Annotated in this window: 103 protein-coding genes, 1 tRNA gene and 7 pseudogenes (1 of these 111 only partly in view); 58 read left to right on the top strand and 53 right to left on the bottom strand. The window is 71.8% G+C overall.

Annotated features, from left to right (window positions below):
• Window positions 1-344: the 3' portion of a TetR/AcrR family transcriptional regulator gene (locus ACWEQO_RS08775; protein ID WP_452980495.1), read on the top strand. 286 nt of this gene lie to the left of the window's left edge; only the last 344 of its 630 coding nucleotides appear in the window; the start codon falls outside the window, past its left edge; it ends in the stop codon at window positions 342-344.
• Window positions 345-357: 13 nt separating this feature from the next.
• On the opposite strand, the gene pdxH is transcribed toward ACWEQO_RS08775, so the two are convergent.
• Window positions 358-1,044, bottom strand: coding sequence for a pyridoxamine 5'-phosphate oxidase (pdxH, locus tag ACWEQO_RS08770; protein WP_279335362.1), 687 nt, complete (start codon window positions 1,042-1,044; stop codon window positions 358-360).
• Between the two features lie 342 nt (window positions 1,045-1,386).
• Between pdxH and ACWEQO_RS08765 the strand changes: the two genes are divergently transcribed.
• Entirely contained in the window at window positions 1,387-2,487 is a 1,101-nt protein-coding gene (locus ACWEQO_RS08765; protein ID WP_361451286.1) for a citrate synthase 2, read from the top strand.
• A gap of 635 nt (window positions 2,488-3,122) precedes the next feature.
• Entirely contained in the window at window positions 3,123-4,559 is a 1,437-nt protein-coding gene (locus ACWEQO_RS08760) for a PAS domain-containing protein (protein ID WP_452980491.1), read from the top strand.
• 10 nt (window positions 4,560-4,569) lie between these two features.
• Here ACWEQO_RS08760 and ACWEQO_RS08755 read toward each other — a convergent pair whose 3' ends face one another.
• A complete protein-coding gene (locus tag ACWEQO_RS08755; protein ID WP_361451292.1) occupies window positions 4,570-5,325 on the bottom strand; it encodes an SIS domain-containing protein in 756 nt (251 codons plus the stop codon).
• 251 nt (window positions 5,326-5,576) lie between these two features.
• Here ACWEQO_RS08755 and ACWEQO_RS08750 point away from each other — a divergent pair, with 251 nt between their 5' ends.
• Together ACWEQO_RS08750 and ACWEQO_RS08745 are read left to right on the top strand one after the other, a co-directional pair.
• The gene (locus ACWEQO_RS08750) at window positions 5,577-6,269 is read left to right on the top strand and encodes a metal-dependent transcriptional regulator (RefSeq protein ID WP_361451295.1); all 693 of its coding nucleotides are present in this window, start codon (window positions 5,577-5,579) and stop codon (window positions 6,267-6,269) included.
• A 562-nt stretch (window positions 6,270-6,831) separates the two neighbouring features.
• On the top strand, window positions 6,832-7,707 hold the full coding sequence (locus ACWEQO_RS08745; protein WP_452980487.1) for an alpha/beta fold hydrolase: 876 nt from the start codon (window positions 6,832-6,834) through the stop codon (window positions 7,705-7,707).
• A 318-nt stretch (window positions 7,708-8,025) separates the two neighbouring features.
• Here ACWEQO_RS08745 and ACWEQO_RS08740 read toward each other — a convergent pair whose 3' ends face one another.
• Window positions 8,026-8,724, bottom strand: a complete 699-nt coding sequence (locus ACWEQO_RS08740) for a bifunctional DNA primase/polymerase (RefSeq protein WP_361451408.1) — start codon at window positions 8,722-8,724, stop codon at window positions 8,026-8,028.
• Window positions 8,725-9,064: 340 nt separating this feature from the next.
• Here ACWEQO_RS08740 and ACWEQO_RS08735 point away from each other — a divergent pair, with 340 nt between their 5' ends.
• Together ACWEQO_RS08735 and ACWEQO_RS08730 are read left to right on the top strand one after the other, a co-directional pair.
• Entirely contained in the window at window positions 9,065-10,450 is a 1,386-nt protein-coding gene (locus ACWEQO_RS08735) for a tetratricopeptide repeat protein (RefSeq protein WP_361451301.1), read from the top strand.
• A 299-nt stretch (window positions 10,451-10,749) separates the two neighbouring features.
• Window positions 10,750-12,306, top strand: coding sequence for a hypothetical protein (locus ACWEQO_RS08730; RefSeq protein WP_452980483.1), 1,557 nt, complete (start codon window positions 10,750-10,752; stop codon window positions 12,304-12,306).
• Window positions 12,307-12,382: 76 nt separating this feature from the next.
• Here ACWEQO_RS08730 and ACWEQO_RS08725 read toward each other — a convergent pair whose 3' ends face one another.
• The gene (locus ACWEQO_RS08725; protein WP_452980480.1) at window positions 12,383-13,684 is read right to left on the bottom strand and encodes an ABC transporter substrate-binding protein; all 1,302 of its coding nucleotides are present in this window, start codon (window positions 13,682-13,684) and stop codon (window positions 12,383-12,385) included.
• Window positions 13,685-13,801: 117 nt separating this feature from the next.
• On the opposite strand from ACWEQO_RS08725, the gene ACWEQO_RS08720 reads away from it, so the two are divergent.
• Window positions 13,802-14,302, top strand: a complete 501-nt coding sequence (locus tag ACWEQO_RS08720) for an SCO4402 family protein (protein WP_361451310.1) — start codon at window positions 13,802-13,804, stop codon at window positions 14,300-14,302.
• Window positions 14,303-14,348: 46 nt separating this feature from the next.
• Window positions 14,349-15,230, top strand: a complete 882-nt coding sequence (gene purU / locus ACWEQO_RS08715; protein WP_361451313.1) for a formyltetrahydrofolate deformylase — start codon at window positions 14,349-14,351, stop codon at window positions 15,228-15,230.
• A 7-nt stretch (window positions 15,231-15,237) separates the two neighbouring features.
• Here purU and ACWEQO_RS08710 read toward each other — a convergent pair whose 3' ends face one another.
• On the bottom strand, window positions 15,238-16,476 hold the full coding sequence (locus tag ACWEQO_RS08710) for a maleylpyruvate isomerase N-terminal domain-containing protein (RefSeq protein WP_452980476.1): 1,239 nt from the start codon (window positions 16,474-16,476) through the stop codon (window positions 15,238-15,240).
• Window positions 16,473-17,069 carry a sigma-70 family RNA polymerase sigma factor gene (locus ACWEQO_RS08705; RefSeq protein ID WP_361451319.1) on the bottom strand — a complete coding sequence of 199 codons (597 nt, stop codon included), beginning with the start codon at window positions 17,067-17,069 and terminating at the stop codon, window positions 16,473-16,475. Before ACWEQO_RS08705 ends, ACWEQO_RS08710 begins: the two co-directional genes overlap by 4 nt.
• A gap of 442 nt (window positions 17,070-17,511) precedes the next feature.
• Here ACWEQO_RS08705 and ACWEQO_RS08700 point away from each other — a divergent pair, with 442 nt between their 5' ends.
• From ACWEQO_RS08700 to ACWEQO_RS08690, 3 genes are all read left to right on the top strand, one after another.
• A complete protein-coding gene (locus ACWEQO_RS08700) occupies window positions 17,512-17,892 on the top strand; it encodes an STAS domain-containing protein (RefSeq protein ID WP_361451322.1) in 381 nt (126 codons plus the stop codon).
• Between the two features lie 199 nt (window positions 17,893-18,091).
• Complete coding sequence (locus ACWEQO_RS08695) at window positions 18,092-18,604, top strand: EF-hand domain-containing protein (RefSeq protein WP_452980471.1); 513 nt, start codon at window positions 18,092-18,094, stop codon at window positions 18,602-18,604.
• An 831-nt stretch (window positions 18,605-19,435) separates the two neighbouring features.
• Window positions 19,436-19,891, top strand: a complete 456-nt coding sequence (locus ACWEQO_RS08690; protein WP_452980468.1) for an ATP-binding protein — start codon at window positions 19,436-19,438, stop codon at window positions 19,889-19,891.
• A 547-nt stretch (window positions 19,892-20,438) separates the two neighbouring features.
• On the opposite strand, the gene ACWEQO_RS08685 is transcribed toward ACWEQO_RS08690, so the two are convergent.
• Window positions 20,439-21,650, bottom strand: coding sequence for a flavin-containing monooxygenase (locus ACWEQO_RS08685; protein WP_452980465.1), 1,212 nt, complete (start codon window positions 21,648-21,650; stop codon window positions 20,439-20,441).
• 148 nt (window positions 21,651-21,798) lie between these two features.
• Between ACWEQO_RS08685 and ACWEQO_RS08680 the strand changes: the two genes are divergently transcribed.
• Entirely contained in the window at window positions 21,799-22,413 is a 615-nt protein-coding gene (locus ACWEQO_RS08680) for a GNAT family N-acetyltransferase (RefSeq protein ID WP_452980462.1), read from the top strand.
• 59 nt (window positions 22,414-22,472) lie between these two features.
• On the opposite strand, the gene ACWEQO_RS08675 is transcribed toward ACWEQO_RS08680, so the two are convergent.
• From ACWEQO_RS08675 to ACWEQO_RS08665, 3 genes are all read right to left on the bottom strand, one after another.
• Window positions 22,473-23,141: a pyridoxine/pyridoxamine 5'-phosphate oxidase gene (locus ACWEQO_RS08675; protein ID WP_452980458.1), complete on the bottom strand. Its 669-nt coding sequence runs from the start codon at window positions 23,139-23,141 to the stop codon at window positions 22,473-22,475.
• A 70-nt stretch (window positions 23,142-23,211) separates the two neighbouring features.
• The gene (locus tag ACWEQO_RS08670; protein ID WP_361451340.1) at window positions 23,212-23,637 is read right to left on the bottom strand and encodes a pyridoxamine 5'-phosphate oxidase family protein; all 426 of its coding nucleotides are present in this window, start codon (window positions 23,635-23,637) and stop codon (window positions 23,212-23,214) included.
• 233 nt (window positions 23,638-23,870) lie between these two features.
• Window positions 23,871-24,506 (bottom strand): TetR family transcriptional regulator, encoded by a 636-nt coding sequence (locus ACWEQO_RS08665; protein WP_452980752.1) that lies wholly within the window; start codon window positions 24,504-24,506, stop codon window positions 23,871-23,873.
• Between the two features lie 134 nt (window positions 24,507-24,640).
• Between ACWEQO_RS08665 and ACWEQO_RS08660 the strand changes: the two genes are divergently transcribed.
• The 3 genes from ACWEQO_RS08660 to ACWEQO_RS08650 all read left to right on the top strand — a co-directional run bounded on the left by ACWEQO_RS08660 (window position 24,641) and on the right by ACWEQO_RS08650 (window position 28,586).
• Window positions 24,641-25,408 carry a VOC family protein gene (locus ACWEQO_RS08660; protein ID WP_452980455.1) on the top strand — a complete coding sequence of 256 codons (768 nt, stop codon included), beginning with the start codon at window positions 24,641-24,643 and terminating at the stop codon, window positions 25,406-25,408.
• Window positions 25,409-25,618: 210 nt separating this feature from the next.
• On the top strand, window positions 25,619-27,985 hold the full coding sequence (locus tag ACWEQO_RS08655; protein ID WP_452980452.1) for an outer membrane protein assembly factor BamB family protein: 2,367 nt from the start codon (window positions 25,619-25,621) through the stop codon (window positions 27,983-27,985).
• 52 nt (window positions 27,986-28,037) lie between these two features.
• A complete protein-coding gene (locus ACWEQO_RS08650; protein ID WP_452980449.1) occupies window positions 28,038-28,586 on the top strand; it encodes a hypothetical protein in 549 nt (182 codons plus the stop codon).
• 125 nt (window positions 28,587-28,711) lie between these two features.
• On the opposite strand, the gene ACWEQO_RS08645 is transcribed toward ACWEQO_RS08650, so the two are convergent.
• From ACWEQO_RS08645 to ACWEQO_RS08635, 3 genes are all read right to left on the bottom strand, one after another.
• Entirely contained in the window at window positions 28,712-28,903 is a 192-nt protein-coding gene (locus ACWEQO_RS08645; RefSeq protein WP_361451352.1) for a hypothetical protein, read from the bottom strand.
• Window positions 28,904-29,152: 249 nt separating this feature from the next.
• Window positions 29,153-32,119, bottom strand: a complete 2,967-nt coding sequence (locus tag ACWEQO_RS08640) for a BTAD domain-containing putative transcriptional regulator (RefSeq protein ID WP_452980446.1) — start codon at window positions 32,117-32,119, stop codon at window positions 29,153-29,155.
• 229 nt (window positions 32,120-32,348) lie between these two features.
• Window positions 32,349-32,744: a nitroreductase/quinone reductase family protein gene (locus tag ACWEQO_RS08635; protein WP_361451892.1), complete on the bottom strand. Its 396-nt coding sequence runs from the start codon at window positions 32,742-32,744 to the stop codon at window positions 32,349-32,351.
• A gap of 180 nt (window positions 32,745-32,924) precedes the next feature.
• Between ACWEQO_RS08635 and ACWEQO_RS08630 the strand changes: the two genes are divergently transcribed.
• The 3 genes from ACWEQO_RS08630 to ACWEQO_RS08620 all read left to right on the top strand — a co-directional run bounded on the left by ACWEQO_RS08630 (window position 32,925) and on the right by ACWEQO_RS08620 (window position 37,182).
• On the top strand, window positions 32,925-33,794 hold the full coding sequence (locus tag ACWEQO_RS08630) for an LLM class F420-dependent oxidoreductase (RefSeq protein WP_361451895.1): 870 nt from the start codon (window positions 32,925-32,927) through the stop codon (window positions 33,792-33,794).
• A gap of 108 nt (window positions 33,795-33,902) precedes the next feature.
• The gene (locus ACWEQO_RS08625; protein ID WP_452980442.1) at window positions 33,903-36,488 is read left to right on the top strand and encodes a bifunctional FO biosynthesis protein CofGH; all 2,586 of its coding nucleotides are present in this window, start codon (window positions 33,903-33,905) and stop codon (window positions 36,486-36,488) included.
• A 106-nt stretch (window positions 36,489-36,594) separates the two neighbouring features.
• Window positions 36,595-37,182, top strand: coding sequence for a hypothetical protein (locus ACWEQO_RS08620; protein WP_361451901.1), 588 nt, complete (start codon window positions 36,595-36,597; stop codon window positions 37,180-37,182).
• 279 nt (window positions 37,183-37,461) lie between these two features.
• On the opposite strand, the gene ACWEQO_RS08615 is transcribed toward ACWEQO_RS08620, so the two are convergent.
• The 3 genes from ACWEQO_RS08615 to ACWEQO_RS08605 all read right to left on the bottom strand — a co-directional run bounded on the left by ACWEQO_RS08615 (window position 37,462) and on the right by ACWEQO_RS08605 (window position 38,751).
• The gene (locus ACWEQO_RS08615) at window positions 37,462-37,659 is read right to left on the bottom strand and encodes a hypothetical protein (protein WP_452980439.1); all 198 of its coding nucleotides are present in this window, start codon (window positions 37,657-37,659) and stop codon (window positions 37,462-37,464) included.
• Window positions 37,660-37,720: 61 nt separating this feature from the next.
• Entirely contained in the window at window positions 37,721-37,942 is a 222-nt protein-coding gene (locus tag ACWEQO_RS08610) for a DUF397 domain-containing protein (protein ID WP_452980436.1), read from the bottom strand.
• Window positions 37,939-38,751 carry a helix-turn-helix domain-containing protein gene (locus ACWEQO_RS08605; RefSeq protein WP_452980749.1) on the bottom strand — a complete coding sequence of 271 codons (813 nt, stop codon included), beginning with the start codon at window positions 38,749-38,751 and terminating at the stop codon, window positions 37,939-37,941. The genes ACWEQO_RS08610 and ACWEQO_RS08605 overlap by 4 nt, the downstream gene beginning before the upstream one ends.
• A 219-nt stretch (window positions 38,752-38,970) precedes the next feature.
• Here ACWEQO_RS08605 and ACWEQO_RS08600 point away from each other — a divergent pair, with 219 nt between their 5' ends.
• Complete coding sequence (locus ACWEQO_RS08600; protein WP_452980433.1) at window positions 38,971-40,107, top strand: ADP-ribosylglycohydrolase family protein; 1,137 nt, start codon at window positions 38,971-38,973, stop codon at window positions 40,105-40,107.
• A 7-nt stretch (window positions 40,108-40,114) separates the two neighbouring features.
• On the opposite strand, the gene ACWEQO_RS08595 is transcribed toward ACWEQO_RS08600, so the two are convergent.
• A complete protein-coding gene (locus ACWEQO_RS08595; protein ID WP_361451913.1) occupies window positions 40,115-42,013 on the bottom strand; it encodes an MFS transporter in 1,899 nt (632 codons plus the stop codon).
• A 202-nt stretch (window positions 42,014-42,215) separates the two neighbouring features.
• Window positions 42,216-44,828: a D-alanyl-D-alanine carboxypeptidase gene (locus ACWEQO_RS08590; protein WP_452980430.1), complete on the bottom strand. Its 2,613-nt coding sequence runs from the start codon at window positions 44,826-44,828 to the stop codon at window positions 42,216-42,218.
• Window positions 44,829-45,075: 247 nt separating this feature from the next.
• Between ACWEQO_RS08590 and ACWEQO_RS08585 the strand changes: the two genes are divergently transcribed.
• The 3 genes from ACWEQO_RS08585 to ACWEQO_RS08575 all read left to right on the top strand — a co-directional run bounded on the left by ACWEQO_RS08585 (window position 45,076) and on the right by ACWEQO_RS08575 (window position 47,444).
• Window positions 45,076-45,834 (top strand): GOLPH3/VPS74 family protein, encoded by a 759-nt coding sequence (locus ACWEQO_RS08585; RefSeq protein ID WP_361451919.1) that lies wholly within the window; start codon window positions 45,076-45,078, stop codon window positions 45,832-45,834.
• Window positions 45,835-46,169: 335 nt separating this feature from the next.
• Entirely contained in the window at window positions 46,170-47,027 is an 858-nt protein-coding gene (locus ACWEQO_RS08580; protein ID WP_361451921.1) for a helix-turn-helix domain-containing protein, read from the top strand.
• Window positions 47,028-47,252: 225 nt separating this feature from the next.
• The gene (locus ACWEQO_RS08575) at window positions 47,253-47,444 is read left to right on the top strand and encodes a DUF397 domain-containing protein (RefSeq protein WP_361451924.1); all 192 of its coding nucleotides are present in this window, start codon (window positions 47,253-47,255) and stop codon (window positions 47,442-47,444) included.
• A 221-nt stretch (window positions 47,445-47,665) separates the two neighbouring features.
• Here ACWEQO_RS08575 and ACWEQO_RS08570 read toward each other — a convergent pair whose 3' ends face one another.
• The 5 genes from ACWEQO_RS08570 to ACWEQO_RS08550 form a co-directional block, all read right to left on the bottom strand.
• On the bottom strand, window positions 47,666-48,538 hold the full coding sequence (locus tag ACWEQO_RS08570; protein WP_452980425.1) for a MerR family transcriptional regulator: 873 nt from the start codon (window positions 48,536-48,538) through the stop codon (window positions 47,666-47,668).
• A 126-nt stretch (window positions 48,539-48,664) separates the two neighbouring features.
• Window positions 48,665-49,156, bottom strand: coding sequence for a glutathione peroxidase (locus ACWEQO_RS08565; RefSeq protein ID WP_452980422.1), 492 nt, complete (start codon window positions 49,154-49,156; stop codon window positions 48,665-48,667).
• Between the two features lie 506 nt (window positions 49,157-49,662).
• Window positions 49,663-50,490, bottom strand: a complete 828-nt coding sequence (locus ACWEQO_RS08560) for an SAM-dependent methyltransferase (RefSeq protein ID WP_452980419.1) — start codon at window positions 50,488-50,490, stop codon at window positions 49,663-49,665.
• 137 nt (window positions 50,491-50,627) lie between these two features.
• Complete coding sequence (locus ACWEQO_RS08555) at window positions 50,628-50,750, bottom strand: DUF397 domain-containing protein (RefSeq protein ID WP_452980416.1); 123 nt, start codon at window positions 50,748-50,750, stop codon at window positions 50,628-50,630.
• A 132-nt stretch (window positions 50,751-50,882) separates the two neighbouring features.
• The gene (locus tag ACWEQO_RS08550; protein WP_452980413.1) at window positions 50,883-51,335 is read right to left on the bottom strand and encodes an Lrp/AsnC family transcriptional regulator; all 453 of its coding nucleotides are present in this window, start codon (window positions 51,333-51,335) and stop codon (window positions 50,883-50,885) included.
• 111 nt (window positions 51,336-51,446) lie between these two features.
• Between ACWEQO_RS08550 and ACWEQO_RS08545 the strand changes: the two genes are divergently transcribed.
• Entirely contained in the window at window positions 51,447-52,064 is a 618-nt protein-coding gene (locus tag ACWEQO_RS08545) for a LysE family translocator (protein ID WP_452980410.1), read from the top strand.
• 37 nt (window positions 52,065-52,101) lie between these two features.
• On the opposite strand, the gene ACWEQO_RS08540 is transcribed toward ACWEQO_RS08545, so the two are convergent.
• Window positions 52,102-52,545 carry a hypothetical protein gene (locus ACWEQO_RS08540; protein WP_452980746.1) on the bottom strand — a complete coding sequence of 148 codons (444 nt, stop codon included), beginning with the start codon at window positions 52,543-52,545 and terminating at the stop codon, window positions 52,102-52,104.
• 115 nt (window positions 52,546-52,660) lie between these two features.
• Window positions 52,661-54,802 (bottom strand): restriction endonuclease, encoded by a 2,142-nt coding sequence (locus tag ACWEQO_RS08535; protein ID WP_452980407.1) that lies wholly within the window; start codon window positions 54,800-54,802, stop codon window positions 52,661-52,663.
• Window positions 54,803-55,140: 338 nt separating this feature from the next.
• On the opposite strand from ACWEQO_RS08535, the gene ACWEQO_RS08530 reads away from it, so the two are divergent.
• A complete protein-coding gene (locus ACWEQO_RS08530) occupies window positions 55,141-56,502 on the top strand; it encodes an MFS transporter (RefSeq protein WP_452980404.1) in 1,362 nt (453 codons plus the stop codon).
• A 142-nt stretch (window positions 56,503-56,644) separates the two neighbouring features.
• On the top strand, window positions 56,645-57,319 hold the full coding sequence (locus ACWEQO_RS08525; RefSeq protein ID WP_452980401.1) for a TetR/AcrR family transcriptional regulator: 675 nt from the start codon (window positions 56,645-56,647) through the stop codon (window positions 57,317-57,319).
• Between the two features lie 42 nt (window positions 57,320-57,361).
• Here the strand turns inward: ACWEQO_RS08525 and deoC are convergent, their stop codons facing one another.
• Window positions 57,362-58,117, bottom strand: coding sequence for a deoxyribose-phosphate aldolase (gene deoC, locus ACWEQO_RS08520; RefSeq protein ID WP_452980398.1), 756 nt, complete (start codon window positions 58,115-58,117; stop codon window positions 57,362-57,364).
• Between the two features lie 139 nt (window positions 58,118-58,256).
• On the opposite strand from deoC, the gene ACWEQO_RS08515 reads away from it, so the two are divergent.
• Window positions 58,257-58,985 carry a GntR family transcriptional regulator gene (locus ACWEQO_RS08515; RefSeq protein ID WP_452980395.1) on the top strand — a complete coding sequence of 243 codons (729 nt, stop codon included), beginning with the start codon at window positions 58,257-58,259 and terminating at the stop codon, window positions 58,983-58,985.
• Window positions 58,986-59,758: 773 nt separating this feature from the next.
• Complete coding sequence (locus ACWEQO_RS08510; RefSeq protein WP_361451958.1) at window positions 59,759-60,097, top strand: MerR family transcriptional regulator; 339 nt, start codon at window positions 59,759-59,761, stop codon at window positions 60,095-60,097.
• A gap of 199 nt (window positions 60,098-60,296) precedes the next feature.
• Here the strand turns inward: ACWEQO_RS08510 and ACWEQO_RS08505 are convergent, their stop codons facing one another.
• The 10 genes and pseudogenes from ACWEQO_RS08505 to ACWEQO_RS08460 form a co-directional block, all read right to left on the bottom strand.
• On the bottom strand, window positions 60,297-60,629 hold the full coding sequence (locus ACWEQO_RS08505; RefSeq protein WP_452980392.1) for a WhiB family transcriptional regulator: 333 nt from the start codon (window positions 60,627-60,629) through the stop codon (window positions 60,297-60,299).
• A gap of 223 nt (window positions 60,630-60,852) precedes the next feature.
• Window positions 60,853-61,179, bottom strand: coding sequence for an SCO5918 family protein (locus ACWEQO_RS08500; RefSeq protein WP_361451964.1), 327 nt, complete (start codon window positions 61,177-61,179; stop codon window positions 60,853-60,855).
• Window positions 61,164-61,602 (bottom strand): annotated as a pseudogene (locus ACWEQO_RS08495) (CBS domain-containing protein). The gene ACWEQO_RS08500 and the pseudogene ACWEQO_RS08495 overlap by 16 nt, the downstream one beginning before the upstream one ends.
• A 46-nt stretch (window positions 61,603-61,648) precedes the next feature.
• The gene (locus ACWEQO_RS08490) at window positions 61,649-63,139 is read right to left on the bottom strand and encodes a DEAD/DEAH box helicase (protein ID WP_452980389.1); all 1,491 of its coding nucleotides are present in this window, start codon (window positions 63,137-63,139) and stop codon (window positions 61,649-61,651) included.
• Window positions 63,140-63,412: 273 nt separating this feature from the next.
• Window positions 63,413-63,616, bottom strand: a complete 204-nt coding sequence (locus ACWEQO_RS08485; protein ID WP_048585022.1) for a cold-shock protein — start codon at window positions 63,614-63,616, stop codon at window positions 63,413-63,415.
• A gap of 258 nt (window positions 63,617-63,874) precedes the next feature.
• Window positions 63,875-64,195, bottom strand: coding sequence for a hypothetical protein (locus tag ACWEQO_RS08480; RefSeq protein WP_452980385.1), 321 nt, complete (start codon window positions 64,193-64,195; stop codon window positions 63,875-63,877).
• Window positions 64,196-64,409: 214 nt separating this feature from the next.
• Window positions 64,410-65,759 (bottom strand): diacylglycerol/lipid kinase family protein, encoded by a 1,350-nt coding sequence (locus tag ACWEQO_RS08475; protein ID WP_452980382.1) that lies wholly within the window; start codon window positions 65,757-65,759, stop codon window positions 64,410-64,412.
• Window positions 65,760-66,154: 395 nt separating this feature from the next.
• Window positions 66,155-67,492, bottom strand: coding sequence for a hypothetical protein (locus ACWEQO_RS08470; protein ID WP_361451974.1), 1,338 nt, complete (start codon window positions 67,490-67,492; stop codon window positions 66,155-66,157).
• A 27-nt stretch (window positions 67,493-67,519) separates the two neighbouring features.
• Window positions 67,520-68,179, bottom strand: a complete 660-nt coding sequence (locus tag ACWEQO_RS08465; protein ID WP_452980379.1) for an HdeD family acid-resistance protein — start codon at window positions 68,177-68,179, stop codon at window positions 67,520-67,522.
• Between the two features lie 149 nt (window positions 68,180-68,328).
• A complete protein-coding gene (locus ACWEQO_RS08460; protein WP_361451980.1) occupies window positions 68,329-68,892 on the bottom strand; it encodes a hypothetical protein in 564 nt (187 codons plus the stop codon).
• Window positions 68,893-69,339: 447 nt separating this feature from the next.
• Between ACWEQO_RS08460 and ACWEQO_RS08455 the strand changes: the two genes are divergently transcribed.
• Window positions 69,340-70,176 carry an MBL fold metallo-hydrolase gene (locus ACWEQO_RS08455; protein ID WP_452980743.1) on the top strand — a complete coding sequence of 279 codons (837 nt, stop codon included), beginning with the start codon at window positions 69,340-69,342 and terminating at the stop codon, window positions 70,174-70,176.
• A 184-nt stretch (window positions 70,177-70,360) separates the two neighbouring features.
• Window positions 70,361-71,290: an SDR family oxidoreductase gene (locus tag ACWEQO_RS08450; protein WP_452980376.1), complete on the top strand. Its 930-nt coding sequence runs from the start codon at window positions 70,361-70,363 to the stop codon at window positions 71,288-71,290.
• A gap of 230 nt (window positions 71,291-71,520) precedes the next feature.
• Here ACWEQO_RS08450 and tnpA read toward each other — a convergent pair whose 3' ends face one another.
• Window positions 71,521-71,949 (bottom strand): IS200/IS605 family transposase, encoded by a 429-nt coding sequence (gene tnpA, locus ACWEQO_RS08445; RefSeq protein ID WP_361456768.1) that lies wholly within the window; start codon window positions 71,947-71,949, stop codon window positions 71,521-71,523.
• Between the two features lie 26 nt (window positions 71,950-71,975).
• Here tnpA and ACWEQO_RS08440 point away from each other — a divergent pair, with 26 nt between their 5' ends.
• Window positions 71,976-73,133, top strand: coding sequence for an RNA-guided endonuclease InsQ/TnpB family protein (locus ACWEQO_RS08440; protein ID WP_361456771.1), 1,158 nt, complete (start codon window positions 71,976-71,978; stop codon window positions 73,131-73,133).
• A 75-nt stretch (window positions 73,134-73,208) separates the two neighbouring features.
• On the opposite strand, the gene ACWEQO_RS08435 is transcribed toward ACWEQO_RS08440, so the two are convergent.
• Together ACWEQO_RS08435 and ACWEQO_RS08430 are read right to left on the bottom strand one after the other, a co-directional pair.
• Window positions 73,209-73,439, bottom strand: a complete 231-nt coding sequence (locus tag ACWEQO_RS08435) for a helix-turn-helix domain-containing protein (protein WP_452980371.1) — start codon at window positions 73,437-73,439, stop codon at window positions 73,209-73,211.
• Window positions 73,439-74,065 (bottom strand): DUF2975 domain-containing protein, encoded by a 627-nt coding sequence (locus ACWEQO_RS08430; protein ID WP_452980368.1) that lies wholly within the window; start codon window positions 74,063-74,065, stop codon window positions 73,439-73,441. The genes ACWEQO_RS08435 and ACWEQO_RS08430 overlap by 1 nt, the downstream gene beginning before the upstream one ends.
• 186 nt (window positions 74,066-74,251) lie before the next feature.
• Here ACWEQO_RS08430 and ACWEQO_RS08425 point away from each other — a divergent pair, with 186 nt between their 5' ends.
• Window positions 74,252-74,920: a DUF998 domain-containing protein gene (locus tag ACWEQO_RS08425; RefSeq protein ID WP_361451989.1), complete on the top strand. Its 669-nt coding sequence runs from the start codon at window positions 74,252-74,254 to the stop codon at window positions 74,918-74,920.
• Window positions 74,921-74,992: 72 nt separating this feature from the next.
• Complete coding sequence (locus ACWEQO_RS08420; RefSeq protein ID WP_361451992.1) at window positions 74,993-75,205, top strand: DUF4287 domain-containing protein; 213 nt, start codon at window positions 74,993-74,995, stop codon at window positions 75,203-75,205.
• 19 nt (window positions 75,206-75,224) lie between these two features.
• On the opposite strand, the gene ACWEQO_RS08415 is transcribed toward ACWEQO_RS08420, so the two are convergent.
• Together ACWEQO_RS08415 and trkA are read right to left on the bottom strand one after the other, a co-directional pair.
• Window positions 75,225-76,685 (bottom strand): TrkH family potassium uptake protein, encoded by a 1,461-nt coding sequence (locus ACWEQO_RS08415; protein ID WP_452980363.1) that lies wholly within the window; start codon window positions 76,683-76,685, stop codon window positions 75,225-75,227.
• Window positions 76,686-76,822: 137 nt separating this feature from the next.
• The gene (gene trkA, locus ACWEQO_RS08410; RefSeq protein WP_452980360.1) at window positions 76,823-78,136 is read right to left on the bottom strand and encodes a Trk system potassium transporter TrkA; all 1,314 of its coding nucleotides are present in this window, start codon (window positions 78,134-78,136) and stop codon (window positions 76,823-76,825) included.
• A 190-nt stretch (window positions 78,137-78,326) separates the two neighbouring features.
• On the opposite strand from trkA, the gene ACWEQO_RS08405 reads away from it, so the two are divergent.
• The gene (locus ACWEQO_RS08405; RefSeq protein ID WP_452980357.1) at window positions 78,327-78,884 is read left to right on the top strand and encodes a hypothetical protein; all 558 of its coding nucleotides are present in this window, start codon (window positions 78,327-78,329) and stop codon (window positions 78,882-78,884) included.
• 138 nt (window positions 78,885-79,022) lie between these two features.
• Window positions 79,023-79,097: a 50S ribosomal protein bL37 gene (locus tag ACWEQO_RS08400; protein WP_381207549.1), complete on the top strand. Its 75-nt coding sequence runs from the start codon at window positions 79,023-79,025 to the stop codon at window positions 79,095-79,097.
• 250 nt (window positions 79,098-79,347) lie between these two features.
• Here the strand turns inward: ACWEQO_RS08400 and ACWEQO_RS08395 are convergent, their stop codons facing one another.
• Complete coding sequence (locus ACWEQO_RS08395) at window positions 79,348-79,650, bottom strand: DUF1540 domain-containing protein (RefSeq protein ID WP_361452007.1); 303 nt, start codon at window positions 79,648-79,650, stop codon at window positions 79,348-79,350.
• Between the two features lie 883 nt (window positions 79,651-80,533).
• On the opposite strand from ACWEQO_RS08395, the gene ACWEQO_RS08390 reads away from it, so the two are divergent.
• From ACWEQO_RS08390 to ACWEQO_RS08380, 3 genes are all read left to right on the top strand, one after another.
• The gene (locus tag ACWEQO_RS08390) at window positions 80,534-81,376 is read left to right on the top strand and encodes a DUF4397 domain-containing protein (protein ID WP_452980354.1); all 843 of its coding nucleotides are present in this window, start codon (window positions 80,534-80,536) and stop codon (window positions 81,374-81,376) included.
• 5 nt (window positions 81,377-81,381) lie between these two features.
• Window positions 81,382-82,068: a class F sortase gene (locus ACWEQO_RS08385; RefSeq protein ID WP_452980351.1), complete on the top strand. Its 687-nt coding sequence runs from the start codon at window positions 81,382-81,384 to the stop codon at window positions 82,066-82,068.
• 471 nt (window positions 82,069-82,539) lie between these two features.
• Window positions 82,540-84,048 carry a DUF4153 domain-containing protein gene (locus ACWEQO_RS08380; RefSeq protein ID WP_452980348.1) on the top strand — a complete coding sequence of 503 codons (1,509 nt, stop codon included), beginning with the start codon at window positions 82,540-82,542 and terminating at the stop codon, window positions 84,046-84,048.
• 467 nt (window positions 84,049-84,515) lie between these two features.
• Here ACWEQO_RS08380 and ACWEQO_RS08375 read toward each other — a convergent pair whose 3' ends face one another.
• Both ACWEQO_RS08375 and ACWEQO_RS08370 read right to left on the bottom strand, forming a co-directional pair.
• Window positions 84,516-85,274, bottom strand: coding sequence for a DUF2182 domain-containing protein (locus tag ACWEQO_RS08375; protein ID WP_452980345.1), 759 nt, complete (start codon window positions 85,272-85,274; stop codon window positions 84,516-84,518).
• Window positions 85,271-85,885 carry a DUF1326 domain-containing protein gene (locus ACWEQO_RS08370; RefSeq protein ID WP_452980342.1) on the bottom strand — a complete coding sequence of 205 codons (615 nt, stop codon included), beginning with the start codon at window positions 85,883-85,885 and terminating at the stop codon, window positions 85,271-85,273. The genes ACWEQO_RS08375 and ACWEQO_RS08370 overlap by 4 nt, the downstream gene beginning before the upstream one ends.
• A gap of 120 nt (window positions 85,886-86,005) precedes the next feature.
• On the opposite strand from ACWEQO_RS08370, the pseudogene ACWEQO_RS08365 reads away from it, so the two are divergent.
• The 3 genes and pseudogenes from ACWEQO_RS08365 to ACWEQO_RS08355 all read left to right on the top strand — a co-directional run.
• A pseudogene (locus tag ACWEQO_RS08365) lies at window positions 86,006-86,473 on the top strand (helix-turn-helix domain-containing protein); the annotation flags it as partial.
• Window positions 86,474-87,143: 670 nt separating this feature from the next.
• Complete coding sequence (locus tag ACWEQO_RS08360) at window positions 87,144-87,782, top strand: TNT domain-containing protein (protein ID WP_452980339.1); 639 nt, start codon at window positions 87,144-87,146, stop codon at window positions 87,780-87,782.
• A gap of 78 nt (window positions 87,783-87,860) precedes the next feature.
• Window positions 87,861-88,271, top strand: a complete 411-nt coding sequence (locus ACWEQO_RS08355) for a hypothetical protein (RefSeq protein ID WP_452980336.1) — start codon at window positions 87,861-87,863, stop codon at window positions 88,269-88,271.
• Between the two features lie 337 nt (window positions 88,272-88,608).
• Here the strand turns inward: ACWEQO_RS08355 and ACWEQO_RS08350 are convergent.
• Together ACWEQO_RS08350 and ACWEQO_RS08345 are read right to left on the bottom strand one after the other, a co-directional pair.
• A pseudogene (locus tag ACWEQO_RS08350) lies at window positions 88,609-88,893 on the bottom strand (hypothetical protein); the annotation flags it as partial.
• A gap of 478 nt (window positions 88,894-89,371) precedes the next feature.
• Window positions 89,372-92,086, bottom strand: coding sequence for an ADP-ribosylglycohydrolase family protein (locus tag ACWEQO_RS08345; RefSeq protein ID WP_452980333.1), 2,715 nt, complete (start codon window positions 92,084-92,086; stop codon window positions 89,372-89,374).
• A 615-nt stretch (window positions 92,087-92,701) separates the two neighbouring features.
• Here ACWEQO_RS08345 and ACWEQO_RS08340 point away from each other — a divergent pair.
• Window positions 92,702-93,229: a DUF6584 family protein gene (locus ACWEQO_RS08340; RefSeq protein WP_452980330.1), complete on the top strand. Its 528-nt coding sequence runs from the start codon at window positions 92,702-92,704 to the stop codon at window positions 93,227-93,229.
• 235 nt (window positions 93,230-93,464) lie between these two features.
• Window positions 93,465-93,554, top strand: a pseudogene (locus ACWEQO_RS08335) (IS5/IS1182 family transposase); the annotation flags it as partial.
• A 421-nt stretch (window positions 93,555-93,975) separates the two neighbouring features.
• Here ACWEQO_RS08335 and ACWEQO_RS08330 read toward each other — a convergent pair.
• Window positions 93,976-94,801: pseudogene (locus tag ACWEQO_RS08330) on the bottom strand (PA14 domain-containing protein); the annotation flags it as partial.
• Between the two features lie 660 nt (window positions 94,802-95,461).
• Between ACWEQO_RS08330 and ACWEQO_RS08325 the strand changes: the two are divergent.
• Window positions 95,462-97,264: a multicopper oxidase family protein gene (locus ACWEQO_RS08325; RefSeq protein ID WP_452980327.1), complete on the top strand. Its 1,803-nt coding sequence runs from the start codon at window positions 95,462-95,464 to the stop codon at window positions 97,262-97,264.
• A 4-nt stretch (window positions 97,265-97,268) separates the two neighbouring features.
• On the opposite strand, the gene ACWEQO_RS08320 is transcribed toward ACWEQO_RS08325, so the two are convergent.
• Window positions 97,269-97,511 carry a hypothetical protein gene (locus ACWEQO_RS08320; RefSeq protein ID WP_452980325.1) on the bottom strand — a complete coding sequence of 81 codons (243 nt, stop codon included), beginning with the start codon at window positions 97,509-97,511 and terminating at the stop codon, window positions 97,269-97,271.
• Window positions 97,512-98,016: 505 nt separating this feature from the next.
• Between ACWEQO_RS08320 and ACWEQO_RS08315 the strand changes: the two genes are divergently transcribed.
• Together ACWEQO_RS08315 and ACWEQO_RS08310 are read left to right on the top strand one after the other, a co-directional pair.
• Window positions 98,017-98,286: a type II toxin-antitoxin system Phd/YefM family antitoxin gene (locus ACWEQO_RS08315; RefSeq protein WP_452980322.1), complete on the top strand. Its 270-nt coding sequence runs from the start codon at window positions 98,017-98,019 to the stop codon at window positions 98,284-98,286.
• Entirely contained in the window at window positions 98,276-98,743 is a 468-nt protein-coding gene (locus tag ACWEQO_RS08310) for a PIN domain-containing protein (RefSeq protein ID WP_452980319.1), read from the top strand. The genes ACWEQO_RS08315 and ACWEQO_RS08310 overlap by 11 nt, the downstream gene beginning before the upstream one ends.
• Window positions 98,744-99,109: 366 nt before the next feature.
• Here the strand turns inward: ACWEQO_RS08310 and ACWEQO_RS08305 are convergent, their stop codons facing one another.
• The 3 genes from ACWEQO_RS08305 to ACWEQO_RS08295 form a co-directional block, all read right to left on the bottom strand.
• Window positions 99,110-99,292 (bottom strand): hypothetical protein, encoded by a 183-nt coding sequence (locus tag ACWEQO_RS08305; protein WP_452980316.1) that lies wholly within the window; start codon window positions 99,290-99,292, stop codon window positions 99,110-99,112.
• A gap of 407 nt (window positions 99,293-99,699) precedes the next feature.
• The gene (locus tag ACWEQO_RS08300) at window positions 99,700-100,107 is read right to left on the bottom strand and encodes a hypothetical protein (RefSeq protein WP_361452045.1); all 408 of its coding nucleotides are present in this window, start codon (window positions 100,105-100,107) and stop codon (window positions 99,700-99,702) included.
• A gap of 49 nt (window positions 100,108-100,156) precedes the next feature.
• The gene (locus ACWEQO_RS08295; RefSeq protein ID WP_452980313.1) at window positions 100,157-101,377 is read right to left on the bottom strand and encodes an amidase domain-containing protein; all 1,221 of its coding nucleotides are present in this window, start codon (window positions 101,375-101,377) and stop codon (window positions 100,157-100,159) included.
• Between the two features lie 869 nt (window positions 101,378-102,246).
• Here ACWEQO_RS08295 and ACWEQO_RS08290 point away from each other — a divergent pair.
• The 6 genes and pseudogenes from ACWEQO_RS08290 (at window position 102,247) to ACWEQO_RS08265 (ending at window position 106,032) form a co-directional block, all read left to right on the top strand.
• On the top strand, window positions 102,247-102,960 hold the full coding sequence (locus tag ACWEQO_RS08290) for a tyrosine-type recombinase/integrase (RefSeq protein WP_452980310.1): 714 nt from the start codon (window positions 102,247-102,249) through the stop codon (window positions 102,958-102,960).
• Window positions 102,961-103,472: 512 nt separating this feature from the next.
• Window positions 103,473-104,237 carry a snapalysin gene (gene snpA, locus ACWEQO_RS08285; RefSeq protein WP_452980307.1) on the top strand — a complete coding sequence of 255 codons (765 nt, stop codon included), beginning with the start codon at window positions 103,473-103,475 and terminating at the stop codon, window positions 104,235-104,237.
• 129 nt (window positions 104,238-104,366) lie between these two features.
• Window positions 104,367-104,657, top strand: coding sequence for a hypothetical protein (locus ACWEQO_RS08280; protein WP_452980304.1), 291 nt, complete (start codon window positions 104,367-104,369; stop codon window positions 104,655-104,657).
• A 230-nt stretch (window positions 104,658-104,887) separates the two neighbouring features.
• Window positions 104,888-105,028 (top strand): annotated as a pseudogene (locus tag ACWEQO_RS08275) (transcriptional regulator); the annotation flags it as partial.
• Between the two features lie 312 nt (window positions 105,029-105,340).
• A complete protein-coding gene (locus tag ACWEQO_RS08270; protein ID WP_361452069.1) occupies window positions 105,341-105,709 on the top strand; it encodes a type II toxin-antitoxin system RelE/ParE family toxin in 369 nt (122 codons plus the stop codon).
• Window positions 105,709-106,032, top strand: coding sequence for a helix-turn-helix domain-containing protein (locus ACWEQO_RS08265; RefSeq protein WP_361452072.1), 324 nt, complete (start codon window positions 105,709-105,711; stop codon window positions 106,030-106,032). Before ACWEQO_RS08270 ends, ACWEQO_RS08265 begins: the two co-directional genes overlap by 1 nt.
• Window positions 106,033-106,243: 211 nt before the next feature.
• On the opposite strand, the gene ACWEQO_RS08260 is transcribed toward ACWEQO_RS08265, so the two are convergent.
• Entirely contained in the window at window positions 106,244-106,630 is a 387-nt protein-coding gene (locus ACWEQO_RS08260) for a hypothetical protein (protein ID WP_452980300.1), read from the bottom strand.
• A gap of 141 nt (window positions 106,631-106,771) precedes the next feature.
• Here ACWEQO_RS08260 and ACWEQO_RS08255 point away from each other — a divergent pair, with 141 nt between their 5' ends.
• The gene (locus ACWEQO_RS08255) at window positions 106,772-107,125 is read left to right on the top strand and encodes a PadR family transcriptional regulator (RefSeq protein ID WP_452980297.1); all 354 of its coding nucleotides are present in this window, start codon (window positions 106,772-106,774) and stop codon (window positions 107,123-107,125) included.
• Window positions 107,126-107,723: 598 nt separating this feature from the next.
• Window positions 107,724-107,797 (top strand) — tRNA-OTHER (locus ACWEQO_RS08250).
• A 154-nt stretch (window positions 107,798-107,951) separates the two neighbouring features.
• Here ACWEQO_RS08250 and ACWEQO_RS08245 read toward each other — a convergent pair.
• Window positions 107,952-108,707 (bottom strand): GntR family transcriptional regulator, encoded by a 756-nt coding sequence (locus ACWEQO_RS08245; RefSeq protein ID WP_452980294.1) that lies wholly within the window; start codon window positions 108,705-108,707, stop codon window positions 107,952-107,954.
• A gap of 80 nt (window positions 108,708-108,787) precedes the next feature.
• Between ACWEQO_RS08245 and ACWEQO_RS08240 the strand changes: the two are divergent.
• The 4 genes and pseudogenes from ACWEQO_RS08240 (at window position 108,788) to ACWEQO_RS08225 (ending at window position 110,839) form a co-directional block, all read left to right on the top strand.
• Window positions 108,788-109,065: pseudogene (locus ACWEQO_RS08240) on the top strand (hypothetical protein).
• 529 nt (window positions 109,066-109,594) lie between these two features.
• Window positions 109,595-109,837: a hypothetical protein gene (locus ACWEQO_RS08235; protein ID WP_452980740.1), complete on the top strand. Its 243-nt coding sequence runs from the start codon at window positions 109,595-109,597 to the stop codon at window positions 109,835-109,837.
• Complete coding sequence (locus tag ACWEQO_RS08230) at window positions 109,806-110,537, top strand: GntR family transcriptional regulator (RefSeq protein WP_452980291.1); 732 nt, start codon at window positions 109,806-109,808, stop codon at window positions 110,535-110,537. Before ACWEQO_RS08235 ends, ACWEQO_RS08230 begins: the two co-directional genes overlap by 32 nt.
• Window positions 110,534-110,839, top strand: coding sequence for a hypothetical protein (locus tag ACWEQO_RS08225; protein WP_452980288.1), 306 nt, complete (start codon window positions 110,534-110,536; stop codon window positions 110,837-110,839). Before ACWEQO_RS08230 ends, ACWEQO_RS08225 begins: the two co-directional genes overlap by 4 nt.
• Window positions 110,840-111,198: the final 359 nt, after the last annotated feature.

Genomic DNA, 111,198 nt, shown 5'->3' with positions numbered 1-111,198 from the left:
GTGACCGCCGCGCGGTGGTGGCCGCCCTGGTCGACCTCTACACCGGGCCCCTGTTCCGCGCCGCCCTCCATCTGTGGGTCGCCGCCTCCGACGAGGAGCAGCTGCGGCCCCGCGTGACCGAACTGGAGGCGCGGGTCGGCCGGGAGTCCCACCGCATCGCCGTCGACCTCCTGGGCGCCGACGAGTCCCGTCCCGGCGTCCGCGAGACCGTCCAGGGCCTCCTCGACATGGCCCGCGGCCTGGGCCTGGCCAACCTCCTCACCGACGACGCGGCCCGCCGCGAACGGGTGGTGGGGCAGTGGGCGGCCCTCCTCGAGGGGGCACTGGACGAGGCCCCGGGCTGAGGCGGGGAAGCCCTCACGGGCTCAGCCGCTCCACCCTCCAGCCCCCGTCGGCCCGTGCCACGTACCGCAGGCGGTCGTGCAGGCGGTTCTCCCGGCCCTGCCAGAACTCCACCGCCTGCGGGGCCACCCGGAAACCGCCCCAGTGCGGCGGCACCGGCACCTGCTCGCCCTCCGGGTAGCGGGCCGCGAGTTCCGCGTACGCCGTGTCCAGCTCCGTACGGTCCGCGAGCACCGAGGACTGGCCGCTCGCCCAGGCGCCCAGCTGGGAGCCGTGCGGCCGGGTGCGGAAGTAGGCGGCCGTCTCGTCCCGGCCGGTGCGCACCGCGACCCCGGTGACGATGACCTGCCGGGCCATCGGATGCCACGGGAACAGCAGCGAGACGTACGGGTTCCCGGCCAGCTCGCGCCCCTTGCGGGAGTCGTAGTTCGTGTAGAACACGAACCCCTGCTCGTCGAAGTGCTTCAGCAGCACCGTGCGGGAGCTGGGCCGGCCCTGCGCGTCCGCCGTGGAGACGACCATGGCGTTCGGTTCGAACAGCCCGCCGTCCGTCGCGGCCTGCTTGAACCAGCGCGCGAACTGCTCGACGGGGGTGGCGGCCAGATCGGTCTCGGAAAGCCCCTCGGCCCGGTACTGCTTGCGCATCGAGGCGAGAGCGAGGGGGACGGAGTCTCGGTCGGTCACGCCGTCATCCTGCCGCATGGAGGCATCCCGTGGGGACCCGGTGCCCAGGGTCCCGTATGGCACTGAGTGTCGTGACGCCTCCCCGAAAATGGCACTCAGGGATACAGTGCTGGTACTGATCCGGTTGGGTGACCGCCCACCGGGCATCACAGGAGTGACCGGTGGTGCCCCGGACCGCGAGTCCTCGCAGGGGACCGCGGATCCGCCGGGCGCCCACCCCGCTCCCGCCGACCGGCCCGCACGAGGCCGTCCCGCCCCCACGACACCACCCCCTTCACACCACCCCCTTCACACCACCCCCCTCACACCACCCCCCCCACGACAACACCATCCGTCGCCCACACCACGAGGAGCCGCCTGATGTCCGACTTCGCACCCGGGCTCGAAGGAGTCGTCGCGTTCGAGACGGAGATCGCCGAACCGGACAAGGAGGGCGGTGCCCTCCGGTACCGGGGCGTCGACATCGAGGATCTGGTCGGGCACGTCTCCTTCGGGAACGTCTGGGGCCTGCTCGTCGACGGCGCCTTCAACCCCGGCCTGCCGCCCGCCGAGCCGTTCCCGATCCCCGTCCACTCCGGTGACGTCCGCGTCGACGTCCAGTCCGCGCTCGCCATGCTGGCACCCGCGTGGGGCCTGAAACCGCTCCTCGACATCGACGCCGGGCAGGCCCGCGAGGACCTCGCCCGCGCCGCCGTCATGGCCCTCTCCTACGTCGCCCAGTCCGCACGCGGCCAGGGCCGGCCGATGGTCCCGCAGAGCGAGATCGACAAGGCGCACTCCATCGTCGAACGGTTCATGATCCGCTGGCGCGGCGAACCCGACCCCAAGCACGTCGCCGCCGTCGACGCGTACTGGACCTCGGCCGCCGAGCACGGCATGAACGCCTCCACCTTCACGGCCCGCGTCATCGCCTCCACCGGCGCGGACGTGGCCGCGGCCCTCTCGGGCGCCGTCGGCGCCATGTCGGGACCGCTGCACGGCGGAGCCCCCTCGCGGGTCCTCGGCATGATCGAGGAGATCGAGCGCACGGGCGACGCCGAGGCGTATGTGAAGCAGACCCTCGACCGGGGCGAACGCCTCATGGGCTTCGGCCACCGCGTCTACCGCGCCGAGGACCCGCGCGCCCGCGTCCTGCGCCGCACCGCGCGCGACCTGGGGGCCCCGCGCTTCGAGGTCGCCGAGGCCCTGGAGAAGGCCGCCCTGGCCGAACTCCACGCCCGCCGCCCCGACCGCGTCCTGGCCACCAACGTCGAGTTCTGGGCCGCCATCGTCCTCGACTTCGCCGAGGTCCCGGCCCACCTGTTCACCTCGATGTTCACCTGCGCCCGCACCGCGGGCTGGTCGGCCCACATCCTGGAGCAGAAACGCACCGGCCGCCTGGTCCGCCCCTCCGCCCGCTACATCGGTCCGGGCAGCCGCGGCCCGCGCGAGATCGAGGGCTACGCGGACCTCGGCCGCTGAGTGCGGGGGTGCTGGGATCCCGGGGCTCCGAGACCTCGGGTCCCGGGACCCCGGGACCCCGGAAATGCAGACGACCCGCGAGTCTGGCCCTCCGGAGGAGGGGCCGGCCGGACGTACCGGCGACTCGCGGGTCGGGTGACTGCGTTGGGTTAGGCCGGTTGCGTGTATCTCGCACACGCCGGTCCGGCGCCGAACCGAGTACGGCGACGGGCTACTGGCCCGCAGCCACCTCTTCCGTCCGGTACTCATACATCTGCCGAACCACCTCCTCTCCGAAGTACCGCCAGCCTAAGAAGCGATTCCTTCCGGAGCAACCACTTTTTTCCGGCGGTCCCGAGGGCCGGTGGCGGCCGGTGCCGTCGGATGCCGAGCGGCTGCTTCAGCGGGTCGACGGCGAAGGGGGCGAGGAGGGCCCCGCGGCGTTCCACGGCAGCCGGTGCGCCTCGCGGCCCCCGCCCGGGCAGGCCTTGACGACCACGACGGTCAGGAAGGCGGGGACGGTGGGCTCGAGGCGGTCCCACGATTTCCTCGATGTTGAGTGAATCCGATGTGTGCCGGGTCACGTTCAAGTTGAATGATTGCAAGTGAGCCGACCGATGTGCCGTACGTGCGGACACAGCCTGCAGGGGGTCCAGGTGAGTGCTTCCCGGCGTAGTGGGGCCACCGACGAACTGGGGCCCGACGAGCCCGGGCGGGAGAGTCCGGGTGGGTCCGGGCGGGAGAGCCCGGCCGGGTCCGATCTGCTGGCCGCGTTGCTGGACGGCATGGACGCCGCCCTGTGCGCCCTCGACGCGGACGGGGTGGTGACGCACTGGAACCGGGAGGCGGAGCGCGTCCTCGGGTGGACCGCGGCCGAGGCGGTGGGCCGGCCGGGGTTCGCCGGGTGGGCGGTGCGCGGCGCCGACGCCGCGGAGGTGGAGGCGCGGCTGATGTCGGCCATGCGCGCGCCGGGCCGGCAGGTGCACGAGTTCGCGCTGCTGACGAAGGACGGCGGCCGGGTGCTGGTGCGGACGCAGTCCGCGGCCGTGCGCGGGCCGGACGGGAAGCCGGCGGGCGTGTACTGCGCGTTCAGCGAGGTGCACGCGCAGATCGACCTGGAACGGTCGATCGCGCTGAGCGAGGCGCTGCTGGAGGACGCGAGCTGGGGCGTCGTGCTGGTCGACGCCGATCTGCGGCCCGCCGTGGTGAACCCGCACGCGGCCCGCGCGCTCGGCACGGGACGCGGGTCCGTGCTGGGACGGCCGCTCGGGGAGCTGCTGTCCCAGGGGGTGGAGGAGCTGGAGAGCGCGCTCACCCATGTGCTGGCCGAGGGCGCCCCGCCCGCGCCCGCCGACATCTGGGTGAGCGTGCGGGAACCGGAGGGCGAGCGGCGGCGGTGCTGGCGGTGCGGATTCGTGCGGCTGTCGTCGCCGCTGGCGGAGGAGCCGGTGCCGCTCGGCGTGGGCTGGCTGTTCCAGGACGTCACCGAGTCCCGGCAGGGCGAGCAGGAGGCGTCGCTGCTGCGGTTCCGCGCACAGCAGCTGCACCGGGCGGCGCGGGCGGCGGCCGAGTGCGAGGACCCGGCGGAGGCGGTCACCGTCCACCTGGACTTCGCGCTGGCCGGATTCGCCGACCACGCGCTGATCGACCGGGTGGCCGACCCGGGGCCCGAGGGGACGGCGGGCGAGGGGGAGAGCGCCGGGCGGGTCCGGCTGGTGCGGATCGCGGCCACCCCCTCCGGGGCGCCGGGGCCGAGCAGACTGGCCGGGCGGGCGGGGCTGCCGGCGCGGTACCGCGAGGGGCATCCGGCGCTGCAGTGCGTGGAGCGGGCCGGCTCGGTGCGGGCCGACGCGGGGGCGGTACCGGCGGAGGAGGCGCGGGTGTGGGCGGTGTCCCGGCAGTGGCCGGCGGACGCGGCACACGCCCTGTGCACGGTGCTGCGCAGCCGCGGCCGGACACTGGGCGCCGTGACGTTTCTGCGCGGTCCGGGCCGGAACGCGTTCGAACGCTCCGACGCGATGTACGCGGAGGACGTGGCCGCGCGCATCGCCACGGCCCTGGACCTGGCGGGGACCACCGGGCAGCGGGAGTGACGGCGGGTTCTCAGCGCCGGTAGAAGATCCGGTCGGCGTACTGGTCCATGACGCGGCGGTTCCAGTCGTGGCCGCCGTCGACGTTGCCGGAGCGCAGGAGCGGGGGCTCGACGCCCCGGTCGGCCAGGGAGGCGGCGGCGGTGGCCACCACCGCCTGGAGCAGGGCCGTGGCGACGACGGTGGAGGCGGGGGCGAAGGGGGCGGGGACGTCGTCCAGGGTGAGTTCCGCGTCGCCGACCGCGATCTTGGAGTCCAGGACGAGGTCGCAGTGGTCCTTCAGGAACGTCCCCGACGCGTGCCGGGACGTCGTCTGTGCCGCGTACGCCACCGAGGTCACGCCGATGACCTTCATGCCCAGGGCGCGGGCGTTCACGGCCATCTCCACCGGGAGCGCGTTGCGCCCGGACAGGGAGACGATCACCAGGGCGTCGCCCGCGCGGGCCGGTGACGCGTCGAGCACGACGCTCGCGAGGCCGTCGACGCGTTCGAGGGCGGAGCCGAGGGTGGCCGGCATCACGTCGACGCCGACGACCCCCGGGACGGCGAGCAGGTTCATCAGGGCGAGCCCGCCCGCGCGGTAGACGACGTCCTGCGCGGCGAGCGAGGAGTGGCCGGCGCCGAAGGCGAAGAGGCGCCCGCCGTCCGCGACCGTGTCCGCGAGCAGGGCGCCCGCGGCCGCCACGGAGTCGGCCTCCTCGTCGCGGACCCGGTGCAGCAGGTCGATCGCGGCGTCGAGGAACCGGTCGGCCGGCGTGCGGTCGCTCATGGAGGACCATCCCTTCGCGGTGGGCTGCTGCGGATCACCGTGCGGTTCGGACCAGTGCCGTGTCAACAGGGCGGCGGGGGCCGGGCAGACCCCCGCGGAGGAGCCCGTCCGCCCGGTGAATGCCCGGCGTTCGCACGGCGTGCCCCGGTTGTCGGCGCGATGGGTCAGAATTGAGTCCAGGGCCAGCGCATGCGCCGGTGAGCCGTCCAGCCTCCGGCAGAGCCAATCGCAGATCTCATCGAGGGGCACGTATGTCCGGACTGATCGACACCACGGAGATGTATCTCCGCACCATCCTCGAGCTGGAGGAGGAAGGCGTGGTCCCCATGCGCGCCCGGATCGCCGAGCGGCTCGACCAGAGCGGGCCGACGGTCAGCCAGACGGTGGCCCGGATGGAGCGTGACGGCCTGGTGTCCGTCGCCAGCGACCGGCATCTGGAGCTGACGGAGGAGGGCCGGCGGCTGGCCACCCGGGTGATGCGCAAGCACCGCCTCGCCGAGTGTCTGCTCGTCGACGTGATCGGCCTGGAGTGGGAGCAGGTGCACGCCGAGGCCTGCCGCTGGGAGCACGTGATGAGCGAGGCCGTCGAGCGTCGTGTGCTGGAGCTGCTGCGGCACCCGACCGAGTCGCCCTACGGCAACCCGATCCCGGGCCTGGAGGAGCTGGGCGAGAAGGACGGCGCCGTTCCGTTCCTGGACGAGGGCATGGTCTCCCTGGCCGACCTCGACCCGGGGGTGGAGGGCAAGACGGTCGTGGTGCGCCGGATCGGCGAGCCGATCCAGACGGACGCGCAGCTGATGTACACGCTGCGCCGCGCGGGCGTGCAGCCCGGCTCGGTGGTCAGTGTGACGGAGTCGGCGGGCGGTGTGCTGGTGGGCAGCGGCGGCGAGGCGGCCGAGCTGGAGGCGGACGTCGCCTCCCACGTGTTCGTCGCCAAGGCCTGAGGGCCGGGGCCCCTCGCCGCAGCGCCTCGGCACCGCGCCGCCTCGGCGCTTCAGCACCTCAGCATCGGCCTGAAACCCCAACTCGTCCGCCTCGGCGGGGAGTTGGGGTTTCGGTGCGATCGCGCCGAATCCGGGATCCGCTGCGCCGAAGGGCAGCGCTCGCCGGGTTCACGTGCGAGGCTGTCGCGTGAGGCATATGACGCGAGGGGCTCTTGGCCGGGCCCGGCACGACGCCGCCCGGCCGGGGAGGGGCGGAGGATGTGCCGTGAGTGTGCGAGGGGCCCCGGCGCCGTGCGGCGCCGGGGCCTGCCCTCCCCGGTGTCGACCCGGAGCCCCGAGCTCCCAGGGTCGTTCCCCTCGAACCGTTTTCCCCGAGCGGCTCGCCTCCCGCTGAAGATCTCCCCTCGACCGCGACGGTCAATCCTCGAGGGGTGTCACTCGATCGAGGGGTGTTGGCGGCGAGAACGGGGTTCTCGAAAGCGCATTCGATAATCTGTGCGGAGCGACGACAGCAGGCAGGGCAAGCAGCACGGCAGGCAGCGAGCTTGGGGGTGCCAACACGATGGCGCGACGCATCGACGTGACGGGGGCGGACGGCGTAGGGCTCGCCGCCTGGGAGTTCGGCGATCCCCCCAAGACCGCCGGCGACCCGGCGGAGCCCGCTGCCGGGAACAGGTCCGTGCTGTTACTGCACGGGCTCATGGGGCGGGCCTCGCACTGGGCGTCCACCGCCCGCTGGCTCTCCGGGCGGTACCGGGCCGTCGCCCTCGACCAGCGTGGCCACGGCCGCAGCGACAAGCCCGCGCAGGCCTCGTTCACCCGGGACGCCTATGTCGACGACGCCGAGGCCGCCCTGGAGCAGCTGGAGCTCGGCCCGACCGTCCTCATCGGCCACGCGATGGGCGCGCTGACCGCCTGGCAGCTGGCCGCCAAGCGGCCGGACCTGGTGCGCGGGGTGGTCATCTGCGACATGCGGGCCTCCGCGCTCGGCGCCGCCTCGCAGCGCGAGTGGGCCCAGTGGTTCAAGGCCTGGCCCCTTCCGTTCGCCACGCTCGCCGACGTACGCAAGTGGTTCGGTGAGGACGACCCCTGGGTGGAGCGGCCGAACCCGGCCCGCGGTGAGTTCTACGCCGAGGTGATGGCCGAGTCCTCCGACGGGTGGCGGCCGGTCTTCGACCCGGAGCAGATGCTCCGCTCCCGCGAGACCTGGGTCTACGACGCGCACTGGGAGGAGCTGGCCCAGGTGCGGTGCCCCACCCTGGTGGTCCGCGGCCTCGACGGCCAACTGGGGCGTGCGGAGGCCCAGGAGATGGTCCGCGTCCTGCCCCGCGGCCGGTACGCGGAGGTGGCCGACGCCGGCCACCTGGTCCACTACGACCAGCCGGAGGCCTGGCGGGCGGCGATCGAGCCGTTCCTGGACACCGTCCGGGCCGACTGAGCTTGTCGGCCCCGGCCGACCCGGCCGACCCGGCCGACCCGGCCGACCCGGCCGACCCGGCCGACCCGGCCGACCCGGCCGACCCGGTCGGTTTGGTCGTCCCGCTCGGTCCCGACGGTTTGGTCGCCCCGGTTGGTCCCGACGGTCCGGTCGCCCCGGTCGTCCCGGTCGGTCCTGGCGGTCCGGTCGGTTCGGTCGGTCCTGGCGGTCCGGTCGTCCCGGTCGGTCCTAACGGCCCGGTCGGTCCCGATGGTCCGGTCGCCCCGGTCGGTTCGGTCGGTTCGGTCGGTCCTGGCGGTCCTGACGGGCCGGTCGGTCCTAACGGCCCGGTCGGTCCTGGCGGTCGCGGCGGTCCTGGCGGTCGCGGCCGCAGGCGTAGGCGAGGGGGGAGATCAGCTCCGCCGCGTCCGGCAGCCAGCGGTTCGCCGGGGTCGGCCTGCTGGCCCACTGCACGGCCCCCTTGGAGCCGAACCGCGTGGGCGGCGCCGCCACGTACGCCCCCTCGCCCCGCACGCTCAGATCGAGCGGGGACAGCGACCAGCCCAGGGAGCGGACCAGGCCCGGCACCTTCGCCGAGGTACCGGGGAGCACGAAGAACTCCATGCGCCCGGCCGGACTCAGGGTCACCGGACCGAGTGTCAGCCGCATCCGCTCCAGCCGGGCCAGCGCCAGGAACCCGGCCGTCTCGGGGACGGAGATCGTGTCGAAGGCCTGGCCGGTGGGCAGCAGGATCGAGGCCGTCGGCCACATCTGCCACATGCGGCGAACGGTGCTCGCGCTGCCGGTCGCCTGGGCCGCCCAGTCCGCGCGCGCCGGGTGCGCGCCGGGCGCCGGGCACTCCGCGCTGCCGCACGAGCAGCGGTGCACCCCGTTGAGGGCCTCCAGCCAGGTGCCCGCGAACACGTCCCAGTGCCGCTCCTCGGTATAACGCACCGCGGTCTCCAGCAGGGTCTCCCCGCGCTGCTTCGGAATGTGTCCGGCGCCGGTGCCCGGGATCGTCTCTTCCACGATGAACACAACTACGTCCGTCACCAGGGGTTACGCCCGCAGCCATGCGCGGGGGAGGAGCACTTGCTCCGCGCCCGGGGCGCATGGGTGCATCCGCGGGGGCGCGCAAGGGGATCCGCGGTCCCGGCTGGGTAGCCAGCAGTGGGCGGCCGGGCGGGGCGGACATCGACCGTTACCCCGGCAATCCGTACATGCCTCGCATCTTCGGCGCCTCGGCGGGGCATTGATCTTCAGGGCCGGAACTTTTGCTCCTGGTCGAGAGGAGTTGTCAGGAGATGCCGGGTCTCCGGCCGCGGAAGACACGTCAACTCGGTGCGCGGGCAGGCACCGCAGCCACAGGGGGTATGCCATGGCCGCAAGGCCTCTCGTCGCGCGGCAGCCGAACGAACGACTGCAGGCGCTCATCCAGGAAGCCGGGTGCTCCAACGCCGGGCTGGCCCGCAGGGTCAACCTGTGCGGCGCCGAACACGGCCTCGACCTGCGCTACGACAAGACGTCGGTGGCCCGTTGGCTCCGCGGACAGCAGCCGCGGGGCCGGGCGCCGGCGATCATCGCGGAGGCGCTCGGACGCAAACTGGGCCGCACGGTCACGATCGACGAGATCGGCATGGCCAACGGCAAGAACCTCGCGTCGGGCGTCGGTCTCCAGTTCTCGCCGACGGTACTGGGGGCCATCGAGCAGGTCTGCGAGCTGTGGCGCAGCGACGTGGGCCGGCGGGACTTCCTGTCCGGCTCCTCCGTCGCCGCGTCCGCCCTGGTGGAGCCGAGCCGGGACTGGCTGATCTCCGCCCCCGACCCGCAGGTGGCGCGCTCGGTCGGGCCGCGGGTCGGGCGGTCCGACGTGGCGGCCGTGCGGTCGATGACGCAGGCCCTGGTGGACCTGGACCACCAGTACGGCAGCGGGCACGTGCGTCCGGTCGTCGTGCACTACCTCAACAGCGTCGTCTCGGGGCTGCTCGCGGGGTCGTACCGGGAGGCCGTGGGGCGGGAGTTGTTCGCGGCGGTCGCCCGGCTGACCGAACTCGCCGGGTACATGGCGGTCGACACCGGGCAACCGGGCCTCGCCCAGCGCTACTACATCCAGGCGCTGCGGCTGGCCCAGGCGGCCGGCGACCGCGGCTACGGCGGGTACGTACTCGCCGCCTCCATGAGCCATCTGGCCGCGCAGCTCGGAAACCCGCGGGAGATCGCGCAGTTGGCGCGTGCCGCGCAGGAGGGCGCGCGGGGCCGGGCGACACCCCGCGCGCAGGCCATGTTCCGCGCGGCGGAGGCGCGCGGGCACGCCCTGATGGGCGACGCGCACGCCGCGCAGATCGCGATCGGGCAGGCGATCAGTGCCATGGAGGCGGCCGAACCGGCGTCGGGGGACGACCCCGTGTGGATCGCGCACTTCGACGAGGCCTACCTGGCCGACGAGTTGGCGCACTGCCACCGGGACCTGGGACAGGCCGAGGCGGCCGCGCGGTGCGCGCTCGAGGCCCTGGCCGGGCATCCGGAGTCCCGGGCACGGCGCCGGGCGATCGGCTATGTCCTGCTGGCCACCGCGCAGGTGCAGCAGCGGGAGGTCGAGCAGGCCTGCAGTACGGGCCTTAAGGCGGTGGAGCTGCTCGACGGGCTCAGGTCGAACCGCGGTGTCGAGTACCTGGAGGACTTCCGGCAGCGACTGGAGCCGTATCAGGAGGAGCCGGTGGTGCGGGAGTTCGGAGCCCGCGTCGTCCTCCCGGCCGCGGCATGAGCAGGGCCAGGGACAGGACAGGGACATGGGCATGAGCAGGGGGCGAGTACTGGTACATGTACCAGTACTCGCACGCGCGGTGGCGGCGTCCGCGGGTGAACGGGGCGGGCTCCTGCGGTGAACGGACGGCCGACGCGGGGCGGAGGTGAGGAAGAGGCCATGAACAGCGTGGGGCGACCTGGTTCTGTTACCGCGGTCACAGGGCAGGAGCGCGGGCCCCGTGCTGCGTGGCACCGGGCTCCGGGGACCCGGTAGCGTGAGCCGACGATTCACAAGGTCCCCCATGTGTAGGAGTCCCGGTGACACAGAGTGGACAGGGCGAGGAGCCCTCGGCGCGCCCCGCGCGCGAAGGCATCGTGCTGCCCTCCGACGGTGGTGAGCCCCTGCTGCCGGGCATGCCGGGCGGTACGGGAGGGCAGGCGCCCGCCTCGGCGCCGTCCGGCGGCCAGACCTGGGGGACGCCCTGGGGGCCGGAGGAGCAGCAGTCGGCCCCGGCGCAGGGCCAGGGCTGGCAGTCCCCGCCCGCGCAGCAGTGGGGCGCGCAGGAGCCGGCCCCCTGGGGCGCGCAGGACCCGGCCGCGAGCGGGCCCGCCCAGGGGCAGCCCGGTCCGGGGCCGCTGCCGCCCGAGGGCGGGCAGGCCCCGGCGTACGGCGCCCACACCTCGTACGCCCCGATGCCGCCGCAGAACGGTTCCTCCTACGGCGCTCCCGCCGTCGACGCGTACGGCTCCGCCGCGGGCGCGCTGCCCGACGGGTCGGAGGGGGCCACCCAGTTCCTGCCGCCGGTGCCCGCCGCCCCCATGGACGAGGCCGCGACGCAGTACATACCCCCGGTGGGCCCGGGGGCGCTGCCCCCCGAGATGCCCGCCGCACACGACGAGGCGGCCCGGTACCAGGGCCTGTCCGCGCAGGGCGCGGGCAACCCCGACGCCGAGGCCACCCAGTTCATGGCCCCGGTGACCGACCTGCCCCAGGGAGCCCCGTACGGGGCCGCACCCGGCGCTCCGGTCGGCGCCGCGGCCGACGAGGGGAACCGGCAGCCGCCCGCCGAGTTCGACAACCTCTTCCGCGGCGCGGGCGGCGACCCGGGCTCGGCCGGTTCCACCCAGCAGCTTCCCCGCATCGAGCACCCGCACCCCGCCCCCGCCCCGCCCGGCCGGGGCGGCGGCGGGGGCCGGCGTGCCGTCCGGGAGGGCGGCGGCGGCCGGAGCGGCAGTACGGGGTCACGGGTGCCGCTCATCGCGGCGGTCGGTGTCGGTCTCGCCGTCCTGGGCATCGGCGCGGGCGCGCTGCTCGGCAGCGGAGAGGACAACGGCAAGAAGCAGCCCGTCTCCGCCACCGCCCCCGCTCCCGCCCCCGCCGAGGAGGAGCCCGAGGCCGAGCCCTCCCCCACCGTCGACCCGGTCCGGGAGCAGGCCGTGGAGCTGGACAAGCTGCTGGCCGTCAGCGGCGACAGCCGGACCGCCGTGATCAACGCGGTGGCCGACGTGAAGGCCTGCCGCAATCTCGACCAGGCGGCCAAGGACCTGCGGGACGCGGCCGACCAGCGCAACCAGCTGGTCACCGACCTCTCCGACATCGAGGTGGACAAGCTGCCCGACCACCAGGCGCTGAGCGCCGCGCTCACCAAGGCGTGGCAGGCCTCGGCGTCGGCCGACGACCACTACGCGGCCTGGGCCGACCAGGTGGCGGGCAAGAAGGGCTGCAAGAAGGGCCAGGCCCGCACGACCGGTCAGACCCAGGCGGGCAACCGGGAAAGCGGCACCGCGACGGAGGAGAAGACCAAGGCGGCCGCGCTGTGGAACGTGATCGCCAAGCAGTACGGCCTGACCGAGCGGCAGCCGACCCAGCTGTGACCGGCTGGTGAGGGCGGGGGCGGAGGAACAGCAGGGGGGCCCGGGCCCCGCCCGGTCCCCGTCGCGCCCCCGCGCGTCACACCACGTCGGCCTTGCGCAGGGTGTCCGTCACATCGATGAAGCCCTCGCTGCCCGCCACCAGCCGCCCGTCCCTGACCTCCTGCAGGGTCACGTTGGCGTTGACCAGCCGCGGGAAGCCGACGGCGGCCAGCTTGTCCTGGAAATGCCAGCGCAGGGTGGGGGTGAGGCCGCCCGTCTCGACCTTCAGCCCCTTGTTCAGCGTCCGGGTCACGCTGCCCGAGCTCACCTCCTCGTCGCCGAGCGACTCGAGGACCTGCTTCAGCACGGTGTAGGCGATGCAGGTGGTCTGCACCCCGGTGTCGGCGGGGTCGATCCGGTTGTCGCCGAACGCCTCCTTCTTGATCACGTCCTTCATCGGGTCCCAGAGCGCGTCGCTCGACGCCGGGTACCAGCCGGTCACGTACGACCCCTCGTACGGGCTCGACGCGCCGCCGGACGTGTTGATCGTCGTCTGGTCGACGCTGCCCATCACGGTCGCGGTGCGCACGTCGGGGTAGTCGGCGCGGGCCCGCCGGAAGGAGTCCATGAAGGTGCCGGTGCGGTCGCCGAGCGCGGGCACCACGCAGCCCGGGGCCTCCGGGTCGGTGGTGCTGGTCTCCAGGGCCTGCTTCGACTGCCCCGCGTACTCGGTGGCCTCCTCCTCCGCCCGCTGGTCCGCGGTCGGCTCGTGGCCGCCGGCCGTCAGGCCCGAGTTGAGCAGCGGGGGCAGCTGGTCGCCCGCGATGGTGTCCGGCCGGATCAGGGTGACCGGCCCGCAGGAGTCGGCGAGGGCGCGGCCGAGACCGGCCAGCAGCGCGGGCTGGCCGCCGTTGACGGGGTAGGACAGCGGGCTGGTGAACTCGTCGGTGGTGATGCCGTAGCCGCCGATGTACGGGATGCCGGCCCCTTCGAGGGTGGGCAGGAAGTCGTCGGCGTGCTGACTGTACGAGCCGACGACCGCGACGGCGTTCTCCCTGACCGCGGTCCGGGCGCACCGCGCGGCGGCCACACTGTCGTTGCGCTCGTTGCAGGTGAGGACGTTGAGCTTGCGGCCGTTGATGCCGCCCTCGGAGTTCACCCAGCGGGCGTAGGCGCGGGCGAAGGCGGGCATGCCGGGCTTGTTGGTGGCCTTGGTCTCCTCGGGGGCCCAGGTCATGACGGTGATCGAGTCGTCGTCGACCCCCGAGGAGCCGGGGACGGCCCCGCAGCCGGCGGCGAGCGTCATCGCCGCCAGCGCGCCCGTGGTCATGACGCCGGCTCCGAACGGCCGGGAGCGGTGGCGGGAGAGGGAACTGCTGCGAATGCGACTGCCGGTCATGCTCACGCACGATTCCCTCACATCGCCAACCCGTGGGTGACCCATGGTCAACGAGTGGTGACGCGGAAGTGAATTAAGGGGGCGGTGTGACCTCCGGGGAGGGGAAACGTACGATCGATGACCGTGCAAGGTTCGGAGAACTCTTCCCGCCGCGGTCGTCGCTCGTCCACCATGGGCGGCATGCCACTCAACGACATGCCATGGTGGCGCTGGCGCAGCAATGTGCGCTCCGCGCTGCACATGCTCTCCGACCCCGGGTTCCAGCAGGGCGTCTGGCTGGCCGGGGTGGACGGCTACGGTGACGTCACCGACGCGGTCTACCGGCTGGTCGAGGACACCTGGCTGGACAACTGGTCCGCCGAGAAGTACGTCGGCACGATCTTCCGCGACTCCCAGGAGGCGGCGCTCGTCGACACCGCGGTGCTGCGGGTGCTGCGGATCATGCACCAGGTCGGTCCGGACGCACCGGTCACCGCCTACCTCGAGCACGAGGGATGGCCGGACGCGGTACGGGCCGCGCGGGACGCGCACGTGCGGCTGGCGGTGAGCGACGGGGAGGACCCCGACGCCGCGCCGCGGACCCTCGAGGCGCTGCACATCCTCACGCGGTCCGCTTAGCGGGACGGCTCCTCGTCCGTGATCCGCGTGTGGGACCCTTTTCGGCATGAGTGAGCAGCCCATTCGAACAGAGGCCCCGGCCGATCAGTACGTCCTGACCCTGTCCTGCCCCGACAAGCAGGGCATCGTGCACGCCGTGTCGAGCTATCTGTTCATGACCGGTTGCAACATCGAGGACAGCCAGCAGTTCGGCGACCACGACACCGACCTGTTCTTCATGCGGGTCCACTTCTCCGCCGACGCACCGGTCACCGTGGACAAGCTGCGGGCGAGTTTCGCGGCGATCGGCGACTCGTTCCGGATGGACTGGCAGATCAACCGGGCCGACGAGAAGATGCGCATCCTGCTGATGGTCAGCAAGTTCGGCCACTGCCTGAACGACCTGCTCTTCCGCGCCCGGATCGGCGCGCTGCCGGTGGAGATCGCCGGAGTGGTGTCCAACCACACCGACTTCGAGGAACTGGTGGCCTCGTACAACATCCCCTTCCACCACCTTCCGGTGACGAAGGACACCAAGGCGGAGGCCGAGGCGAAGCTGCTGGAGATCGTGCGCGAGGAGGACGTCGAACTCGTCGTGCTCGCCCGCTACATGCAGGTCCTCTCGGACGACCTGTGCAAGCAGCTCTCGGGACGGATCATCAACATCCACCACTCCTTCCTGCCGAGCTTCAAGGGCGCGAAGCCGTACCACCAGGCGCACGTCCGGGGCGTGAAACTGATCGGCGCCACCGCGCACTACGTCACCGCCGACCTCGACGAGGGCCCGATCATCGAGCAGGAGGTCGAGCGGGTGGGGCACGGCGTCACCCCGGACCAGCTCGTGGCCGTCGGCCGCGACGTGGAGTGCCAGGCGCTGGCGCGCGCGGTGAAGTGGCACGCGGAACGCCGCATCCTGCTGAACGGGCGGCGGACGGTGGTCTTCGCCTGAGGGCCGGCTACATCCTGCTCAGTGAGGCCGCCGCCAGGAGGACCTCACTGATCGCCTCCTTGTCGCCGACCTGCCCGGCGGCGGCCTCCCGCGGGGACACGTGGCCCGCCGCCAGACGGCAGAACTCCGAGCCGTCGAGGGCGATGTGGGCCACCTCGTGCTCGGCGGAGCCGAGGGCGGCGGGGGAGTCCAGCGGGATCAGCCACTCCCCGCCGCCGGACCCCTCGATCTCCAGCCGCAGGCTCCGCCCCGGCGCGCCGGCCGCGACCAGCCGCCGCCCGCCGGGCGCCTTCGGCCCGGAGCGGCGGCGCGCCTCCAGGACGGCCGGCAGCATCCGCGCGGCCAGGTCCACCATGCGGTGCAGATGCCGTCCGGTGGGCGGCTCGTACGGGTAGTCCACCGCCTCGGCGATGTCCTCCGCGTGCACCCAGCACTCGAAGGCGCGGTCCAGCATCGCGTCGTGCAGCGGCAGCTCGAAGTCGCCGTACGGCACGGTCATCCGCCCGGCCCGGCCGCCCGTGAAGGAGACGGTCCGCACCAGGTCGTGGGTCTGCGCACGCCAGGGCGCCCGTATGGAGCGGGTGGGCGGGGGATGGGCGGCACTCCAGTACGCCTCGGTGCGGGCCGACGGGGTGGGCCGCTCGGCCGGCACTCCGTCGAGCGGGTCGTCCAGCCCGAGGGCGACCGCGACCAGGCCGTCGACGGTCAGCAGATGCGCGATGACCCCGGCGACCGTGGTGCGGCGGGTGGTCGCCTCGTCGGCCTCGTACCAGCGCAGCCGCACGGGTGCGTGCCACTCGGTGTCGCCGAAGTCCTGGAGCAGCGCGTCCAGCCGGGCCGTCTCGGCGTCGTAGGCGGCGGCCCAGTCGGGTACGGGGATGCGCGGCGGGCGCCGCTTGAGGCAGGACTCCAGGACGCGGGTGCGCAGCCCCGGGTCCAGATCGAGGCTCTCGGGGCGCTGCAGCAGCCCGACCGCGCCGCGCAGGCGCAGCGCCTCGTCGGCGCAGGCCCCGCACTCGCCGAGGTGCTCCTCGACGGCCGCCGTCTCCTCCGGCGCGCAGGCGGCCAGCGCCCACGCGCCCAGCAGCGACTTCAGCACCCGGTGCTCCAGCACCGGCGGCCCCCCGCCCTCACGCGTACCGTCCGCCCCGTTTCCCGGGGCCGTGGATTCACCCGTGGCGGCGGGGGCGGGGGCGGGGGCGGTATCGGGGTCGTCGGCGGACGGCTCGAGGCGGTCGTCGCTCACGCCGCACCCCCGATGCCGGGCGGGGCGCCCAGCCGGGCCGTCTCGGTGTCGTGGGCCGTGGCCAGCAGTTGCAGGCCCAGCCGGAGGCGGCGGCGGGCCTCGTCCTCGGTGACGCCGAGGTCGGCGGCGGTCTGCTGGTAGTCGCGGCGCTGGAAGTACGCCTGCTCCAGCGCCGCCCGCAGCGGCGCCGGCATGACCTGCACGATGTAGTCCGCGCGGGCGGCCACCGAGGCGTGGCGCACCTGGCGCTCCAGTTCCTCCGTGTCGCCGGGGGAGCCGTGGGCGCTGCGGGCGAGCGCCGCCGTCCTGGTGGCGCGCAGCCGCTCGACGGCCAGCCGGTGGGTCAGCTCGGCGACCCAGGTGCGCAGCGGGCCCTGCCGGGGGTCGTAGGTGTCCGGCCGTTCCCAGACGTGGGCGAAGACGTCGCGCGTGATGCCGTCGGCGGCGTGCTCGTCGCCGAGGACGCGATGGGCGAGGCCGTGCACGAGGGAGGCGAACCGGTCGTAGAACTCACCGAGCGCCGCGGCCTCCCCGCGGGCGAGCCGCCGCTGCATCGTGCGGTCCCAGTGAGGCGGTACGTCCCTTGTCGTCATGTGGCTCCCTTCACCCCCTGCTCCTCTCGGAACCCCGGGCCGGTCGTGCCCGGGGCCGGCGTCTGCCCGCAGGCTCCCTGAATGTAGTCGGCACGTCGGAGAACGCACGCCCCTTTGCGGCAATGTGCGCCCCCTGGCGAGCCGCAGGTGGTAGGGAGCCGTCCGCGGGCACGTCGGACGCCGCCCGGGGCACGCCTGCCCGGCCGCTCACCGATCGGAACCTGCTGAACCGGCTGAACCGGACTGAGCCAGACTGAGCCGTACGAGGCTGGACCGGATTTGAACTGAACTGATCTGAACCTATCGAATTGGATCGAAGCCGACTGAAACAAGCCTTTACTGTTCGGTAACGGTTTCTCGGGTCGCGTTTCAGGGCACGGCCGGTGGGCAGCCGCGCTGCAGGGAAGCGTAGGTTTTTCTTCCGTTTCGGCGAGCGAAGGGCGTGGTGGTGGCCTTCAAGGTGACCGACGGGCAGCAGGGCGAGTGGGCCGTGCTCCGGGTGTCGGGCGAGCTGGACCTGGTGACGTCGCCGGTACTGCGTCAGCGGGTGCACGACGCGGTGGCCGACGGCAGACACCGCCTCGTCCTCGACCTCTCCGAGGTGTGGTTCTGCGACTCCAGCGGCGTCGGGGTGCTCATAGCCGCCCGCCGGCTGCTGCGTTCCTGTCAGGGCAGTCTGCGGTTGATCCTGCCCGCCCAGGGGGCCGCCGACGGCAGTCACGTCAACCGGGTCCTCGGGGCGCTCGGCGTCCGCCGCCTCTTCGACGTGCATCCGGACGTCCCGTCCGCGGTGGGCGGGGACTCCCGCCCGCTGTCGGCCTGAGCCGACCGTGGACCCCGGAGTGCGCGCGCCACGGGCACCATGTGCACCGCACGTACCACGAAAAGTGCCGTGCGTCACAGGATTGGCCCGGAATTCTCCCGTTATTGGGGCAGTTGTCGTTTCCGAATTCATGAAGCCGCCTCGTACGACGTACCCTCCGAGCGAGACGACCCTCTGAGTAAGGCGGCCTGAAAGAAACATGGTCACCAGCGAGTACGAGCGCCGGATCGCGGCCCGGTTCGCCACCTTCGACCAGGACGGCAACGGTTACATCGACCGCGAGGACTTCAGCGGAGCGGCCAAGGTGCTGCTCGCCGAGTTCGGCACGCGGGCCCGCTCCGACAAGGGCCAGGCCCTGTACGGCGGTGCCGAGGCCTTCTGGCAGGGCATGGCGGGCATCGCGGACCACGACGGCGACCAGCGCATCACCCGCGAGGAATTCGTGACCGGCGCGGTGAAGCGGCTGCGGGACAACCCGGACCGGTTCGCCGAGATCGCCCGGCCCTTCCTGCGCGCGACCCTCGCCCTGACCGGCCCGGACGACGACGGCACGGTCGGCGTGGCCGAGACCGCCCGCGTCCTGAAGGCGCTCGGCGTTCCCGAGGAGCTCGCCGGACCCGCCGCCGCCACGCTGGACACGGACGGCGACGGCAGGATCGGCGAGGAAGAGATCGTACGGGGCTTCGCCCGCTACTTCACCGTCCCCGAGTAGGGGCCGGTTCCCACGTCTCCGGGCGGCGCGGCTCCAGGAACCGCGCCGCCCGGAGACGTGCGCGCGGGCCGACGGCGCAACACGCCCGGAGCCGTGAACGGTTCGGCCGCAGCCGGCCGGGCCCTTCCGGACGGCGGCCCGACCGGTGTGCCGGGAGGCGGACCCACGCCGGGAGCGCCCGCGCCGCCGTCCGCGGGGCGGCCGTCACCGCCGGCCCCGCAGACGTCACGAAGGCCGGACCGCCCGCCAAAACGCCTGGGTGCGGACCCGGCGTACGGGATCGGTCGCGGAAGGCGACGGTGCGTCCGCCGTCGAACCGCTCGCCGGAGCGGCCCGTTCCGCCCCCCGTCCGCGATGCCCCCGAACGCTTCCGCTCGAATGTCACGGATTGTGGCACAGCAAGATCACGGAGCGTTGGCGCCGTGTTGTGCCCGGTGCGTCACTCGTCACGGCCCGGAGTCGGCTGCCCGCTCCGGTACCTTGTGTGGGATGCGAGTGGTCGTGGGCACGCACAGCATGGGGGTCGCCTCCGGGGCGGCCCCGGAAATGTCGGTGTCTGCCACTGTTCGCCGTGCGACCAGGCCTGCCGCCGCCGCCTGCTCGGCCGGCCGGGGCGGGCGTCGCACAGTATGCCGCACGAGTACTCCTTCGCGCTGGAATATGCCCGAAGCGCTTGTTGACGTGACTGTACGTCAACCATGCTGTCCCGCAAGGGACTCACGTTCCGTGACCCCTGTCCCGGCCGTTGTTCTGGCCATGCAGAGAATGGCTACGATCGTGGCCCTCGTGAGGCGCGAGTCCAAGTGTCCGCCGGTTCGGATGGTGTGAGCGGTGCAGGTGCTTCAAGTGCAACTGGAGATCCGGCCCGACCCCGCTGAGGTGGGGCGAGCCCGGCAGTGGACCCGCTCACGGCTGGCCGGGTCGGGGATAGAGGTCGACGAGCCGCTGTCCGAGACGCTGATCCTTCTCGTCTCGGAGCTCGTCACCAACGCCGTCGTGCACACCGGCTGTCCGGCCGTGCTGAGACTGTCCCTGACGGACGCGGAGGCCGGGGAGGCCACCGTCCGCCTGGAGGTCGCCGACCGGAGCAGCAGGGCGCCGGTGCCGCGCTGCGTGGACGGCGAGGCGACCGGCGGGCGCGGGCTCGCCCTCGTCGACGGCCTGGCGGACCGCTGGGGATGGAGTGCCGACGACACCGGCAAGCGCATCTGGTGCGAACTGGACCGCGGCACGGCCGCACAGGAGCCCACCCCGGTCTGTGGCGGCATCACGTACGAGGCGGTGTAGGGCGCGCTCGGGGCCGACGGGGCGATGGGCCGACGGGACGGCAGGCCGACGTGCGGCCGTGCGGCCGTGCGGCCGTGTCGGCGGGCCGGTGCACGGATGCACGGAGGGCCGGTCCCGCCGGCCGGAGTGCGAGCCGGTGCGCCGGGTGTGCTTCCGTGCGCGGCGAAGAATAACCGGGCATACGGCGCAGATCGGACTGTAAGCCCGCGAACCGGTATTGACGTGTCGTGACCGCTTGATCACTCTGTTCGTCAGCGATTCGCTGCGAGGGGACGGCGAGGGCCTCGACGGCGGGAGTCCTCGGCGAGTGTGGGTCGCGGCTGCGGCGCCGGTTCCCTCTGTGGCCGAGGGGACCCGGGGAGGGAGCGCCGGAGCCGGAAGGCGGTGCGGTGCCGCCGCGCTCGGGACCGAGCGGCGCCGCGCCGCCGTCGCCGTGTGTCGTGGCCGGTTCCTCCACAGGCTGTGGATGACTTTTCGCCCGCGACGACGCTCACCCCCCGGCGCACTGCCGGAAACCGTCGGGGCGAGGTGGGGCGACGAGTGGGGGTCACCGGGGGAGTCGGGAGATCCCCGGTGCTCCGTGGCGGGTCACCGCCTTGGCTATCTTCTCCGCGTCGAGGGCCAGCTCGCGGAGGTTGCCGCTGATGGGGTTGGTGAAGCCGGTGAAGTACAGGCCGGGCGCGCCGGGCGGGGTGCCGGCGCCGCGGGCCACCGGCCTGCCCCGGTCGTCGAGGACGCCGAGGTGGCCGACGAGCCCCTCCAGCCCGCGGACGTACCCGGTGGCCGCGATCACCGCGTCGGGGGCGATACGGGTGCCGTCGGCGAGGACGACCTTGCCGTCGGCACCCGCATCGAACCCCGCCACGGCGGCCACGACCTCCACCCTGCCCCGCCGTACGGCGTCGACCAGGCCGACGTCCTGCACGGGGATGGCGCCCTCCAGCACCCTGCTGTAGAGGCCCTTGTCGGGGCGCGGCAGACCCTGGGCCGACAGGTCGGGCAGCGCCACCCTGGCCTGTGCCCGGGAGAGCCGGTCCACGAGCCCGACCGGTAGCCGGCGCACCAGGACGGCCGAGCGCTGGGCGGGCCAGCCCGCGGTCGAGCGGCGCACGATGTGCGGCACGGTGCGGACCGACAGCCGCACCCGGGAGGCGCCGCCCTCCGCCAGGTCGACGGCGATCTCCGCGCCCGTGTTGCCGACCCCCGCGACCAGGACGTCCCGGCCGGCGAAGGGCTTCGCGTTGCGGTACTCGGACGCGTGCAGGAACTCGCCGGTGTAGCTCTCCCGGCCGGGCCACTCGGGCAGGCGGGGCGTGTGGTTGAAGCCGGTGGCGATCACGACCGCGGCGCCGGCCAGCTCGCGGCCCCCGGTGGCGTGCAGCAGCCAGCCCGTGCCGTCGGCGGTGCGCTCGACCCGGGAGACCTCGACGCCGGTGACGATCTCGAGGCGGTGGTGCTCGGCGTACTTCTCCAGGTACCGCACCATGTCGTCCCGGGTCACCCACCGCCCGAACCGGCGCGGCATCGGCAGGCCGGGCAGCGCGGACAGGCGCCGCGTGGTGTGCAGGCGCAGCCGGTCGTAGTGGCGCCGCCAGGACGATCCCACGTGCGCGGACCGTTCCAGGACGACGGCCCGCACGCCCCGGGCGCGCAGCGAGTACGCGACGGCGAGTCCGCCGGGACCACCGCCGACGACGTAGACGGGGCGGTCCTCCCGGAGTGGTGCGGCGGGGTTCGGGGGCGTGGTGGAATCGGCCATGAGCGCGAGCGTAATCTCGCACCAGGTTGATGGGTATCGGTCAAGACCGAAATTGGTTGCGGATTGATCACGTCTGGAGGGGCGGGTGCGGAACCGGGTACGAGAAAATCCGGTGTCCCGGCCGATCGCGCAGGCTTGAATGAACCGTATGGCTGACACGCGTACACCCCCGCGCTCCCTGCGGCCCCTCCCCGAACTCCACGGCCACGGCCTGCACCTGCGCCCCTGGGACCCGGCGTCCCGCTCCGACGCCGAGGTGTGGCTGCGCGGCACCACGGACCCGGAGTTCACCCGCTGGAACACCCCGCTCCGGCCGGTCACGGACCTCGAGGGCGCCCGGGAGACGCTGCGCAGGAGGGCGCAGTGGACCGAGGACGGCACGACCGTGTCCTTCCGGATCGCCGATACGGACACCGGTACGCCCCTGGGGCACATCGGTGTCAACGACGTCCGGCCGGTGCAGGGGCTGGGCATGGTCGGCTACTGGGTGCTGCCCGAGGCCCGCCGCCGGGGCGTGGCCACCCGGGCGCTGCTGCTCACCGCGCGGTGGGCGTTCACCGAACTCGGCCTGCACCGGCTCGAACTGGACCACGCGGCCGGACACGAGGTGTCCTGCCGGATCGCCGAACGGTGCGGGTTCCTTCCCGAGGGGACCCTGCGCGGGGCGATGTTCGCGGAGGGCCGCCACGACGCCTTCCGCGACTCCCACCTGCACGCCCGCCTCGCCACGGACCCGGAGCCGGCCCCGCCGAAGAGCCGCTGAAGGGCCGCTGAAGGGCCGCCGAAGAGCTGCCGAAGAGCCGCCGAGGGCCCCCGCGCGCCTCACGGCCAGAGCAGTTCCCGCGTCCAGTCCTCCCCGGGCGAGCGGCGGTAGCGCAGCCGGGTGTGGCGGCGCAGGGCGTCGCCCTGGAAGAACTCCACCTCGTCCGGGCGCAGGCGGTACAGGGTCCAGGACGGTGCCGGGGCGTCCTGCTCCCGCCGGGCCCGCTCCCAGGCGGCCTCCGAGGCGCGGGCCAGCTCCTCGGGCGAGCCGAGGACCTCGCTCTGGCGGCCGGTGAGCGCGGCGGCCAGCGCCCCGGTCGAACGGGCGTGCAGATCGGCCTGCGCCTCCTCGGCCGGAGCGGTGCCGACGGGCCCGCGGACCCGGACCTGGCGGCCCAGCACCGACCAGTAGAAGGCCAGCGCGGCGTACGGGCGGGCGGCGAGGTGACCGCCCTTGCGGCTGTGGGCGTGGGTCGCGAAGGACCAGCCGTCCGCGTCCGCGCCGTGCAGCACCACGATCCGTACGTCGGGCAGTCCCTCGGCGTCCGCCGTGGCCAGCGACATGGTGTGCGGCTCGGGCTGACCGGCCGCCACCGCCTCGGCGAACCACCGGGTGAACAGCGGCAGCGGCTCGGCGGGGGCGGCGGGCAGGTCCGGTTCCGGCAGGTCGGTGACGTCCGGGTCCCACACCCGCAGTGACTTCAACAGCTCGTGGAGATCGGTTGCCATACCCCGAGTCTGCCCGTCCACCGGGCCGTCACCACTCGTCACCGTTCGTAACCGCTCATCACCTGGGCTCTCACAGCGAGCCCAGGTCGGACGAGACCCAGTGCTCGGGGCGCATGTGCAGGACGACCTGCTCGCCGTGGTCCTGCCACGCGGCGGAGACATAGCCCTCGACCTTGTCGGCCGGAAGGTAGCGGGCGGAGAGCTCCCGGAGCCGTTCGAGGGTGGCGGGGGCGGTCTCGACGACCGGCCCCTCGACCGAGACGTACCGGACGGTGGGTTCGACGCGGTCGACCATGAGGGAGAACCGGCCCGCCACGCCGATCAGCCGGTTCTTGCGGGAGTCGAGTCCGGTCATGACCCATACGTCCCCACCGGGTGCGTACTGGTACCAGATCGGCACGGTGAGCGGGGCCCGTCCGGCTCCCGCGTCGACCGCCAACGCGGCGACATGGGGCTCGGCCAGGAACTGTTCGCGTTCTTCGCGGCTCAGGGCCATGGTGGGTTCCTCCTGTGACGTCTGCGTACGGGGCGGCGGCGGGACCGCCGAGGTGTCGTGACATGCGACAGGCGGTGGACCACCGGAGTGGTCCACCGCCTGCCTGACAGGACGCGGGTGCGGGACGAGGCACCGAGAAAGAGGGGGGGAGAGGGGGAGAGGGGGAGAGGGGAGAGGGAAAAGGAGGAGAAGGCGAGAAGGCGAGAAGGCGAGAAGGAGCGCCGGCCGGCCACCTACTTCGTCGGCTTCTTGCCGGTGACGCCGAGGTGGACCAACAGAGCCAGGTGGGGCTTGAGTTCGGCCTGCTTCACACCCCAGGAAGTGAAACCTTTCTGGTGCAGGGCGACCGCCGCGAGCATGGTGACCAGGGAACCGGCCACCGCGGCCGGGTTCACGTCCTTGTCGACCCGGCCCTTGGCCTGCAACTCGGCGACGGCGTCGGTGAGGGAGCTGTTCACCGGGTTGAGGACCTTCATACGGATCTTGTAAAAGCGCTTGTCGCCCTCGGAGGCGCCGAGATCGACGACGCGCAGGATCGCGTCGTTCTTCCGCCAGAAGTCCAGGAAACCGTCGACGAATTCCTGTGCCGTCTGCCGGCCCGCCCTGCCGACCCAGGAGCGGCCCTCCAGAAGCGCGCCCAACCCGGCGCTTTCGGCGGCCACTTGGTCGGCGATCTCGAGAACGGCGCCCTCGACGTCCGGGAAGTACTGGTAAAAGGTCGCCGGCGAAGTCCCCGCCCTGCGGGCCACATCGATGACTTTGACATCCCGGTAGGGGGAGGAGCTGAGCATCTCGCTGAGGCAGTCGAGCAGCTTCTGCCGGGTCGCCTGCCCTCGCCGACCGGCCACGCGGCCGTCGACGGTACGCACTTGTCCTGTCATGACGTCAGCTTACCGACGGGTGATAGGAACGCGATTCGGCCGACTGCAAATGGGGTGCGTGGGTCCTTGACACCTGGTGTTCCTGGTCTGCGCGGTGCGTGCGGCGCGACTACTTTGGCGGTATGGCCGAAAACAGGGCATCGGATTACGCAGAGGGCACCCCTTGCTGGGTCGACGCGCAGCTTCCCGACGTGGAGGCGGGCAAGCGGTTCTACGGCGGACTCTTCGAGTGGACGTTCGAAGACCAGCCCGAGCGGCCCGAGTGGCCCGCCCCGGCCTCGCAGCCCGCACCGTCCCCGGGAACCGTGCGGGCGCTGCTCGACGGTGAGCCGGTGGCGTCCCTCGCGCACAAGCCGGACGGCCGGCTCCCCACCGTCTGGACGGTCTCCTTCGCGACCCCGGACGTCGGCGCGCTGTGCCGGCGGATCGTCGCGGCCGGCGGACAGCTCGTCTCGGCGCCGCGTCCGGTCGGCGAACTCGGCGTCACCGCACTGGTCACCGACCCCGAGGGCGCAGTTTTCGCCCTGTGGCAGCCCGGCGAGCGCCCCGGCTTCGGGCGCCGGCACGAGCGGGGGAGCTTCGCCTGGGCCGAGCTCTACACCCGGGACACCGAGGCGGCCAACGCCTTCTACGGCGGCCTCTTCCACGAAGCCCTGTTCGGGGAGGGCGTCGAGCCCGACTTCGGGCGGGCCCTGGTCTCCGACGTCTTCCCGGCCGAGATGCCGCCCCACTTCCTCGTCCACTTCGCCGTCGAGGACCCCGCGGCCACCATGGCGGAGGTGACCCGGCTCGGCGGCCGCGTCCAGGTCCCGCCCTTCGACACCTCCTACGGCACGGTGGCCGTGGTCACCGACGACCAGGGCGCGTCCTTCGCCCTCCTCTCCCGCTGATCCGCGGGTCGTCCCGGTGGCCTCTCGGCTTCCCGTCCGTCCCCTTGTTCTGCATATGGGAGGAGACACCCCCTATGTCGTCGGGTTCGCAACCGGCGCTCCGGACAGGAACAATCGGGGTGCGTGCCGCCACGGGGCAGCGGTGGTGAGACGCTGCACTTCGGTCGCGTACAGGTGGTGGCGCGACTCGTACGGGGAGGTGGCAGGCAAGTGGTGGATCAGCTGACGCAGCACGATCCGCGGCGTATCGGGCCGTTCGAGGTGCTGGGACGGCTGGGGGCCGGCGGGATGGGGCTGGTCTATCTCGCGCGCTCGGCGTCCGGGCGGCGCGTGGCGATCAAGACCGTCCGGACCGAGCTGGCCGAGGACCAGCTGTTCCGCGTCCGCTTCACCCGCGAGGTGGAGGCGGCCCGCGCGGTCTCCGGGTTCTACACCGCGGCAGTGGTGGACGCCGATCCGCGCGCCGCCGTGCCGTGGCTGGCCACCGCGTACGTCCCCGCGCCCTCCCTCGAGGAGATAGTGAACGAGTGCGGGCCGATGCCGGCCCAGGCGGTGCGCTGGCTGGCGGCCGGTGTGGCGGAGGCGCTGCACTCCATCCACGGCGCCGGACTCGTCCACCGCGACCTCAAGCCGTCCAACGTCCTCGTCGTCGAGGACGGCCCCCGGGTGATCGACTTCGGCATCGCCTCCGGTGTCTCGAACACCCGGCTGACGATGACGAACGTCGCCGTGGGCACCCCCGCCTACATGTCCCCCGAGCAGGCCAAGGACTCCCGCAGCGTCACCGGCGCCAGCGACGTGTTCTCGCTCGGTTCCACGCTGGTCTTCGCGGCCACCGGGCACGCCCCGTTCCACGGCGCGAACCCGGTCGAGACGGTCTTCATGCTGCTGCGCGAGGGCCCGGACCTGGAGGGCCTCCCGGACGAGCTGCGGCCGCTGATCGAGTCCTGCATGCAGATGGAGGCCCAGGCCCGGCCCAGCCCCGCCGACCTGCAGTCCCAGCTCGCCCCGCACCTGTTCGGCTCCGGCTCCGACGACAGCGGCACGGCCTCCGCGTGGCTGCCCGAGCGGGCGGTGAGCCTGATCGAGGGGCGCCGGGGCGGCCGTCCGCCCGCCCGTCCCGCCCCCGCGGAGGGCCGCAGCGTCAGCGCCGCCCGCCCTGCGGTCCCGCCCCCGCCCGCGCACGACCCCGTGGTCCCGCCGCCGCACCCGCCGGTGCCGGTCGGCGCCCCCGACACCGGTCCGGTCCGGCTGGCCGGCGCCTCGGTGCCCATCGGCCCCGGACCGCGCGTCGCCGACGTACGTGCCGCCGCCGTCAAGGCGCCCCCGCCGGAGGCCGCCCTCGCCGCCTCCTGGTCCAAGCCACGCCCCGGCGTCAACGGCGCCGACCCCGCCGTCCCCGCGATCGCGGCGCCGCCCGTGCCGCCGCTGCCTCCGGAGCAGCCGAGCGGCTGGCGGCCGTGGCGTTTCCGGATGTCCAACGACGTCTGGGGCACCCCGTCCGTCGCCGACGACCTCGTCTACGTCACCTCCTTCGAGGTGCACGCCCTCGACGTGGCCACCGGCCGCCGACGGTTCAAGACCCGGGACGTCGCCTGGTCGATGGCGGTCGCCGACGGCCGTATCCACGCGTCCGACGGCCCCACCCTGTTCGCCCTGGACTCCCGTGAGGGCGGCGACCTGTGGCGGCTGTCCACGGACGCCTGGGTGTACTCCCTCCAGGCCGACCGCGGCACCGTCGTCACCGGCACCCGGGGCGGCGGCGTCCAGGCGTGGGAGGCCTCCACCGGCCACAAGCTGTGGGAGGTCACCGGCTGCCAGACCGACTTCGAGACCCCGGAGGCCGGCCCCGCCGTCCACGACGGCACGGTCTACGTCTGGCAGGACGCCCGTCTGCGCGCCCTGGACGCCCGCACCGGCGACGAGCGCTGGTCGTACCCCATCGGCGACGCGGCCTCCTGCGGCGGTGTCCCGGTCCGCGTCACCCACGCCTCCGACGGGTACGTGTACGTCTCCGCGGGCACCCGCGTCCTCGCCCTGGACATCGCCGGCGGGCACGTCCGCTGGCACTTCGAGGCGCCCGCGGTCTTCCTCTCGCAGCCCACCTTCGTGCCCGGCCCGGCGGTCACCGGCGGAGGCGTCTACCTCGCCGACTACCTCGGCACGGTCTACGCCCTCGACGCCACCGACGGCCGCGACCGCTGGCGCATCGCCACCGAGGCCCGCGCCTCGATCGAGCCGGTCCTGGTCGCCGCGGGCCACGTCCACGTCGGCAGCGGCAAGGGCCTCTACACACTGGACGCCGTCACCGGCACGCCCAAGTGGCGCTTCCAGGCCGGCGGCGACATCGTGGGCGCCCCCGCGGTCGCCGAGGGCCGTATCCACTTCGGCTCCACCGACCACCTGCTCTACACGCTGAAGGCCGACGACGGACGTCTGAGATGGAAACTGGCGACCGGCGGTGAGATCACCGGCTCCCCGGTCGTCCGGGACGGCGTCGTCTACGCGTGCAGCAAGGACCGCTGCGTCTACGCCCTGGACGCGGAGAAGGGGACGGGCACGGCACGTACGACGTGACGGTCGACAGATGGTGACGTGCTCGTGACAGAAACTGGATACTCTGCCGGGCATGCAGTCACGGGGGAACGCTCTCAAGCTCACGGCGGTGGCGACGCTGGTCGTCCTCGCCCTCACCGGCTTCTCGACCGGCCGCGGCCGCGGCGGCGGCGGCAAGGGCGGTGGTGGCGGCGGCGGGTGCAGCAGTTCGTCGCAGGACCACGACTCCTCGCGGAAGTCCGGCGGCGGAAGCCACCGCGACCGCTACGACGATGACGAGTACGGCTACGGCGATCACTACGGCAACAACGGCACCGGCACGGGCGGCGGGAGCCCCTCCTCGTCCTTGCAGGACGCGACCGTGGAACTGCTGAGCTGCGCCTCGAAGAAGGCCCCGTACGCGACCGTCCGGGTCACCAACCCCAACTCCGTCGACGGCGTCTTCAGCGTCGTCGTCGACTTCGAGGACAGGGCAGGGCGCGCGGTCACCTCCTCGGCGCAGCAGGTCACCGTGGCCGCAGACGGTACGACGACCGCGCGGGTGAAAGTCGGCGGCGACCGCAGACGCGCCGCCCGGGTCTCGGTCTGCGACCCCGACCGGTACGCCCCGGCCACCCGTTGACCCGTCCGCCGGCCCCGCGCACGTCGTGGACGGGGCCGGCGGACGGGACGTGCGCACACGGCTGGGCCGCGACGGCTCCCCCTCCGCGCCGTCGCGGCCCAGCTGTCTCCCCGTGAGGGTGCGGTCTACCGGGTCGGCCTGAACGGCTCCGACGTGGCGTGGATGTCCTTGGTCTCCAGGGGCTCGTCCGTGGCGTGGATGTCGCCCTGGGTGGTCGCGCCGCCGTCCGCGGCCGCAGGGGCCTTGGGGGCCTTCGGGTCGAGCGGCTCCGAGGTGGCGTGGATGTCCTGCGGCTTGACGACCTGTTCGTCACTCATGATTCTTCGGTCTCCCCTGTGTGGTGTTCGTCGTCATGGGGCCCGCCCGGGCATTCCCCCGAGGACGACCGGACGGGCCCCTCGGCCGCTCGACCCTGGTGGACCGGTACAGCGGCCTTCGGTGACGACCCGTCTGCCCCCCGACGCGACGGATCGACTGACCCCACGATGACGCCCGGCGATAAACGAACGATGAACGCCGCCGTCATCCGCCCTCGTCCCCGGCCGTCGCCCCCGGCCGGCGTGCGCTCAGGCGGCCTCGACGGGGGCCAGCAGCGCGCGCACCGCCGCGGCCTCCGGCGAGCCCAACGCCTCGTAGATGCGCACGGCCTCCTCCCAGCAGACCCGGGCGCGGTCCGTGTGGCCGACGCCGGCCAGGGCGTGCCCCAGCACCGTCAGGACGTTGCCGCGCCGCCACTGCCCGCCGATGCCGCGCAGCACCGTCAGCGCCGTCTCCGCGTTCGCCGCGGCCTGGGCGTGGCGCTGCCCCGCGATGTCGACCTCCGCCAGACGGAACAGGGTCATGCCCTCCCACAGCCGCTGCCGGCTGTCCCGGAAGACCTCCAGGGCCTCGAGGAGCCGGTCGGCCGCGTCGACGAGGCGGTGGCTCTGGGTGAGGGCCATGCCCAGCGCGTACCGGCCGTTCGCACCGCGCATGGAGTTGCCCATGGCGTCGTAGATCTCCATGCCCTGCTGCGCGAGCGCCACGGCGCTGTCCGTGCTGCCGGCGGCCAGCCGGATCCGCGAGAGGTTGCAGAGCGCGCTGGCCTCACCGGGGCGGTCGCCCAGCGTCCGGAAGTGCGTGAGGGCGTGGGAGAGGTGTTCCTCGCCGGCCGCGGTACGGCCCTGGTAGAGCGCGATCACACCGCGGGCGTTGTGCGCCCAGCACACGGGCAGCAGGTCCTCGGCCCGCCGGGCGAGGTGGACGACCTGCTCGGCCTCCTCGTCGGCCAGGTCGAACCGGCCGCCGTCGAGGTGCGCGTGCGCCAGCGTCATCAGCGCCCGGGCCTCCACCTGCGCGACGCCGCTCTTGCGGGCCGCCTCCAGCAGGGTCTGCGCCGTGAACTCGTACTCCTTGGAGTTGGCCCCCGACTCCGACAGGTCGAGCGCCGCCCACAGCAGGTCGATGCTGCGGCGCAGGGTGTCCGGCCGGTCGGCGCACTGCCGGGCGAAGGACAGCAGGCAGTTGGCCTCCGTGTAGAGCCAGTCACGGGCCGACCCCCGGTCGGGGAAACGCAGCCCGGGATGGTCGGTGGCGGCCAGATGGTCCACCAGCCGGTCCCCGGGCCGCTCGATCGCGTACACGCCCGCCGCCGTCGCCAGGTAGAAGTCCAGGAGGCGGGAGAGGGCGGCGGTGCGCTCGCCCGGGGGGTGCTCGTCGCGTTCGGCGCACGCGCGCGCGTAGAGGCGGACCAGGTCGTGCAGGCGGTAGCGGCCGTGCGCCGCGGACTCCAGCAGGGAGGTGTCCACCAGGGACTCCAGGAGGTCCTCCGTGTCGTCGGCCGGCAGGTCGAGGACGGCCGCCGCTGCCGCCAGGGAGATGTCCGGGCCGTCGGCCAGGCCCAGCAGGCGGAAGGCGCGGGCCTGGGCCGGCTCCAGCTGGCTGTAACCGAGTTCGAAGGTGGCCTTCACGGCGAGGTCGCCGGCCTGCAGCTCGTCCAGGCGGCGGCGTTCGTCGGCGAGCTTGGCCGCCAGCACCGAGACGGTCCAGGTGCGGCGCGCCGCCAGCCGGGAGGCCGCTATCCGGATGGCCAGCGGGAGGAAACCGCAGGCCGCCACGGTGTCCAGCGCCGCCTCGCGCTCCGCCGCCACCCGCTCCTCGCCGACGATCTTCGTGAACAGGGCCAGCGCCTCGTCCGGGGACATCACGTCCAGGTCGACCAGGTGGGCGCCGGCCAGGTCCACCATCCGCACCCGGGACGTCACCAGGGCCGCGCAGCCCTCCGTGCCCGGCAGGAGGGGGCGCACCTGGGCGGCGTCCCGCGCGTTGTCCAGCAGCACCAGCACCCTGCGGCCGTCCAGGACGGACCGGTACAGCGCCGCCCGTTCCTCCAGCGAGTCGGGGACGGCGGAGTCGGCGGTGCCCAGGGCGCGCAGGAAGGCGCCGAGCACCGCCTCGGGCTCGGCCGCCCGCTGCCCCGCGCCCTGCAGATCGACGTAGAGCTGGCCGTCGGGGAAACCGGCCCGCGCCTGGTGGGCCACGTGCACCGCGAGGGTCGTCTTGCCGACGCCGCCTATCCCGGCCAGCGCGGACACCGCCATCACCCGGCCCTCGGCCGAGGCGAGGATCGCGCCGAGTTCGCGTACGAAGGACGCGCGTCCGGTGAAGTCCGGCACGGTGGCGGGCAGTTGGGCGGGACGGACCGGGGCGGCGGCGGGCTCGGGCGGTGCGGGGGAGGAGGGCTCCGCCAGGTGGGGGTCCGCCCGGAGGATGCGCTGCTGGAGTTCCCGCAGGCCGGGCCGCGGGTCCACGCCCAGCTCGTCGGCGAGCAGCCGGCGCGTGTCCGCGTACACCGCCAGCGCCTCGGCCTGGCGCCCGCTGCGGTACAGCGCCAGCATCAGCAGTTCGCGCAGGCGTTCGCGCAGCGGGTGGGCCGCCGTGAGCGCCGTCAGCTCCGAGACGGCCTCCGCGTGGCAGCCCTGCTCCAGGTCCATGTCCAGCCGGGTCTCGACGAGTTGCAGGCGCCACTCCTCCAGCCGCACCCGCTGGGCCTGCGCGTACGGGCCCGGCACGCCCGCCAGCGTCTCGCCGTCCCAGAGCGCGAGGGCGCGGTCCAGCAGCGTGCGGGCCGTGCACAGGTCCCCGGCGTGCTTCGCCCGCTCCGCCTCGGCGGCCAGCCGCTGCGCCGCCTCGACGTCCAGCGCGTCCCCGCCCGGCCCGCGCACCGCGTACCCCCCGGACTCGCTGACCAGGATCCCGGGGTCCAGCACCTTCCGCAGCCGGGACGCGTACGTGCGCAGCGCCGCCAGCGCCTGCGGGGGCGGCTCCTCGCCCCACAGGGCGTCGATCAGCTCGGCCGCCGTGGCCGTACGGCCCCCGCGGAGCAACAGGGCGGCGAGTAAGGCGCGTTGCTGAGGACTGCCGGTGCTGACGGGTTCGCCGCCGCGCCAGGCGCGCACCGGTCCGAGCACGCCGAAGCGCAGCACCGGCGGCTCGGGCGGCGCCGTGGGCGGACCGGGACGCCCCTGCTCCGGCACTCGCGGTGCACCCTCCATGGAGTCCCCTTCGCATCCTGAACAACCACGCCAGTCTGCCTTGTCCCCGACGCGTGCGTCAGCCGTGCGAGACGGCGATCACACGGCGGCGCGCACGGGTTCACAAGGCCCTCACACCTTCTGCGTGCACGCGTGTGTCGATGTCACCGGAACCGGTACCCGCTCCCGTGGTTGACGCTTCGTCAGGTGGCCGGGAGGGGCGCCGACGGCCGCGGTGGCGGCGCCCGCCTCAGCCGTCCAGGTCGACCCGTACCGTCAGCAGTCCCGACCCCACCGCCCGCACCGCCGCGCTGTTCATGCGCGGCAGGGCGCGCAGCCGGGCGACCGGGTCGTCCTCGGGCAGCGGGTGGGCGGTGCCGGTGTGCCAGCGGCCCCGGATGCGGACCCGCACCCGGGGATCCGCGCGGATGTTGCGCACGTACTGGGACCGCTCGCCGAACTCCGACACCAGCCAGAACGAGTCCCCGACCCGCCGCCCGCCCACCGGGGTGCGCCGGGGCAGGCCGGAGACGCGGCCCGTGGTCTCCAGGAGGGTCTGCAGCGGGGAGCGGCGCATGAGGGGATTGGCGATCCGGCGCTGGACGGCGGTGACGGCCCGGTACTTGCGTTCGGAATGACGGCTCATGGTGCGGCGAGCCTACCGGCGCCCCGGAAAGATCGGGTGGGTCGACGGGGCCGGGGCGCCCGGCGGGGAGCGGCCGCCCCGCTCGTTCCGGCCGCCTCCATGTCCCGACCGGTCGGTATGGACAGGAGGTCCGGGCCCGGGTATTGATGGGTCCGTCGTCCGCGTACGAAAGGCCCGCTCATGCGCATCGCCGTCACGATCTTCCTCACCGACGAGACGATCACCCCGACCCGGATCGCCCGTGAGCTGGAGCAGCGCGGCTTCGCCGGGCTGTACCTGCCCGAGCACACGCACATCCCCGTCGAGCGGACCAGCCCCTACCCGGCGGGCGGCGAACTGCCCCGGGAGTACAGCCGCACCCTGGACCCCTACGTGGCGCTCGCGCAGGCCGCGGCCGTCACCGAGCGGCTCGGCGTCGGCACCGGCATCACGCTCGCCGCGCAGCACGACCCGATCGACCTGGCCAAGCAGATCGCCACCCTCGACCACCTCTCCGGCGGCCGGTTCACCCTCGGGCTCGGCTTCGGCTGGAACGTCGAGGAGGCCGCCGACCACGGGGTGGAATGGCGTACCCGGCGGGAGCTGGTCCGGGACCGGATGGGCCTGATGCGGTCGCTGTGGGCGGAGGAACCGACCGCTTACGACGGGAAGTTCGGCAGCGTCCGGGCCAGCTTCGCGTACCCCAAGCCGGTGCAGAAGCCGCGCGGTCCCGTCGTCGGCCCGCGCACGCTGGTCGGCGGGATGGCCGGGCCGAAGCTGTTCACGCACATCTGCGAGTACGCCGACGGCTGGATGCCGATCGGCGGGCGCGGCCTGTCCGAGGCGATGCCCCGGCTGCGCACCGCCTGGACCGACGCCGGCCGCGATCCCGGCGCCCTCCAGGTCGTCCCGTACGCGGTCCAGCCCACCGCGGGCAAGCTCGCCCGCTTCGCCGAGCTCGGGATCGAGGAGGTCGTGGTGCAGCTGCCGCCGGAGGGCGAGGCGGGGGTGCTGCGGGCCCTGGACGCCTACCAGCCGTTCGTCGACGGCACGGGCGAGGGAACCCGGTGACCCGGTGACGACCCTCGTGACGGTCCCCGTGACGGCCGGTGAGCACCGGGCCGGGAGGAGGGCCCCGGCCCTCCTTTGCCCTGATCACCCCGAACGTATGCTCAAGGAATGACGACATCCGCGACCCCCGGGACCGGCCCGACCGAGAACTCCATGCGTCGCGCCCTCAAGCGGGCCCGTGACGGCGTCTCCCTCGACGTGGCCGAGGCCGCCGTCCTGCTCCAGGCGCGCGGCGAGCAGTTGGAGGACCTGTGCGCCTCGGCCGCCCGGGTCCGGGACGCGGGTCTCGAGGCGGCGGGCCGGCCCGGGGTCATCACGTACTCCAAGAGCGTCTTCGTCCCGCTGACCCGGCTGTGCCGGGACACGTGCCACTACTGCACCTTCGTCACCGTGCCCGGCAAGCTGCGCCGGGCCGGGCACGGGATGTTCATGTCGCCGGACGAGGTGCTGGACATCGCCCGCAAGGGCGCCGCCCTCGGCTGCAAGGAAGCCCTCATCACCCTCGGCGACAAGCCCGAGGACCGCTGGCCCGAGGCGCGCGAGTGGCTCGACGCGCACGGCTACGACGACACCATCGCCTACGTCCGCGCGATCTCCATCCGCATCCTGGAGGAGACCGGACTCCTCCCGCACCTCAACCCGGGCGTGCTGACCTGGACCGACTTCCAGCGGCTCAAGCCCGTCGCGCCCTCGATGGGCATGATGCTGGAGACCACCGCGACCCGGCTGTGGTCCGAGCCCGGCGGCCCGCACCACGGCTCCCCGGACAAGGAACCCGCCGTGCGGCTGCGCGTCCTGGAGGACGCCGGCCGCTCCTCCGTCCCCTTCACCTCGGGCATCCTCATCGGCATCGGCGAGACCCACGAGGAGCGCGCCGAGTCCCTGTTCGCCCTGCGGAAGGTCTCCCGCGCCCACCACGGCATCCAGGAGGTGATCGTCCAGAACTTCCGCGCCAAGCCGGACACCGCGATGCGCGGCATGCCGGACGCGGAACTCGACGCGCTGGTCGCCACGGTCGCCGTGGCCCGGCACGTCCTGGGCCCCTCCGCCTGCCTCCAGGCCCCGCCCAACCTCGTCGACTCCGAGTACGGACGGCTGATCGCGGCCGGCATCGACGACTGGGGCGGCGTCTCCCCGCTCACCATCGACCACGTCAACCCCGAACGCCCCTGGCCGCGGATCGAGGAACTGGCCGAGAAGTCCCGGGCGGCCGGTTTCGAGATGCGCGAACGCCTCTGCGTCTACCCGGAGTTCGTCACCCGCGGCGAACCCTGGCTGGACCCGCGGCTGCGCCCGCACGTGGCGGCGCTCGCCGACCCCGCCACCGGCCTCGCCCTCCCGGACGCCGTGGTCGAGGGCCGCCCCTGGCAGGAGCCCGACGAGGTGTTCACCGCCGTCGGCCGCACCGACCTGCACCGCACCATCGACACCGAGGGCCGCACCGCCGACCGCCGCGACGACTTCGACGAGGTCTACGGCGACTGGGACGCCCTGCGCGAGGCCGCCGTCCCCGGCATGACGCCCGAGCGCATCGACACCGACGTGCGCCAGGCCCTGGCGAGGGCGGCCGACGACCCGACGAGGCTGACCGACGACGAGGCCCTCGCCCTGCTGCACGCGGACGGCCCGGCGCTGGACGCCCTGTGCCGGATCGCGGACGACGTCCGCAAGACGGCGGTCGGCGACGACGTCACCTACATCGTCACCCGCAACATCAACTTCACCAACGTCTGCTACACCGGCTGCCGTTTCTGCGCCTTCGCCCAGCGCCGCACCGACGCCGACGCGTACACGCTCTCCCTGGAGCAGGTGGCCGACCGCGCCCAGCAGGCCTGGGAGGTGGGCGCGGTGGAGGTCTGCATGCAGGGCGGCATCCACCCCGACCTGCCGGGCACCGCGTACTTCGACATCGCGAAGGCGGTCAAGGAACGCGTCCCCGGCATGCACGTGCACGCCTTCTCCCCGATGGAGGTGGTCAACGGCGCCACCCGCACCGGCCTGTCGATCCGCGAGTGGCTTACCGCGGCCAAGGAGGCGGGCCTGGACTCCGTCCCCGGCACGGCCGCCGAGATCCTCGACGACGAGGTCCGCTGGATCCTGACCAAGGGCAAGCTGCCGGCGGCCACCTGGATCGAGGTCGTCGAGACGGCCCACGAGCTGGGCATCCGCTCCTCCTCGACGATGATGTACGGCCACGTCGACCAGCCCCGCCACTGGCTCGGGCACCTGCGCACCCTGGCCGGCATCCAGCAACGCACCGGCGGCTTCACCGAGTTCGTCACGCTCCCCTTCATCCACACCAACGCCCCGGTCTACCTGGCCGGCATCGCCCGCCCCGGCCCCACCACCCGGGACAACCGCGCGGTCACCGCGATGGCCCGCCTCCTGCTGCACCCGCACATCCCCAACATCCAGACCAGCTGGGTCAAACTGGGCGCGGAGGGCGCGGCGGACATGCTCCGCTCCGGCGCCAACGACCTCGGCGGCACCCTGATGGAGGAGACCATCTCCCGCATGGCGGGCTCCTCCTACGGCTCCTACAAGTCCGTCAAGGACCTGATCGCGGTCGCCGAGGCCGCGGGCCGCCCGGCCAAACCCCGCACCACCCTGTACGGCGAGGTCCCCGAGGAGCGGCAGCAGGCGGCCCGGGCCTCCGACGGCCACCTCCCGGCCCTCCTGCCGGTTCTGGACTGAGACCGGGGCGGACGAGGGCGGCCCACCCGGTCGCCCCGCCCCGGTCGCAGTACGATGATCGGGCCCCGGAGCTGAGGGGTTCTCGTAGCTGAGGAGATGCGTACCGGTGCCTGCCCGTCTTCCTTCGTGGGCCTGGGTGACCGGGCTGACCACGGGGGCGATAGCCGCGGTGGCGGTCCTGGCCGTCCAGGCGGACCAGGGGCCGAAGCCCACCGCGTCCACGAGCCGTCCGAGCGCCTCGGCGACGGCGGACGTGAAACCGTCCGCCGCACCCAAGGAGAAGGAGACCGGGGCGGAGGCGGAAGCGGAGTCGGAGGCGGTCCCGGCCGACTCGGGCACCGGCCGCCGGATCGTCTACTCCCTCGACGACCGGCAGGTGTGGCTGGTGGACGCCAGCGACGCCCCCCGCCGCTCCTTCGAGGTCTGGCCGGGCACGGTCGCCCCCGACCCCGGCACGTACACGATCGGCACCCGCACCGAGGCCACGACCGGCAGCGACGGCGTCGCCGTCGAGCACATCATGTACTTCGCCGCCAAGTCGGGCGTCTCCATCGCCTTCTCCAACGCCGTCGACGGCTCCTCACCCCCGCCGCCCGACGGCAGGACCACCGGCGGCATCCGCGTGGGCAAGGCGGACGGCGAGGCCCTGTGGGCCTTCGGCACCCCGGGCACCACGGTCCGGGTCGTCGAATGACCGTGTGAACTCAGGCCTTCTCGGCCACCACGCGTGGACGTCCGGCAGCGCTCAGGAGAGGGATTCCGTCCCGGGACCCTCCCCGGTGAGCCGGGCGCGCTTGGTCGCCACTGCCTCCGGGGCCGCGGGCCCGTGCACCTCCTCGAAGGCGGAAACCAGGTCGTCCAGCCGATCCCGCTCGACCTGCCGCTGAGCCGCCGGTTCCAGGCACCCCGAGACGCCTCTTCCGGCATCACTGCCGGGAAGGTGGTCGGCGATGTCGTCGCCACGCCCGGGGACTCACGGCGCGGTCACCTCGCCGTAGTCCTCGTCCGGCAGCCGACGGGTGAGCTGTGCGGTGAGCTCGGGGTCGGCGAGGATGCGGGCCGTCGCACGCCATTCGACGACGGCTCTGTGAAGATCGGCGTGCGGGCCCGGCCGAGTAGTGCCGTCCACGGCGTCGAGCAGTTCGGCCGTGAACTGCTTCCGCTCGTCCACCGACAGATGGCGGGCCCAGGGAAAGGCCGTGTGGAGCGCGCGTGGACACGGCGCGACTCGATCAGACGCCATCGCGACGCCGCGAGGCGAAACCGACGAACTCCGCCCAGGAGACACCCGTGACGGCGAGCCGGGCACGGGCCCGATTCTTCGAGTCACGCACGTGGACGGTGACACCGGCGTCAACGCCACCCGGGGGCACGGGGGATATGGCGACCTCTATGCAGTCGGGCTCGTCGTTGCCGCTGTAGCTGCTCTTGAACCACTTCAGGGCGGAGGTCATGTCTGTTCTCCCCATGCCTTCTTGATGAACGTCCGTGATTCCCGGGGCGAGAGAGCCTGTGCCCGGATCATTCCATAGCGCATTTCCAGGACTTGAACCTCGCGGGGATCGCTGATGACCCGGCTGTGCATCTGTCCCGCCGAGTACCCCAGTGACTTGCCGTCCCGCAGCTTCAGTACCCGGAAGGACCCGCTCAGGCCCGCGTGCTCCTCTCGGTCGGTAGGCATCACCTGGATCTCGACGTGCCGCAACTCGCTGATCTCCAATAGGTGTTCGAGCTGTTGTCGAAGTACCATTCTGCCCCCGATCGGCCGGTGCAGGGTCACCTCCTCCTGGACGAAGGTGATCGTGGTCCGGGGCACGCGGTCGAAGGCGACCTTCCGTGCCATACGTGCGGCGACGTGGCGTTCGATCTCGTCCTCGGTGTATGCGGGCTGCCGCATGCTGTAGAGAGCCTGCGCGTACCCCACCGTCTGCAGCAGTCCGTGGATGTGGTCGTGGGCGTAAGCCCCCATCTCGACGGCCTCGTCCTCCAGCTTGGCCAGGTCCCGTACCGTCTTCGGGTACCTGGCCTTCTCCACGTCCCCCTTCATCGCCGAAAGCTTGCCGTCCGCGCCGAGCACCTCGTCGGACTTGTCGAGGAAGTCGGGTTTGGGGATTCTCCGCACGCGTTCCACGCAGGAGACCATTTCCTCGCTGTACCCGATGGCGGCACCGAGTTCGCTCTGTGTCAGTCCGGCGGCCTCGCGCCACATCTTGATCTGCCGTGCGACCGTCCTGAGCACGGCCGCGGATTCCTCGTCCTCCACCACGTCGTCTCCTCGCGTATGCGGCTACTTGCTCCTGGTGACGTAGTTCTCCAGTGGGAGAGTAGGGACGGTTGATGACGGGAGGGGTGCGGATGATCGATAGTGGTCAAACTATGGCGTTTCGGTCACTGCGCTCACCCCCCTCCACATGCCGAACCGGTCACTCCCGTTCGTTACAGTGCTGGCGTCGTACGTACGCACGGTGGCCCGGGAGGTCTGGTGGACGCGACGGCCGGGCCCGTGTGGGGGCGGCGCGAGCAGCAGGACTTCCGCAGCCGGGTGCGCGGGACGCTGCTCGGGGCCGCCCTCGGGGACGCCCTGGGCGCGCCCGTGGACGGGATGAGCGCCGACGCGATCCAGAAGGCGTACGGCGCCGCCGGGATCACCGGACTCGCCCCCGCCCACGACCGGCGCGGAGCCGTCACGCACCTCACCCAGATGACACTGTTCTCCGTGGACGGGCTGATCCGCGCGCAGGTGCGGCGCGACACCGGCGCCTGGCACCCGCCGACCGACCTGCACCAGGCGTATCTGCGCTGGGCGGTCACGCAACGGGACTGGGGGCCGGACGAGCGCCGCGCGGAGGACGGCTGGCTCGCGCGGGAGGAGTGGCTCTACGCCCGCCGGGACCCGGCCCGCTCCCTGCTGCTGGGGCTCGGCGACGGGACCATGGGGACGCCCGGGTCGCCCAAGAACCCCGGTGAGGCGGGGCCCGAGGCGGCGGCCCGTTCGGCGCCCTTCGGGCTGCTCGTCGGCTGGGAGCCGCAGCTCGTCGCCCAGCTCGCCGTGGAGTGCGCGGCCCAGACCCACGGGCACCCGACCGCCTGCCTCGCGGCCGGCGCGTACGCGGTGATCGTGCACGGGCTGGCCCGGGACGAGAGCCTGGACGCGGCGGTGCAGCGGGCGCTCGCGCTGCTGGCCGCCCGGCCGGGGCACCAGCCGGTGTCGGAGGCCCTGCAGCAGGCCCTGGGCGCCGTGCGGCAGGGGATGCCCGCCCCGGAGCGGGTCACCCGGCTCGCCGGGGCGGGCACGGCGGAAGGCCTCCTCGCCGTCGCCGTGTACTGCGCCCTGGTGGGGGAGGACGTACGGCACGGGCTGTGCCTCGCCGTCAACCAGGACGGGCCGAGCGCGGTGGCCGGCGCGCTGACCGGCGGACTGCTGGGCGCCCTGCACGGCGAGACGGCCCTCCCGCCGGCCTGGCTGGCCGAGCTGGAGGGCCGTCCCACGATCCTGGAGCTCGCCGACGACTTCGCCATGGAGATGACCCAGGGCCCCGCCCTGCACGGCCCCGCCGGCTCCTCCCCGGCCTGGCTGGCGCGCTACCCCCGGGGCGTCGCGGGCTCCCTGCCCGGCTGACCCCGCCTCAGCGCAGCTCGTCCGGGCACGGCGTGCCGCGCGGCACGGTGTACGGCGCCGCCAGCCGGTAGGTGCCCGGCTTCGGCGCGATCAGCACCGTCCACTGGTCGCCGTTGGCGTCCTCCTCCGTCTCCATCAGGCAGCCGTTGACGTTGTCGTACGTCTTCGGCACGTCCTCCGCGCCCCCGGCGCCGTCCCCGTCGGAACGCTCCTCGGACTCCGCCGTCTCCTGCGGCGGCTGCAGCTTGTCGCCCTCCGCGTCGACGATGCTCAGCCACGGCGAGTACGGGATGCGCACGAGGATGCGGCCCGCCTCCTCGACCCGCAGCGTCATCCCGCCCTGCGCGGCCAGCTCCACGACCGTGTTCGGCTCGGCCAGCGGGGTCGGCTCGCTCACCTCGAACAGCTGCCAGTTCGCGTCGCCCCAGACCTGCTTCAGATAGGGCAGCCCCCGCTGCACCAGCTCCCGCTCCCGCTGACCGCCGTCACCGTCCGGCTCGTCCTTCGGCAGCACCACGAAGTGCACCGCCCAGCGCTTCAGCCATTCGTGGTAGTTCGCCGAGTTGAGCGTGTCGTCGTAGAAGAGCGGATTGCGCTCCATGTCGGCCTGCCGGTTCCAGCCCCGGGCCAGATTGACGTACGGCGCGAGCGCCGAGGCCTCGCGGTGCGAACGCGCCGGCACGACCTCCACCCGGCCCTTTTCGGCACCGACCTCCTGGAGCTCGTTGACCAGCGGCGCCAGCTCGCGCGCCCAGGACGCGGCGGGCGTGGTGTTGACGACGTCGTCGACCGACTTGAAGCCGATCCACCCGACGAACCCGACGGACGCCACGACGAGCGCGTACCACCTGAGGCTCCGCGGCACCGTGAACGGCACCGCCGCCACCAGCGCCATCCCGGCGAACAGCATCGCCAGCCGCGTCATGTTGGAGCCGATCTGCGAGCTGACCAGCCAGACCAGCACCACACCCAGCCCGTACACCGCGGCCGTGATCCGGACCGTGAGCCACTCCCGGGGCACCAGGACGGCCACCAGGACGGAGAACACCAGCGGCAGGACCACCGAGCCGAACCCCATCGGCTGCGTCCCCGAGAACGGGAACATCCAGGCCGACACCGCCACCACCGCGGTCGGACCCAGCCCCAGCGCCCACGCCCCCGGCCGCCGTTTCTGCAGGAACAGCGCCACCGCCACCAGCCCCACGAACAGGCCCGCGACCGGTGAGGACATCGTGGCCAGTGCCGCCAGCGGCGCCGCGCACAGCGCCTTCGCCCAGCGCTTGTAACGCCAGCGGTGCGGCCAGCAGAACACCACGGCGACCGCGGCCAGCCCGAACATCACGCCCAGCCCGAACGTCACCCGCCCCGAGGCCGCGTTGCCCAGCAGCCCGAACACGCCCGCGAGCGCCGCCCACAGGGGATTGCGCAGACCGGGCAGACCGCGGATCAGCAGCATCGTCAGCAGCGCGGCCGACGCCGTCCCCGCGAGCATCATCGTCGTCCGCACCCCGAGCAGCGACATCAGGTACGGCGACACCATGCTGTACGACACCGGGTGCATACCGCCGTACCAGGCCAGGTTGTACGCGGAGTCGGGGTGCCGGCCGACGAACTCGGCCCAGGCGTCCTGCGCCGCGAGGTCGCCGCCGCTGTTCGCGAACGTGAAGAACCAGACGATGTGCAGCACGCCGGCGAGAGCGGTGACGGACAGCACCGGATGCCGTAGCACCCGGGCCCGCACCGCGCGGACGGCGGCACCGGAACGGGAGACCCGCGCGGGGGCGGAGCCGTGCTCAGGGTCGGGTGCGCCGCCCGGCGGCCGGTCCGCCTCCGGTGCGGGTATTCGCGGACCGGGCCCCGGGCCCGGATCGGCGTCGTCGGCGCGTGTCGGCTCCGCAGTGGCCACCTGAAGGCACTCCCCGTGTCCCGTCTTCTGTTCGCGTTCCGTCCGGCGGTCGAGGCCGTCCGCCCTGGCGCCGGCATCCGTGTCCCGGTCACCGGCGACCTGCCCGTTTCGTGACGCTAGCACGCACCCCGCCGACCGGAGCCCAGGACGGGCGCCGGTCGGCGGGGTGCGATGCCCGCCGCTCACCGTGGAGCGGGGTGGATCAGCCGAGACGCGTCAGCTTGTCCGAGAAGCCCGGCTCCACGAGGTCCTCCTGGAGCGCGACCGGGACCTTGACGGCGGCGCTGTTCTTGCCGTCGCCCACGGTGAGCGTGCCCACCTTCGTACCGGCCTTCTCGGTGTGCGGCAGGGCGTCGGCGGAGAGGTTCAGCTTCACCTCCAGGCCGACCCAGCCGACCGCGGTGACGTCCTTGGTGACGACGACCGGGGTGCGACCGCCGAACCGGTCGTCGACGTACCCGACGACGTCGCCCTTCTTCAGGATCTTCTCCGAGGTCGGCATGTCCTGTGCGGCGAGCAGTGCGGTCTTGCTGACCGCGTTGACCAGGTCGAGGGTCGACTGTGCCTTGCGCTGGCCGAGGATCGCGCCGACGATGGTCACCGTCTGGCCGTCGACCTTCTTACGGGTGGCGAAGAGCAGGTTGCCGCCGGCCGCGGTGGTGTTGCCGGTCTTGAGGCCGATCGCGCCGATGGTGAAGGGCAACTCGTTGTGGTTGCTCCAGTACTTGCCGGTCGGGTCCGTCCAGCTGGCCACACTGGTGATGTCCACCATGGCCGGGATCCTCATGGCCGCGATGCCGAGCTTCACCTGGTCCTCGGCGGTGGAGACGGTGGTCTTGTTCAGACCGGACGGGTCGGTGTATGTCGTGTCGGTCATCCCGAGCTCCTTGGCGGTGGCGTTCATCTTCTCGACGAACGCCTCCTCGGAGCCCGCGTCCCAACGCGCCAGCAGGCGGGCGATGTTGTTCGCAGAGGGGATCATGACCGCGGACAGGGCCTGCTTCTGGGTGAGGAATTCGCCGGCCTTGACGGTGTCGAGGGTGGACTCGCCCTGCTGGTGGTAGCCGCCCTCCTTCTCCGCCGTCGGGTCGATCTCGATCTTCGGGCCTTCCTCGCCCGGCTTCAGCGGGTGGTCGCGCAGGATGACGTACGCGGTCATGGTCTTGGCGACCGAGGCGATGGCGGCCGGCTTCTGCTCGCCGAAGTGGCCCATCGTGCCGATGCCGTCGACGCTCATCCAGCCCTGGCCCTCGTCCGGCCAGGGCAGCTTCACCTGGTCGCCGTCGAAGGTGTGGGTGTCCTCGGCGGTGAGTTCGAGCGTGGGGGCGGGAAGCGGGCGCATGTTCTGCACGACCGCAAAGACGATCACCAGCAGAATGACCAGCGGCGTCCAGATCTTGACCCGCCGCACGGCCGTCCGCAGCGGGGTCTCCGGCGGCGGCGGGGTGTTGGTCAGCTCGGCCAGCAGATCCAGCGGCGGCTTGGGCGGCAGCGGCTGCTGCCTCGTCAGCTCCGGCCCGACCTGCGGGACCGAACGGGTGGCCTCGGCGGGGGGAGTGACGGGCGACGCGGGGGCGGGCGACGCGGAGGGCGGTACCCGGAGCGCGGTGGTGACGGAGTCCCCGAGCTTCGGGGCCTTGCGCACCTCGGGGTCGTCCAGGTCCTTCAGCGGCACGAACTTGCTGGTGCGCTCGGCCGCGGACTCGGGCTGGGGGGCGGTGTCCGCCGCCTTGTCGGCGGCCTTGTCCGCAGCCTTGTCGCCCTTGTCGGCCTTCTTGGCCGCGTCGCCCAGCTTCAGCATGGTGGTGGGCTGATCGACGGCGGGCGCGGAGGGGCGCGGGGCCTTGAAGACGGCGGTGGGCTGATCGGTGCGGGGCGCCTCGGGAGCAGCCCCCTCGGCGTCCTCGGCATCCTCGGCGTCGGTCTCGTCGGCCCCGGCGGCGGACTTGGCGTCGACGTCGTCGGTGCCGCTCGCCTTGTCCGCACCGGCCTCGGGCGCGGCCTCGTCCGCCTCGTCCGCCTTGTTCGCCTTGTTCGCCTTGTTCGCCTTGTCGGTCCCGGGTGCCGTGTCCGGGTCGGTGCCGTCGCCGCCGTCATCGGCGGCGGGAGCGTCGGCGTCCTCGGCGTCCTCGGCGTCCTCGGCGTCCTCGGTGTCCGTGGCATCGGCGGTGCGGGCGACGGCGGGGGTCGTGTCGGCGTCGGCCTCCGCGTCGGCGTTCGGCGCGTCGGCGCCGTCGGCCTCGGAAGGCTTGCCCGAGCCCTCGTCGAGGCTCTCGCCGCCCTCCTGCTCGTCCGTGCCGTCCGCGCCGTCCGTGGCGCCCTTGTCGGCGTCCTCGGTCTTCTGGGGGCCCTCCGCGCCCTTCCCCGGCCCGTCCTGCTCCGACGGCTCCGCCTCGTCCGCCGACCGCACCCACGAGGCGGCTACGGCCCGCAGTGGCCCGTCACCATCCGTAGCGGAATCGTCACGCCCGCCGGACGCGGCTCCCTCGGCCCCGGAGCCCGACCCGGCGGAATCCGGGGCCGCCCCGTCCTCCGTCTCGTCCTCCTGCTCGTCGGTCTGCGCGTCGCGCACCGACAGCACCCGGGTGGCGGTATCGACGCCCCCCGCGGAGCCCTTGGCCGACGCGGACGACTCCGACGACTCCGACGGCGCCGATGCCGACGCCGCGTCCCGACTCACCGTCAGGCGGGGGTCCCGCTTCTCCGCGGAGCCCTCCGCCTCACTCCTGGCCTCGGGAACCGGGCCCGCGCTCCCCGGCGTCGGTTCTGCCGACGACTCGCGCTGCTTCGACCTGTCGGGGGACTCGCCCGCCACCGATGCCTCCTCCGTGCGCCGCGCGTCAGCGCGTACGCCTAACCGAACCGTGAATCCGCAATTCGCCCGCCCGGACGACGCTCAGCGGCGCTGTCCGAACCATGTACCAGTGTCCTGTGTACGGGCTTCCCCCACGTGGTAGACGAGAACGACATACCTGCCGGTTCCCTCACGAACCGGTCACGCGCCCTCGACAGACCAATGTGAGAGGGGTCACCCTGTCATTCATCCACGCGGGGAGGCATGGATGGGCAGGAGCCGAAGAACACTTCCGGAAGAGCTTTTGCTGCTGGCACTGGACCCGGCCACGGGTACCACTGCGCAGCCGCAGTCGCTCGACCTCGGTCTGGCCGGAGCGCAGCTAGTGGAGCTGGCACTGGCCGGACGGATAGCCCCGGACGGGGATCGTATCGCCGTGGTGGTGCCACGGCCGACTGGAGATCCGACTTTGGACAGCGCGTTGGAGTTGCTGCGCAGGCGCGGCGCTCCGGTCCGGGCCGTCCACTGGATCGGCGGGCCCCGTCTCGGGCTCCGCCAGACCTACCTCTCGCATCTGGAGCGGTGCGGCATGGTGCATGCCGTGGCCGGCCAGATGTGCGGGGTGTTGCCGACGACTCGCTACCAGGCGACGGACACCGAGATCAGCCGGGAGATCAGGGCCCGGCTGGACTCCGCGATCCGCACCGGCGTGCCGCCGGACCCGCGGACCGCGGCGCTCGCCGCACTGGCGCACGCGGTGGGCCTCGGCAAGCACCTGTACCCGGGGAACGAGGGCCGCTCCTCGCGTTCCCGGTTGCGGGACCTGATCCGGCACGACCCGATGGGCGGCCTGGTGGCGCATGCCGTGATGGACGTGCAGAACGGCGTGGCGGCCCAGCCACGCCGTGGCGCGGCCCCGGCGGGCGGCCGTCAGACCACCACCGGCGGCCGGGGCGGACCGGAACCCGCCCGAGGGGTACCGGCCCAGCCGCGCCACGGATCCATGGCGCGCGCCGCCGCCCACTAGGCCGACGGCCGGGCCCCCGGGGCCCTTGGTCGGCCACGGCACCGCAGACCCGGTCACGGGAGCCGCTGTTCGAGCGGGGCGGAGAGAGTTCACGGCTCTCTCCGCCCCGCTCGGCATGCCGCGAACCGGCGGACGTCACGACCGACCGCAACCGACCGACGTTACCCGCCCGCTCCGGTCCACGGCGTCACCACACCGTGAACTGCCGGACAGTGGTCGCATATCCACTGTTTCCCAGCGGTGGGAAGCACCTTGGTGGCAGTCTGCTCAACACCAGATACGCAAAGTGGCATGTACGAGTAAGTGCGAGGCACGCAGCCGGAGGTGCACGTCCCGTGGCGTCCAATGTCAATCCCACCGTCAGGCGACGCCGGCTGGGCCAGGAGCTCCGCAGGCTCCGCGAGCTCAAGGGCATGACGGCCGAGGAAGTGGCGGAACGACTGCTGGTGTCGCAGTCGAAGATCAGCCGGCTGGAGAACGGCCGGCGCAGCATCAGCCAGCGTGACGTCCGCGACCTCTGCGGCGTCTACGAGGTGGAGGACCAGCGGATCGTCGAGTCGCTGATGCAGATGGCCAAGGACTCGCGCCAGCAGGGCTGGTGGCATGCCTTCGGCGACATCCCGTACAGCGTCTACATCGGCCTGGAGACGGACGCGGAGTCGCTCAGGGTCTACGAACCGCAGATCATCACCGGACTGCTGCAGACCCGGGCGTACGCCGAGGCGATCGTCCAGGGCGGTTCGCCCGAGTCGTCCGACCAGGAGAACGACAAGCGGGTCGAGGTGCGCCTGCGCCGACAGGGCCGGATCACCGCCGACAAGGACCCGTTGCGGCTGTGGGTGGTCCTGGACGAGGCCTCGCTGCGCCGGGTCGTCGGGAGCAAGCAGGTCATGCGCGAACAGCTGGAACACGTCATGGAGTTGTCCCAGCTGCCGCACATCACCGTGCAGGTGCTGCCGTTCGAGGTCGGCGCGCACTCCGGCATCAACGGCCAGTACTCCATCCTGGAGTTCGCGGACGCGGCCGACTCGAGCGTCGTCTACATCGAGGGCGTGACCAGCGACCTGTACCTGGAGAAACCGCACGACGTGCAGAAGTACACCGTGATGTACGAGCACTTGAGGGCGCAGTCCCTGAACGTGGAACAGTCCCGCCAGCTCGTGGAGAGCGTCGCGAAGGAGTACGCGCGCTGACCTGCTGACGGGAAGGGCGGGATGCTACACCGCTGCCATGCCTGACTGGAAGTATCTCCTGGAATATGCCACCCGGTCGAGTGAATGGCCACGCCGGAAAAGGATGCCGACCAGTAGCGTCGATCACGCCAACCACGCACGACGGTTGGCGAAATCCGTTCTGCGGGTACCTGCCGGAATGCGCAGCCCGGTGACAGCAACTCAGCAACTGGCTACGGAGCGAACATGGCAATTCGTCTGGGCGCCACGGAAACGTGGACGACGTCCTCCTACACCAACAACAACGGCGCGTGCGTGATGGTCAGGTCGACCACCGAGGCGGCACTGGAACTCGGGGACACCAAGGTTCCCGAGGGCCCGAAGCTGGCCTTCCCCACGGACGCGTGGAACGCTTTCGTGGCCTCGGTGAAGGTCTGAGAAGACCGTGAGGGTCTGAGAAGACCGGAGCCGGACAGAGCTCCACGGAGCCCTCTCGACGAGACCGCCGTCCTTGCCGAGAGGGCTCGGTCCGTCCCGTCACCCTCTCGGCACGGCGAACGCCTCCCCGCGACTCGCCTCACCGCAGCACGCTGCCCCAGCGGTTCAGCGGCTCAACGGCTCAACGGCTCAACGGCTCAACGGCTCAACGGCTCAACGGCTCAGCGCACCGGAAAAGCGACGTCGCACACCGGATCCTCGGCCCCGGCGGCCTCCCAGTCCGCGAAGTACACCTCCCTGCACGGACCCGCGGCCACCAGCCCCTCGGCCACCATCCACTGCTCCACCGCCTCGAACGCGGCCAGGATCTGCGGATGAGCCACCTGCGCCTTGGCGATCCGGGTGCGGGCCAGCCGCCGGGCCGGCTCCACCCTCACCGTCGTCTCCCACGCCCGGCCCCGCGCCTCGGCCCAGGCCCGCGCCGCCGCCTCGTCGGCGACCGGCACACACGCCTCGGCAGGACCGTCGCTCTCCATCGACACCTCGGAGTGGTAGGCGACGAACGGCGCCCCGGCCACGCCCCCGCACTCCGCGGCGCCCCGCTCCAGCCGTTCCAGCGCCGCCCCGATCCACGCGGGCAACTCGTCCGCCAGCGTGTGCCGCGTCTCGGTGATCAGCACCTGCTGCGGCACGTCCACCGTCTCGACCGCGAACTTCCCGTACATCTCGGAACTCCTCCCAGAGAGCCGTCCACGGAGGAACGCGGCCAGGGTCCGCTGCCCGGCGACCCGGGCCTCGACGTCCGCCCAGTAGGCGGTGAGCCGGTCGGCCGCGGCCGCACCGTCGTCCGCGTCGAGAACCTCGGCGATCCGGGCGAGCGGCATGTCCAGCTGCCGCAGCAGCGCCACCGTACGGGCCCGCTCGACCTGGCCCGTCCGGTAGTACCGGTAACCGGTGACCTCGTCGACCCGCGCCGGCGCCAGCAGCCCCAGCCGGTCGTACAACCGCAACGCCTTGGCCGACAGCCGTGCCCGCGCCGCGAACGCGCCGATACCGAGCAGTTCCCCGCTCTCCGGGGCCGTCCTTGGGTCCACCGCGCCATCCTCCGTCGTCGGGCGGCCCGTCCGCCCGACGACACGAACGCTGGACCCTGCCCCAGGGGCAAGGTCAACGCGGCCCCCGGAACCGGACGCGGGGGCGTCGGCCCTTGAAAGGGGGTGCTAGCCGAGCGCGCCCTCGACCGCCGCCACGAGCTCCGCCGCCTCCGGCTCGGTCTGCGGCGAGAAGCGGGCGACGACCTCGCCGTCCCGCCCGATCAGGAACTTCTCGAAGTTCCAGCGGATGTCCCCGCTGTGCCCCTCGGAGTCCGCGAAGCCGACCAGCCGCTCGTACAGCGGGTGCCGGCCCTCCCCGTTGACCTCGACCTTCTCGGTCATCGGGAAGGTCACCCCGTACGTCGCGGAGCAGAACTCGGCGATCTCCTCCGAGGTGCCCGGCTCCTGCCCCATGAACTGGTTGCAGGGCACCCCGAGCACCGTGAAGCCCCGTGCCGCGTACTTCTCGTGCAGCAGCTCCAGCCCGGCGTACTGCGGTGTCAGCCCGCACTTGGAGGCCACGTTCACCACCAGCACGACCTGCCCCGCATACCGCCCCAGCTTGGCGGACCCACCGCTCAGAGCACCGATCTCGACATCGAGGGGAGAAGAAGACATCAGTCCTGTACCTTTCCTTCGGATTCCGTGCAGCGCCCCTCCGTCCGAGGAGGAGGCGAAGTGCACCCCGAGTCCGTTCCGACCCGCACACGGGCGCGGGCCCGTGCCGTTCACCTCACCTGGCCCCGCCCCGAGGGTCGCTGCCGCTGCCCAATGTACTGACGCACGACACCGGGGACGGCACCTCCATCCCGACACGGCCGGGGTGCGCTGCCACGGACGCTGCCGATCCCGACCGGGCACCGGTGCGACGGCCCGTGGTGCTGTCACGGCCTCGCCCCCCGACACGGCGATCGGACTGCTTGCCGTGATCCGTGAACGCCGGGGCCGCGTCGACGGGACCGTGTGCGCGACCACCATGCGCCCGTGCCCCGACCGCGCAGGAGTCGCCCGAACCACCGACCGAAAGTGCACGGGTTCCTGCCCGGCCCCCACCTGGACAGGCAGGGAACAGGCAGGGAACAGGCAGGGGCCGACCTGTGGTCGGCCCCTGCCTGTCGCCCCGTCTACGGCTTGCGCCCCACCCCGCAGAAGGCGTCCACGGCCTTCACGTCGTCCTCGTCCGGCGCATCGGCCTCCGGCCGCCACTCCGGGACCCGGACGACGCCCGGCTCCACCAGTTCCAGGCCGTCGAAGAAGCCGGCGATCTCCTCGACCTCACGGACGTAGTACGGCACGGCGCCGCTCGCGTTGTAGGCGTTCGAGGCCGCGATCATGCCCTCGCTCGTGGCCGTGCTGTCGCTGATCACCAGGTAGCTTCCCGAGGGGAGCCCCGCCATGAGCCGGCGCACCAGATCACGTGCCTGCTCGTAGTCGGCGACGTGGCCGAGCGTGTTGAGGATCATCAGTGCGACGGGCCGGGACATGTCCAGCGTCCCGGCGGCGGCCCGCAGGACGGACTCCGGGTCGTAAAGGTCGGCGTCCAGGTAGTCGGTCCGGCCCTCGGGGGTGCTGGTCAGCAGGGCGTTGGCGTGGGTCAGCACGATCGGGTCGTTGTCGACGTACACGATCCGCGCGTCCGGAGCGACGCGCTGCGCCACCTGGTGCGTGTTGTCGGCGGTCGGCAGCCCCGTACCGATGTCCAGAAACTGCCGTATCCCCTGCTGCCCCGCCAGATGGCCGACGGCCCGCCCGAGGAACCGCCGACTGGTGTGGGCCACGTCGACCAGCCCGGGGAAGATGCCCTTGATCTGGTCCCCGATCTCCCGGTCGACCTTGTAGTTGTCCTTGCCCCCGACGAAGTAGTTCCAGAACCGCGCCGAGTGCGGCTTCGTCGTATCGATGCGGGCACGTGTCTCGAAACCGGCACTGTCCGGGGTGGTGTCCTCCGACACGGCTGGGCCTCCTGTGGTGAGCACGATCAGTGCGCTCAACGTAGGCGAACGTGACCGGATTTCACCCTGGTTGGCGTCAAAACCAGCGACCGAAGCACTTGTTCCAGCCACTTCACCGCGCAGCAGAACGCCTGTTGCTACACCGAAGGCCCCGAGCGGGTCTTCAGGCCGTCGACGAAGGCGGCGAACACCGGAGCGGGGACGGAGAAGACGGCGCGAGTCGGGTCCTTCGAGTCGCGGACGGCTGTGCGGGCGGTCATCCGGCTCCTCACACCTCCTCGGTCGGCTCATGGATGAGGGCACGTGACTGATGCGGTCTGGTCCACAGATATCGGCAACGGCTCGGACCCGAGTGCGGTCGGGTGGTGTGGTGTCCGGCCCGCGCCGGCGGTCTACGCGGGCAAGGGGCGGTCGTCGACGACGTTCTTCATGACGAGGGTGGAGGTCAGGCGCTGCACTCCGGGCAGGCGGGCGAGCTGCTGGTCGTAGAGCTGCTGGTAGGCGGTGAGGTCGGTGGTGGCGACCCGCAGGAGGTAGTCGGGTTCGCCGAAGAGGCGTTGGGCCTGGAGGACGTGCGGGATGGCGCTCACTGCTTCCTCGAAGGAGGTGACGGTGTCGGGATCCTCCCAGCGCAGCGTGGCGAAGACGAGGGTTTCGAAGTGGAGGCCGACGGCGGCGGGGTCGACCATGGCGCGGTAACCGCGGATCGCGCCGTCGCGTTCGAGGTCGCGCAGGCGGCGGTGGCAGGGCGAGACGCTCAGCCGCACACGTGCGGCGAGTTCGGTGACCGTGAGACGGCCGTCCATCTGCAGCTCAGCAAGAATCTTCCGGTCCAGGGCGTCCATGGAGGAGATTCTCCTCCGGCGGGCGGGATCCCGGGGCAAAGACGGGAACACCTTCGGGCCGGTCCGGCCTAGCCTCGCTTGCGTAGTCGGATATGCAAGAGAGACGGATCCATGGACGCGACCACGCTGGCGGCTTTTCTGGCGGTGGACCTCCTGCTGGTGTGCACCCCGGGGGCGGACTGGGCCTTCACGATCTCGGCGGGCCTGCGGGAGCGCTCGGTCCTCCCGGCCGTGACCGGGCTGCTCGCCGGGTACGCGGGCTACACGATCCTGGCCGTCGCGGGCCTGGTCGTGATCGTGGCGAGCTCGCCGGTCGTGCTCACCGCGTTGACCGTCGCCGGAGCCGGCTACCTGGTCCGGCTGGGCTGGAACGTGCTGCGCCGGCCGGCCGTCCTGGCGGCCTCCGAGGAGACGGCCGGCGCCTCCCGGAGGCAGGTGATGCTCAAGGGCGCCGGGATCAGCGGCCTGAACCCCAAGGCGCTGCTGCTGTACTTCTCGCTGTTCCCGCAGTTCATCGACCCCACCGGCGGCTGGCCCGTAGCCGCGCAGACCGGCCTGTTCGGCACCCTGCACATGGCCGCCTGCGCGCTGGTCTACCTCACGGTCGGCGTCCTCGCCCGCACCGTTCTGAAGACCCGGCCCTCCGCGGCCCGGGCGGTCACCCGCGCCTCGGGCGCCCTCATGATCGGCATCGGTGTCGTCCTGCTCGCGGAACGCCTGGCCGCCTGACCGGGCCCGCCCCACCGGACACCGACCGGTGGCGTCCTCACGACAGGTCGGTGCGTCCCAGCCAGGCGGGCTTGACCGGGACCCCGTCCGCGTACCGCTCGATCTGCTGTTCCGCAGGCTCGGGTGCTGCGGCGACGGGGGCACTCGGCGCCTCCGCCACAGGTTCCGGGACAGGCTCCGGCACGGTTTCCACGGCGGGTTCCGGCACGGTTTCCGGCGCAGGTTCCGGGGCGGGGGGTGCGGCGGAGTCCTCGATCAGTTCCGCCACCGTGAACCGGGTGACGAACGACTGCCACGCCCCGTCCACGACGAGCAGGAACCCGTCGTCCTGCCGCAGGAGCCGACGGCGCTTGGGGCTCCTGGGGTGCGGAGGCGAGTAGCTCCGTGCCCGCCGTTCCAGCTCCGCGAGTGCCTCCTCACGCTCTCCGGTGACGTGAGCGAGCACGTATGCCTCGGTGTGCTTGCGTTCTCCGGCACCCATGGTCGTCTCGATGACCAGTCCCCAGGTCGTTATGCCCTTCGCCCCCTCGTCCGCCTCGTCCGCCTCGTCCATCTTGTCCCCGCCTCCGCAGCGCCCCGGCCGTTCGACGGCGGAGCTATTCCACGTCGACACCGTAGTCGCGGACCAGTTCCTCCAGGCCGCCCCGGTATCCCCGGCCTCCGGTGACGAAGTCCCAGTCGCCGTTCGCGCGGCGGCGGAAGGACCCCAGGACGAGGGCGGTTTCGTCCGGGCGGCCCTCGGAGACCGGCAACTGGCCGAGCGGGGAGCCCTCGGAGTCCAGCAGTCGGATGCCGGCGTCGGCGAACCCGGACAGGTCGGCCCCGGGGTTGGCCACGGGGTCGACCGCGGCGATGACGACGAGGCGGTCGGCGTGGGCCGGCAGGGCGTCGAAGGAGACCTGGACGGCGGCCCTGTCCGGTGCGACGGGGACGAGCGTGCGCACCGTGCCGTCGGGTGTGCGGGGATTGTTGTAGAAGACGAAGTGGTCGTCGTCCAGGACCCGGTTGCCGTGGCAGACGAGCGCGCACACGTCGAGGGCGACGTTGCCCGACCAGTACATGCCCAACACGTTGTGGTCGTCCGCGCCGGTGTCGCTGCCGGTGTCGCTGCCGGTGCCGGTGTCACCGCCGGTGTCACCGGCGGTCTCGCTGTCCGGTGCCGTCCGCCGGTCGGGCACCGGGCGTTCGCCGCCGCCCAGGCGTCCGCGCAGCCCGTGGCGGTGCAGCAGGTCGACCAGTTCGGAGCCCGCGACCAGTTCCAGGGGCTTGCCGTTGGCGAAGGTGTGCGAGCCGGGGCCGAACGAGGAGGTGGTGACCAGGACACCCTTGTTGGCGCCGGCGTCCTGGACGGTTCCGTACAGGTCGCGGACGGCGGTCGGGGGGACCGTGTTGCGGTAGCGCTTGACCTGCACGACGATCTTGCCGCCGCGGATCGGGGCCGGGTCCAGCGCGTCGACGTCGACACCGCCGTCGTTCGAGCGCTGGGTGGTCACGGCCTGCATGCCCATCGCCCGGAACAGGTCGGCGACCAGCGTCTCGAAGGCGATGGGGTCCATCTCGTACAGATCCGGTTCCCCGCCGTCCCCATGGGTGACGACGCCGTTGCCGACGTCCTCGGGAAGCCGGCCGGGCCGCACGGACGCGTACTGGTCGGGGCGCGAGGACAACTGCCCCCGGAGGCCGTCCACCAGGCAGTTGACCGCGTTCACCTGCTCCAGGTGCAGCGCGGCGAACGTCGAACGCGAAGCCATGACGGTGCCGAGGAACATGGGCACCCGTCTGCCGGTCACCGGGTCGTGATCGTCCACGAACCCGTTCAGCGCGACCGACTCCAGCGCGCCGAACTCGTCGGCCGCGAACAGGTCCCGCAGAACCAGCAGGAGACACTGCGCGAGCACGTCCCGGTACAGGGCGCGGCGTTGGGTGACCGGCCGGGGCGACTCCTTCACCTGGTCGGCGTTGACCATGTAGCGCGCCGACTTCGCCTCCGGGACGACGTCGTACCTGGGCAGCTCCCGGTTCAGCACCAGCTGGCGCGCCCCCGGGTCGTACGCCGCGGACAACTGGCGGGGCATGTCCTCCGGCCAGCCGGTCGAGGCGTAGAGGGCGGCGGAGAAGTACTCCACCACGGCCTCCGGATCCCCGCTGCGAAGCCCCGCCGCCATCTCCGCGATGCCGGCGTTGTGCCGACGGATCTCGTCCAACCGGGCCTCGGCCCACTGCTGGTACTGCGCCTGGTAGGCGGCCAACTGGTGCCGGCGCTGCGCTTCGGCGGCCTGCGCGGCATGCCAGTCGCGCTCGAACCTGGAGCGGGCCTCCGCCTGCGCCTGCGCCCGCCGTGCGGCGGTCCAGCCGCTCTGCTGCGGCTGGTAGTGATGCTGGTTCGGGTCCGGCATGGGGACGGGGTGCGCGAGCTGCCCCGGGGCGAACGCCTCGACCTGCTCCGGCCGGGTGAGCGCGCCGGACCGGAACGCCGGAGCCCGGCATCCCGTCGTCAACAGGCCCTGCAACGCCTCGACCTGCGCGTCGAGTTCCTGCGTACGACGCCGGGCCTCCGCTTCGCGCTGCTCCCGGTACGCCGCTCTCCGCTCACGGTAGCTGCGTGTGATCTCCCGCTGGTGGGCGCGATGTCGCCGCTCCTGCTCCCGTTGGAACCTGGCTTGCGCCTCCTGTTGACGTTGCTGTTGGCGTTGCGCCTCGGCCCAGACGGCGACCAACCCATTGGAGCGACGGCTCATGCTCGACAGGCCCTCCCCACCGGCGACCCGGCATGCGCGCACCAGGCTCCGGCCCCGTAACCAGCAGTGATGAAAAGACTTTAGTCGGCAACCAACCACGCGCCCACACGCTTGCTTCAGACTGCCTTCACTTCGTCTCCACCGCCCCGGTGCGCCCGCGTCCGCAACGGCGGTGGCGGGCGGCTTCGCGGACGCCGGTTCCGCCGCCGCTCGCACTCGGGAGCGTCGACTCGAACCTGTGCCGGAGGTCTTGTGCCCCCGTGTGGCGTGTGGCACAGTCCAGCGCCACCGAGTGTCAAAAAATGACATCCAGTGCCATACGCTCCGGGAGCCCCGTTGTGAAACAGCAGCGAACCGCGCAGGACGGCACCGACGCCCTGCACGCCACGGCGAGCCGCAAAGCGGCCTTCCGTCTCTTGCCGATCCTGTGCCTCACGTACTTCATGGCGTTCGTGGACCGCACCAACGTCGGGATGGCCAAGACGTCACTCGAAGCCGACGTGGGCATCAGCGCCGCGGCGTACGGGGTCGGCGCCGGCATCTTCTTCCTGAGCTACGCGCTCCTGGAGGTGCCCAGCAACCTGATCATGTACCGGGTCGGACCGCGGCGCTGGATCACCCGGATCGCCGTGACCTGGGGACTGCTCTGCTCCTGCATGATGTTCGTGCAGGACGAACTGTCCTTCTACGTCATCCGGTTCCTGCTCGGCGCGGCCGAGGCCGGCCTGTACCCGGCGCTCATGTACACCGTCACGCTCTGGTTCTCGCAGAGGCAGCGGGTGACCGTGGTCGGGATCCTCTACCTCGCCGTGTGCGCCGGTTTCGCGCTCGGAGCCCCCCTCGGCGGCGCTCTCATGGAGCTCCACGGAGCGGGCGGACTGTACGGCTGGCAGTGGATGTTCCTCGTCGAGGGCCTGCTCACCGTGGTCGTCGCCTACTTCGTGTGGCGCCTCGTGCCCGACCGGCCACAGGACGCGAAGTGGCTGACGGCGCGGGAGGCCGCGGTGCTGAACGAGCGCGCGGTCGTGCGGACCGCCCCGGGGCACGGCACCCTGAAGGGCAACGCCAGGATCGCCTTCGCCCGGCCGTTCATCCTCGCGCTGTCCCTGATCTACTTCGCGAACCAGGTCAGCAGCGTGGCGATCCAGTACAACTTCCCGTCCATCGTCGAGAGCCTCGACGTCGAGGGGTCCTTCCTGATCGGTGTGGTGAGCGGCAGCGCCGGCATCGCCTCGTTCATCGGCGTGCTCGCAATCCCGTGGATCCAGCGCCGCGTGCGCAACGAGATCCGGGTCCTGACGTACGTGACGCTCGCCACGGTCCCGGTGGCGATCGCGTACAGCCTCTCCGACGGCGCCGTCCTGCGCATTCTGCTGATCGACGCCGCGATGCTGCTGCTGGTCGGCATCCTCCCGCTCTACTGGTCGGTCGCGATGGCGAGGATGTCCGGGCTGATGGCCGCGGCCGGGCTCGCGTTCATCAACACGGTCGGGCTGCTCGGCGGGTTCGTCGGCCCCTACCTGTACGGACTCGCCGAGGGCCGGGGGAGCGAGTCCGCCGGACACGCCGTGCTCGTGGGCGCCGCCGTCCTCGGCGTGCTGCTCCTGCCGGTGCTGCACCGGACGGTGCGCTCCGAGGACCGGCGGGCCGGCCAGGACGCCGGCCCGGTCTCTCCGGCCCGTGCGGAAGGGGTGAAGTGACCGGGCGGAACCGTGCCGTCGCCGCCCGCACCGGCCCGGCCTCCCTCCGCGACCGTGGCCATAGACTCACAGACGCACGGACTCACGACGGCTTCGCGGGAAGACGTGGAGGGGCCGAGGAGAGGGGAGGAGGGGAGGAGCCGTGGCCGAGCGGGGGCTGGAGACGAAGTACCGCATCGCGGAGACGGCGATGGCGCTGTTCCTGGAGCAGGGCTACGAGAGCGTCACCGTGGAGGCCGTCGCGGACGCGTCGCGGGTGTCACGGCGCACGGTGTTCAGGTACTTCGACGGCAAGGACGAGCTGGCCTTCCCCGATCACTCCGCGCGGCTGGAGCTGCTGGCGCGCCACCTGGTGAAGCCGACCGGGGGACGCTCGCCGGTGGACGTCGTCATCGCGGCCACCGAGGTGGTGATGCTCGACTTCCTGAGCAGGCCCGAACTGGTGCTCCAGCGCTACCGGCTGACCCGGGTCGTGCCCGAGTTGCGCAGGCGCGAGGTGCTGGAGAACGAGCGCTACGTCGCCCTGACGCGGGCGTACCTGCGTGACCGGCTGCCCCCGGACGGTCCGGCGTTCCTGCCGATGGCGCTCTCCGCGCTGATCGACGCGATGCACCGGTCGGCGCTCGGCGACTTCGCCCGCAGCGGCGGGACGGCGGACGCGTACACCGAGCTCAGGGACGGCATGGAGTGGATCCGCCGGATCCTGGCCGAGGAGCCGGCCGCCGGCAGCCCCCTGCTGTTCGCCGTGCTGCCGGACACCGCGGCCGCGCGGCACGCGCTGTCGACGCTGCGCGACGAGGCCCGGGACCTGCTCTGAACCCGGTGCCCCGCCCGCAGCCGCGTGCCGGGGGCGCGGCGCTCAGTAGCCGGTGCCCGTGTCCCCGCCGACCAGGGGCGCGGCGCCGGTGAGGCGGCCCTGGAGGTCGTCGAGGATGGTGGCGGTGGCGGTCGCGCCGAAGCGGGTGGCGCCCAGCCGGTGCAGTTCCAGCAGGGCGTCGAGCGTGCGCACGCCGCCGGCGGCCTTGACCTGGACGTGCGGGGAGACGGTGCGCCGCATCAGGGCGATGTCGTGGGCGGTCGCCCCACCGGGGGCGAAGCCCGTGCTGGTCTTCACGAAGGCCGCGCCCGCCGCTTCGGCGGCCCGGTACCCGGCGGTCTTCCGGTCGTCGTCCAGGTAGGCGTTCTCGAAGATCACCTTGACCGTGCGGCCCCGGGCGGCCTCCACGACGGCGGCGATCTCGCCTTGGGTGTACGCGGCGTCGCCGCCGCGCAGCCGGCCGATGTCGACGACCATGTCGATCTCCTGCGCCCCCAGGGCGACCAGTTCGGTGGTCTCGAAGACCTTGGCCGCGGTGGTCGCCCCGCCGTGCGGGAAGCCGACCACGGTGCCGACCGCGACCCCGCTGCCGGCGAGCGCGGTCACGGCGGCCGGTACGTCGGCCGGGCGCACGCACACCGAGGCCGTGCCGTGCTCCCGCGCGACCGCCAGGCCCGCGGCGACCTCGGCCGGGGTCAGTTCCGGCCGCAGCAGCGAGTGGTCGATCATCTTCGCCACTTCCTCGCGCGCGGGCAGCGGACCGTCCCGGCGCGCCGAGGGGATCGAGGCAGCGGACATGGTGGTTCCCTCCGGTCGTCCTAAGCTGTCTATACAGCCTATACAGGTGAGGATGGTGGTGTCGACGGACCCCGCACCGGCCCTCGGCCGCCCCGCACCGAACCGGAGAGACCGGAGAGACCGGAGGACCACGCCCGCCATGGCCGCACCGCAGCCCCTGTACGAACGCATCGAGAAGCAGCTGCGCCGCCGTCTGGCCGACGCGCGTGACGGCGACCCGTTCCCCTCGGAGCCGCGCCTGGCCGAGCAGTTCGGCGTCTCGCGGATGACCGTGCGCGCCGCCCTGGCCGGACTGGAGCGCGACGGCCTGCTGGAACGCGTGCCCGGCCGGGGCAGCTTCGTCCGCAAGGCCGCCGCCGCCCGCCCCGTCGGCACCCTGCTCAGCTTCCACGACGAGGCACTGGCGGCCGGCAGGACACCCCGCTCCCGCGTCCTGCGGGCCGGCCTGCGCCCCGCCACGCCGGCCGAGGCCGCCACGCTGTACCCGGACGCCCCCGGCGAGGACGCCACCGTGGTCGCGATCAGCCGCGTCCGGCTCTTCGACGACCTGCCCGTCGCCGTCGAACACGCCGCCTTCCCCGCGGCCCTCGACGCCCTGCTCGCCGCGGACCTGGAGACCGGCTCCCTGCACAACGCGCTGCGCCGCCTGGGCCTGCACCCGACCCTCGGCTCCTCCGTCCTGACCGCCCGCACCGCCGGCGACGACGCGCCCGAACTCGACGTGGGCGCCGACACCCCGATGCTCGTCGAGACCCGCTCCATCACCGACCAGCACGGAGCCCCGCTGGAACACACGGTCAGCTCCTACGTCGCCCACCGCTACGCACTCCAGGTCGACTTCTCCGTCGCCCGCCACGAGGTGTCCTAGCGCCGTGACCGCGCGGACGCCTCAGGCGTCCGACCCGTCGCTCCGAGCAGCTGTGGTCAGCCGGTGAACCGGACAGGATCGGCTCGCCGTCTCGGTCTGCGTGCGCGTCCTCGGCCGCTCCGCTGCTCGTCGGCCGTGAACGCCGTCGGCCCGTCGTGGTGCCGCGACGGTCGTACGGCCGCGGCGGCCGCCGCTCCCGCGCATCATGCCCCGGCCGAAGCCGAAGGGCTGCGCCACATGGGTGCCGGTGGAGAACCTTTCACTCGCACGGGCTGAAACCTGTAGCGGCTGCTGTAGACATGCGCAGGCTTCGAGGTTAATGTGTCTGTCGTAGCCAGGAAGTCGGTGAGGCGTGGCAGACACGAACTGCCCGCGCGGACACGGAGGTTCTGGCACGGCGGTGGAGTGGCGGGGCCGAAGCAGGCTCGGGGTCCCCTCGCTGACCGCCGGGCCCGGTGGCCGTAGGAGGGCCGCCGGAAGTACGCAGGTCCGCAGAAGTGAGAAGCTCGTCAGAAGGAAGAGAGAAGGAGGAGGACGCCATCAGGATCGCCCGGGCGAGAACGGTCCGCCCGGGTACCGCAGGCCCCGGAACGGAAGGTGGTCCCACGGTCACGCATCCGCGATCCCCGCACTCTCCGCCCCCCGTCGGGGGCCGGTGCGAAAACAGAAGGCCGGCATCGCAGAAAGCCGGTTGATGGTGTTACAAATCCCTCGGGGCCTTGGTGCCGTACGGCACCAAGGCCCCTCGACGCATTCCCCCCTCAGAGGTGCAGATGACCACAGACACGCCGCTCGACCGAATCGACGACGACGACTACCCCGCTTACACCATGGGACGAGCAGCGGAGATGCTCGGTACCACGCCCGCCTTCCTACGGGCCCTCGGTGAAGCCCGGCTGATCACGCCCCTGCGCTCGGAGGGCGGCCACCGCCGCTACTCCCGCTATCAGTTGCGCATCGCCGCCCGTGCCCGGGAGATGGTCGACCAGGGCACCGCCATCGAGGCGGCCTGCCGCATCATCATCCTGGAAGACCAACTGGAAGAGGCCCGGCGCATCAACGACGAACTGCGCCGCGGTGAGGTCGGGACCGGACACAAGGCGGACGCCTGACCCGCCCCCTCACAGCGGACGGCGGCCCACCAGGGCCGTGGCCGGCGGCGGGTCAGGCCGGGCCCCGCGATCCGACCCGGAACGGCGGTCCGAGGAGACGAGTCGCCGACGCCGCCGGGCCGACGATCAGACCGGTGATCGAGTCCCCTTCGGACGGCTCGGGGCTGCACCGTATGGCCGACATCCCGGCTGCGAGTGGTCATTCCCGACGCGCGTCAACCGTTTTCCCCGTCGTTCGTCCCGCCGGGCCGCCGAACAGCTCCCGGCGGATGGCGCGACGCTGCGCGGCGGTGGTCGCACCCCAGATGCCGACGTCCTCTCCCTGCTCGACGGCCCACCGGCGGCAGGCGAGCAGGGCGCGGCAACGATGGCAGACCGCACGGGCGCGAGCGACCTGGGGCTCGTTGTCCCGTTCGACCAGAGGGAAGAAGAGCTCGGGGTCCTCGCCCACGCACGCGGCGTCGCGGATCCATCCGCGTGCGGCGGGGAACGGGTCAGCGCTGAAGCGAGAAGGCCGACGGTCGTCTGGCACGGCACACCTCCGCCAGATGCCGGCTGAGCCGGCAGGTGGCTGCGGCACAGGGGTGCCGCAGGCCCGGCAGAGGTCGTGCCCACCACTGTAAAAGCGTGTCCGTGGACTTGTCAGCCCGACGGGTCCCGTACGGGCTCGGCCGGGGAAGCCCCGCTGCGATGAGCCACGGCCGCCTCTCCACCGCACCGGACCGTCCACGCCCTGTGCCGGGCTCTCCCGTCGGTCAGACGGACACGGGGGCGCCGAGCAGTGCGGAAGCCCGCTGGAGCGGGTCGACGATCCTCGCCTCTGCGGCCTCTGCGGCCTCTGCGGCCTCGGGGACGGTGCGGCAGGTGAAGCCGAGCCGGGCCATGGCCCTGAGGACCTCACCGCCGCTGAAATCGCGACGGTCCTGGCGGGTGACGACCTGGCCGACCTGCTTGGCGGGGTAGCGGCGGCGCCCGATGACGACGAAGTCGCCGGTGACCGGCTCGGGCTTGACGCCCTTCATCGATTCCAGCACGCCCTCCTTGGTGAGCTCGAACGGAAAGCGGGCTATGACACAACGCATGACGCCTCACAAGGAGAAGGGGAGGGGGCGACGACGCCCGGGGCGTTGCCGTGTTCGTCGACCACGGGCAGGGCCCCGAGCCGACGGTGCCGCATTGCGCGCTCGCCTCGGCCACCGCGGTCAGCGGCGAGGCGCAGGGCCCGTCGTCGTGGCGCCGGAGATGTCGCGCAGGCGGAGCCGGTCGGTGTAGCCGGAACCGTCCCGCACCGCGGTGAGCCGGGCCCGGGTGACCAGGTCGATGTACTGGCCGTCCTCGTCACAGACGACGAGGTGACCCGTGCGGGCGGCGGCCATGACGGACAGCGCCACCTCGACGGTCATGTCGTCCCAGACCTGAGGCCCGGCCGGGTCCATGGCGTCGGCGACCGTCCTGGGCACGGTGTCGGTGCTCGTTGAGCGGGAATGCATCTGGACCAGCGTCAAGAGGTGCCTCCTGCAGAGATGGGTCAGCTTCCTGAGCAAGACGGTTCTAGGCCGCGTCGGAGACGGGCCGCTGCGCGGGAGTGCGCCGGGTCGCCGAAGCCGAGCGGCGCCGGCCGCGTGAGGTGGCGCCGCGCTTGGAACGTTCGACCACCGGTGCGGTGATGACGACCGGGATGCCGGAGGGGGCCTGGGCGCCGGTGATGCGGTGCAGGGCCTCCGCGCCCGCGCGGACCTGGGTGGTCTGCGGGGAGATGCCGGCCATCTCCATGAGGCGGGTCATGGCGCGGCGCTGGTTCGGGGTGACCAGGGTGACGACGCTGCCGGACTCGCCGGCGCGGGCCGTGCGGCCGCCGCGGTGGAGGTAGTCCTTGTGGTCGGTCGGGGGGTCGACGTTGACGACGAGGTCGAGGCTGTCGACGTGAATGCCGCGCGCGGCGACGTTGGTCGCCACCAGCACGCTGACGTGTCCGTTCTTGAACTGCGTCAGGGTACGGGTGCGCTGCGGCTGCGACTTGCCCCCGTGCAGGGAGGCGGCCCGCACCCCGCTGTTCAGGAGGTGCTCGGTGAGGCGGTCGACGGCGTGTTTGGTGTCCAGGAACATGATCACGCGGCCGTCGCGTGCGGCGATCTCGGTGACGGCCGCGTGTTTGTCGGCGCCGTGGACGTGGAGCAGGTGGTGCTCCATCGTCGTGACCGCGCCGGCCGACGGATCGACGGAGTGCACGACGGGGTCGCTCAGGTAGCGACGCACGAGCAGGTCGACGTTGCGGTCGAGAGTGGCGGAGAACAGCATGCGCTGGCCCCCGGGGCGGACCTGGTCGAGCAGGTCGGTGACCTGCGGCATGAAGCCCATGTCGGCCATCTGGTCCGCTTCGTCGAGGACGGTGACGGCCACCCGGTCCAGGCGGCAGTCACCGCGTTCGACGAGGTCCTTGAGGCGTCCGGGGGTGGCGACGACGATCTCGACGCCACGACGCAGCGCGCCGGCCTGCCTGCCGATCGGCATCCCTCCCACGACCGTGGCCAGGCGCAGCTTCACTGCGCGGGCGTACGGCGTGAGCGCGTCGGTGACCTGCTGTGCGAGTTCACGCGTCGGTACGAGGATCAGCCCCAGCGGCTGTCGGGCCTCGGCGCGCTGCCCGGCCGTACGGGCCAACAGGGCCAGCCCGAAGGCGAGGGTCTTGCCGGAACCGGTGCGCCCCCGACCGAGGACGTCCCGGCCGGCCAGCGAGTTCGGCAGCGTCGCGGCCTGGATCGGGAACGGTGCGGTCACGCCTTGCGAGCCGAGCGCGGTCAGCAGCTCCGCGGGCATGTCGAGATCGGCGAAGTCCGGCGCCGCGGGCAGCGCCGGGGTGATCGTCTCGGGGAGGGCGAACTCACCCTGGAACGCGGTGGAGCGGCGGCTGTGACCAGGGGAACGGACCGGTCCGCCGGAGCGGCGCGGGGGCGACGATTCGAACCGGTTGCCCTTCCCCCCGGGAGCGGCGCTTCCGTTCCGAGTACGGGCGAAACGGTCGTTCGTGCGTGTGCGGTTCATGCGGAACCTTCCTCGATGCGGCACATATCAAGGAATTCCCGCAGCGATGAGCGGCGCGGAGAATTGCAAGAACAGGCCGAATGGGGCGTGAAGACAATCGTGCGCTGCGATGCGGTCGAGAGGAGATGTGCTGGGGCTCTCGAAGGGAATCCGTGGACGCGATCAAGCGGATTCCCGGAGTCGTTCCGTGGGTGAAACCACCGCGCAACGTGCATGCAGCTGGGGCCCGCACCCCGAAGGATGCGGGCCCCAGCTACGAAGTGCGCGCCGGCGTCAGGCGGGGACGATGTTCTCGGCCGTCGGGCCCTTCTGCCCCTGCGCGATGTCGAAGCTCACCTTCTGACCCTCCTGGAGCTCGCGGAAGCCCTGGGCGGCGATGTTCGAGTAGTGGGCGAAGACGTCGGGGCCGCCGCCGTCCTGCTCGATGAAGCCGAAGCCCTTTTCCGCGTTGAACCACTTCACGGTGCCAGTAGTCATGTCTTTTCTCCTTCGGGGCAGTGAGTCGGCACCCGCACTGTGCGGACGCCGTGTCGCCGCGATGATCACCCCGCCCGGAAAAAGACCGGTGCCAAAGGCGCTTCCAGTGGCACAGAAGCCGCCTGAGAAGAACTTGGAATTCGGGAACCACAACTGCAACTGCGATTGACGGTAGCACGTTGTGGCGGCCTGTGCGGGGTGAATAATTCCGCTCTGTTCGCTGCTGCAGGGAAACTGCCCGCACGTTCCGTAGAACTCTCATCCCGCCGGTACAGATATAATGTTGTCCGGACCCCGGCGATCCGTGGATTTCCGCTTCCGCCGACGGATGGCCATGGACCGTTCCTCGGCCCGGGCGTGTTCCCGGACGTCCTTGCGCAGCTCGGGCAGCCGGGGCACGAACCCGGGGTCGCCGGTGTCCATCCCGCCGAGGGCCGCGAGGGTCTCCTCGGCCGCCCGTTCCTCGGCGGGGCGGTCCTCCACGACCTGCTCGCCACCGGGGAAGCCACGCCGGGCGAGGCCGTGACCACGGGCGCTGACGACGGTGCGGAGGAGATCCCGCGCACGATGATCCAGCACAAGGTGCGACGCCTGCCGGTGATCGACGGGCACGACCCGGTCGGCATGGTCGCGCAGGGCGACGTCGCCCGCTCGCTGCCGAATCCCGAGGCCGGTGGACCTGCCCCGGGGCCTCTCCACCGACTGAGCCCCGGCCCTCCTCCCGGCCGCTTCGCCGGGAGGAGGGGGAGGACAGCGGGGCTCCGGGGCACACGGGGCGACGCGGTCACCGCCGTCACCCCGGCCGAGTCACCGGCCGGCCCGGGGCCGGACGGCCCAGCGCCAGGCGTGCCACGCGCGGCCAGTCGGCCGCCGCGCCGCCGCCCCGCCGTGCGTGCGGGCGGTGGCGCGGCACGCGGACCCGCAGCGCACCGGGCGCGCTGCGGCAGACCACGGGGGACGGCAGGACGACGTGTTCCCCGTCGATGCCGACCGGGAGGGTGTCCGTGCCGGCGTCGACGACGACTTCCTCGGCGGCCAGCCGGACGAGTGCCCCGGAGCGCGGACCGTGCACGAGGCGCGCCGCCTCGGCGGTGCTGCCGACCCGCACGCACACCAGGCCGAGGAGCCCCGTGTCCAGCCGCTCCCTGCGCCCCGGACGGGCCGCGTCCACGGCACGTCCGTAGGGGTTGTTGCTGACGAGCAGGGCCTGGAGCCCGTCGACGCGGGTGCGGCCGGCCCGTGCCCGCAGCCTGAGCGCCTCCTCGCCGGTGAGGAGGCCGGGGAGGGTGCGCAGGGTCGTGCGGGTCTTGGCGTTCCGGTACGCGGGGTCGGTGACGACGGACGCGTACGTCCCGAACGAGGCGTTGTTGACGAAGACCCGGTCCGCGGCGTACCCGAGGTCGACGCGGAGTTCGACGCCGTCCGTCAGGGCCTGCAGGGCCGTGGCCGGATCCTTGCGGTCGAGGCCGAGATCGAGGGCGAAGTGGTTGCGGGTGCCCGCGGGAACCACCATGAACGGCAGGTCGTGGCGCGCCGCGACCTCGGCCACCAGGGCCTGGGTGCCGTCGCCGCCCGCCACCGCCAGCAGGTCGGCCCCCTCGGCGACGGCCTGCCGGGCCAGCTCGACGACGTCCCGGCCCGCGTCGAGCAGGACCACCCGGCAGCCCGCCGCCCTGGCCCTCTCCGCCAGCCGGAAGCGGCCCACCTTGCCGCCGCCGGAGCGCGGGTTCATGAGGATCCAGGGGGCGCGGGGCGCCTCGGTGACGGCCTGTTCGGAGGCGGGGTGATCCGGGGTCAGGGCCGTACGCGCCGTCGTGACGGCCAGCGCCCACAGGGCCAGGGACACCAGGGCCGGCCCCAGCAGACCGAACGTGCCGTACAGGACGAGCACGGCGATCGGCGCGGCCACCGACAGGACCGCGCCGAGGGCGCGGAGCACCCCCGTGTGGGCCAGGACCCACCACACGCCGACGGCGGCGAGCGCGAGCCCCGCGACGCCGACCGGCACCCACAGCACGCTCCGCAGACCGGCGGCGACGAGCGGCACCAGGACGCTCCCCAGCAGGGCGAGCAGGGCGAGGCGGGCCCGCCCGGCCCCGCCTTCGCGTGCGGCCGGGGCCTTCGCCCCGCCGGACTGCCTCATGTCACCTCCACGCCGTTCCACCTGTCGGCCCTTCTCCTCGCGTCCCCGCGCTTCCGGGCACCCGTCGCGGGCCGCGGGTGCCCGGCGACCGGGGGCGCGGGCGGTGGAGCCCGGGTGCTCCGCCGGGCCGTGGCCGGTCGGGACCAGTTCCTTCGCCCTGCGGAACTCCTCGTCCGTGAGGGCGCCGCGGTCGCGGATCCTGGACGGCCCGGCGGGCTCGTCGACGCCGCCGGGCCGGCCGTCGGCCGTGGTCTCCCGCGCTCCCGGGCGCCCGCCGGCAGCGGGGCCGTGCCGTCTTCAGCGTGCCCGGGGCGGGCGCCGGGGGACCTCACCCGGCGGGGGTGAGGGTGCGCGCCGAGTGAGGCGCCGCCGGTGGACGGGGCACCCGCCTCGGATCAGGCGCCGGGTTCCCCATGGGCGGGGGGAGCGGCGGCCGCGAGGACCGCCAGGAGCGCCAGGACGGCCAGGGCGACACCGAGGACGAGCACCACCGCTCCGACCGTCGGACGGTTCCAGAGCACCAGTGCCAGCGCCCCGGCCGCGAAGACACCGCCGGTGATCCACGCCCGGTGGTCCGCCAGCAGGCGTCCGGCGGCCCCGGTGCCCGCTCCGGCGCGGTACAGCGCCCGGCCGGCGGCCGTCGCACCCCGTTGCGCCGTCGTGCGGACGGCGCGGGCAGGACGTCCGGGACCGTACAGGTACGCCACCAGTGCCGTGATCACCGAGACGACCAGCAGGGTGCGGGCGCTGTCACGCAGGAAGAGGACGAACGTGTCGTAGACCGTCGCCGCCGCGCCGGGCGGCAGCGTCGTGGGCGGAACCGAGTCCAGGTAGACCCGCCGGACCACGGCCAGCGCGACGAGCAGCACGACCGTCATCACGCCGACACCCGTCGCGGTGGCCATCAGCATCACGCGGTGTGCCGGGGCGGTCCACACGGCGAGCGCGGCGAGCACCACGGTCAGGACGGGCAGCCAGACGCCGAGGACGTCCAGCAGCCGCATCAGGTCCTGCGCCTTGCCCAGCTGCTCGGTCTGGAACAGGGTGATCGTCCGGTCGGTGTCCGGGATGGCGGCCGCCTGGTCGAAGCCCGCGTCGACGAGCCGCTCCCGCACCTGGTCGACGACCTGTCCCACATCCAGCCGGACGGTGTCGCCCCGGGCGCGCACGGCACCCGTGCTGTCACCGGTGAGCATGGTCACCACCGCGGTGTGCGCCCGCCGGTTGGCGCTCTCCCACGCCTGTTGGAAGGTGTCGCCGGTGATCACACGGCTGACGGTGCGGTGCACGACCGTCCTGACCTCGTCCTGCAGCGGACCGGTGAGGGACTCGGCTCCCGCCACGACGCCGGGCGGCGCCCCGGCGTCCCGGAGGGTCCGGGCGAGTGAGTCCGTCACCGCCGTGACGTCCACGTTCTCCATCACGTGGTCCGTGAGCCGGTTGATCACGACCTGCTGCACGGCCGGATCGGACGCCAGCGGTGCGACCGTCTCCACGTACCTGTCGGTGTCGGAGACCGTGTCCTGGACCCAGGCCGCGACGACGGCCAGGGGAGCGAGCAGCAGGGTCAGCGCGAGGAGGAGCGAGGAGCCCGCCACGCGTGCCCGCCGGTGGCGCACCGCCGACTGGCGGCGCAGCCGCTCGTACTCCGCTCGTTCGTCGGCGGTGAAGGCGGGTTCCGGGGTCGCGGCTCCGCCGGGGTCGGGCGGGCCCGGGGCCGTGGCCGGGTTCATGGGCGTCCCTCCGCGGCGGTCGCGGTCTCAGGCCGCCGGGGCGGGTGTGTGCGGACCCGCGGAGTGCGTCCTGCGGAGCGCGGCCCGCCAGGCGAAGGCGACCACCACCTCGGCCAGGCCGAGCAGGACGAGCCACAGCCCGAGCAACCGGGTCAGGGCGCGGGCCGATTCGGCCGGCAGGGCGAGGACCACGATCCCCGCGACGATGCCGAGCACGGCCGTGCCCAGGACGACGCCGCGGTGCGGCAGGTCTTGGGCGGCGAGGGCCGTGTAGAGGGTGAGGAGGCCGGAGACCAGCCAGAGCACCCCCACGATCAGGGAGAGCACGGCGATCGTCTGCAGCGGGTTCCGCAGGCACAGCACCCCGGTCAGGACGTACAGCACCGCCAGGAGCAGCCCCGGGAACCGTTCGTGCCCCTCCCGCGCGAAGACGGCCACGAACCGGAACGCCCCGTTCACCAGGAGGTACAGGCCGATGAGGACCGCCAGGACGTGCAGGGTCGCCTCCGGCCAGACCAGTATCAGAACGCCCGGCACCAGCGTGGTGACGGCCGAGCCCAGCAGCCAGGTCCAGGAACGGCCGAGCCGCGCGAGGGCGTGGGTGGGATCGCCCATCGGATCGAAGGGCGCTCGGCCGGGACGGCGTTCCGGCCCGGCGTGCGATGCCGGACCATGCGGCATGGCCATGGTTCCTCCTCGCGTGGAGGGGGGCGAGGACCTGACAGGACCAGCGTCACGCTTGCCGCCCGGTGCCGGGGTCACCCGTCGAGGGTGATCCCGGCACCCGGTGCAGGGGCCCCCTCACCCGGAGGGCGGTGCCCCGGGCCCGGGCGTTCTCAGTGCTTCAGGAGGATCTTGAAGGAGACGATCAGCAGGCCGATCAGCAGATTGACCGACGCGGTGGCGGCCATCAGCCGCCGGGAGGCGCCGGCACGGTGTGCCGCGGCCACGGACCAGCCCACCTGTCCGGCCACGGCGACGGCGAGGGCCAGCCAGAGGGCGCCCCGCACGTCCAGGCCCAGCAGCGGGCTGACGGCCACCGCGGCGGCGGGCGGGAGGGCGGCCTTGACGATCGGCGCCTCGTCACGGCACACGTGCAGCACCACCCGGCGGTCCGGAGCCCGCTGTGCCAGCCGCGCCCCGAACAACCGGGCGTGCACGTGCGCGATCCAGAACACCACACCGGTGAGCACCAGCAGCAGCACCAGCTCGGCGCGGGGGAACGAGCCCAGCGAGCCGGCGCCGAGCACCACGGAGGCCGCGAGCATGGACCCGTAGACGGCACCCGTGTAGTCCGCGTGGGCCCGGCGCTCGGCACGACGCGCCCGCCGGCCCGCGGCCGGACCGGCCCCGGCCCCGGTCCTGGTCCCGGTTTTGGTCCTGGTTCTGGTTCTGGACACGCCTGGCTCCCTCGGTGTCGGCCTCGGTCTCGGCGCACCGGGCCGGTGGGGACGAAGGAGCTCCCGGCCCGGAGGAAGACACCGACCTGGGTACGGGCCGGGGCCCCTTCGGACGGCCGAGGGTCGTCCGCCACCCGTGTGGTGAAGACACGGGCCGGCGCACCGGGAACGACCGGAGTCCGCCGGTGCTCCACGCCGTCCACCTCGCCGGGGCGGCCCGGTACGCCGACGGGACCGACCGGGCAGCGGCCGACGCCCGCCGCTCCGTCCATCGCACCCGAGGCACGCGCCCCGCGCCTCACCCGCCACGGGGGAAGGAACGGTGCCTTCCAGGGGCCTTGCGCACGGACGGGGCCCGGCTTTCCCCCGGCCCGGAGGTGTAGAACCGTGCCCACCGCTCACCCGGGGTGGGACCGGAAGGACACGAGCGACGGAGGCGAGCCGGCCGTGCAGCACACCCCGCCCGAGGGCGCCGCGGACATCCTGTTCATCGGCAACGCCACCCTGCTGATCCGCTACGGAGACCTGACGCTCCTGACCGATCCGAACTTCCTCCACCGCGGACAGCGGGCCCACCTCGGCTACGGGCTGGTCTCGCGCCGGGTGACCGAACCGGCCGTCGACGTGGCGGACCTGCCCCACGCGGACCTGGACGGCGTAGTGCTCTCCCATCTGCACGGCGACCACTTCGACCGGGTGGCCCGGCGGGGGCTGGACCGGAGTCTGCCGTTCGTGACCACCCGGCACGGCGCCCTCCTGCTGAAGGGCCTGTACGGCTTCCGCCACGCCACCGGCCTGCACACCTGGCAGCGCCACACCCTGCGGCACGGGGACTCCTCCGTGCGCGTCACCTCGCTGCCGGGCCGCCACGCGCCCGGTCCGGCCCGGTTCCTGCTGCCGCCGGTCATGGGCAGCCTGCTGGAATTCGGCGACCGCTCGGGGGAGACCCGGCTGGTCCTCTACCTCTCCGGCGACACCCTGATGTACGACGGTCTGCGCGAGATCGCCGAGCGGTACCCGGACATCCACCTGGCGGTCCTGCACCTCGGCGGTACGACCCTGCCCGGAGGCCTCGTGGTCACCATGGACGCCGCACAGGGCACCGACCTGCTCGACCTGCTGCGCCCGCGCCGGGCGCTGCCCGTCCACTACGACGACTACACGGTGTTCCGTTCCCCGCTCGAGGACTTCCTCGCGGAAGCCGGACGCCGGGGCCACGACGCGCGCCTGGTGCGGTGCTCCCCGGGCGAGCGCGTGACGGTCGGCGCCGGAGCCACGGCCTGACCGGCACGCCCGCGCGTCGTGCCGGGGGACCCCGGCCGCCCTGGTCCCCGGCCCCCGGTCGCCAAAGGCTCCATGACCAGCGGACGGTTTGGCCTCGCCCGATACGGACATGCGAGGTGGGTCGCCGCCGGTCCGGCGGCGACGACTGTTCTGGCCCGGAAGTCCGAAAGCGAAGGGAGCAGCCATGTCGGAGGAGGAAGCCACGGACCGTACGCCGCACGAGCGCCCGGCGATGCCGCAGGAGGAGGCGGAGATCTCTCCGCCCTACCGCTTCCAGCGCCAGCAGCGGCCGGGGCTGGAGGCCGACATGGAGGTACGCCCGAGGTACCTGGCGCCGAACTACCGCGGATCAGGGAAGCTCGACGGCAAGGTCGCGCTGATCACGGGAGGCGACTCGGGGATCGGCCGCTCGGTTGCCGTCCTCTACGCCCGGGAGGGAGCCGACGTGGCCGTCGTCCACCTGCCGGAGGAAGAGCGTGACGCCGCCGAGACACAAGAAGCGGTGGAGAAGGAGGGACGCACGTGCCTGCTGCTGCCGGGCGATCTGTGCGATCCGTCCTTCTGCACCGACGTCGTCGAGCGGACGGTGGCAGAACTGGGCGGTCTCAACATCCTGGTGAGCAACGCCGCATACCTCAACAGCCAGAACGATCTGTCGGAGCTGACCGCCGAGGACTTCGACCGGGTCTTCAAGACGAACACCTACGCCTACTTCCATCTGGTGATGGCGGCCCTGCCGCATCTCTCCCACGGAGACGCCGTGATCGCCACCGCCTCCGAGGAAGCGCTCAAGGGCAGCGAGATGATGATGGACTACGCGGCCTCGAAGGCCGCCGTGGTCGTCTTCACCAAGTCCATCGCCTCTCATCTGGCCCAGCGCGGCATCCGTGCCAACGTCGTCTCGCCCGGGCCCACGTGGACCGTGCTCAACCTGGCGGGCCAGCGCTTCCCCGACGACTACCTGACGAATCTGGGTGCTTCGGCCCCCATGGGGCGGGTGGCCCAGCCGGAGGAAGTGGCTCCCGCCTACGTTCACCTGGCATCCGACGCGGACTCCAGCTTCACGGTCGGCGAGGTGATAGCCGTCACCGGCGGGCTGACCGACACCCGTTGAGGCCCTCGGACCACAGGTCCCGTGCGACCGGGGCCGGCTCGGGCCACGGGCCCGGGAAGACCGTGAAGCGAGTCGCACCCCTCACCGGACAGGCCCGTCCGAAAGAGGGGCGAGGCTGAACACCGGGTTCAGCATGATCTAGCGCGGAACCCCGGGCGTTCACGCCCGGGAGGAAGCGCTTCTCAAGACAGGGGTAACCCGCACGGGTGCACGGGTCCGCACTGTTGGCCTCAGCCGGGACGCTTCTGGTTCTCGATGTACTCCTTGATGATCGTCAGCGGTGCGCCGCCGCAGGACGCGGCGAAGTAGGACGGGGACCAGAAGTGGTCGCCCCACAGGTACGTGCGGATGTGGCCGGGGAACTCCTGGCGGAGCCTGCGGGCGGAGACGCCCTTGAGGGAGCCGACCAGCCGGGAGACGGCGACCTTGGGCGGGTAGTGCACGAGCAGGTGGACGTGATCGCGCTCGCCGTTGAACTCCACCAGCTCGGTTTCGAAGTCGGCGCACACGGCCCGCATGATCTCTTCGCAGCGCGTGAGGATCTCGTCGGTGAACGGGCCGCGCCGATACTTGGGCGTGAAGACCAAGTGGGCGTGCAGGGTGTGGACGACCGTTCGACCCCTACGGACGTCGGGGTTTGGCTCCCAGCGTGGTGACATAGACCAACTGTAGTACGATGCCCGGCATGAAGATCGTGACGCAGGTGAAGCTGATGCCGGAGGCCGACCAGGCCACCGCTCTGTCGGCGACCCTGCGCACGGTCAACGACCTGGCATGCTGGGTCTCCGAGGTGGCGTTCGCCCATGGTGTGCCGCGTGAGTACGAGCTGCGCAAGCACACCTACCCGCGCCTCAGGGCCGAAGGGCTCGGGGCGCAGGCCGCGCAACACGTGATCAAGAAGGTGCGCGATGCGTACACCACGCTGCACGCCAACATCCGCGCCGGAAACCTCGGCAAGCCGAAGTCGAAGCGCCGGATCAAGGCCGGGTCGAAGCCGATCGCGTTCCGTCCCCAGGCCGCGCAGCCATATGACGACCGGTGTGTGAGCTGGCAGTACGATGCACAGACCGTGTCCATCTGGACGACTGCCGGGCGCCTCAAGAACGTCCGCTTCGTCTGCTCCGCCGACGCACTCAAGGCGCTCCGCGAGTACCGCAAGGGCGAGGCAGACCTGATCGAGCGTGACGGGGCCTTCTACCTGGTCGCCACCTGCGAGGTCCCCGAGGCCGAGACGTACGAGCCGGACGGCTTCATCGGCGTGGACCTCGGCATCGTCAACATCGCCACCACGTCCACCGGCTACCAGTCCGCCGGGCGCGGTCTCAACCGCTACCGCAAGCGTCAGCTTGCCCTGCGGGCCAAGCTCCAGAAGAAGCGCACCAAGTCCGCCAAGCGCCGGTTGAAGGAGCGCTCCCGCCGCGAACAGCGGCACGTCAAGAACACCAACCACATCATCGCCAAGACGATCGTGACCGAGGCTGAACGCACCTCGGCCGGGATCTCCCTGGAAGAACTCAAGGGAATCCGGCAGAGGGTACGGCTTCGCAAGCCCCAACGGGTCGCACTCCACTCCTGGGCCTTTGCCCAGCTCGGAGACTTCATCGTCTACAAGGCCAAGCGGGCGGGTGTGCCCCTGGTCTTCGTTGATCCCGCGTACACGTCGCAGACGTGCGCCGAATGCGGCCACGTCGACAAGCGCAACCGTGTCGACCAGGGGCTTTTCATCTGCCGGGGGTGCGGGGTCGTTGCCCACGCCGACCGGAATGCTTCCCACAACATCGCTACCCGTGGCGAGAGCGTGTGGAATGCGGGGCGTGAGTCACGCGTCCCTGCCACCCCATAACGGGGTGTCTGGACGGAGGAGTCCACCCAGCAGCCGGTTGGGCGCTACCTCCAAGCCCGGTCCTTCAGGGCCGGGTCAAGTTGACTCCTCGCGGACGCTGAGCAGGTCGCCGGGCTGGCAGTCCAGTTCGCGGCAGATCGCGGTGAGGGTGGAGAAGCGGATCGCCTTCGCCCGGTCGTTCTTCAGGACGGAGAGGTTGACCACCGTCACCCCGACCCTGGCCGCCAGTTCGGACAGGGTCATGCCGCGGTCGGCCAGCAGCCGGTCCAGGTGGACCCGGACCCGGTGCTCCTCCTCCGGCGGCATCAGACCAGCCCCTCGGTGTCGGCCCGCAGCTTCGTACCGCGGCGGAAGACCTCGCTCAGGGCCAGGACGAGGAGGGCGAGCAGGACGTACTCGCCGGAGAAGGTGGCCGAGACGGGGATCAGGTCGGCCAGGGGGGTGCCGCTCACCAGCTCCTGCGTGGTGAACGACAGCAGCATCGGGGAGAGGACGCCCTGCACCAGCACCACGATTCCCATGACGCTCAGGCGCCGGGCGTTCCTCGGTACGAAGACGTCGCCACCGCGCAGGGTCCTGGCGATCTGGAGGAGGAGGACCAGGACGAGGAGCAGGAGCAGGCTGTCGACGAACTCCGGCAGGGCGAGCAGCAGGCGCTCGCCCGGGTCGGGGTCGGTGAGGACGAGGTCGGCGCGGTGGGTGCCGGTGAGAGTCATGCCGTGGCCCGCCGCCGCGTCGGCCACGGTGTCCGGGACCGGGGCCGTGGTCCCGGTGTCGACCTCGACCTCGCGGGTGTCCACCGGGTCGACGAGGCCGACCACCCCGAGGGCCGGGGCCAGCACCCCGAAGAAGCCGACCAGCAGAACGGCCAGCCCCAGGACCGCCCCCAGCAGCCGCTCGTCGGCCTGGCTCCACGAAGGCTTCGTACGCATGCTTCCCCCATCCGCTCACCATCAACATATCGATTGTCGATACTATCGATATTCGATAAGCGTGTTGTCAAGCCCAGGCGCCCGAGAGCCTGTGACCCAGGTCACACCGCATGGAGCGGTGACTTCTCCTCGTGCCGTCGGTCATACGAGCGACAACGACCACACCGGCACGAGAGAGGCCCGGCCATGACTCACACGCCCAGCGCGACCCGGCACCCCGCTTCCGTCGCGTCCGCGGCACGACCGGTGGCACGGCAGGCTCTGGCCGGGGGCGTGGTGGCGGGCCCCCTGTTCCTCGTGCTCGGCCTCGCCCAGGGCCTCGCACGGGACGGCTTCGACTTCACCCGCAACGCCATCAGTCAGCTCGCCCTCGGGGAGGCGGGCTGGATCCAGACGGTGAACTTCCTGCTCACCGGAGTGCTGCTGGTCGTGGGGGCGACCGGTCTGCGCCGGGCGCTGCGGGACGAGGCGGGCGGCACCTGGGGGCCGGTCCTGGTCGGGGTGTTCGGCGCCTCGTTCTGGGCCGCCGCGATCTTCCCGGCCGACCCGGGGGCCGGTTTCCCCGCCGGCGCGCCCGACACCGCCACGCTGAGCGGTCACGGTGCCGCGCACATGGCGGCCGGGACGGTCGGCTACCTCGCCCTGTGCGCGGCGTTCGTCGTTCTGGCCCGCCCGCTCGCCGCCGGGGGCCACCACGGCTGGGCCCGCGCCTCGCGCCTCGTCCCGGTGGCCGTCCTGGCCGGCTTCACGGCCTCCGCCGCCTTCGTGCCGGCCTTCACCGCGGGCGCCGGCCTCGGCCTGCTGTGGCTGGCCGCGGTGACGGCCCGGCTGGCCGCCACCCCGGCAAACCGCTAGCCGCCCGCCGCTGCGGCGGACATCATCGACACCACCAAGAGCACTCGGACCAGAAAGGAAACGGGGCATCCCATGACCGGTGCAGTGAAGGGTCCCGCAAGCTACTTCCCCTCCATCGAGAAGAAGTACGGCCGTCCGATCGCCGAGTGGAAGGAGCTCATCCGCACCTCCCCGCTCACCAAGCACATGGAGCTCGTCAACTGGCTCAAGACGGAACACGGCCTCGGCCACGGTCACGCCAACGCCCTCGTCGCCCACACCCTCGCCGAGGACGCGGGCAGGTGACCGGGCCGGGCCCCGCCGCCTACGCGCGCCAGTAGCCGCGGCGGAGCAGGACCGCCAGGGGGACGATCTCGATGCGGCCGAGGAGCATGAGGGCGGTGAGGATCACCTTCGACAGGAGCCCGAGCGGGGCGTAGGAACCGAACGGGCCGACCTCGCCGAACGCCGGGCCGACGTTGCCGAGGCAGGCCGCGGCGGCGCCGAGCGCGGTGAACGCCCCGGTTCCGGTCGTGTCCGCCCCGGCGTCGAGGGCGAGGCCGAACGTCCCGAGCGCGAGGGCGAGCAGATAGAGGAGAGCGAACACGAGCGCCGAGCGGAGCACGGGGTTGTCGACCACGCGCCCGCTCACCCGCACGGGGAGAACGGCGTCGGGGTGAACGGCCTGCTCCAGCTCGTGGCGGGCGAAGCGGAAGAGGAGGAGATGGCGGACGACCTTGATCGAGCCGCTCGCCGACCCGGCGCAGGCCCCGACGAACATCAGCGCCAGCAGGGTGAGCGCCGCGAGTGTTCCCCAACTCGCCCAGTCCAGGGTCGCGAAACCGGTGGTGGTCATCACCGAGACCGCCTGGAAGGCCGCGTGCCGGACGCCGCCGAGCCCGTCCAACGTGCCCTCGGTGAACAGCTCGGCCCCCAGGACGGACGTGCTCACCGCCAGCAGGACGAGATACAGGCGCAGCTCCTCGTCACGGGAGACGGCCCGGATCCGGCGCAGTGCGACGAGGCGGTACAGCCGCAGCAGGTTCACCCCGGCCACCACCATCAGCCCGCACAGCACCCACTGCGTCACCGGCGCGAGGCCCCGGGCCGAGTCGGCCTCCGGGGCGAACCCGCCGAGGGACACGGCGGACGTCGCGTAGGAGAACGCGTTGAAGAGACCCATCCGCGGGTCCAGCCCGGCCCACCCCAGGCAGGCCAGGAACAGGACGCCGGTCACCGTCACCGCGAGGTAGACCTTCCACAGCCGTCGGGCGGTCCCGCGGACGGTCGCGCCGAGCGACTCCATCTCGACCGGCCCCGGCAGCTCGGAGCGCAGGAGTTCGCGTCCGCCGATGCGCAGCCGCGGCAGCACCGCGAGCGCGAGCACGATGATGCCCAGGCCGCCCAGCCAGTGGGTGAGCTGCCGCCAGAACAGCATGTCGGGTCCGAGTGCGTCCACGTCGGTCAGGACGGTCGCGCCGGTGGCGGTGAACCCCGACATCGCCTCGAAGTAGGCGTCGACCGGGTGGTCGAGCTGCGGAACGCGGCCGAGCACGAACGGCAGCGCGCCGAACGCGGGCACGAGCAGCCAGACGGCGACGACGACGAGGAAGCCCTCGCGGATGTCCAGCGGGGGCCGCTCGCCCGTCAGACGCTTGAGCGCCAGGCCCGTCACGGCCACGGCGAGTCCGCTGACGAGGAAGGGCCACGGGGGCTCGCCGGCGGCGAGCGCGACGACCGCCGGCGCAACGAACGCGAGCGCGAACCACGCGAGCAGAGCGCCCACGACCCCCAGCGCGGTCCGCACGTCGACGCCGATCCGCCCGCGCGGACGCCACCGCCGAGGACGCCACCGCCGAGGACGCCACCGTCGAGGAGGCGGCGACGAGCGCGACGGCGAGCGTGACGGCGAGCGTGACGGCGTCACAGGTCGTGCTCGATCGCGGGGACGCGATCGGGCTCGGTGAGGACGATGACGCGGTCCCCGGGCCGCAGTTCGTCCTCACCGCCGGGGAAGAACACGGTGCCGTCACGCACGATCGCGCCCACACCGGCTCCGGGAAGCGCGTCGACCGGACCGTGCGCGAACCGGCTGCCGGGCCGGACGGTGATGTCGAGCACCTCGAAGCGGTCGTCCCCCAGCATCGCCATCTGCCGGGTGCGTTCGTCGAAGGTGAAACGGGCCATCTTCTCGGCGGTCTCGTCACCCGGGTCGATCGTCACGTCGACCCCGGCGGCCTCGAAGACCTCCGCGGCGACGGGGTCCTCGAGGACCGTCAGCGCGAGTGCGACCCCGTGGACCTTGGCGAGCACCGCCGCGTACAGGTTGCGCGAGTCGTCCCCGCTGGCGAACACGGCCGCTCCCGCCGTGCCGACGCGCTCACGGCGCAGGAACGCCGGGTCGAGGCCCGTCGCGTGGAACACCCGCGCCCCGTCGAGTGCGGCCGCGGCCGCGCGCGCCCGTGCCGCGTCCGGCTCGATCAGCCGCACGGAGATCCCCTTGCCGAGCAGGACCCGGGCGATGGCCTTCCCCACGCGTCCGGCGCCGAAGAGCGCGACGTCGTCGACGGGTTCGGCCCCGGTGACCAGCCGGCTCCACGCGCGCGCCGCCGCGAGCGACGCCATCACGATCACCCAGTCGCCGGGCCGCACCACCTCGTGCGCGGTCGGTCTGATCCACTTCCCGTCGCGCACGACGGCGACCACCCGCGACGCCTCGGGCAGGCCCGCATCGCGCAGACGGCGGCCGGCGAACCGCGACGCCCCCGCCTCGTGGATGTCGACGCCGAGCACGACCACCTCGCCGCCGGCGAAGAAGTCCACGTGCCGCGCACCCGGCACGTGGAGGACGCGCGCGACGGCGCTCGCGGTCTCGAACGCCGTCGAGACGAGGAGGTCCACGTCGAGATCACCCGCACGCCAGGCTTCCAGGTAGTCCGTCCCGGTGGCCCGCACGACCGTCCGCGCCGACGACAGCCGGCGGGCGAGCATCGCGGTCACCAGGTTGACCTCGTCCCGCGACGTGCACGCCAGGACGAGCTCGGCGTCGGCCACCCCGGCTTCGAGGAGCGTCTCGCGCCAGGTGCCGCTGCCGTGCGTGACCCGTACGTCGTAGGCGTGCGACACGGCCTCCAGGCGCGCCTGGTCGATGTCGATCACCGTGCACTCGTGCGTCTCGGCGAGCGACTTCACCACGGTGTGACCGACCTGACCCGCACCCACCACGATGACCTGCATGCCAGCATCGTGGCACGCACGGCCCCCACCCGCCGCGACGCCGACGGCGAGCCCTCGAGGTCGGCGCGGGCTCTCCGGTGACGTCACGCGCTCGAGGTCGGTCATGGGCCTGAAGCATTCCGATTCCGCTGTCGGCGGACCCGTTCCGTTGTCCCTTGTGTTCATGAAAATGCCGAGTAATCGTCATTACATGATTACGGCACAGCAGCGAGAGCAACTGAGGGGCTGGTTCAGCGGCCGGCTCCCCGACGATCTCTTCGAGGAACTGGCCGAGGTGACGGTCGACCGCGAGGAGATCACGGTGATCGGACGCATTCCCGGACCCCGGCCGGTCGAGGACGCCTCTCCGGCCGAGCGGGAGGCGGCGATCGAGGGCCGGATCCAGGAGTTCCGGGAACGCACCCGGGACGCCCGGATCGCGGTCGCCCGGGACGCGGAGCACCGCTTCGGCCGGAAGGTCTCCTGGGGAGTGGAGTGCGCCGGGCGGTGCGCCCTGTTCACCCATGTCGCCGCGCCCGTCATGACCCGGCTGCGCCAGCCGGAGCGCCAGGTCCTGGACACGTTGATCGCCGGCGGGGTGGCCCGCAGCCGCAGCGAGGCACTGGCCTGGTGCGTGCGCCTGGTCCAGCGGCACACCGACGACTGGCTCACCGAACTGCGTGAGTCCCTGGAACACGTCCAGCGGGTACGGGCCCAGGGACCGGACAGCGAACGGGAGGAGGACGAGCCCACCGCCGGCGGCGGGTGAACGGCGTTGTCGGCGGCGCGCGTCACCGCGCGAAGCGTGCCCCGTCCCGCAGGGGCCGCCTCACCACTGATGCGGACCCCCGGGGCCGAACCTAGACTGGCGGAGGCAGGAAGAGCCCCGATCAGGGAGAAGTACGCCATGGCCAAGCGAGCCAACAAACGACGCGGCCGCAAGAAGAAGAAGGCCAACCACGGCAAGCGCCCCAACACCTGAGCCGACCGAGCGCGCCGCGCTCCGCACGGTGCCCGGGCTCGTACACGGTTGTGCCGCTGCCGGACGCCGCTGTCGGACGCCGGTGTCGGCGATCTGCTGATCCGTGGTTCCGCGGAGTTCGGCCAGTGCCGCTCGCACGGGTCGCTTCCCGGTTCCCGACAGGCGCTGCCGGACCGGGACGGTCGCCGGGGTCACTGCGCTTCGCCGCTGTACGGCGACCCCGGCACTCCGCGACGGCTGCGCCCGTCGCTCAGGCCCGCGCGTAGGTGAGGCAGTCGACCTGCTCCTGCTCATAACCGACGGTGATGGACGGGGCGTGGCACTCCAGCCCGGTGTTGTGCCGGCAGTCGGCCATCTTGCACGCGCCGACCCGGCCGGTGACGGACGGTTCCCCTCCCTCCATGTCCGCGCTCATGAACGTGTCACAGACGGGGGCGGCGGAGTCTCCCACGGTGATCGCCGCGGCGTGGCAGGTGTGGTCGTGGTTGTAGGCGCAGCTCTCGGCCGCGCATTCGCTGATGACCGGCAGGTGCATGACGGGCGTGGCTGCCATGAGGGGGTCTGCTTTCTCGAGGTCTCGTACGGGTGGGTCGCTGCGGTGGTGGTTCTCCTCGGGCGACGGGGCACGCCACCCCCACGAACGACGGTCACTGCTCCGACTCGCCGGCCCGGCGCCCCAGCTCGTCCAGATCCCGCCGAAGCCCGGCGAGCTCGTCCTGGAGCTGGTGCGGGCAGTCTCTGATTTCTCGTTTCCTCCGCGTCTGTGGCGTGGACGCGGGGCTCCGGCGATGGTGCGTGAGGACGGGGCGCGGGACGGTGGCCACGGAGTGGCGGGCGCGGACGGACATGGTGGCGCCAGGGGCCGTGTCCGCACCGGCGGCTCATGGAACGCTCCCTTCACGACTTCCACTGTCCGCGATGTCCGTCGGGGGCGCACTTCGGCCGGGGTGGACGGCCTGAGGCCGCCAGGCCGACCGCTTGCCTCCGCCGGGCCCGAGCCGGTCCGGGACCGGCCCGGTCGGCGTGCCGTTCCCGGCGGGGACGTACGAGGCACGAGGGAATGTGCGAGGCACGAGTGGCGCACTGCCGCGTGACCTCCCATAGTGGATCGGGCGTCACGGGGAGCAGACCGCTCGACGAAGAGCGACTGCCTTGCCTCGCGGCAGCCGGGACCGGACGTGCCGGCCCCGTTCAAGGACCCGCCCGGGTGGTCCGCCCTCACTTCCCCAGCACGGCCGACCTCACCAGCGGCGCCACTCCCGACAGCACCCGTGACACCGACCGCGGCCGCGTGCGACAGCACGACGGGCGCCGGACGCCGGTGAGGGGGCACTGGGCGCCCTGCCGAAGCACTCGTCGCGCGACGCATCCGAGAAGCCGCTCATCCGGAAGCCGGGCCCCACGTGTACCGGGGTGCCCCCACGAAGGGAGTTCCGATGATGAACCCGCGCAGCAGGAAGATCGCCACCGCCACCGCCAGTGCCTGCGTACTGTCCCTCGCCGTGGCCGTCCCGGCCTCCGCGGAAGGCACGGCGCAGAAGGACGGCAAGGCGTCCGTGTCCGTCTTCCACGGCGTTCCGGGCCTCACCGTCGACGTGTACGCCAACGGGAACGAACTGCTTCCCGACTTCAAGCCCGGCACCCTGACCGAGCCCCGGTCCCTGGACCCGGGCACCTACGACATCGAGGTCTTCGCCGACGGCGAGGGCCCCGACGGCAAGCCCGCCATCCAGAAGAGCGTCGAGATCCCGGCCGGGGCGAACGCCACGCTCGCGGCCCACCTCGACGCGCGGGGCACCCCCGTGCTCACCGCGTTCGTCAACGACACCTCCAAGGTCCCGGCCGGCCAGTCGCGGCTGACCGTCCGTCACGTGGCCGCGGCACCCGCCGTGGACGTCCGCGCGGGCGGCAAGCCGGTCATCGAGGGCCTGACCAACCCGAACGAGAAGTCGCTCGAGGTGCCCGCCGGCACGGTGAGCGCCGATGTCGTCCTGGCCGGAACCGACACCGTGGTCATCGGCCCCGCCGACCTGAACCTCGCCGAGGGCACCAGCACGGTCGTCTACGCCTGGGGCAGCGCCGCGGACAAGAACCTCGCGCTGAAGACGCAGACGATCAGCGGCATGGAATCCGCGCCGCGCGGTGTGAACGCCGGTGAGAGCGGCACGATGGCCGCCGACAACGAGGCCGCCACCGTCTGGCTCGCCTGGGGCGCCGCGGGCGCCGTCGCGGTCGCCGGTCTGCTGGCCGCCCGCCGCCGGTACTCCCGGAGCCACTGACGGTCATGCGCTCCTCCCCCAGGGGCGGGCGGCCCACCGCGGCGGCCGTCGGGGCCGCCGCGGTGGTCGCCGTCGTCCTGACGGCGCTGCTGTTCTGGTCGCTGTGGCCGTCCGGAACCTCGGCGCCGTCGGACTTCGGCACCCGGCCGCGGGCCCAGGAGCCCACGGCCGGGGCCTCGTCCGGGAACCACGACGATGGACCGGGCGAGACGGAGAACGCGTCCGGCCCCGTACCCGAGCCGACGGCGCTGCGCATTCCACGGGTCGCTCTGGACGCCCGGCTCCAGGACGTGGGCGTCAAGGACGACGGAACGGTGGAGATCCCCGACGGCGTGGGACAGGCCGGCTGGTACCGCCACGGCCCCGCGCCCGGCGCCCCCGCCGGATCCGCCGTCCTCATCGGCCATGTGGACCACCGCACCGGCGACCTGGGTGCCTTCGCCAAGCTGTACGGACTCCGCAAGGGCGACGACGCCATCGTCGCCCGCGAGGGCGCGCCCCCCGTGCGGTACGAGGTGACGGCCCGTGAGGTGGTCGACAAGGGCAGGCTCCCCGACGAGGTGTTCCGGCGCCACGGACGGCCGGTCCTGACCCTGGTCACCTGCGCGCCCCCGTACGACCGCGAACACGGCGGCTACCAGCGGAACTTGCTGGTGTACGCCGTTCCCGTCCAGGAGCACGGCCAGGGATGACCGGCTCGGGGCCCACGACCGGGACCCCCGCCGACGAACGGCCGGGACCCCCGCCGACGAACCGGAGGCGACGGCCTGACGGCCCAACACGGCCCAGCAGTGCACTCCGGAGGGGAACGACTCCTGCGGGACGCCCCCGTGGGCCCCGCTACCCTTGCGGGCACGCCGCCCTGACGATCAAGGCGGCCGGCTTCGCAAGCGACACCGGTACCCGCTTGACGTACCCGAGTACGTGTGTTCAGGGGCCGGTTGGGAGGGGGTCCCGTGACAGAGAAATTACCCGTGCCCGTCGAATCGCCCGTGCCCGTCGAATCACCTGAGCCCGCCGAACCGCCTGAGCGGTCACGGCAGTCGGGACGAATACCCGAGAGAGGGGTCGCGGACACGGGAGGAGCGCGGAGGACGGGAACACCACCGAAGGGCAGGTCGCGCGCGACGACGGACACGCAGCTCGGCGAAGTCCCCCACCTCATGTACGCGGGCGCCTACGCCCACGACCTCTGGTTCACCGACCTGCGCCGCGGATCGCCCGCCCCCGTGGGCACCGCCGTCCTGTGGGCGGCGCTCGCCACCGGCGTGCTCAGCATGACGCTCCTCGACGACGGTGTGGGCGTCAATCTGTTCCTCGTCGCCCTGCCGGCCACGCTCACCGCGTACTTCGCCGCACGCCGGGCAGGCCGGCTGCGGGCCCGCCCCTGGACGCTCGCCTGGGGCGTCGGAGGGATCGCCCTCCTGCTGGTTCCGGCGCTGCGCGCCGCCCTGTGGCCTTCCCTCCTCGCCGTGGCCACCGCCGTCGGACTCGCCTCGCTCGCCCTCCACGGCTCGCGGACCTGGGCCGGCGTCGTCCTCAGCCCCTTCGGGCTGGTCGACTCGTTGTTCAAGGGCGCCGGGTGGGGCTGGCGAGGACTGCGCACCCGGGCCGGCAACGCCTCCGGCAACGTGGGTTCCGCACTGCGCGTCCTGGTCGTGACGGCCGTCCTCCTCCTCGTCTTCGGCGCACTGTTCGCCGGGGCCGACGCGGCCTTCGCCGACCTGCTGAGCAGGCTGCTCCCGGACATGTCCGTCGGCGACGGCCCCTGGCGGCTGGTGCTGTTCGCCCTCGGACTCCTCGGGGCCCTCGCGGCGGCACACAGCGCCGCCGCCCCCCTGTGGTGGGACAGTTTCCGGACCGGTCCGGGCCGCGCCCGCGGCCGGGGAGAATGGGCGCTTCCCCTGCTCCTGCTGTGCGTGCTGTTCGCCGCCTTCAACGCCATCCAGCTCGCCGTCCTGTTCGGCGGCTACCAGGCCGTCCTGGACAAGACCGGCCAGACCTACTCCGAGTACGCGCGGCAGGGCTTCTGGCAGCTCCTCATCGCCACGCTCCTCACCCTCCTGGTCATCGTCCTCGCGCTGCGCTGGGCACCACGCGGCGGGCCCGGTGACCGGAACCTGGTGCGGGGAGTGCTCGGCACCCTCTGCGCCCTCACCCTGATCGTGGTCGCTTCGGCGGTACGGCGCATGGACATGTACGTCGAGGCGTACGGGCTGACCCGGCTGCGGATCTCCGTCGTGGCCGTGGAGCTGTGGCTCGGCCTGGTCATCCTGCTGATCATGGTCGCCGGAGTCCTGGGCGCACGCCGGCTGCCCCGCGCCGTCGCCGCGTCGGCCGCTGCCGGGGTCCTCGCCTTCGGCCTGGCCTCCCCCGACGGGCTGATCGCCGAGAACAACGTGCGGCGCTACGAGAAGGCCCACAAGCTCGACCTGGACTACGCGCGCGACCTCTCGGCGGACGCGGTCCCGGCGCTGGACCGACTGGAGGAGCCCATGCGGTCCTGCGTCCTCGGCCCCCTGGCGCGGGGGCTCGGTCCGGCAACGGCGTCCTGGTACGAGATCAGCTGGGGAGAGGTTCGGGCCCGGCAGATCCTCGAGGAACGGCCGCCGGTGACGACCGACCCGGGCACCTGCGACAGCATCGGGGAGAGCCTCGAGCACGACCGCTGACCGGGCCGTTGCGGACCGGCTCGGGGCCGTGATCCGCGAGGGCGGGGAAGAGGCCTCCGGCCAGGAGACGTGGACTCCGCGTGGACCCCAGTGGCACGCGTGCGGCACGACTCCGAACCCGACGGAGGGCCGGCCCGGGAGGAAACCCCTCCTGAGCCGGCCCTTTCCGCTGTTCCTCCGGTCCGCTGTGCCTCCGGCAGGGTTCGAACCTGCGACACCCGCTCGAGGAGTTTTCCCGGACGGGGCTGTGACCTGCAAAAACGTTGGCCGCACGGTGCCTGGCCCGGGGAAACAACCCTCCGTGGTTCTCACGTGTTCGCGCGGCTTCCCGGCCGCACATGCGCCGAATCCGTTCTGCGTACGTGTCCGACCGGCGAGACGGCGACGTACGACGTGGTGGTCCGACTCCACCTGCAAAGCAAGGCCACCACGTCTGCTGCGGGACGGGGCCGGGGAACGGACCGTTCTCACATCCCGGCCATACCGCCACCGGTGAGGCCCGGAGCCAGCGTCGGGACCCAGAAGACGGCGACAGCCAGGGCGATCGAGGCGATACCCACGGTGCGGGCCACCAGGCGGCCGGCCGGAGCGAGCTTCTCGGCGGTGATCACGGCGGCCAGGACCACCATGGCCCACAGGTTCATCAGACCGAACACCGCCAGCAGCACCATGAGCGACCAGCAGCAGCCCAGACAGAAGGCCCCGTGGTGGGCTCCGGCACGCAGATCGCGCGAGGGCCCCGGGTACGAGGCGTAGCGCAGCATCAGCCCGATCGGCGAACGGCATCTCGCCAGGCAGCGGTCTTTGAGGGGCGTGAGCTGGTAGACGCCGCTGACCGCGAACACGGCCGCGGCCACCGTGGTCCCCGTGGCGGCGGGGAGGTTCGCCGCCCGGCCCAGGCCGACGGCCAGCGCGTACGCCGGCAGCCCGGCCGCGGCCCAGACGAGCAAGTAGGCGACCGTGAAAACGACCATGCGCGGCGCCCGGTGCACGGTCATGGTGCGTGCGTACAGAGCGGCGACGGGCGCCGTGGCGGGCAGCATCATCGCGGCCATCATCAGCGTCCACACGGCCAGGAAAGCGGACAGGCCCAGACCCATGGTGCCGGGCATCGCCTGCATGCCGCCCCAGCGCGTCACCGCCCAGACCCAGGCGGCGGCCGCCGCGACCAGCAGCAGCCCGGCGGGGCCCGCCCTGCGGCGGCCGGTGACCGGCCCACCGGTCACGCGGACCACGTGAAGGGCGCCGAGTGGCCGTTGCCGCCGGTGAAGTCCCAGGACCGGCCGTACACGCCGTCGCCCGTCGCCCGGGTGGACCGGGCGATCGTCAGCGTGCTGTTCGCCGGGTGGAACATGCCGGTCAGGCCCATCACCGGACCGTCCTCGCCGAACTGCGGGGCTACCTGGTCCTCGATCTCGATGTCGATGGCATCGCCCACCCGCGCGGCGTGGCGGCGGCCGTCGTCGTGGTAGTCGATGGGGGCGCGCTCCACGCCGAGGACCTCGCCGATGAGCGGAGTGAGCGCCGCCATCGGCCCGCCTGCCTGGCCGGAGAAGACCTTCCCCAGCGCCCCCGCCTGACCGTCGTCGGCCGAAGCGTCGACGTACAACGCCACCTGCCAGCCGCCCTCGGCCATCACCCGGGGCCCGTCGATGAAGACGGCGACGCTGCGGTCGGAGACGTCCACGCCGTCCACGTTCCCGCTGTCCACGTGGAACGCGAAGGTCACCTGGCAGCGCTCGTGGTCGGCCGGTGCGGCGAAACCCGAGGTGGTGCAGGGACACACCACGTCGCAGTTGCAGCTCTCCAGGTACGTGCCGTTCAGGTTCCAGGGCATGACTCTTCCTCCCTGTTTCGCGTCCCCTCCGGCGAAGGGAACACACCGGGAGGGGCCGCCCCTCCCGGTGCCGCTCTTCTTCAGGCTATTCCCGACGACCCCCGTCGCGCAGATCCGCTCGACCCGGTGGTGCTCGCCTCCGGCGTCCGTGTCCGGGCCCACGCCCTGGTCCGCGAGAAGCACACCACCGAAGCCGTCACCCTTGCCCGGTGCACCGCCGACCAGTTCGCCGGCTCCTACGGCCGGCGCTCCCCGAAGCGCCTCGCAGCTGTAGGGCTGTTGCTTCTGCGTGGCGTGACCGCGGTCGGCAGCGGTGGTGACCGCACGGCTGCGAAGGAACTCCTCACCGAGGCCAAGGAAGTCTTCCGGTACGTCACTCTCGACCGACCCGATGCCTGGGCCACCCTCGGCCCCACCGACGTCGCCCTGCACGAGCTCAGCGCCCTGGTGGCCTTCGGCGACGCCTGCCTCACCCTCCGGGCGGCCCGCCCTCTCAGACGCCGGCACATCCCGGTCCTCGAGCGACGCGCTGCCCTGTGGATGGAGGTGGCCCGCGCCTGCAGCCGACTTGGGCGGGTCGGGGGAGGCGGTGCAGCCAGGTGAAGTGCTGGCTGCAAGCACCGTTGCAGTTTGCGCTGTGCATTCGGAGGGACATGCCGTTGATTGCATGACGGAGCGGTGGGAGATGCGCATGCCACACCCCCGCTCCCCTCTCCACCGCTGAGCCGCCCGCTCCCTTGGACGGGGTGGCCGAGCCGGCGTAGGGGGTGCAGGTTGGCGCTGGTCGGGGTCCGTGCTGATCTGTGGGGCTGTCAGCCGCCGGACGGGGAGGAGACCGGGGGAGGGCCATGTGCGAACCGGCTGCCGCCTGACGGGTCGTTTCGGCGCGGGCCCTGTTCGGCCGTAGGCCCGGCGCGTCTGCTGGCCCTCGCCTGACTCCACGGTTTTAGTGATCTCGTCGTTCTGCCTTCTTCTGGATGTTTCAGGACATGTCTGGTGGGTGCCGGACACACGCCACATGGGAGGTCTGTTGAGATCGTCAGCAAGGTGTGCCGGCTTCGCGGCCGTGGTCGGCCTGGCCGGTTCCCTGGTCATGGGTGCCTCCGTCTCCTCGGCCGCGCCCGCGGTCGAGGAGAGCGGCCGGGCAGGAACACTCGGGCATGACCGGTCGGACCCGGCTGCACCCCGGAAGACGGGGCCGCTCGGACGACCGGGGGACGGACACAACCACCCGGCGCCGCGTGTGTGCGAGGGGCTGGTGCCGTACCCCATCCCGGTCTCCTACCGCTCGTTCTACTTCTGCGGTGACTGGAGGCTCGGCCCCAAGCGGTTGCCGGACCGCGGGCTGGTGGGAGACATCCTCGAGGGCTACGACCGGCTCGGGGGCCTCACCGCCGTGCAGTTTCTGAACACTTGGTGGGACCCCACCGCGGACGCGGGGCAGGGCAACTGGAAATACCCGGTCCCCGACGGCTTCGCGCTCGACAGCAACCAGCAACCGATCGCCGCGTCGTTGAAGCTTCACGCGGGACAGTTGCTCGACAGGTTCGGCAACGAGAACGGCCGGTTCCTTGCCCCCGCGGGCACGAAGTACGGGGAGCGGGCCATCCCGCCGTCCAACCTCAACACCGAGGATCCGCGCTACCCGTACGACTACCACCTGTACAAGGTGGCGAAGGACGTCACCGTGTGCGCGGGACCGGCCGCTCCGGCGTTCGAGCAGCCGGGCGGGGGCATCCAGTACGCCACGTCTTCGAGTGTCTGTCCGACCCTCCCCTTCGCCAACGTGGGCACACTCGTCGCCAACGGCACCCTCGTGCGGGTGAAGGTCCCGTACACGGAAACCAAGCCGATGAAGCAGGAGCCGCCGGCCGGGGTACGGGCCGAGTCCCGGTGACGGTGCGGAGCAGGGTTCGGCGTGCGGGGTCTCGCCCGGTGCCGGACCCTGCTCCCGCTCTGGTGGAAGACTGGCTTCATGGACCGCTTGCAGCTCTGTCAGGCCCTTCGGGCGGCCGGGGTCCCGGAGGCGTATTACGAGATCCCCGGCTGCACCCACGGGCGGCGCCCGGTCACAGATCGCTACTTCCTCGAAGAGCGCGACGGCCAGTGGGTCGTGGGGATCCACGAGCGCGGTACCCGCGAGGTGCTGGAACGGTTCCCCGCCGAGGACCGGGCGTGCCGGTGGCTCCACGAACGCCTGACCGCAGAGGGACCGCCGCCCGTCACGGCCACGCCCGCGGAAATCGACGCGCTGCTGCACGACAGCGACGGCATCCAGCGGCGCGCCCGTGAGGAGTTCGAGCGTGCCCTCGCCGAGGCCCGCAGACACCCCGAGGAGAGTCCCGCCGCCGAGGAGGGTCGTACGGAGCCGCCGCCCACGCCATGAGCCGGTCTCCCCGGGGTGTCTGCGGACCGGCGGCGTCATGGCCGTCGGACGCCGGTCTCGGGCGCCGACCGTCAGCGTCGGACGCCGCCAGCGCGGCTCCCCCGGGCATGTGCTCTCTCGTGCCGGCGCCCGGCCAAGGCCCTACGGATGGCCGATCCCGACACGGCGTCCTTACCGCCCGCACCCGGACTTGCTTGTTCGGCGCGTACTCGTCTTCCTTTTCCGCAACGGCATCCGTGATCCGTGATCGTGGTGGACGTCGTTGAGGGCACCCCCTGATGTCGGCTGCTCAGACGGCGCGGATCATCACGGTGAGGACCGGCGAGGCCGTTGACGGCCGGCTCTGCCCGATGTGCCGGGTGGCAGTGCCGACGGGGACCTTCATCGCGGTGGCCGTAACGACATCGGCGGCGAGTTGGGCGTGTGCGAGCCGGGTGGTGGTGACGGCTCGGGACCGGACCATGGGGGGCCGCAGGGCAGACAGGCGGCGGTGGGCGTGGTACTCGGCGGTCGGGTAGTCGCCGAGCGCCAGGTACGCCGACAGAGCGAGGGGCCCCAGCTCGGCCTGGTCATGGAAGGCGATCATCCATACCGGCAGGCAGTCGGCGGGGTCGGCGCCGAGGCCTGATCCGTTGGGAGAAGTTTCGGAGACCACCTCCCCATCCGCTCACGCACCGCTCGCGCAAACGGCCCCGGACGAGGAGCCCAGGGCCGACCAGAGCGCCTCCCTGGGGGAGAAACCCCAGGTCAGAACGGTAATGCGTGGTGCCCCGGCAGGATTCGAACCTGCGACACCCACTTGAGGAGTTTCCCCCGGCCAGGTCCGTGACCTGCATGAACGTTGACCGCAGGACGGCTGACCTGGGAAAACATCCCTCTGCAGTTCTCAAACGTTCACGTGGTTTCCCGGCCTTATGTGTGCTGAATGCGTTCTGGCCGGCCCCTCACTCGGTCAGGCGGTCAGGCGGTCAGGCGGTCAGGGGGCGTGCGGGGCGTTTCCCTTGCGTAGATGAGGTGGCCTGCGGGCGGGTGCACGTGGTGCAGTAGGCGAGGAGCTGGTCGAGGGCGGCCTCGGGGAAGCCCTCAGGGCGCTCGGCGGATCACCAGCCGGGGTAGCGGTCCCACCAGTACGGGTCCCATCCTCCTCCGTACCCGCCGCCGCTGGGAGAGTCGACGACCTGGGCGACGAGGTCGCGGGCCAGGATGTCGAGCACCCAGGCCAGTTCATGGCGGCTCACCAGGTCGACGGGCAGCGCCTCCGCGCCGTGGACCGCTCCGAGCAGCGCCCCGGTCACGCAGGCCACCGAGTCGCCGTCCGGCGCTCCGGCGGCGAAGCGCAGGGCGGCGTCCACCTGCTCCCGCTTCTGGAAGGACGCGGCGACGTACAGGCCGCCGAGCAGCGCCGAGGGCGCGGTGGCGTCCGGAGCGAGGTGGGCGAGCCGCTTCGGGTCGGCGGGATGCCGGTCGGCCTGCTCGAGTGCCCTGGTGAGCTGTTCGAGTTCCTCGGTGATCAGGCCGGGGTCGGCGTCGGGAAGCGCGTGGATGGCGTCCCTCAGGGCTTGGCGCACCTGCGGCTGCCCGGCGAACCGGGCCTCCTGCGCCTCGGGAGTGCTGGTCAGGCAGTGGGCGAGCAGCACGGTCGCGTGGGCGGCGGCGGACCGGGCGGCCGGGTCGCCGTGGGTGAGGGCGGCGATCTCGCGGGCCTGCGACGCCCCGTACTCCGGGCCTCTCCCGGCAAAAACCACGGCGACAGGAAGGGTACGGGTGAGCGCATGGCAGCCGCGGCTGGTCGTCGTCGGCTTCTCCACGGTGCCCTGCTCGATCTTGGACAGGGCGGCCACGGTCGCCGGTGCCGAACCTCGCCGCTGCGCCAGCACGGGCACCTGGGCGAGCCAGCCGTCGGGCCACCGCTCGTCACCAGCCGTGCCCCGGCGGCGCCGCATCCGCTCCACCTCCATGCCCTGCAGGGCGGCCCACCGGCCGTAGGCATGCCACATCACCGACGGCGGGTGGCAGATGCCCTTGTGGTCACCGCGTACGAGAGCACGGATCGTGCCCTCGGCGGTGAAGCAGGCCAGCTGGGTGCTGACCCCGGCCCGCAACGTACCCTCGGCCGGCAGCTTGCCCCGAGCCGCGCCCAGCGTGTCGCCCACCGCCAGCCCGAGCAGCAACCCGCGCACCCGCGAGGCCGCCCACTTCTCCTTCAGGAACTCGGTCTGCCGCTCCGGCTCCGCGTCGCGCTCCCCCCGTACTTCCCCGACCTCTCGCGGCCGGCGCACCGGAGAGGTGCCGCCGCCGGCCGCCGGGGTGGCCAACGCGTGCACCGCGTCGTGCAGTTCGGGGTGCGCCGACAGCTGCCAGCCGTGCAGCAGCACCTCGCGCAGGTCGGACAGCGCGGTCTCGGTGTCGATCCCGGTGGCCAGGTGGCTGTAGACGGCGGCGACGGCGGGGGTGCGGCTCTGCCCGGCGGCGCAGTGCAGCAGGACCCGTTTGCCCTCCCGGCGCAGCCGCAACACCTCGCGGGCGGCCTGGTCGACGACGTAGTGGAGGTTGGCGTTGTTCCCGTCGCTGTCCACCAGCCAGACGCGCACGTGCTCGGCGTCGGCGCCGGGCAGGACGGGGTCCGTGCCCATGCGGCACAGCGACACCACCGCGTCGACGTCGACCGGCTCACCGCCCTGGAGCAGGGCGAGGTTGCCCAGCACCACCCCGGGGTCGTGCGGGTGGGGAACGGCGAAGCCGCGGGGCGCACCGGCCGGAGCGGGCATGCGGGCGGCCGAGGGCCAGCCTGCGGCGTCGTCGCTCCCGCCGCGGGCGGTGAGCACTGCCAGCCGGACCAGGTCGGCCTGCCGGTGGCCGGGCCAGCCGTGGACGGCCTGCTGCCACTGCAGCGGGATGCCGGAGCAGCCCCAACGCGCGCCGAGCAGGGCGCCGGCGATCGCCGCGACGGTGTCGGTGTCCGTCCCGGCCCGGACCGCCGCCTCCAGGGCGAGACGCAAGTGCTGGGCGGGGAAGCTGCCCCCGGCGGGGCTCAGCTCGGGAACGGGCGTGCGCGCGATGGCCGACCAGGCCGCCTGGAAGGCGTGAACGACCCAGCCGTTGTTGCCGAAGTGGTGCGGGGGGTGGGCCTCCGCCTCGTCCAGCCGCTCGGCCCACAGGGCTCGGCGCTCCGCGGGGAGCAGGTCCAGTCCGGCGCGTACGCCGTCGAAGGTGCCCTCCAGCACCGCGGTACGGATACCGGAGCACCACAGCACGCAGGCGTCGGCGCAGTCGGGATCGGGGTGGGTGAGCGCGCTGACCGCGACGGCCGCCTCGGCCATCTCCGCGGCGTCGCCCAGGTGGGCGAGGGCGACGATCCCGGTGCGCATCAGCGAGCCGTTCCCGGCGGCGCGGTCGTTGCCGGCGGTGAAGCCGCGGGCGGCCTCCGACAGCGCCGCGCCCGGCGCTCCGCCGGCCCGACGGGCGACGTCCAGGACGGTGCGGGTCTGTGAGCCGACGTCAGTGGCGCCGCCGCTCAGCCACTGCTGGAAGTGAGCGGCGATCCGGTCGAGGGCCTCGGGGGTGCGCAGGTCCGCCCCGGTGGCCGCCACATCGGCGATGCACACCTGCATCTGGGTGTCGTCGGAGTACTCGCCGGGCTCGTACGGCCCCAGCCCGCCACCGATCATCTGCGGCTGCTGGTCCTCGCGCAGCCTTGCCGCGAACTCGTAGGGCACGCCCAACGCGTCGCCTACGGCTGCCCCGAGCAGTACGCCGGCGGCCCGGTCGGCGCCCAGGGAGTCCAAGCAGGGCTGGGGTTTACGGGCGTGGACCATGAGGCCTCCATGGGGTGCGGCGGTGCACGTTTGCGAGCCGGGCAGTGGCGGGCGGACAGCGGTTCCAGGCGTGAGCAGTCGGGGGAGGCACAGCCGCAACCGGCAGGCTGAAGAAGGTCGGCTCATCGGCGGTCTGGTGCTGCGCCAGATTGACACGACACCTCGATTATCGTCAAGGGGACGATAGTGAGTTCTCGTGAGGACGGGAGGCGAAGGGGTTCACGGCAGTACTCGTGTGGCGAACTCGCCCGGTCGAACGGCGAGGGAGGCCACGTCGGCCGATGGCGGCCGCTCTCACCGACCTCGTGGCCATGTCCCTGAAGGAGCTCGGCCGGGGAGCGTGTCGAGTCGTGATCGGTATGCGGGATGTGCCTTCGCGGCACGGTCCGTTCCGGTGGAGCGTCTTACGTGACGAGAGTGCAACTGAGCTACTCTGGTTGGGAGTTCACCGATCGCACCTGCCGATCGGTGAGTACGGCCCGTACTCCGGACGGCTGCCCCGTGACTGGCGGTGCCCCGTCCCGGTGAGGTTCAGCCGACGCCGTCAGGAGCGAGCGAATGCCGAGCGAAGAAACCAGGTCGACGTAGATCAGTGCGGTACCCGATCATGCGTTCATGCCCCTGGAAGAGACTCTTGCCCGAGCCGATGCGGACCTGGCCGCCGGCCGGGTTCCCGTCGCGCGCCAGCGCCTGCGCGGTCTTATCTCGTCCTTCCCGCACGACCTGACGCTCCGCCGTCGTCTGGCCGAGGTGTACCGGCTCTACGGCGACGCCGCCGAGGCCGGACGCTGGATGTACCTCGAGGAGGACCGGAACGCCGACGAGACCGCCGCCTTCGAGGCCCGGTACGGGTCTCCCGGGTGGCGGATGAAGGCCCTCGCCTGGCAGGGCCCCGAGGCGAAGGCCGCCACCGCTTTCGCGGAGGGGCAGTTGGTCGCGGTGCGGACCGCCTGTGCCGAGGAGATGGGGCGCCCCGTCGACTGGGACGACCCCGCCTCCTACCGGGACAACCCGGAAGGGGGGCACGAGGCGCCCTCCGAGCCGTGGACGGTCGGCGGTGTGCTGGCGGGCGTCGGCTGCCTGGTGGCGGCCCTCGTGTTCCTCGCGATCTGGGTGAACGGACTCGTTGCCCTCTTCGACTGACTCGGTTCACCAGGGCTGGTGAGGAGCGCCGCTCGAGGCTCGTGAGGCCGTCCGGAACCGCCGTGAACGGGACCCCGGTGACGAGTGAAACGATCTCGCGGTGTCTGGTGTGGATCACGGCTTCGGAGCCGTCCTGGACGGCCCCGTTCACCGGGCCGAGCCCTCGCCTGTTCGGCAAGCCGGTGACCGTACTGCGGCGCGAGGGCGCTGATGCGGCCTGAAGGGGCCGACCGGGGAAACACACAACAAGTCCCCCGAGCAGGTCCGCGCCCGCGTCGAGCACGTCTTCGCGCCCATGAGGACCGGGAAGATCCTTCGCGACTGCCGCCCCGGAGTTGACGCAGATTCTCTTCTTGTCTTCAACCACTCTGGGGTTCCGTCGACCCATAGCGGATCGCCATGACTCACGGGTCGACGAAGAGGCTGGGTGGTGAGCAGCACCCTGGCCCGGCCCGGTGTCACGTGCAGGTTCACGGGCGCGGCCGGGGCCGCGCGGTCGATGCCGTCGGAGGTGACGGGCTTCGAGTACGGGCCCGGGTTCCCCGCCGCGTCGAGGGCGCGCACGACATAGGTGTGCGGCGTTTCGTCGTGGCCCACGGAGTGCGTGTACGAGGTGCCGGTGAGTTTCTCCACCAGCGTGTACGAGCCGGTGGCCGGGTTCCTCTCGTACAGCTGGTAGGCGACCGCGTCCGGCACCGCGTTCCAGCCGAGCACCATTCCGTTGAGGTCGCCGTGCGCGGTGAGCCCGGTGGGGGCCGCCGGACCCGTGCGGTCGGGCGTGGTGACGCCCTGGTCGGCGGTGCCGACGGACTCGTTGCCGGCCTTGTCGACCGCGCGGACCTCGTAGTAGTACGTCTGGCCGGTGGGGGGCGGGGTGTCGGTGTACGAGGTGGAGGTCGTGGTCGCCAGCGGCTTGGCGGGGTACGCGCTGCCCTTGAGGCGGCGGTGGACGCGGTAGCCGGCGAGGTCCATCTCCTTGTTCTTGGACCAGGTGATCCTGGCCTTGCCGGTCGCCGTGTCGTACGTGACGGTGGTGCCCGTCGGGGTGCGCGGCTTGACCTTGTCGACGGTGGACGAGGTCCGCGGCGTGTAGCTGAACTTGACGTTGGCGGCGCCGGTCCAGTTGACGAAGTCGATGCGCAGGGTGTGCTTGCCGGACGGAATGGTGACGTTGACCGTCTTCTTCACCGTCGTCGAGACGTTCTTCCACAGGTTGACCTTGCGGACGCCGTCGAGGTAGACGCGGATGCCGTCACGTGTTTCGACCGGGAAGGAGAAGGGGCCGCCGGAGCCGAAGTCGCGGGTCACCGTCCAGCGGACACCGAAGTGGTGTGCCGGCAGGCCGGAAGCCGGGGCTTTCGTGCCCCAGTTCTGGTCGATCTTGGAGTCGCAGTCGGTCTTCTTCGGCTTGCCGGAGAAGGTGGTGTTCGCGAAGAACTGCCGCTTGTAGACCGGCGAGGCGCAGGCGGTCGCGGCGGAGGCGGGCGTGGTGACGGCGGTGAGCAGGCCGCCTGTGGTGGCGAGCACGATCGCGGTCGCGGCCGCGGAGGTGGTGCGTCTGTCCGGGTTCATCCAGTCCTCTGGTCCAGGATCGGGACGGCGGATGAGGCCGTCCCGATCACGACGTGCGAGCAGGGGTGTTGGTTGTACGGCCGTGGGGACGTGGGCCGGCGCCCACCCGACGCGACAGTCGGGCCACCAGCCTGACCACCTGCAGAAATCTCCACCTCGAACGAGCCGAAAGGGTCCGTCAGCGAGCTGACGGCTCCTCATGCGAGATCGAGGCCGACGCGATCAGGCACACCGAACCTGGGGCCTTGGGATGCATGCCCCGCCGGCTGGCGCAATCGCTGGACGAGGCCGTTTGCAGTAACGAGTTTTGGTCGTGGCCGCGCCGATGTGCAGCCCGCACGCCGCCCGGGCCCGGCAGCCTGACGACACGCCAGACAGGTTCCGCCACGCACGGTGTGCGCGCCCTAACATTCCGTCAGGAAATGATCAGAGGCTCTCGGACTGCAGAAGGCGAGAGAAATGATCGCACGAAGAGACCTTCTCGTGACCGGGGCCGCTGGTGGGGCGGCCCTGGTTCTTCCAAGGCCTGAGGGGGCGATGGCACTCCCCGATGGGACCGCGGTGACCCCGAGGGCCGGGTCTGCCGGCACATTCCCAGTCCCCACCCTGGATCCCACGACCGTCCCGAAATACGTCACCGACCTGGTGATTCCGCCGGTGATGCCGAAGGCCCGTCACTCGCAGCGGCACGGCATCGACACGTACGTCATCGGTGTCCGGCAGTTCAGCCAGCAGGTATTGCCGCCCACTCTGCCGTCCACCACTGTGTGGGGATACGGCTCGCTCGAGGACCGCAACACGTTCAACTCCCCCTCGTTCAGCATCGAGGCCAGGGTCGACCGGCCTGTCCGGGTCACCTGGGTGAACGACCTCGTCGACAGCCGCGGCCGGTTCCTTCCGCACCTGCTGGCGGTCGACCCCACCCTGCACTGGGCGAACCCGCCGGGCGGCAAGGCCGGGCGCGACTCCCGGCCGACCTTCACCTCGACGCCGGGGCCGTATACCGGACCCGTGCCGATCGTCACTCATCTGCACGGTGGGCATTCGACCGAGGAGAGCGACGGCTACACCGAAGCGTGGTACCTGCCACGCGCGAAGAACATTCCTCGCGGATTCGCCACCGTGGGCTCGTTCTACAACGAGTTCCGGGAGGAGTTCGCCCATGCGCACGGCCTGGAGTGGGAGCCGGGTACTGCGACCTTCCAGTACGCCAACGACCAGCGGGCGGCGACCCTCTGGTTCCACGATCACACCCTGGGCATGACCCGGCTCAACGTCTACGCCGGACCCGTCGGGTTCTATCTGCTGCGCGGCGGCGAGTCCGACCTGCCCAAGGGGGTTCTGCCCGGGCCGGCGCCCGCCATCGGCGATCCGCCGGGCACGCGGTACCACGAGATCCCCCTGGCCATCCAGGACCGCTCGTTCAACTCGGACGGCTCGCTGTTCTACCCCACGAGCCGGGAATTCTTCGACGGGTTCCCGGGGCCGTACATTCCCACCACCGATGTACCTCCCATCTGGAACCCCGAGTTCTTCGCCAACACCATGGTGGTCAACGGCCGGACATGGCCGAAGCTCGAGGTCGAACCGCGCCGCTACAGGCTGCGCTTCCTCAACGGGTGCAATGCCCGGTTCCTGATTCTGAAGATCGCGGACAGCCCGACCGCCCGGCCGGCCCAGTCAGCCCTGCCGTTCTGGCAGATCGGCAACGAAGGCGGATTCCTGCCCGCACCGGTGCAACGGGAGCGGCTGCTGTTGGCCAACGCGGAGCGGGCCGATGTCATCGTCGACTTCACCGGGATTCCGGAAGGCACCGAGCTGTACCTCATCAACGAGGGCGCGGACGAACCCTTCGGCCGGGGCGAACCAGGTGTGGACTTCCCCGTGGCGGATCCGGCCACCACCGGTCAGGTGATGAAATTCGTGGTCGGCCCGCTGGCGAGTAAGGACACCAGCGTCCCGCCGGATCGGCTCGGACTGCCCAGGACCAGGCCACTCGGCTCGCCGAGCGTCACACGTCGGCTCTCCCTCAACGAGGTGCAATCCAGCAGTCCCCAGGTGCCACCGGGAACGCCGGTCCAGACTTTGCTCGGGACGGTCGACTCCGTCGGCAATCCGGTGTTGCTCGGCTGGGCCGATCCGGTCACGGAGAACCCAAGGCTGAACGCGACCGAAACATGGGAGCTGTACAACTTCACGGTGGACGCCCACCCGATCCACATCCACGAGGTGGCGTTCGAGGTGGTGAACCGGCAACCGTTCGACGGGTCCCCCATCCCGCCGGAGAGCTGGGAGCTTGGCTTCAAGGACACCGTGATCGCTTATCCGGGAGAAATCACCCGGGTGAAGGCCCGGTTCGACCACCCTGGTCGCTTCGTCTGGCACTGCCACATCGTCGAGCACGAGGACAACGAGATGATGCGGCCGTACCACATCGGAGGCAGGCGCAAGAAGGACCACTGACAGGTCAGCGCACGTTGTCGGTCACAGCGGTGAAGCCACCACCGAGGCGGTCCACAGCAAACAGCTCCGGCCCGTCCGCGCGGACTACGCCGGTGGCGCGGGCGACGTACGACAGGTGGACGCGTACGACGTCGTCCCCGCTCTCGACGCCGAGGGACACGACCTCGGCCAGGTCGCCGAGCCGGCGCTGCAGCGCAGCCTGGACGGAGAGTTCGAGGGTGCTCATCAGTTCGGGGCTGGAAGACACTCTCTCAGAGTCCCGAGACGCGCCTCGTGTGTGCTGCGAGATCAAGAGGCCCTGCCGCCCACTCGGGCGACAGGGCCTTTGACCTGCTATTTCTCTGTGCCCCCGGCAGGATTCGAACCTGCGACACCCGCTTGAGGAGTTTCCCCGGTCAGATCCGTGACCTGCGTAAACATTGGCCACAGGGCTGTCGACCTGGTCAGATGCCCCTCCGTGGTTCTCGCTCGTTCGCAGGGTTTCCCGTCCTCATGTGTGCTGAATTTGTTCCGGCGCGGGCTGTCCGCGAGACGACCACCCACCCGCCCTGTGCCGCAGACGTGAAAGCCCTGCCGCTCGTGTCACGGTCCGGGGCCGCGCCGATGAGGTGCACGCTTACCAGAGTGCTTCAGGCCGCCCATGACGACCGCCGTCCCACCCCGGTCGCTCGCTGCGTTCACGGCCGGAGGCTGTCAGCGCAAGCTTTCGGGCAGAGTGCTACCTGGTAGCACCGGGTGCTACCGTGGTGGATATGAGCGTTCAGCCCGAAATCACCCAGCGGGATCTGCGCAACCGGTCCCGAGAGATCATGGATGCCATCCAGGGCGGCCAGTCGTTCACCGTCACCCGCGACGGACACCCGATCGGTCAGCTCGTCCCGCTGCGCCGACGCCGTCGGTTCGTCTCCCGCCAGGAGTTCGCCGCGATGTCCAGGACCGCCTCCGACATCGACCTCGACACGTTCCGCGCCGACCAGGACGCCACGGCCGACACCTACCTGGACGACCCCTATGCCCGCTGACCGCTCGACGTACGCGCAGGGCCTCCTCGACACCAACATCATGATCTTGCGCCGGTGGGTGGCCCCCGAGGAACTGCCGGACGAAATGGCGATCACCGCGATCACCCTGGCCGAGTTGTCCGCCGGTCCCCACGAGGTCCGCCGCAACGACGAACAGAGCAGCTACGACGAACACGCCGAACGCGCCCGCAGGCTCGACGTCCTGCAACGCGCCGAGAACGAGTTCGACCCCCTGCCCTTCGACGCCGACGCGGCCCGCATCTACGGCCGCATCTGCGCCGCGGTGATCAGCGCCGGCCGCAAGCCGCGTCGCCGGGTGGCCGACCTGATGATCGCCGCCATCGCCGTGGCCGAGGACCTTCCCCTCTTCACCACCGACCCCGACGACTTCAAAGGACTGGACGACCTCCTCACCGTCGTACCGGTCACCCGCCCGAAGGTGCCCCACGAAGGCTGACGCCAGGGTTCCGAATGGGTGGGAGCGCAACGGACTTCGTAGTACGAGCGCGGCGCGGATGTGATCATGCGGCAGGGCCGGTTCGGAGGATCAAGCCCTTCGAACCGGCCCTGCGTCGTGTGCCCCCGGCAGGATTCGAACCTGCGACACCCGCTTGAGGAGTTTTCCCCGGCCAGGTCCGGGACCTGCATGAACGTCGACCGTAGGACGGCTGACCTGGTCGGATGCCTCTCCGTAGTCCTCGCTTGTTCGCGGGGTTTCCCGGCCTCATGTGTGCCGAATCCGTGCCGGTGAGTGTGCTGTCCGGCGAAGGCCATGGGGTGTTCGGGGTCCGGCGAGCGGCCGGAGTGAGGTGCGGGCGTCTCGTCAGACCTTCTCGACTCGCGCGGAGTGGCCCGCGAGGAGTTGGTTCATGTCGTCGGTGTCGGAGGTGAAGACGGTTGCCTCGGCCCCCTGTGCGGCTTCCTGCCCGGCCACAGCCGCCAGAACGGCGTCGATGGCGTACTTGTGCCCGTGCAGGCCGGCCGCCTTCAGCATGTCGCGTGCCATGGCGGTCACCTGGTCGTCCGTGTGCACGATGCGGATGTGCCGGCATCTTCGAGGCTGGTTCCGCCGACTCACCCATGGTGTGTTCGGTCGGTGACGTGCACGATGCGCACCTGCGCCTGGCGGGTGCCTTCGCTTGGCTGCCTCTTGCGGTCTGCGGTGACCGAAGCGCGAACAGCCCGGCGAAGAAGGCAAGCGTGGGCACGCGGTCCTGCGTGGCTGACCACTCCGTGGGCGTCGGCCGAGACGACGGGCCTGGGGGCCAGGCGATGGTGTGTACGCAGAAAACGTCTTCCTGCTGGAACGGCAGAAGCCTTGGACAAGCCCGGCCGCCCCAGGTCAGGAGGTACGTTCGCTGTTTTGTTCAAGACCGGACACCGCTCAGGCGAAACGGCCGGGCTCTGATGCGCTCACCCGGGCGGTTCGGTCCCCGCTGCGTCGGGTGGGGTCGGTACGACACCCGGGAGCGGGCTCATCACCCACCGCGCCTTCTCCCAGGTGATGGTCTCGGTGACGCGGACGGGTCGGCGCTTGGCATCTGCGGTGCCGGACACGTCCACTTTCCATACGCCCTCGAAGTCAGAGGTGCGCGTCCACCGGACGTCCCAGTCCTGTCCGCCGTACGCCTTGATCCGGGCGCGGGCATCCTTGGAGCCCTGGGGATGGGCGTCGAGCAGCCCGGCCAGCCCGTCTTCGTCCGAGCGGTTGAGAAACCGTACGTAGTCGTGCAGGAAACGGTCCTGGTCCGCCAGGTCGGGCTTCGCGGACGCGGAGCCGTCCCCGCCGCCGCACGCGGTGAGCGCTACCGCGCAGAGCACCGCCATGAGCAGCCCGGCGCGACGTCGCCACGAGCGGTGTCCGCTTCCGTCAGGTGCGGAAGGCGTAGTAGGTCGCGCGCGGGTACTGCGCCACAAGGCTCTTCACCGACTTCCGGTAGGTGTTGGTCGAGTGGTAGGTGAGGTAGGGCACTCCGCCGCTCTTGTACGTGGTGATCATGGAGTGGTCCTTGGACCTGTTGCCGCTGAAGTCCATCTGGAGGATGTCCCCGGTCCCCAGCTTGTACACGTTGTCCAGGTTGTAGGCACGGTCGCTGTGCAGAGCGAAGGACGCCCAGTAGTTGACGTTGATCCAGGACGTCGTCTGGTTCGAGGAGTTGTACCACCAGTTCTTGTAGCTCTTGTACCAACCTGTGTCGTTTTTCCAGCCGCCGGCCCGCAGTGCCTGGCTGATGAAGTTCGTGCAGTCGCCCCCGACGTCGTTGAACTTGCGGTAGTCGGGGTTGTATTTCTTCCAGTACTTCTCCGCGTACTTCGCCATGGCGGTGTAGTTGTAGCTCGCGCTGACCTTGGCCTGGGCCTGGACGGTGGGCTGGGTGGTGCCCGCCTGGCTCTCCAGGGGCGCGGGGCCGTCGGTTTCGGGCTCGCCGCCCTCGTCGATCGGTTCCTCAGCCATGCCGGTGAACGTGGGCCCGCCGTCCCCGGCGGTGTCCGCCACCGAGTTGACCGCGGCCGGCCCTCCCTCGTCGAGAGGCGTGAATCCGGTCAGCTCCCACGTGCCGTCCGGCGCGGCGACGAAGGTCAGCTCGTGCCTGGCCTGAAAGCCGGTGGTCGGCGGTTCGTCTCCCTGGATCTTCTTGTACGTGAGCATCGTCGTCTCGGTGACCTGGGCAGTCGCCCGGTCGCCGGTCACCAGCACCTCGTCCACGTCGACCTCGGTCTCGGCCGCCGTGTACGCCTCGTCCAGGTCGGCGAGCCGCGCCCTGCGGTCACGCAGTACCTCGGTCGCCGTGTCCTCCGTGCGGGCCAGACTGCTGGTGACGTGCACGTCGCCCTTCAGCGGCAACACCGCGTCGGAACGGCGGGTGGCCCGAGGTCCGTCCAGGAGCGCGGAGGTCCGTCTGGTCAGTACGGCATCCGCGAGGGCGGCGAAGTCATCGGTGGTCTCGGCATCCATGGTGCGGGCCGCCTCCGCCGTGGCCTGGGCGGCTGCGCTGTCCGTGGCATGAGCGGTCGCGGCGGGCGGCAGTGCGGCCAGCAGCGTCGCGCCCAGGGTCAGCGCCGTGGCACGTCTGTAGCTCCCATTCCTCATAAATATCCCCCAACTCTGGCCTTTATCAGGCCGGTTGAAGGAATCCTGTCACCTCCAGTCATGTGCGGCGAGGTCTTTTCGTACACGTGTTCCTGGATGTCCGGGTTCCGTTTCGGGCTCCGGGACCCTTCCGGAGCGCCAGGTGATCAGAGTGGCGTCGAGGTTCAGGGGCGAGGCCGGGCAGCACGTGCCCCGCGGCCAGGTCAGCGGGTATGCCCTCGCCGGTCTCGGCGGCTGCAGCCAGGTGCCCCCCCCAGCCGCAGCGCGGGGCGAGTGCACAGAAGCCATCGTCCGCTCGTCAACGTCGGCGAGCAGCCGTCAGGCAGTCGGTGTCGAGGCGATCGAGCCGAACGCTTTGGCCTGGTCCAGCACGGCCCGGTCTGCAATGGCCTCGCCGCCGGCGGCGAGCATCACCGCCAGGTCGGTGGCGATCTGTCCCGGACCATGTCCGGTCCCGCAAGGCCGCAGTGGCCTGAGAGCGGTGGAGGTACGCGGAGGTCAGCCTCGTGGCCTCGATGAGATCCGCCGGCAACCGTGCCCGCCCAGGTGTGACCGATCGCCCCGAACCACCGGAACTGACCCGGAACTTGGTGTTCAACCCACCGCCGCCCCGTTGGTCGGGTGAGTCCGGCACGGCGGTGCCTGCCGGTTGGGGTGTTCTGTCCGCGGAGGTTGGTGACAGAGGTCTCGGCTGAGGGATCTTGAAATGGGTGAGGGCCTTCTGGCTCGGTGTGGATTGCGACATCTACGCCCAGCAGCAGAAAGGCCCTCGTGCCCCACCGTAATGCCCCCTGACCGAGACCGGCCGTCTGCGGCTGGCCCGCTGCGCGGTCAAAGTTCGTCGTCTGGCCGTCAACCCGGCCGTCGGAGTGTTCCTCCCGAAGGCGGCCCCCGCCGACCACGTCTACCTCGACGACCTACAGGTGGACGCACTCGCCGACGCGGCGGGCGCCTACCGGGTGTTCATCCTGCTGCTGGCCTACACGGGTCTGCGCTGGGGTGAGGCGTCCGCGCTGAAGGTGGGACGCGTCGACCTGGACGCCTGCCGTGCCCATATCGTCAAGGCGTACGTCGAGGACAACGGCAAGCTCTACCTCGACACCCCCAAGAACCACGAACGCCGGTCCGTACCGCTCCCGAGATTCCTGGCGGAGGAGCTGAAGCCCCACGTCGAGGGGCGGGACGAGGACGAGCTCCTGTTCACCGCCCCGCAGGGCGGGCCGCTGCGGGCCCGCAACTTCCGCCAGCGGCTCTTCGCGCCGGCGGTCGTGAAAGCCGGACTGGGGCGCCTCAAGGTCACCCCGCACAAGCTGCGCCACACGGCCGCCTCGCTCGCCATCGCCAGCGGTGCGGACGTCAACGTCGTCCAGACGATGCTGGGCCACAAGTCGGCGACGCTGACCCTGGACACGTACGGGCATCTCTTCCCGGACCGTCTCGACGAGGTCTCGAAGAAGATGCACAAGCGGCGTGCCAAGCAGTTGGCCAAGGCGAAGACCAAGCTGGAGAAGGCCGAGCGACCTCTCCTCCAGCCGCTCGTCGGGCTGCACGGCGGGCCCGGCTTCCCTCCTGATCAGGACTGAGCGGTGGCGGCTCGGCGGTGAGGGGTGTCGCCCAACGTCAACGTCGAGGATGACTCCCTGGGGCGACTCGGGGCCGGTGGAGCGCAGAAGGGACAGAAGGCCATATTTCATGATGTCGGTCACAGCGCTCCGTCAATCAACCGGCGTGCTTAGTAGACGCGACGTGGTCAACATCTGGGGATTTGTCCGTTTTGGTCCATGTGGGGACCCTGTCGCATGTCCCGGAATTCCGCCCGGTCGGCCCGTACGCCCGCTGCCCTGTGGTGTAAGGCTTCTGGCGCTGCGACAGCTTCTCCTCCTGCCGCCACGGGCGGAACCGGAGACCCGTGCACTGCCCTGGCGAGGTCCCGGGGCCTACGAGGCGACGTAGTGGCGGGACCCTTTGCGCTCCCTGTCGAGCCGTTCTAAGAATGGCGACTCACAGGATGTCGCCGCAGTGCGGAATCGGTGTTCACACGGAGTCGACCGCGCACCGGGTGCTGGCGTCACCAAGTGAGTAGGAGCCCCCCCACATGAAGTTGTCCCGAACGTCCGCGAGGTTCCTCGCCCTCGCTCTCGGCCTGGGTCTGGCCTCCAGCGCGCTGGGAGCGGCGGTGCCGGCGAGCGCCCAGACGGCGGCCACCCCGTCCGCTGCCTCTGGTGCCTCCGTGGCACGGTACGCCGGGTCGGCCAAGGAGGCCGCGAACAACAAGGCGTTCTCCGAGGCCGTGCTCAAGTCCGTCGCCGAGAAGCGCGCCGCCCAGCCGAACGCGCAGGCGGTGACTGTCTACTACAACGCCTCCCAGGCGCCGAGCTTCCGTTCGCAGATATCGAGCGCGGCCTCCATCTGGAACAGCTCCGTGTCCAACATCAAGCTCCAGGAGACGTCGGGCGGTGCCGACTTCTCCTACCGCGAGGGCAACGACCCGCGGGGTTCCCACGCCTACAGCAGCAGCCTCGGCAAGGGCTACATCTTCCTCGACTACGCCCAGAACCAGCAGCACGACTCGGTCCGCATCGCCACCCACGAGACCGGGCACGTGCTGGGCCTGCCGGACAACTACAACGGGCCGTGCAGTGAGCTGATGTCAGGCGGCGGCGGCGGCTCGTCCTGCACCAACCCCTACCCGAACGTCACCGAGCGCTCGCGTGTCGACCAGTTGTGGGCCACCGGACTCGCGCAGGCCCCGGGCGCGGTGGACCGGCCCGCTGACTCCCTGAGCGCTGCACCGCCGGTACGGACTGTGGCGCCGAGCCACGGTCCATGGCATCCGCTCCACAGCACGTCCCGGAGTTGATTGCGTTCCCAGGCGGGAGGCGGCTCGCTGTCGAGGACTGCTTCAGTCGCATGCTCAAGACGGTCGTCTGAGCACTCTTGCAGGCCGGCCGACAGGTGCTGGTGCTTCGTGTGAAGTTGTCCCGGTTCGGTGGGCTGCCTTTCGCTTCGGGGCACTGAGTCCCGCAAGGAGGAGTTCATCGGGCGGAGGACGCGTCCGGCCTACCCGCCGGAGGCGCCGACGAAGGAGTTTGAGCCGTCCGCCCAGACCATCCCCACCCGGGCCGACCAGGGCCGGGTGGGCACCGGGGAACGCCCCGGCCTGACCCGCGACGAGAAGGAAGAACTCGCCCAGCCGCGCCGCGAGGTCAAGCAGCTGCTCGAGGAGAAGGCGATCCTCCGTACGGCCACGGTTTTCTTCATCCGGGAGACCAGCCGGTGATCTGCCGCCGGCTGATCGACGAGGACACGGCACACCACGACGTCTCCCTCACGGCCCGGCGGCCGGGTGTGTCATGACAGGGCTACCACGCCTGGAAGAACCACGCCCCTCCCGTCGGCAGCGCGAGGCCGCCGAGCTCACGGAGAAGATCCGCGGGCACCACGAGCGCTCCCATCGGACCTACAGGGCCCCGCGCCTCCCCGCGGACCTGCGCGAGAGCGACGGCCTGTCCGCTGTCCCGGATGGAGGGCGGCGACACCGTGCCGACGCTTCCGCTGCTGCGCCGCCTGGCCAAGGCCCTGGACGGCACCTTGAACCTGGCCATCGGCGAGGGCGACTCCCGTGTCACCTTCACCCCGCACGCCGCCTGAAACCAAGCCGTCAAAGGCCCCGGACCATGATCGGTCCGGGGCCTTTCGGCTGGTGCCCCCGGCAGGATTCGAACCTGCGACACCCGCTTGAGGAGTTTTCCTTGGGCGGGGCTGCGACCTGCGGAAACGTCGGCCGTGGGGTGCCTGGCCTGGGAAAACACCCCTCCTTAGCTCTCACGTGTTCACGGGGTTTCCCGGCCTCATGTGTGCTGAATCCGTTCCGGGCCGACTGCAGGGGAAGCCTCTTGTCGCAGGCCGCGGAGGGCGGTGGAGGCTTGCGCTATGCAATTGAAGGTATATACCGTTGATTGCATGACGGAGCGGTGGGAGATCGAGATCGAACCCGAGGTGCGGGATTGGCTGGAGCTGCTTCCGTTTCGACTCTACCGGCGGGTGGAGGACAAGACGGACCGTCTGCTGGACGAGCCGACGACGCTCGGTGAGCCGTACTCGCGGCACCTGGGCGGCAAGCTGCGTGAGCTGCGTTTCGAACTGGACGGAGAAGCCGTGCGCATCCCGTACTGGCTCGCTCCCGGGCAGCGGATCGTTCTGCTGACGGTGTTCCGCAAGACGAGGATGCGTGAGGCGGCGGAAGTCGAGCGTGCGCACCAGGCCCAGAAGGCCTGCGAGGCTGAGCACGGTCATGCCCAGTACACCTACGAGCGGCGCAAGGAGAGCTGATGAATCACAGCACGTGGAGGACGCGCCGGGCCCGGCAGCTTGCGGGTGAGACGGTGGAGTACGACCAGGAGTACGTCGACGCGCGGCTGGCCGGCGACCTCGGGCAGGCGGTCTACGACCGCAGGATCGAGCTCGGCTTGTCCCAGGCCGAGCTGGCCGAGCGGGCCGGGATGACACAGCCTCAGGTGTCCCGGATGGAGGGCGGCGACACCGTGCCGACGCTTCCGCTGCTGCGACGCCTGGCCAAGGCCCTGGACGGCACCCTGAACCTGGCCATCGACGAGGGCGACTCCCGCGTCACCTTCACCCCGCACGCCGCCTGAAACCGAATCGCCGAAGGCCCCGAACCATGATCGGTCCGGGGCCTTTCCGCTGGTGCCCCCGGCAGGATTCGAACCTGCGACACCCGCTTTAGGAGTTCGATCCAAGGAGCCATGCTGGCCTTCTCGTCAACCGGGCCGGATTCGCTGGGGAACGTCGCTGACCGCTGCTGTTCGCTGTCGTTGATGTCAGGCGTGGATGTCAGCGAGCCTGCTACCAACCCCCTCCGAACAGTGGTTGCAAGGTGGCCGCAATGCCTGATGTCACAGCGAGAATGCCACCCAGGCTGGCCAGGGTGGTGGTCGCGTTCTGGAACAGCTCCTGGCGGAGCCGTGCCCACCGGGCACTCCAGAAGATCATCTTGAGCTTCTGCCACTTGTGCTGGCGAAGGTGGCAGCCCATGAGAGCCCCGTGGCTGTTGTTGCGGCACGAGCCGCCACGCCCCTCCGCCCCGCACCACACGGGCACGTTGAAGAAGAAGTAGAAGGCGCTGACCCCGGACAGGACGAGGAGCACGACCGGTCCGAAGTCGAAAGTCAGCCAGCCTGCAATCAGTACTGCGAAGACGACCCAACCCCAGTACTTCCCGAATCCCTTCATGCGGGCTGATAGTCCAGTGGCGTCCGGAGCGAGGGAGCGGCGCGGCAGGGGCGCACGGAAGCAGGCTGGTGTGCCGAATGAGGTCGTGGCGCCGTCGCAAAAAGGCAGCCAACCGCATCGCTTCATATGTAGAGTTAGGGCATGGAGCATCCCTTCCGGATCACGTCGGCGACGCTCGACGTCATGGAGGCTTTCCTCGCCTCCCCTGCTGAGCTGCATGGTTTTGCCGTAGCCAAGGCTGCTGCAAGGCCGACGGGCAGCGTGTACCCCATCCTCGCCCGCATGGAGCAGGCCGGATGGCTGGAGAGTCATTGGGAAGACGGGCACCCTGAGGAGGGGCGTCCGCGGCGCCGCTTCTACGCTCTGACGAAGGACGGAGCCGCAGCTAGCCGCGTTGTCGTGCTTGAGCGACGGGGCGAGCTTCCCTCCGTGCGGATCGGCGGCAGGCTGCGGCCTGCCCTGCGGTTCACGACTCGGTGGGGAGGCGCTTGGTGAGCGCTGTCGAGATCCTCGTTCCCCTCGCGCTGGGTGTAATCGTTAACGAGGCAGTCGATGTGTGCCCTTGGCTAGGTCGAAAGCTGGTGCGTTGGTCTGCGCGGCGCATCACTGATACATCGATGGCCGAGCGTTACGAGGAAGAGTGGCTTGCCGGCCTCGAAAGCCGCCCTGGGAAGCTGCTGCAGCTGCTCTCCGCAATGTCCATCGTCATCGGGGCATCTTGGAGGATGCGGGATATCTTCCGCGCAGCGGACACGGAGGGTGCCCCGAGGAGGCGTAGGCGGTTGCCCCGCCCTCATATGAAGCTGGCGTTTCCGGAGAGCATCGGCGGGCTCCGCCTCTACTGGGGTTACGCCACGTCCGGGCTGGCTGCTTATGAGTGGATCACGAGGCAAGGCACTTGGATGCTAGCCGCGACGCTCACAGCTGTCAGCGTGCTGTACTTCGCGTTTCAGGTGCCGACTTACTGCGGTGCCTCGACTCGTTCCGGCGGGACATGCCGTAACAACTCACGTGGCCTTCTGCTGGGATGCCACCTTCGTCAGCACCGCTGGATCTGGCTACGGGAGCTACGGCGCACTGCCCGCTAAAGCGCGGATGGTGTGGAGAACGGGCTTGAAAACCGTCGTGGCAGCGATGTCACCGTGGGTTCAAATCCCACCGCCTCCGCGCTGAGAGCAGTGAGAACGGCCCCTGACCTGGTGATTCGGTCGGGGGTCGTTCTCATGTCCGGCCCTGGGGCTCCCCGCTGTTCCCTGCGGTTTCCCGCTCGAACGGGCACGCAAGGGGCACGCGGGGGCACGTAGGGGGCACGCGCGGACGGCTATCGGGGGATCGGAATCTCGTAGACGATCTCGCAGAGTGCGGCGGGCACGACGATGTCCGCGGTCTCCACGGGGCGGCCCTGGTCGCTGTAGTAGGTCCGCCGGATGTGCGTGACGAGTGAGCCCTTCTGGATGCCCAGGAGTGAGGCCTCCTCGGCGGTCGCCTGCCCGGGCTCCGGCTGTTCCACGGCGTGGCTGACGTTGATGCCGATCTCCGCCAGGCGGTTCACGACCCCTGCCCCGGCATGCGGCCCGCCCTCGGGGAGGACGACGAGTGTGCCGCCGGTGAGGTCGTACGGCTCCCAACTCGTCGACAACTGCACCGGCCGGCCGTCGGCGAGGAACTCGTACGCGGTCCGCACGCACAGATCGCCTTCGGCGATACCGAGACGCGTAGCGATCTCCGCCGGTGCCGCGACCTTGGCCTCGGTCCGGCTCTCCCAGTCGCCTTGCCTGCCTACGGCTTTCATGTCCGCGCGGAACGGTGAGCCGTCGGGCTGTTCGCGCGCGGACGACCGGACCACGCGCACGCGTTGCCGTGGCTCGGCGACGTAGGTGCCGGAACCGGCGCGGCCTTCGAGCACACCTTGGGAGATCAACAACTCCTGTGCCCGGCGGACCACGTTGTCGCCGACGCCGTACTCCTGGCCGATCTGGGCGCGGGAGGGAAGGCGGTCCCCCGGCTCCCACTCGTGCTCCGCGATCCGCCGCCGAAGCTCGTCGGCGATGCGGAGATAGGGCGGTTGCTCAGGCATATGGAAAATCTAGTCCACTAGCTCTAATCTAGTTAACTAGCTTCACTTAAAGTGATCGCCGCTAACCGGAGGGCTGCCCTGTGCCTGCTTCCACAGCGCGCGCGGAGGCCATCGCAGCCCGGTTATCGGCCGTCGGGCTCGCCACGCGTGTGGAGGAGCGCGACGACTGCACGGCCATCGAGGCGGAGGTGCCGGAACCACTCTCCGCGGAGTCATGGCGGGAGGTCCTGGAAGCGGTGGCCGATGCCGACCGCTTCGGCCTCCTCGCCACCAGTTCGAACGACCGCACCCTCTGGGCGGTCGTACGCAAACGGTCCCCGCGACGGGCGCTGTCGGGGGACCGGGCCATCAGCGATAGGGGCTGAATACCGTGCTCAAGCGTATCCGCCGCACCGCCTCGCACCTCAGGGAGCGGTACCTCTACAAGGGTCGGCACCGCCGGTCTGTAACGCCTGTGCGGCCGGTGGCTGCGTCCCCGGAAGTTGCCCACGGCGCGGTGCTGTTCCTGCGTCGCCACCGCGAGCACACAGGCATCCTCGTTGGTGAGGAGACGGCGCTCGTCCGCCCGTACGTTCTGGCCAGTGAGGCGCGTGCACGGCACCGCTCGGCGTCCGTGAGCTGCGCTCCCCTCGCCGGTCCTTGGTACGCCTCGGCGGGTGACCACTGATGCCACCTCGCCAACAGCCCCACGTGCCGGGGCCCGACTCCTACCGGTCGACCTCCTGCCGGATCGGAACGCACCACGCCTGCGCGGAGTCCTCCCCGGCCACCGCGCCGGTTGACGTGCCGGTGATCTACGAAGCCTGCGACTGCTCGTGCCACACCATCGCCAAGTGCCCCGTACCGACGGAGGCGGCACGGGGAAGGAAACGGCACTCAGTGGCGCGGTGCTCTCCCCTGTCGAGATCACCTCGGCCAGCGTGCAGCGTGGCGACGTCATCCAGGTCGGGGGTCAGCAGTGTCGGGTGACCGACCTCTTCCAGTTGCCCGGCGGAGCGAAACGACTCGTATTCGACTCGGGCGAGTTTCTGACCATCCACACGATGACCCGGCTCGTCGCCCTGCGGCTCGTGCGAGTGAGGGGCGGTGATCCCGCCCATGCCCTCGCGACGCGACGCCATCGCCGATGACCTCCGGGACCGGATCGCCACCGGCCGGCTCAAGCCCGGCGAACGCCTGCCCTCTGAGGCGCACCTGGCCGCGCAGTACAGGGTGAGCACGCCGACGCTGCGGAATGCCCTCGCCGTGCTCCAAGCGGAAGGCCTCGTCGAGAAGACCCACGGCAAGGGGAACTTCGTCCGCCGTCCGCTCCACAGGATCACGTACGTCGGCGGGAGGCGAGCTCCGGACGCGCACAGCACGGATCTTGCACCCCTGAACGTCACCGTTCACACCACCAGGGTGCGGGCCCGCGGGCATCTCGCGGCCCTGCTGAAGACGCCGACCGGTACCCCTCTGACCGAGATCCTCTGTCTCGGCCATGAGGACGAGAGACCGCACAGCCTGGCGCGCATCTACGTCCCCTGCGACCTGGCGCCGGCCGCCATACTCCGCGAGCCTCTCCCGTACGAGGCGGTCGTGACGCGACTGACGGAACTACGCCCGCCGCCGGCTGAAGTCCGGGAGGAGATCAGCGTTCGCCTCCCGACACCGGAGGAGGCATCCACCCTCCGGATCAGCTCAGCCCTGGCAATCCTCGCCGTCACACGCCAGACGGCCGACACCGCTGGACGCGTGGTCGAGGCGGCCCTCCTGGTGCTGCCGGGAGACCGCGCCGACGCGGTGTTCACTACTCACCACGCGATCGACGAGAGGCCGACGAAGGTATGACGACGTCGAACGAACTGCGGCTCCTCCCCTGGACGGGGCCCGACGGCAAGCCGTGCTTCCTCAGCACCGATGACAACGACGGCTACATGTCCCGCCTGGCCGACAACATCGAGTCAGTACAACTCGGCACGGCAACCGAACTCCTGGACCAAGCGATCGACATGCTCGCCGCCGACACGGCCCCGGACGACATGCGGCTTCTGGCGAAGAACCTGACCGGAGCCCTGAGGGAGACGCTTCGCGTGGCGACCAGCCGGGGTCACCGCTTGAACAGCCGGTCTACTGATCACCGGCTCCGCTGACCAGCGGGACTGAAGAAGCCCACGGCTCTGACCAGTTCAGATGTCGTGGGCTTCTGTCGTTGTTGGTCGGCGCCGGCTGACCTTGGACGGCTCAGAGACGGCCCGGACTCCGTCCTCGAATTTCGCCTGGCTTGTGGATGCGACCTCTTTGACCCGAAGCAACTCGGGCGGGCGCTCGACCCCGGGCTGATGTGCCTCTCACCTGCTGCGACGGTCCGCAGGTGTGTACGACTGTCCGCCGCTGTGCGTGGGAGTTGTCACGCAGTTACTGAGGTTGAACTCGTGGTGTCGTTGGGTTACTCAGGCAGGTCTGATGGTCAGGCCGGTCTCGGCGAGGCAGCCGTCTATGAGGTCGCTGC

It is taken from the genome of Streptomyces sp. NPDC004051 (assembly GCF_053604275.1).
This window is presented reverse-complemented; position numbering and strand designations above follow the sequence as displayed.

Coding starts and splice junctions, on each gene's coding strand:
- deoC (WP_452980398.1), bottom strand. CDS start 58,117: ATGTCCGCTGCCTCGATCCCCTCGGCGCGCCGGGACGGTCCGCTGCCC.
- snpA (WP_452980307.1), top strand. CDS start 103,473: ATGAAGTTGTCCCGAACGTCCGCGAGGTTCCTCGCCCTCGCTCTCGGC.
- ACWEQO_RS08265 (WP_361452072.1), top strand. CDS start 105,709: ATGAATCACAGCACGTGGAGGACGCGCCGGGCCCGGCAGCTTGCGGGT.
- ACWEQO_RS08550 (WP_452980413.1), bottom strand. CDS start 51,335: ATGGACGCCCTGGACCGGAAGATTCTTGCTGAGCTGCAGATGGACGGC.
- tnpA (WP_361456768.1), bottom strand. CDS start 71,949: ATGTCACCACGCTGGGAGCCAAACCCCGACGTCCGTAGGGGTCGAACG.
- ACWEQO_RS08670 (WP_361451340.1), bottom strand. CDS start 23,637: ATGGCCCTGAGCCGCGAAGAACGCGAACAGTTCCTGGCCGAGCCCCAT.
- ACWEQO_RS08395 (WP_361452007.1), bottom strand. CDS start 79,650: ATGGCAGCCACGCCCGTCATGCACCTGCCGGTCATCAGCGAATGCGCG.
- ACWEQO_RS08575 (WP_361451924.1), top strand. CDS start 47,253: ATGGCAATTCGTCTGGGCGCCACGGAAACGTGGACGACGTCCTCCTAC.
- ACWEQO_RS08425 (WP_361451989.1), top strand. CDS start 74,252: ATGACTCACACGCCCAGCGCGACCCGGCACCCCGCTTCCGTCGCGTCC.
- ACWEQO_RS08565 (WP_452980422.1), bottom strand. CDS start 49,156: ATGTCTTCTTCTCCCCTCGATGTCGAGATCGGTGCTCTGAGCGGTGGG.
- ACWEQO_RS08660 (WP_452980455.1), top strand. CDS start 24,641: ATGGCCGAAAACAGGGCATCGGATTACGCAGAGGGCACCCCTTGCTGG.
- ACWEQO_RS08225 (WP_452980288.1), top strand. CDS start 110,534: ATGACGACGTCGAACGAACTGCGGCTCCTCCCCTGGACGGGGCCCGAC.
- ACWEQO_RS08755 (WP_361451292.1), bottom strand. CDS start 5,325: ATGAGCGACCGCACGCCGGCCGACCGGTTCCTCGACGCCGCGATCGAC.
- ACWEQO_RS08695 (WP_452980471.1), top strand. CDS start 18,092: ATGGTCACCAGCGAGTACGAGCGCCGGATCGCGGCCCGGTTCGCCACC.
- ACWEQO_RS08540 (WP_452980746.1), bottom strand. CDS start 52,545: ATGGGTGCCGGAGAACGCAAGCACACCGAGGCATACGTGCTCGCTCAC.
- ACWEQO_RS08625 (WP_452980442.1), top strand. CDS start 33,903: ATGACGACATCCGCGACCCCCGGGACCGGCCCGACCGAGAACTCCATG.
- ACWEQO_RS08685 (WP_452980465.1), bottom strand. CDS start 21,650: ATGGCCGATTCCACCACGCCCCCGAACCCCGCCGCACCACTCCGGGAG.
- ACWEQO_RS08490 (WP_452980389.1), bottom strand. CDS start 63,139: ATGAACCGCACACGCACGAACGACCGTTTCGCCCGTACTCGGAACGGA.
- pdxH (WP_279335362.1), bottom strand. CDS start 1,044: ATGCGGCAGGATGACGGCGTGACCGACCGAGACTCCGTCCCCCTCGCT.
- ACWEQO_RS08450 (WP_452980376.1), top strand. CDS start 70,361: ATGTCGGAGGAGGAAGCCACGGACCGTACGCCGCACGAGCGCCCGGCG.
- ACWEQO_RS08765 (WP_361451286.1), top strand. CDS start 1,387: ATGTCCGACTTCGCACCCGGGCTCGAAGGAGTCGTCGCGTTCGAGACG.
- ACWEQO_RS08385 (WP_452980351.1), top strand. CDS start 81,382: ATGCGCTCCTCCCCCAGGGGCGGGCGGCCCACCGCGGCGGCCGTCGGG.
- ACWEQO_RS08500 (WP_361451964.1), bottom strand. CDS start 61,179: ATGCGTTGTGTCATAGCCCGCTTTCCGTTCGAGCTCACCAAGGAGGGC.
- ACWEQO_RS08750 (WP_361451295.1), top strand. CDS start 5,577: ATGTCCGGACTGATCGACACCACGGAGATGTATCTCCGCACCATCCTC.
- ACWEQO_RS08305 (WP_452980316.1), bottom strand. CDS start 99,292: ATGGCACGCGACATGCTGAAGGCGGCCGGCCTGCACGGGCACAAGTAC.
- ACWEQO_RS08515 (WP_452980395.1), top strand. CDS start 58,257: ATGGCCGCACCGCAGCCCCTGTACGAACGCATCGAGAAGCAGCTGCGC.
- ACWEQO_RS08310 (WP_452980319.1), top strand. CDS start 98,276: ATGCCCGCTGACCGCTCGACGTACGCGCAGGGCCTCCTCGACACCAAC.
- ACWEQO_RS08485 (WP_048585022.1), bottom strand. CDS start 63,616: ATGACTACTGGCACCGTGAAGTGGTTCAACGCGGAAAAGGGCTTCGGC.
- ACWEQO_RS08635 (WP_361451892.1), bottom strand. CDS start 32,744: ATGAGCCGTCATTCCGAACGCAAGTACCGGGCCGTCACCGCCGTCCAG.
- ACWEQO_RS08610 (WP_452980436.1), bottom strand. CDS start 37,942: ATGACCTCCGCCCTGAAGTGGTTCAAGAGCAGCTACAGCGGCAACGAC.
- ACWEQO_RS08745 (WP_452980487.1), top strand. CDS start 6,832: ATGGCGCGACGCATCGACGTGACGGGGGCGGACGGCGTAGGGCTCGCC.
- ACWEQO_RS08270 (WP_361452069.1), top strand. CDS start 105,341: ATGACGGAGCGGTGGGAGATCGAGATCGAACCCGAGGTGCGGGATTGG.
- ACWEQO_RS08640 (WP_452980446.1), bottom strand. CDS start 32,119: ATGGAGGGTGCACCGCGAGTGCCGGAGCAGGGGCGTCCCGGTCCGCCC.
- trkA (WP_452980360.1), bottom strand. CDS start 78,136: ATGCAGGTCATCGTGGTGGGTGCGGGTCAGGTCGGTCACACCGTGGTG.
- ACWEQO_RS08470 (WP_361451974.1), bottom strand. CDS start 67,492: ATGAACCCGGCCACGGCCCCGGGCCCGCCCGACCCCGGCGGAGCCGCG.
- ACWEQO_RS08555 (WP_452980416.1), bottom strand. CDS start 50,750: ATGACCGCCCGCACAGCCGTCCGCGACTCGAAGGACCCGACTCGCGCC.
- ACWEQO_RS08535 (WP_452980407.1), bottom strand. CDS start 54,802: ATGAGCCGTCGCTCCAATGGGTTGGTCGCCGTCTGGGCCGAGGCGCAA.
- ACWEQO_RS08645 (WP_361451352.1), bottom strand. CDS start 28,903: ATGAGTGACGAACAGGTCGTCAAGCCGCAGGACATCCACGCCACCTCG.
- ACWEQO_RS08510 (WP_361451958.1), top strand. CDS start 59,759: ATGACCACAGACACGCCGCTCGACCGAATCGACGACGACGACTACCCC.
- ACWEQO_RS08735 (WP_361451301.1), top strand. CDS start 9,065: ATGGCCGCAAGGCCTCTCGTCGCGCGGCAGCCGAACGAACGACTGCAG.
- ACWEQO_RS08585 (WP_361451919.1), top strand. CDS start 45,076: ATGGGCAGGAGCCGAAGAACACTTCCGGAAGAGCTTTTGCTGCTGGCA.
- ACWEQO_RS08435 (WP_452980371.1), bottom strand. CDS start 73,439: ATGCCGCCGGAGGAGGAGCACCGGGTCCGGGTCCACCTGGACCGGCTG.
- ACWEQO_RS08420 (WP_361451992.1), top strand. CDS start 74,993: ATGACCGGTGCAGTGAAGGGTCCCGCAAGCTACTTCCCCTCCATCGAG.
- ACWEQO_RS08705 (WP_361451319.1), bottom strand. CDS start 17,069: ATGACGACAAGGGACGTACCGCCTCACTGGGACCGCACGATGCAGCGG.
- ACWEQO_RS08295 (WP_452980313.1), bottom strand. CDS start 101,377: ATGAGGAATGGGAGCTACAGACGTGCCACGGCGCTGACCCTGGGCGCG.
- ACWEQO_RS08675 (WP_452980458.1), bottom strand. CDS start 23,141: ATGGCAACCGATCTCCACGAGCTGTTGAAGTCACTGCGGGTGTGGGAC.
- ACWEQO_RS08465 (WP_452980379.1), bottom strand. CDS start 68,179: ATGGCCATGCCGCATGGTCCGGCATCGCACGCCGGGCCGGAACGCCGT.
- ACWEQO_RS08355 (WP_452980336.1), top strand. CDS start 87,861: ATGGACCGCTTGCAGCTCTGTCAGGCCCTTCGGGCGGCCGGGGTCCCG.
- ACWEQO_RS08230 (WP_452980291.1), top strand. CDS start 109,806: ATGCCCTCGCGACGCGACGCCATCGCCGATGACCTCCGGGACCGGATC.
- ACWEQO_RS08720 (WP_361451310.1), top strand. CDS start 13,802: ATGACCGTGCAAGGTTCGGAGAACTCTTCCCGCCGCGGTCGTCGCTCG.
- ACWEQO_RS08370 (WP_452980342.1), bottom strand. CDS start 85,885: ATGCCCTGGAACCTGAACGGCACGTACCTGGAGAGCTGCAACTGCGAC.
- ACWEQO_RS08340 (WP_452980330.1), top strand. CDS start 92,702: ATGCCCCTGGAAGAGACTCTTGCCCGAGCCGATGCGGACCTGGCCGCC.
- ACWEQO_RS08430 (WP_452980368.1), bottom strand. CDS start 74,065: ATGCGTACGAAGCCTTCGTGGAGCCAGGCCGACGAGCGGCTGCTGGGG.
- purU (WP_361451313.1), top strand. CDS start 14,349: ATGAGTGAGCAGCCCATTCGAACAGAGGCCCCGGCCGATCAGTACGTC.
- ACWEQO_RS08345 (WP_452980333.1), bottom strand. CDS start 92,086: ATGGTCCACGCCCGTAAACCCCAGCCCTGCTTGGACTCCCTGGGCGCC.
- ACWEQO_RS08325 (WP_452980327.1), top strand. CDS start 95,462: ATGCCGAAGGCCCGTCACTCGCAGCGGCACGGCATCGACACGTACGTC.
- ACWEQO_RS08440 (WP_361456771.1), top strand. CDS start 71,976: ATGAAGATCGTGACGCAGGTGAAGCTGATGCCGGAGGCCGACCAGGCC.
- ACWEQO_RS08725 (WP_452980480.1), bottom strand. CDS start 13,684: ATGACCGGCAGTCGCATTCGCAGCAGTTCCCTCTCCCGCCACCGCTCC.
- ACWEQO_RS08255 (WP_452980297.1), top strand. CDS start 106,772: ATGGAGCATCCCTTCCGGATCACGTCGGCGACGCTCGACGTCATGGAG.
- ACWEQO_RS08315 (WP_452980322.1), top strand. CDS start 98,017: ATGAGCGTTCAGCCCGAAATCACCCAGCGGGATCTGCGCAACCGGTCC.
- ACWEQO_RS08650 (WP_452980449.1), top strand. CDS start 28,038: ATGCAGTCACGGGGGAACGCTCTCAAGCTCACGGCGGTGGCGACGCTG.
- ACWEQO_RS08680 (WP_452980462.1), top strand. CDS start 21,799: ATGGCTGACACGCGTACACCCCCGCGCTCCCTGCGGCCCCTCCCCGAA.
- ACWEQO_RS08405 (WP_452980357.1), top strand. CDS start 78,327: ATGATTACGGCACAGCAGCGAGAGCAACTGAGGGGCTGGTTCAGCGGC.
- ACWEQO_RS08475 (WP_452980382.1), bottom strand. CDS start 65,759: ATGAGGCAGTCCGGCGGGGCGAAGGCCCCGGCCGCACGCGAAGGCGGG.
- ACWEQO_RS08260 (WP_452980300.1), bottom strand. CDS start 106,630: ATGAAGGGATTCGGGAAGTACTGGGGTTGGGTCGTCTTCGCAGTACTG.
- ACWEQO_RS08630 (WP_361451895.1), top strand. CDS start 32,925: ATGCGCATCGCCGTCACGATCTTCCTCACCGACGAGACGATCACCCCG.
- ACWEQO_RS08245 (WP_452980294.1), bottom strand. CDS start 108,707: ATGCCTGAGCAACCGCCCTATCTCCGCATCGCCGACGAGCTTCGGCGG.
- ACWEQO_RS08380 (WP_452980348.1), top strand. CDS start 82,540: ATGTACGCGGGCGCCTACGCCCACGACCTCTGGTTCACCGACCTGCGC.
- ACWEQO_RS08545 (WP_452980410.1), top strand. CDS start 51,447: ATGGACGCGACCACGCTGGCGGCTTTTCTGGCGGTGGACCTCCTGCTG.
- ACWEQO_RS08390 (WP_452980354.1), top strand. CDS start 80,534: ATGATGAACCCGCGCAGCAGGAAGATCGCCACCGCCACCGCCAGTGCC.